78 protein-coding genes, 5 tRNA genes and 1 pseudogene (2 of these 84 cut by a window edge) are annotated in these 115,343 nt (G+C 56.1%); 47 read left to right on the forward strand and 37 right to left on the reverse strand.

Annotation, left to right across the window (positions count from 1 at the left end):
• The 15 genes from CEE69_RS09925 to rplK all read left to right on the forward strand — a co-directional run.
• Positions 1 to 775: the 3' portion of a hypothetical protein gene (locus CEE69_RS09925; RefSeq protein WP_099260529.1), read on the forward strand. 668 nt of this gene lie to the left of the window's left edge; the window shows 775 of its 1,443 coding nt (coding positions 669-1,443); its start codon lies off the left edge, out of view; it ends in the stop codon at positions 773 to 775.
• Positions 775 to 2,253, forward strand: coding sequence for a sulfatase family protein (locus CEE69_RS09930; protein WP_099260530.1), 1,479 nt, complete (start codon positions 775 to 777; stop codon positions 2,251 to 2,253). The genes CEE69_RS09925 and CEE69_RS09930 overlap by 1 nt, the downstream gene beginning before the upstream one ends.
• 136 nt (positions 2,254 to 2,389) lie before the next feature.
• Positions 2,390 to 3,844 (forward strand): sulfatase-like hydrolase/transferase, encoded by a 1,455-nt coding sequence (locus CEE69_RS09935; protein ID WP_099260531.1) that lies wholly within the window; start codon positions 2,390 to 2,392, stop codon positions 3,842 to 3,844.
• Positions 3,845 to 4,084: 240 nt separating this feature from the next.
• Complete coding sequence (gene mutL, locus CEE69_RS09940) at positions 4,085 to 6,202, forward strand: DNA mismatch repair endonuclease MutL (RefSeq protein ID WP_099260532.1); 2,118 nt, start codon at positions 4,085 to 4,087, stop codon at positions 6,200 to 6,202.
• Complete coding sequence (gene pdxA, locus CEE69_RS09945; protein WP_099260533.1) at positions 6,199 to 7,254, forward strand: 4-hydroxythreonine-4-phosphate dehydrogenase PdxA; 1,056 nt, start codon at positions 6,199 to 6,201, stop codon at positions 7,252 to 7,254. Before mutL ends, pdxA begins: the two co-directional genes overlap by 4 nt.
• Complete coding sequence (locus CEE69_RS09950) at positions 7,239 to 8,993, forward strand: DUF6798 domain-containing protein (RefSeq protein ID WP_099260534.1); 1,755 nt, start codon at positions 7,239 to 7,241, stop codon at positions 8,991 to 8,993. The genes pdxA and CEE69_RS09950 overlap by 16 nt, the downstream gene beginning before the upstream one ends.
• Before the next feature lie 164 nt (positions 8,994 to 9,157).
• Positions 9,158 to 9,230, forward strand: a tRNA-Thr gene (locus CEE69_RS09955).
• A 167-nt stretch (positions 9,231 to 9,397) separates the two neighbouring features.
• A tRNA-Tyr gene (locus CEE69_RS09960) sits at positions 9,398 to 9,479 on the forward strand.
• A 104-nt stretch (positions 9,480 to 9,583) separates the two neighbouring features.
• A tRNA-Gly gene (locus tag CEE69_RS09965) sits at positions 9,584 to 9,654 on the forward strand.
• 2 nt (positions 9,655 to 9,656) lie between these two features.
• Positions 9,657 to 9,728: transfer RNA gene (locus CEE69_RS09970), tRNA-Thr, on the forward strand.
• Between the two features lie 217 nt (positions 9,729 to 9,945).
• Complete coding sequence (gene tuf / locus CEE69_RS09975) at positions 9,946 to 11,142, forward strand: elongation factor Tu (protein WP_099260535.1); 1,197 nt, start codon at positions 9,946 to 9,948, stop codon at positions 11,140 to 11,142.
• A 70-nt stretch (positions 11,143 to 11,212) separates the two neighbouring features.
• Positions 11,213 to 11,285: transfer RNA gene (locus tag CEE69_RS09980), tRNA-Trp, on the forward strand.
• A 121-nt stretch (positions 11,286 to 11,406) separates the two neighbouring features.
• Positions 11,407 to 11,865: a preprotein translocase subunit SecE gene (gene secE, locus CEE69_RS09985; protein WP_099260536.1), complete on the forward strand. Its 459-nt coding sequence runs from the start codon at positions 11,407 to 11,409 to the stop codon at positions 11,863 to 11,865.
• A complete protein-coding gene (gene nusG, locus CEE69_RS09990) occupies positions 11,862 to 12,569 on the forward strand; it encodes a transcription termination/antitermination protein NusG (RefSeq protein ID WP_099260537.1) in 708 nt (235 codons plus the stop codon). Before secE ends, nusG begins: the two co-directional genes overlap by 4 nt.
• Positions 12,570 to 12,716: 147 nt before the next feature.
• Complete coding sequence (gene rplK, locus CEE69_RS09995; RefSeq protein ID WP_007324993.1) at positions 12,717 to 13,142, forward strand: 50S ribosomal protein L11; 426 nt, start codon at positions 12,717 to 12,719, stop codon at positions 13,140 to 13,142.
• 54 nt (positions 13,143 to 13,196) lie between these two features.
• Here rplK and msrB read toward each other — a convergent pair whose 3' ends face one another.
• Positions 13,197 to 13,790 carry a peptide-methionine (R)-S-oxide reductase MsrB gene (gene msrB / locus CEE69_RS10000; RefSeq protein ID WP_099260724.1) on the reverse strand — a complete coding sequence of 198 codons (594 nt, stop codon included), beginning with the start codon at positions 13,788 to 13,790 and terminating at the stop codon, positions 13,197 to 13,199.
• A gap of 270 nt (positions 13,791 to 14,060) precedes the next feature.
• Between msrB and CEE69_RS10005 the strand changes: the two genes are divergently transcribed.
• A complete protein-coding gene (locus CEE69_RS10005; RefSeq protein ID WP_099260725.1) occupies positions 14,061 to 15,197 on the forward strand; it encodes an ABC transporter ATP-binding protein in 1,137 nt (378 codons plus the stop codon).
• A 75-nt stretch (positions 15,198 to 15,272) separates the two neighbouring features.
• The gene (locus CEE69_RS10010) at positions 15,273 to 15,971 is read left to right on the forward strand and encodes an RsmD family RNA methyltransferase (RefSeq protein WP_099260538.1); all 699 of its coding nucleotides are present in this window, start codon (positions 15,273 to 15,275) and stop codon (positions 15,969 to 15,971) included.
• Here the strand turns inward: CEE69_RS10010 and CEE69_RS10015 are convergent.
• From CEE69_RS10015 to CEE69_RS10030, 4 genes are all read right to left on the reverse strand, one after another.
• Entirely contained in the window at positions 15,946 to 16,788 is an 843-nt protein-coding gene (locus tag CEE69_RS10015) for an alpha/beta hydrolase (protein ID WP_099260539.1), read from the reverse strand. The genes CEE69_RS10010 and CEE69_RS10015 overlap by 26 nt on opposite strands.
• A 56-nt stretch (positions 16,789 to 16,844) precedes the next feature.
• Positions 16,845 to 17,837 (reverse strand): hypothetical protein, encoded by a 993-nt coding sequence (locus CEE69_RS10020; RefSeq protein ID WP_099260540.1) that lies wholly within the window; start codon positions 17,835 to 17,837, stop codon positions 16,845 to 16,847.
• Positions 17,838 to 17,964: 127 nt separating this feature from the next.
• The gene (locus CEE69_RS10025; protein WP_099260541.1) at positions 17,965 to 19,191 is read right to left on the reverse strand and encodes a S1 family peptidase; all 1,227 of its coding nucleotides are present in this window, start codon (positions 19,189 to 19,191) and stop codon (positions 17,965 to 17,967) included.
• 82 nt (positions 19,192 to 19,273) lie between these two features.
• Entirely contained in the window at positions 19,274 to 20,203 is a 930-nt protein-coding gene (locus CEE69_RS10030) for a hypothetical protein (RefSeq protein ID WP_233215097.1), read from the reverse strand.
• Positions 20,204 to 20,449: 246 nt separating this feature from the next.
• Here CEE69_RS10030 and CEE69_RS10035 point away from each other — a divergent pair, with 246 nt between their 5' ends.
• Both CEE69_RS10035 and CEE69_RS10040 read left to right on the forward strand, forming a co-directional pair.
• Complete coding sequence (locus CEE69_RS10035; RefSeq protein WP_099260542.1) at positions 20,450 to 20,881, forward strand: hypothetical protein; 432 nt, start codon at positions 20,450 to 20,452, stop codon at positions 20,879 to 20,881.
• A gap of 158 nt (positions 20,882 to 21,039) precedes the next feature.
• Positions 21,040 to 21,753, forward strand: coding sequence for a hypothetical protein (locus tag CEE69_RS10040; RefSeq protein WP_099260543.1), 714 nt, complete (start codon positions 21,040 to 21,042; stop codon positions 21,751 to 21,753).
• 39 nt (positions 21,754 to 21,792) lie between these two features.
• Here the strand turns inward: CEE69_RS10040 and CEE69_RS10045 are convergent, their stop codons facing one another.
• A complete protein-coding gene (locus tag CEE69_RS10045) occupies positions 21,793 to 24,072 on the reverse strand; it encodes a serine/threonine-protein kinase (RefSeq protein ID WP_315852524.1) in 2,280 nt (759 codons plus the stop codon).
• A 150-nt stretch (positions 24,073 to 24,222) separates the two neighbouring features.
• Here CEE69_RS10045 and CEE69_RS10050 point away from each other — a divergent pair, with 150 nt between their 5' ends.
• Positions 24,223 to 24,876 carry an RNA polymerase sigma factor gene (locus CEE69_RS10050; RefSeq protein WP_099260727.1) on the forward strand — a complete coding sequence of 218 codons (654 nt, stop codon included), beginning with the start codon at positions 24,223 to 24,225 and terminating at the stop codon, positions 24,874 to 24,876.
• A gap of 347 nt (positions 24,877 to 25,223) precedes the next feature.
• On the opposite strand, the gene CEE69_RS32810 is transcribed toward CEE69_RS10050, so the two are convergent.
• The 18 genes and pseudogenes from CEE69_RS32810 to CEE69_RS10145 form a co-directional block, all read right to left on the reverse strand.
• Entirely contained in the window at positions 25,224 to 25,715 is a 492-nt protein-coding gene (locus tag CEE69_RS32810; RefSeq protein WP_199169842.1) for a hypothetical protein, read from the reverse strand.
• A gap of 612 nt (positions 25,716 to 26,327) precedes the next feature.
• The gene (locus tag CEE69_RS10065) at positions 26,328 to 27,095 is read right to left on the reverse strand and encodes an SIMPL domain-containing protein (protein WP_099260545.1); all 768 of its coding nucleotides are present in this window, start codon (positions 27,093 to 27,095) and stop codon (positions 26,328 to 26,330) included.
• A gap of 673 nt (positions 27,096 to 27,768) precedes the next feature.
• Positions 27,769 to 28,845, reverse strand: a complete 1,077-nt coding sequence (locus CEE69_RS10070; RefSeq protein WP_099260546.1) for a hypothetical protein — start codon at positions 28,843 to 28,845, stop codon at positions 27,769 to 27,771.
• Positions 28,846 to 28,947: 102 nt separating this feature from the next.
• The gene (locus CEE69_RS10075; RefSeq protein ID WP_099260547.1) at positions 28,948 to 30,936 is read right to left on the reverse strand and encodes a sulfatase; all 1,989 of its coding nucleotides are present in this window, start codon (positions 30,934 to 30,936) and stop codon (positions 28,948 to 28,950) included.
• A 12-nt stretch (positions 30,937 to 30,948) separates the two neighbouring features.
• Entirely contained in the window at positions 30,949 to 32,331 is a 1,383-nt protein-coding gene (locus CEE69_RS10080; RefSeq protein ID WP_099260548.1) for a sulfatase family protein, read from the reverse strand.
• Positions 32,332 to 32,359: 28 nt separating this feature from the next.
• Entirely contained in the window at positions 32,360 to 33,943 is a 1,584-nt protein-coding gene (locus CEE69_RS10085) for a sulfatase (protein ID WP_099260549.1), read from the reverse strand.
• A gap of 131 nt (positions 33,944 to 34,074) precedes the next feature.
• On the reverse strand, positions 34,075 to 35,676 hold the full coding sequence (locus tag CEE69_RS10090; RefSeq protein ID WP_099260550.1) for a LamG-like jellyroll fold domain-containing protein: 1,602 nt from the start codon (positions 35,674 to 35,676) through the stop codon (positions 34,075 to 34,077).
• Complete coding sequence (locus CEE69_RS10095) at positions 35,676 to 36,200, reverse strand: sigma-70 family RNA polymerase sigma factor (RefSeq protein ID WP_099260728.1); 525 nt, start codon at positions 36,198 to 36,200, stop codon at positions 35,676 to 35,678. Before CEE69_RS10095 ends, CEE69_RS10090 begins: the two co-directional genes overlap by 1 nt.
• A 368-nt stretch (positions 36,201 to 36,568) precedes the next feature.
• A complete protein-coding gene (locus CEE69_RS10100) occupies positions 36,569 to 37,345 on the reverse strand; it encodes a glycoside hydrolase family 16 protein (RefSeq protein ID WP_099260551.1) in 777 nt (258 codons plus the stop codon).
• A gap of 5 nt (positions 37,346 to 37,350) precedes the next feature.
• On the reverse strand, positions 37,351 to 39,543 hold the full coding sequence (locus CEE69_RS10105; protein ID WP_233215100.1) for a M3 family metallopeptidase: 2,193 nt from the start codon (positions 39,541 to 39,543) through the stop codon (positions 37,351 to 37,353).
• Positions 39,540 to 41,483 carry a sulfate adenylyltransferase subunit CysN gene (gene cysN / locus CEE69_RS10110; RefSeq protein ID WP_099260552.1) on the reverse strand — a complete coding sequence of 648 codons (1,944 nt, stop codon included), beginning with the start codon at positions 41,481 to 41,483 and terminating at the stop codon, positions 39,540 to 39,542. Before cysN ends, CEE69_RS10105 begins: the two co-directional genes overlap by 4 nt.
• 143 nt (positions 41,484 to 41,626) lie before the next feature.
• Positions 41,627 to 42,538 carry a sulfate adenylyltransferase subunit CysD gene (gene cysD, locus CEE69_RS10115; RefSeq protein ID WP_099260553.1) on the reverse strand — a complete coding sequence of 304 codons (912 nt, stop codon included), beginning with the start codon at positions 42,536 to 42,538 and terminating at the stop codon, positions 41,627 to 41,629.
• A gap of 104 nt (positions 42,539 to 42,642) precedes the next feature.
• Positions 42,643 to 43,338, reverse strand: a complete 696-nt coding sequence (gene rsmG / locus CEE69_RS10120) for a 16S rRNA (guanine(527)-N(7))-methyltransferase RsmG (protein ID WP_099260554.1) — start codon at positions 43,336 to 43,338, stop codon at positions 42,643 to 42,645.
• A gap of 183 nt (positions 43,339 to 43,521) precedes the next feature.
• On the reverse strand, positions 43,522 to 44,805 hold the full coding sequence (locus tag CEE69_RS10125) for a tetratricopeptide repeat protein (protein WP_099260555.1): 1,284 nt from the start codon (positions 44,803 to 44,805) through the stop codon (positions 43,522 to 43,524).
• Between the two features lie 390 nt (positions 44,806 to 45,195).
• Positions 45,196 to 47,781, reverse strand: a pseudogene (gene topA, locus CEE69_RS10130) (type I DNA topoisomerase); the annotation flags it as partial.
• 93 nt (positions 47,782 to 47,874) lie between these two features.
• The gene (gene uvrA, locus CEE69_RS10135; RefSeq protein ID WP_099260557.1) at positions 47,875 to 54,510 is read right to left on the reverse strand and encodes an excinuclease ABC subunit UvrA; all 6,636 of its coding nucleotides are present in this window, start codon (positions 54,508 to 54,510) and stop codon (positions 47,875 to 47,877) included.
• Positions 54,511 to 54,563: 53 nt separating this feature from the next.
• Entirely contained in the window at positions 54,564 to 55,655 is a 1,092-nt protein-coding gene (locus tag CEE69_RS10140) for a protein arginine kinase (protein ID WP_099260558.1), read from the reverse strand.
• Entirely contained in the window at positions 55,655 to 56,173 is a 519-nt protein-coding gene (locus tag CEE69_RS10145) for a UvrB/UvrC motif-containing protein (RefSeq protein WP_099260559.1), read from the reverse strand. Before CEE69_RS10145 ends, CEE69_RS10140 begins: the two co-directional genes overlap by 1 nt.
• A 134-nt stretch (positions 56,174 to 56,307) precedes the next feature.
• Between CEE69_RS10145 and trpE the strand changes: the two genes are divergently transcribed.
• The gene (gene trpE, locus CEE69_RS10150) at positions 56,308 to 57,951 is read left to right on the forward strand and encodes an anthranilate synthase component I (protein ID WP_099260560.1); all 1,644 of its coding nucleotides are present in this window, start codon (positions 56,308 to 56,310) and stop codon (positions 57,949 to 57,951) included.
• Positions 57,952 to 58,309: 358 nt separating this feature from the next.
• Positions 58,310 to 58,510 carry a hypothetical protein gene (locus CEE69_RS10155; RefSeq protein ID WP_099260561.1) on the forward strand — a complete coding sequence of 67 codons (201 nt, stop codon included), beginning with the start codon at positions 58,310 to 58,312 and terminating at the stop codon, positions 58,508 to 58,510.
• Between the two features lie 256 nt (positions 58,511 to 58,766).
• On the opposite strand, the gene CEE69_RS10160 is transcribed toward CEE69_RS10155, so the two are convergent.
• Together CEE69_RS10160 and CEE69_RS10165 are read right to left on the reverse strand one after the other, a co-directional pair.
• Entirely contained in the window at positions 58,767 to 62,726 is a 3,960-nt protein-coding gene (locus CEE69_RS10160; protein WP_449314202.1) for a PVC-type heme-binding CxxCH protein, read from the reverse strand.
• Positions 62,727 to 62,845: 119 nt separating this feature from the next.
• Entirely contained in the window at positions 62,846 to 63,994 is a 1,149-nt protein-coding gene (locus CEE69_RS10165; protein ID WP_099260562.1) for a hypothetical protein, read from the reverse strand.
• Positions 63,995 to 64,274: 280 nt separating this feature from the next.
• Here CEE69_RS10165 and CEE69_RS10175 point away from each other — a divergent pair, with 280 nt between their 5' ends.
• On the forward strand, positions 64,275 to 64,874 hold the full coding sequence (locus tag CEE69_RS10175) for a hypothetical protein (RefSeq protein ID WP_099260564.1): 600 nt from the start codon (positions 64,275 to 64,277) through the stop codon (positions 64,872 to 64,874).
• An 8-nt stretch (positions 64,875 to 64,882) separates the two neighbouring features.
• Here the strand turns inward: CEE69_RS10175 and CEE69_RS10180 are convergent, their stop codons facing one another.
• A complete protein-coding gene (locus tag CEE69_RS10180; protein ID WP_099260565.1) occupies positions 64,883 to 65,191 on the reverse strand; it encodes a hypothetical protein in 309 nt (102 codons plus the stop codon).
• Positions 65,192 to 65,567: 376 nt separating this feature from the next.
• Between CEE69_RS10180 and CEE69_RS10185 the strand changes: the two genes are divergently transcribed.
• The 3 genes from CEE69_RS10185 (at position 65,568) to CEE69_RS10195 (ending at position 71,738) form a co-directional block, all read left to right on the forward strand.
• On the forward strand, positions 65,568 to 66,980 hold the full coding sequence (locus CEE69_RS10185) for an isoaspartyl peptidase/L-asparaginase (RefSeq protein WP_099260731.1): 1,413 nt from the start codon (positions 65,568 to 65,570) through the stop codon (positions 66,978 to 66,980).
• A gap of 128 nt (positions 66,981 to 67,108) precedes the next feature.
• On the forward strand, positions 67,109 to 70,216 hold the full coding sequence (locus tag CEE69_RS10190) for a PSD1 and planctomycete cytochrome C domain-containing protein (RefSeq protein ID WP_099260566.1): 3,108 nt from the start codon (positions 67,109 to 67,111) through the stop codon (positions 70,214 to 70,216).
• Positions 70,217 to 70,259: 43 nt separating this feature from the next.
• Positions 70,260 to 71,738: a DUF1501 domain-containing protein gene (locus tag CEE69_RS10195; protein ID WP_099260567.1), complete on the forward strand. Its 1,479-nt coding sequence runs from the start codon at positions 70,260 to 70,262 to the stop codon at positions 71,736 to 71,738.
• Between the two features lie 30 nt (positions 71,739 to 71,768).
• Here CEE69_RS10195 and CEE69_RS10200 read toward each other — a convergent pair whose 3' ends face one another.
• Positions 71,769 to 73,526: a sulfatase-like hydrolase/transferase gene (locus CEE69_RS10200; protein ID WP_099260568.1), complete on the reverse strand. Its 1,758-nt coding sequence runs from the start codon at positions 73,524 to 73,526 to the stop codon at positions 71,769 to 71,771.
• 96 nt (positions 73,527 to 73,622) lie between these two features.
• On the opposite strand from CEE69_RS10200, the gene CEE69_RS10205 reads away from it, so the two are divergent.
• From CEE69_RS10205 to CEE69_RS10230, 6 genes are all read left to right on the forward strand, one after another.
• On the forward strand, positions 73,623 to 74,648 hold the full coding sequence (locus tag CEE69_RS10205) for an NAD-dependent epimerase/dehydratase family protein (protein WP_233215101.1): 1,026 nt from the start codon (positions 73,623 to 73,625) through the stop codon (positions 74,646 to 74,648).
• Between the two features lie 4 nt (positions 74,649 to 74,652).
• Positions 74,653 to 75,726 carry a dihydrodipicolinate synthase family protein gene (locus CEE69_RS10210; protein WP_099260569.1) on the forward strand — a complete coding sequence of 358 codons (1,074 nt, stop codon included), beginning with the start codon at positions 74,653 to 74,655 and terminating at the stop codon, positions 75,724 to 75,726.
• A 175-nt stretch (positions 75,727 to 75,901) separates the two neighbouring features.
• Positions 75,902 to 77,359, forward strand: a complete 1,458-nt coding sequence (locus CEE69_RS10215; RefSeq protein WP_233215102.1) for a sulfatase family protein — start codon at positions 75,902 to 75,904, stop codon at positions 77,357 to 77,359.
• 413 nt (positions 77,360 to 77,772) lie between these two features.
• A complete protein-coding gene (locus CEE69_RS10220; RefSeq protein ID WP_099260570.1) occupies positions 77,773 to 78,975 on the forward strand; it encodes a DUF1559 domain-containing protein in 1,203 nt (400 codons plus the stop codon).
• Positions 78,976 to 79,090: 115 nt separating this feature from the next.
• Positions 79,091 to 79,279: a hypothetical protein gene (locus CEE69_RS10225; protein ID WP_099260571.1), complete on the forward strand. Its 189-nt coding sequence runs from the start codon at positions 79,091 to 79,093 to the stop codon at positions 79,277 to 79,279.
• 277 nt (positions 79,280 to 79,556) lie between these two features.
• Complete coding sequence (locus tag CEE69_RS10230) at positions 79,557 to 80,903, forward strand: serine hydrolase domain-containing protein (protein ID WP_233215103.1); 1,347 nt, start codon at positions 79,557 to 79,559, stop codon at positions 80,901 to 80,903.
• 98 nt (positions 80,904 to 81,001) lie between these two features.
• Here the strand turns inward: CEE69_RS10230 and CEE69_RS10235 are convergent, their stop codons facing one another.
• Positions 81,002 to 82,138 carry a DUF1571 domain-containing protein gene (locus CEE69_RS10235; RefSeq protein ID WP_099260735.1) on the reverse strand — a complete coding sequence of 379 codons (1,137 nt, stop codon included), beginning with the start codon at positions 82,136 to 82,138 and terminating at the stop codon, positions 81,002 to 81,004.
• A gap of 506 nt (positions 82,139 to 82,644) precedes the next feature.
• Here CEE69_RS10235 and CEE69_RS10240 point away from each other — a divergent pair.
• The 7 genes from CEE69_RS10240 to CEE69_RS10270 all read left to right on the forward strand — a co-directional run bounded on the left by CEE69_RS10240 (position 82,645) and on the right by CEE69_RS10270 (position 92,976).
• On the forward strand, positions 82,645 to 83,958 hold the full coding sequence (locus CEE69_RS10240) for a sodium:calcium antiporter (protein ID WP_099260736.1): 1,314 nt from the start codon (positions 82,645 to 82,647) through the stop codon (positions 83,956 to 83,958).
• 96 nt (positions 83,959 to 84,054) lie between these two features.
• Positions 84,055 to 86,634, forward strand: coding sequence for a DUF1592 domain-containing protein (locus CEE69_RS10245; RefSeq protein WP_233215104.1), 2,580 nt, complete (start codon positions 84,055 to 84,057; stop codon positions 86,632 to 86,634).
• Entirely contained in the window at positions 86,631 to 87,962 is a 1,332-nt protein-coding gene (locus CEE69_RS10250; protein ID WP_099260572.1) for a DUF1552 domain-containing protein, read from the forward strand. The genes CEE69_RS10245 and CEE69_RS10250 overlap by 4 nt, the downstream gene beginning before the upstream one ends.
• On the forward strand, positions 87,959 to 89,020 hold the full coding sequence (locus tag CEE69_RS10255; protein ID WP_099260573.1) for a formylglycine-generating enzyme family protein: 1,062 nt from the start codon (positions 87,959 to 87,961) through the stop codon (positions 89,018 to 89,020). The genes CEE69_RS10250 and CEE69_RS10255 overlap by 4 nt, the downstream gene beginning before the upstream one ends.
• A gap of 60 nt (positions 89,021 to 89,080) precedes the next feature.
• A complete protein-coding gene (locus CEE69_RS10260; RefSeq protein ID WP_099260574.1) occupies positions 89,081 to 89,740 on the forward strand; it encodes an ECF-type sigma factor in 660 nt (219 codons plus the stop codon).
• Positions 89,727 to 91,442 (forward strand): serine/threonine protein kinase, encoded by a 1,716-nt coding sequence (locus CEE69_RS10265; protein WP_099260575.1) that lies wholly within the window; start codon positions 89,727 to 89,729, stop codon positions 91,440 to 91,442. The genes CEE69_RS10260 and CEE69_RS10265 overlap by 14 nt, the downstream gene beginning before the upstream one ends.
• 298 nt (positions 91,443 to 91,740) lie before the next feature.
• A complete protein-coding gene (locus CEE69_RS10270) occupies positions 91,741 to 92,976 on the forward strand; it encodes a sulfatase-like hydrolase/transferase (protein WP_233215107.1) in 1,236 nt (411 codons plus the stop codon).
• A 107-nt stretch (positions 92,977 to 93,083) separates the two neighbouring features.
• Here the strand turns inward: CEE69_RS10270 and CEE69_RS10275 are convergent, their stop codons facing one another.
• Positions 93,084 to 94,310 (reverse strand): lactonase family protein, encoded by a 1,227-nt coding sequence (locus tag CEE69_RS10275; RefSeq protein ID WP_099260577.1) that lies wholly within the window; start codon positions 94,308 to 94,310, stop codon positions 93,084 to 93,086.
• 188 nt (positions 94,311 to 94,498) lie between these two features.
• Here CEE69_RS10275 and CEE69_RS10280 point away from each other — a divergent pair, with 188 nt between their 5' ends.
• The 5 genes from CEE69_RS10280 to CEE69_RS10300 all read left to right on the forward strand — a co-directional run bounded on the left by CEE69_RS10280 (position 94,499) and on the right by CEE69_RS10300 (position 102,287).
• Positions 94,499 to 94,690 (forward strand): hypothetical protein, encoded by a 192-nt coding sequence (locus tag CEE69_RS10280; protein WP_007331653.1) that lies wholly within the window; start codon positions 94,499 to 94,501, stop codon positions 94,688 to 94,690.
• 4 nt (positions 94,691 to 94,694) lie between these two features.
• Positions 94,695 to 96,041: a Trk system potassium transporter TrkA gene (trkA, locus tag CEE69_RS10285; RefSeq protein WP_099260578.1), complete on the forward strand. Its 1,347-nt coding sequence runs from the start codon at positions 94,695 to 94,697 to the stop codon at positions 96,039 to 96,041.
• A gap of 47 nt (positions 96,042 to 96,088) precedes the next feature.
• Positions 96,089 to 97,357, forward strand: a complete 1,269-nt coding sequence (serB, locus tag CEE69_RS10290; protein WP_099260737.1) for a phosphoserine phosphatase SerB — start codon at positions 96,089 to 96,091, stop codon at positions 97,355 to 97,357.
• Between the two features lie 115 nt (positions 97,358 to 97,472).
• Positions 97,473 to 98,234 carry an FHA domain-containing protein gene (locus CEE69_RS10295; protein WP_099260579.1) on the forward strand — a complete coding sequence of 254 codons (762 nt, stop codon included), beginning with the start codon at positions 97,473 to 97,475 and terminating at the stop codon, positions 98,232 to 98,234.
• Positions 98,235 to 98,321: 87 nt separating this feature from the next.
• The gene (locus CEE69_RS10300; protein WP_099260580.1) at positions 98,322 to 102,287 is read left to right on the forward strand and encodes a hydantoinase B/oxoprolinase family protein; all 3,966 of its coding nucleotides are present in this window, start codon (positions 98,322 to 98,324) and stop codon (positions 102,285 to 102,287) included.
• 21 nt (positions 102,288 to 102,308) lie between these two features.
• Here CEE69_RS10300 and CEE69_RS10305 read toward each other — a convergent pair whose 3' ends face one another.
• The 4 genes from CEE69_RS10305 to CEE69_RS33130 all read right to left on the reverse strand — a co-directional run bounded on the left by CEE69_RS10305 (position 102,309) and on the right by CEE69_RS33130 (position 109,508).
• Positions 102,309 to 107,111 carry an outer membrane protein assembly factor BamB family protein gene (locus tag CEE69_RS10305; RefSeq protein ID WP_233215109.1) on the reverse strand — a complete coding sequence of 1,601 codons (4,803 nt, stop codon included), beginning with the start codon at positions 107,109 to 107,111 and terminating at the stop codon, positions 102,309 to 102,311.
• A gap of 192 nt (positions 107,112 to 107,303) precedes the next feature.
• The gene (locus CEE69_RS10310) at positions 107,304 to 108,506 is read right to left on the reverse strand and encodes an FtsX-like permease family protein (protein WP_099260582.1); all 1,203 of its coding nucleotides are present in this window, start codon (positions 108,504 to 108,506) and stop codon (positions 107,304 to 107,306) included.
• Positions 108,506 to 108,976 (reverse strand): transcriptional regulator NrdR, encoded by a 471-nt coding sequence (gene nrdR / locus CEE69_RS10315; protein ID WP_099260583.1) that lies wholly within the window; start codon positions 108,974 to 108,976, stop codon positions 108,506 to 108,508. The genes CEE69_RS10310 and nrdR overlap by 1 nt, the downstream gene beginning before the upstream one ends.
• Positions 108,977 to 109,184: 208 nt before the next feature.
• Positions 109,185 to 109,508 carry a hypothetical protein gene (locus tag CEE69_RS33130; protein WP_233215110.1) on the reverse strand — a complete coding sequence of 108 codons (324 nt, stop codon included), beginning with the start codon at positions 109,506 to 109,508 and terminating at the stop codon, positions 109,185 to 109,187.
• Here CEE69_RS33130 and CEE69_RS10320 point away from each other — a divergent pair.
• Both CEE69_RS10320 and CEE69_RS10325 read left to right on the forward strand, forming a co-directional pair.
• Entirely contained in the window at positions 109,507 to 110,025 is a 519-nt protein-coding gene (locus CEE69_RS10320; protein ID WP_233215111.1) for a PH domain-containing protein, read from the forward strand. The genes CEE69_RS33130 and CEE69_RS10320 overlap by 2 nt on opposite strands.
• A 2-nt stretch (positions 110,026 to 110,027) precedes the next feature.
• Positions 110,028 to 110,417: a DUF4339 domain-containing protein gene (locus CEE69_RS10325; RefSeq protein ID WP_099260585.1), complete on the forward strand. Its 390-nt coding sequence runs from the start codon at positions 110,028 to 110,030 to the stop codon at positions 110,415 to 110,417.
• Between the two features lie 115 nt (positions 110,418 to 110,532).
• Here the strand turns inward: CEE69_RS10325 and CEE69_RS10330 are convergent, their stop codons facing one another.
• The 3 genes from CEE69_RS10330 to CEE69_RS10340 form a co-directional block, all read right to left on the reverse strand.
• Positions 110,533 to 111,771 carry a hypothetical protein gene (locus CEE69_RS10330; RefSeq protein ID WP_099260586.1) on the reverse strand — a complete coding sequence of 413 codons (1,239 nt, stop codon included), beginning with the start codon at positions 111,769 to 111,771 and terminating at the stop codon, positions 110,533 to 110,535.
• An 80-nt stretch (positions 111,772 to 111,851) separates the two neighbouring features.
• Positions 111,852 to 113,585 carry a hypothetical protein gene (locus CEE69_RS10335; protein ID WP_099260587.1) on the reverse strand — a complete coding sequence of 578 codons (1,734 nt, stop codon included), beginning with the start codon at positions 113,583 to 113,585 and terminating at the stop codon, positions 111,852 to 111,854.
• A gap of 327 nt (positions 113,586 to 113,912) precedes the next feature.
• Positions 113,913 to 114,740, reverse strand: a complete 828-nt coding sequence (locus CEE69_RS10340) for an RNA methyltransferase (RefSeq protein WP_099260588.1) — start codon at positions 114,738 to 114,740, stop codon at positions 113,913 to 113,915.
• On the opposite strand from CEE69_RS10340, the gene CEE69_RS10345 reads away from it, so the two are divergent.
• Positions 114,739 to 115,343: the 5' portion of an N-acetyltransferase gene (locus CEE69_RS10345; protein WP_099260589.1), read on the forward strand. The gene runs 658 nt beyond the window's last position; the window shows 605 of its 1,263 coding nt (coding positions 1-605); its start codon is at positions 114,739 to 114,741; its stop codon lies off the right edge, out of view. The genes CEE69_RS10340 and CEE69_RS10345 overlap by 2 nt on opposite strands.

Consider the following 115,343-nt stretch of genomic DNA (forward strand, 5'->3'; position numbering starts at 1 on the left):
CGACGGCCGGCCGATCGCCCTGCTGGCAAATTATTCGCTGCACTACGTCGGCGGCGTTCGATCCGGCGAAGTCTCGGCGGACTACTTTGGATACTTCGCGAAATTCATCGAAGAGAAACTGGGGGCAACCAATCAATCGCCACCGTTTGTCGGCATCCTTGCCAATGGCACCAGCGGCGACGTGAACAACATCAACTTCGCTGATAAATCGCCCCGAAAGTACGATCCCTACGAGAAGATGCAGGAGGTTGCAGAGAAAGTTGCCAGCCGCGTGTTCGAAGCCCACCAGCAGATTGATTTCCACGATTGGGTGCCACTCTCCGCCGAGCACACGACGTTGGCGCTGAAGACCAGACAGCCGACACCGGAGATGATCGCGCACTTTGATCAACTCAAACTTAGCGACGACAACAATCCGAGAAGCGGTCATCGCCGCGAAGAGATCTATGCCGATCGAATCGCGAAAATTTTGGCGGGGCCCAAGGAAGTGGAGATCCAACTGCAGGCTCTTCGCATTGGCGATTTGGGAATCGCCGCGATCCCGTTTGAAACGTTCACCGAAACGGGGCTGGAACTGAAAGACCGCAGCCCCTTCCAAGACACCTTCACAATCGAGCTCGCCAACGGCTCCTTCGGGTACCTGCCGACACCGCCGCAACATCGTTTGGGCGGCTATGAAACGTGGCTCGGGACCAACTACGTCGAGAAGGAAGCAACCACCAAAATCGTCGCAGCGTTGCTGGAGATGTTTCAACGCCAACTAGAGGACAACTGATGCGTTGGCTTGTTGGATGGATCGTGACGCTGCTTACAACGTCACCGTTGCTCGGCATCGGAACGGCAGCCGAGCCAACCAAACCGAATTTCATCATCGTCTACTGTGACAACCTTGGTTACGGCGACATCGAACCCTTCGGATCGACGTTGCATCGAACGCCCAACTTGAATCGCATGGCAAGGGAAGGGCGAACGTTTACCCATTTCTGCGTCACGGCCGGCGTCTGCACCCCATCGCGTGCCAGCATCATGACCGGATGCTATGCGCAACGAGTCGGAATGCATTTGAACGATCGCGATGGTGCGGTTCTGCGACCTGTCTCTGCTTATGGTTTGCATCCCGATGAGATCACCATCGCGGAGATTCTTAAGCAACAGGACTACTCCACCGCATTGGTTGGAAAATGGCATCTGGGTGATCAACCGGAATTCCTGCCGACCCGTCAGGGGTTTGATTGGTTCTTTGGAGTGCCTTACTCCGACGACATGACCAAGCGGGTTTGGCAGCGAGATGGATCGCACTGGCCACCTCTGCCTCTCATGGAAAACGAGACCGTCATCGAAGCCCCGTGCAACCGAGACGGATTGACCAATCGTTACACAGAAGGGGCGATGCAGTGGATCGCCGAGCACAAGGAGGAACCGTTCTTCCTGTACTTCCCACAAGCCATGCCTGGCAGCACCAAGACACCGTTTTCCAGCGACGCTTTTCGCGGCAAAAGCCAGAACGGTCCTTGGGGAGACGCGGTCGAAGAATTGGATTGGTCGATCGGTCAGATGCTGGACCAGCTCGTCGAACTGGGCATCGCAGAAAACACCTTCGTGATCTGGACCTCCGACAACGGTGCCCCCATCAACCGCGATCCTGATGACTTGAGCCGAGGTTCCAACTTGCCGCTTCACGGTCGCGGGTACACGACCAGCGAAGGTGCCTTTCGTGTTCCCACGATCGTCTGGCAACCCGGCAAAGTACCCGCCGGGACTCAATGTGACGAACTGGCGACCACGATGGATTTATTGCCTACGTTTGCGAATCTAGCCGGATGTGAACTGCCGTCGGATCGCAAACTCGATGGCCACGACATCGCTCCGCTGCTGTTTGGTGAACCCAACGCCAAGACGCCGTACGAAGCGTTCTACTACTACCACCAAGATCAACTGCAAGCCATCCGCTCCGGTCCCTGGAAAATGTTCTTGCCCGTCGACACATCCCCCGGACACCCGCACTTCAACGCTTCGCAAAAACCAACAACGCTTCTGTTCAACGTTGTGGATGACATCGTTTGCCAACACAACGTTGCCGAGACGCGTCCTGAGATCGTTGCTCAACTGACTGCGTTGGCCGAACAAGCTCGTCAGGACTTGGGTGACAAAGATCGCCCCGGCCAGGGCCAACGACTGATCGGAAAGGCCGCGGACGTTTCGCCTCGACGCTTGGAAACGCTGCCGAGCGAATCCGTCCAACCGGGTTCGTGATCTCGAACAATTGGGGTCCATCTCGTGAGCCGTTTGGGCATTAGCCCCGGCTGTACTTGGAAACCGTGGCTACCGCCAAACGGCTCAGATACCCGATGACACCTGCCTACCTGTTTGACTCCCTTAAGGCTCCAACATGTCTCCCATCCATATCAATCCACGGGTCGTCCCACTCACCGTTTGGGTAATGGCTGCTCTGTGCTTTCATGCCTGCGTCCCCACTTCGCTGAGAGCCGATTCCAGCGACCGTCCGAACATTGTGCTGATCCTTGCGGACGACCTCGGCTACGGAGACCTGGGTTGTTATGGCAACGACGAGCAAGCAACGCCGGCCTTGGATCGGCTAGCCAGGCAAGGTGTTCGCTGGACGGAGGCCTATGCCAACGGCCCAGAATGCTCGCCCACTCGAGCGGCGCTCTTAACAGGTCGCTATCAACAACATGTGGGCGGTTTGGAATGTGCAATCGGAGTCGGCAATGTTGGACGCTATGACGATGCGATTCGTTTGCACTTGGTCAACGAACTGGGTTTGCCCGCCGACAGGCCAACGTTGGCGAAGCGTCTGTCCGACGTCGGTTATGAAACGGCATTGTTCGGAAAATGGCACCTGGGTTACGAAGCCCAATTCTCACCGATGCAACATGGATTTGAGGAAGCGTTGTACTGCATCGGCGGTGCGATGGATTACTACCACTACCTCGATTCGGTCGCCACGTACAACCTGTTCCGCAACGGCAGGCCGATCAGCGGCGAAGGCTACTTCACGGACACGATCACCGATCACGCCGTGCAATATGTTCGCGACCGGAACGACAGTGAGCAGCCTTTCTTTCTGTACTTGCCCTACACCGCACCACACACGCCTTATCAACCGCCAGGCCAGTCTCCCGTCGATCCGCTGCCGCTTGATTCACCACTTTGGAAACAGAGCGACGATCCGCCCGGTGTCTACCGATCGATGGTGCGTCACATGGACGAAGGCATCGGGAAGGTGCTGCACGCGATCGAGGAATCTGGAATGACCGATCGCACGCTGGTGATTTTCGCCAGCGACAATGGTGGCACGTCGGCGAGTCGCAACGAACCACTGCGAGGAATCAAAGGCCAGACGTTTGAGGGAGGAATCCGTGTTCCCTTGATCGCTCGTTGGCCCGGCCATTTGCCAGAAGACACAGTCAGCCAGCAAGTCACGATCACATTCGATCTGACCGCATCGATGCTGGCCGCCGCTGGGATCACTCCCGCCCAAGAAGACGCGATGGAAGGGATCGACGTCCTGTCGCTGGCCGCTTCGGGTGAACCGCCTCAACCCCGCACGCTGCATTGGCGAAAACCCCGCGACCCTCAAGTCTGGGGCGGCATCCGGGACGGGAACCTGAAGTATGTCCGTCAAGAAAAAGCCACCACCGACGGCCGAACAACGATCCGGGAATGGCTCTTCAATCTGGCCGATGACATCGGCGAACAGAATGATTTGGCCTCGCAAAACCCTGGTGAGCTGGACCGCCTGAGAGGAGAGCACCTGGCCTGGGAACAAGCGGTGAGAAACAATCGCCGAGGCAGGCCAGGGTGGAAACCGTCGACAGACTGACGGCTCTCCTAGCCCACCAATGTGGCATAGGCTTCCAGACCACGTTCCTCGACCACAGACTGGAATCCTATGCCGCAAACGGGCAGTCAAAACGCCGCGGTTCTGGCAACGCTGCCGGTTGCGAGGGATTTTCCGGCCGTTTCGGCGAATCGTTTCCTCCATGGCGAGAACCGGTCAATCTGCTTCTTCGCCGAACGATGATCCTGGTGCGATCTGGGCCTGGCGCGGTAAGTTGTGGCCATGAACACGCCCACCGCCACGACCGCCAAGCCACCTCGCATCATCCGCCAATTGCCGGCCCATCTGGTCAATCAAATCGCCGCTGGCGAGGTGATTGAACGGCCCGCCTCGGTGGTCAAAGAATTGCTCGAGAACAGCATCGATGCCGGTTCGACTCGGATTGAACTGAGCCTCGAGGGTGGCGGCGTCGAGCTGATCCGAATCAGCGACGATGGCTGCGGGATGACCGCCGAGCAATTGCCGCTGGCCGTGACCAGCCACGCGACCAGCAAGCTGCCCGACGACGAATCGCTGTTCCACGTCGGCACCCTCGGTTTTCGCGGCGAAGCCCTGGCATCAATCGCCAGCGTTTCTCAAATGACCATCCGAAGCCGAGCCGAAGGCGAAGAGGGCGGTTGCCAGATCGACATTCGCGGCGGAGTGATCGAGACGCCGGGACCTTGCGGTTGCCCGGTCGGCACCGTGATCGAAGTCCGGAACCTGTTCTTCAACACCCCGGTTCGCCGCAAGTTCCTGAAGACCCCGCAAACCGAACGCGGGCACATCGTCGAAGCCTTCACGCGTTTGGCCCTTGCCAACCCGAAGGTTCACTTTGTCCTTCGCAACGGCGACAAGGAGATGTTCGACCTCTTGCCGACGCCTCGTTGGGCAGACCGCATTGAGTCTTTCTTTGGAACTGAAATCTCCGAAGGGTTGATTCCGATCGAGAACCAAGATGAAACCGTTCAGATCACCGGTTACGCTTGCGATCCGTCGGTCAGTCGCGGCAACAACCGAATGCAGTATTTGTTTCTCAACGGCCGTCACATTCGCGACCGCGCGCTGCAACATGCTTTGGGGGAAGCCTACCGCGGCATGTTGATGGTCGGTCGACATCCGGTTTGTTTCCTACGAATGCGGATGCCCGCGGACATGATCGATGTCAACGTGCACCCCGCCAAACTCGAGGTTCGCTTCACCGACAGCGGACGTGTGTACAGCCGGTTATTGCAAACGCTTCGCCAGCGTTTCCTTTCGACCGACATGACTCAACGTGTGGGATCCAATCCGGTTCCGGCTCCGATGAGCGAAGAGGAGCAACGCCAGACCGCTCCCGAATCGGTCATGGGCATGCGTCCCAACGAAGTCGACCAGCAACGCCAGTCGGTGATCGAATGGGCCCGAACCGGTGGACCTCCGTCGGGATCATCCGCGACGTCGAACACTCAAATGCTGGGTGGAGCCAGCGGCACGCCGGACTTTCGACCGTTCGGCGAATCCAATTCAATCGGCCACGGATCACAATCCGCCACGGACATGACTGGCCAATCCGCTCCGCTCGCTTCGCCGAACACCTGGTCACCGGGATCCGCTGCCGGTGTCGATTCGCCTCGCCCATCGACAGCCGCCGAAGGCATTGAGATGACGCCGTGGGATGGCGACAACTCGGGTAGCTTCAACGCGAATGATCCGGGAACAGCCGGCTCGTCGCACGACGCAGCTCTGGCCGCCGGCGTTCCCACACCGAGCGTGAGTCACCTTGGGTTCCAAGTGCACCAGCGCTATCTCGTCACGCAAGACGAGAAAGGCATGGTTGTGATCGATCAGCACGCTCTGCACGAACGTGTGCTCTACGAACGTGTCTGCCAAAAAGTGCTTCATGAAGACGCTTCTTTGGAAGCCCAACAGTTGCTGGTTCCGGAACCCGTTTCGCTGACTCCTGCCGAGCGAGCTGCGGCTCTCGAGGTGAAGGACACGCTCAGCCGAATCGGTTTGGAAATCGAGGACTTCGGTGGCGAAACGATTCTGATTCAGTCGTACCCAGCGATGCTGCCAAACAAGCCGCCTGCGGACATGTTGCGAACCGTTTTGGAATCGGTGATGGGCGCCGGCCGAGATCCCAACCCGAAGGATTTGCTGAATCACTTGCTCAGCACCGTCGCTTGCAAAGCCGCCGTGAAAGCGGGCGATCCACTGTCTCCGGAAGAGATCACCAGCCTGCTGGAACAGAAGGACTTGTACCAAGAAACGCACCATTGCCCACACGGTCGGCCAACCGCTTTGTTCTTCAGTCGTGATGAACTCGATCGCATGTTCGGTCGACTGGGACCACGTGGCCGAGCCTCGGTGTCGCCATGACGGACGCGAATCAATCGCGCCCCAAGCTGGCCATCACGATGGGGGACGCCGCCGGAATCGGCCCCGAAATCGCTCTTCGAGTCTGGAATTCACCGGAGGTTCAGTCACTGGGTTACCCGCTGCTGTTTGGCGACGCGGCCATCTACCAACGCGCCGCGAAAGAACTCGGTTGTGACTGCCCCGGCACAATCTCGCTGGCCGAGTTTTTGGTCATGCCAAAGCAGGCGTTACCGAGTGACGCACCGCACGGGTTGATTGTCGATTGTGGGAAACTCACCGCAGAAGAACTCGATGACTTCACCCCCGGAAAATTCAGTGCCGCGACCGGGCGAGCCTCCTATCAATCCGTCACCGACGCGATTGACGCGGCGGTCTCAGGTCACGTCGACGCGATTGTAACGGGGCCCATCCAAAAGGAAGCCTGGCATCAAGCCGGGATCGACTTTCCCGGTCACACTGAGTTGCTGGCCGATCGAGCGGGCAGGGCAGTGCAGGGCGAACCAGCAGACGTTCGCATGATGCTGGCCAGCGACACGATCGCCTGCGTTCTTGAAACGATCCACATTCCGCTGGCCGATGTGGCGTCGCAGCTGAACACCGAATCTTTGGTTCGTACGATCGACTTGGCGGGTGAAACGGTTCAACGCCGCAACCAAAATCGCGGCAGCTTGTTGCCGCCTCGCATTGCCGTTTGCGGACTGAATCCACATGCGGGTGAAAACGGATTATTCAGCCACCGAGAGGAAGAACAGATTATCGCACCGGCGATTGAATCAGCGAGACAATCTGGATGGACGATCGAAGGACCTTTGTCACCTGACACTGCGTTCACGCCCGCGATGCGAGAACGAATCGACATCTACGTTTGTATGTATCACGACCAAGGACTAATTCCATTGAAAGCGTTGTCGTTCGACGACGCGGTCAACGTGACACTGGGACTGCCGATCATTCGCACCAGCGTTGACCACGGGACGGCCATGGATCTGGCTTGGCAAGGCAAAGCCAGCGTCAATAGCATGTTGGCAGCGATCCGGTGGGCGGTTCCGTGACGACGTCGGAGTCAACGTTGGAACCGCAAACTCAGCCAGCGCGATCTTCGCTGATTTGGAGCTGGTTGGCCTTGATGGGCGTGTGCTTTTTGTACGCTGGCGATGCTGCCCCTGGAGTCAACGAAGCTCACTACTTGGTGAAGGCCAAAAACTTCTGGCAACCCGATTGGTGCGCCAATGATCTTTTCGCGTCATCGGGCAAAGCTCACGCGACCTATTACTGGCTGTTCGGTTGGCCGACTCAATTTGTCTCGATGAATGCAACCGCTTGGATCGGACGTGTTGTCGGATGGTCATTGTTGGCGGCGGGGCTGCTTCGACAGACCCAAGCGATGCGAATGCCACCGATCAGCAGCGTATGGGTCATGGTCATTTGGATCCTCGGCATCCAGCATGGAAACCTTGCTGGTGAGTGGGTCATCGGCGGAATCGAGGCGAAGGTTCCCGCCTACGGGTTGGTACTTTTCGGATTGGCGGACATTGTCCAGCGGCGTTGGTCGCGAGGCTGGGTCTGGCTGGGTGCCGCGGCCGGATTTCATGTGCTGACTGGTGGCTGGTCCGTGGTCGCCGCCGCGTTCGCATTTTGGATCACCGAGCGTGGCCCCAAACGTTGGCGGGTTTCCGAGTTGGCCGGCGAACCAGCGGGCGAGGATGCCGGACCGATCCCCGCCTTTTTCAGCCGAGGTTTGTTCCTTGGGGGAGCCCTGTCCCTGGTCGGGCTGGTTCCCGCCGCCGCGATGTCGTGGGGAGCAACCGAGGCCGAGCAAGTTTCAGCAGCTCGGATCTACGCCTACTTCCGAATCTCGCACCACTTGATGCCCGCAGCATTTCACGCTGATTGGTATGTCCGGCATGCCATCCTGACACTCGTTTGCTTGGTGGGGCTGAATACTGTTTGGCGGCGAACATCCGGTGCCAAGAACGGCCTCACGCCCGAAACATGGGCAATCGCGGCGGACCAAGCGATTGCGTTCCGAATCCTGGGCTGGTTTGCCATCGGCTCGATGACGATCAGCTTGGTGGGATTGCTGGTCGGATTGCTTCCGGCGGTGTATCCCGATCAGGCCGCCAAGCTGCTGCGATTCTATTGGTTCCGACTGGCCGATGCGGTCACACCGCTGACGCTGGCGTTCTTGGTGGTCCATTTCTTTTGGCAAAGATCGACTCTTTCACGAAAACCAGCCACCACTGCGATCAACGCCGACCTGGCCCGGATCTGGATTGGACGAGCCGGAATGGCCGTCGTGGTTGGTTTCTTTGCCGACGCCTGCTGGGAAAAGACTCAGACTGGGGTACCAGTTTCAGTCAGCAATCGGCTGCTGGGGCTCAATGCGGATGCGGACTACGCCGAACAGAGGCGGACGATGGAGGACTGGATCGCAGTTTGCCAATTTGTTCGAGCCAGCACTCCCGAGGACGCGGTGCTGCTAACGCCGAGGCACCAACAAACATTCAAGTGGTACGCGCATCGGGCCGAAGTGGTCAACTGGAAAGACACACCTCAAAACGCGGTGGCGTTGCGGGAGTGGGCCAAACGGTTCCTGGAGGTTTACCCGTCTCGGCTTTCGACCATGCGGGTCACGATTCGGTACGACGATTTGCGGACCATGCGGTCCAAATATGGTTGCGACTGGATCATCGTGGACCGCCGCGTCGTGGGTCCCGAATTGCCGCTGGTACAGATTTATCCAGCCGCGAATCAACGGAATTCAACCTATGCGGTGTACCAACTCCCTTGACGGACAGACCTTTTGGCTTTTTACGACAAAATTCGCCCAAGAATTTTGTGGGGACGCCAATTTTGACCCTATTCCGTCTTGTCGCCTGTTCGCGGATCGGTACACTCTGCCTTCCCCATCGCAAGGCCGGTATCTCGGTTCTCGCGCGGGGTGAACTTGAGCTGGCCAACGTAGCTCAGTTGGCAGAGCAGCTGATTTGTAATCAGCCGGTCGTGGGTTCGAATCCCTCCGTTGGCTCTTGCGAATTCGATTCAACGCCAATGGCGATTGAACCGAACAACAGACAACCAAAACAGTCTGCCAAGCAAGTTCAGAGAAGAAGACGAGAATTGGGTGTGAAAGCACCAAAAAGAAGAAGTCACTCGAATCGCAAGCCACACTTTTGATTCGAAGAACATGATTTTGGGGGTTTGCCCGAGTGGTTAAAGGGGGCGGACTGTAAATCCGCTGGCTCTGCCTACACAGGTTCGAATCCTGTAGCCCCCATGGAAGAAGCTGTTAGCAAACGGCGAATCGTTGCTTGTTTTCCGCCCCCGACGGGGTCAACAGGAAAGCCGGCCATGAGCTGCCAATTGCTAGCAGACGGTAATGCGGGTGTAGCTCAATGGTAGAGCAGCAGCCTTCCAAGCTGAATACGAGGGTTCGATTCCCTTCACCCGCTTCGCTGCTGTAGCTCAGGGGTAGAGCGCCTCCTTGGTAAGGATGAGGTCATGGGTTCAAATCCCATCAGCAGCTTCAAGTCGCTCAAAGTTGGGTTCCCGATCGGGGACTGATTTTGAGTGCAACATCGTTTTTGTTTCGTTTCGATTTTCAAGTAGATCGAATGCGATCAACACGGCCGAATTGCCGGCGAGTAACCGTGGGTGTGAACGCGGTCGACGGCAGCAAGGGTTTTCGAGGAGCGTATCTCCCCGAGAACAGTGGTGCGGATCGCGAATGCAGGTGAACCAGAATGGCTAAGGACAAATTTGAACGTACCAAGCCCCACGTCAACGTAGGTACGATTGGTCACATTGACCATGGAAAAACGACGACGACGGGTGCGATCCTCGCTGTTCAAGCAGCAAAGGGCTTGGCTGAAGCGAAGGGTTACTCTGATATCGCCAAGGGCGGTACTGTCCGTGACGCGACGAAGACTGTGACCATCGCGGTCGCTCACGTTGAGTACGAAAGTGAAAATCGTCACTACGCTCACATCGATTGCCCCGGCCACGCTGACTTTGTCAAGAACATGATCACCGGTGCCGCCCAGATGGACGGTGCGATCCTGGTCGTGTCGGCAGCTGACGGCCCGATGCCACAAACCAAAGAACACGTGTTGCTCGGTCGCCAGGTTGGCGTTCCTTACATCGTTGTGTACTTGAACAAGTGTGACTTGGTCGACGACGAAGAATTGCTCGAACTCGTCGAACTCGAAGTTCGCGAATTGCTCAGCAAGTACGACTACCCAGGCGACGACGTTCCTGTCGTTCGTGGTAGCTCGCTGCCAGCTTACAACAACCCAGCTGACCCAGAAGCCAGCAAGTGCATCACCGAGTTGATGGAAGCACTTGACTCGCACATTCCTGAGCCTACCCGTGAAGACGACAAGCCATTCTTGATGGCAATCGAGGACGTCTTCTCGATCGAAGGTCGTGGTACGGTTGCTACCGGACGTATCGAGCGTGGTGTCGTGAAGGTCGGCGAAGAAGTCGAAATCATTGGTTTGGGCCCTAACTCGACCAAGACCACCTGCACCGGCGTCGAAATGTTCCGCAAGGAAATGAACGAAGGCCGTTCGGGCGACAACGTCGGTTGCTTGCTTCGTGGTGTCAAACGCGAAGACATCCAACGTGGTCAAGTCTTGGCAAAACCAGGCAGCATCACGCCTCACACCAAGTTCGAAGCAGAAGTTTACTGCTTGAGCAAAGACGAAGGTGGCCGTCACACGCCATTCTTCAGCGGTTACCGTCCACAGTTCTACTTCCGCACGACTGACGTCACCGGAACGGCCAACTTGGTCGGTGCCGACATGTGCATGCCTGGCGATAACGTCAAGGTTGAAGTTGAATTGCACAAACCAATCGCCATGGATGACGGCGTTCGCTTCGCTATTCGCGAAGGCGGCCGTACCGTTGGTTCAGGCGTTGTGACCAAGATCATCGAATAATCTGCGTTTGCAGAAAGTTACATGTAGGCGATAAGCTGTTAGCTGATAGCTAGTAGCTTATCGCTGTTTCAGGGGCGTAGCTCAATTGGCAGAGCACTGGTTTCCAAAACCAGCGGTTGTGAGTTCGACTCTCGCCGCCCCTGCTGTCCAGAATTCTGGTTTGCCCCCACGATCAAGAGGATGTGATCGCGGAAGAGGTCCGAGCAAACTGGCCCATGACCAATTTGGCTCAACACCAGAATCAATTCACGAAGGAGTCCACGGGTGTCCAAAGATCTAACCCAATCCGGCACGGCCGGCGCCGGAGGCAGTTCGCTGAGCAGCGAACTGTTCCATGCTGGTGTGTACAAAGCCAACCAAGGCCGGATTGTTCGCCAACTGACGGCTCTCGCCGTTTGGGTGATCGTCACGTTGGGTTGCTGGCGTTTGTATTCGTTCCTCCCTGCTGCCATGGGAGAATCCTCCCTCGCTGCACGAGCCATCCCGGCTGCGTTGCTGGCCGCTGGGCTCTGGTTCGGATTCAGAGTCGTCAACTGGCCTCGATTCGCCGATTTCTTGATCGCCGTCGAAGCGGAAATGAACAAGGTGACTTGGCCGAGCAAGGATGAACTGATCCGAGCTTCCGTGGTCGTGATTTTCACTATCTTCTTCCTTGCCATCACATTGTTCCTGTTCGATGTTCTCTGGCAATTCATCTTCAACTTCATCGGGGTAACATCGTGAGTGATGAAGACGTGAAAGACGTCGACTCGCCAGAAACCGAAGTCGCTCCCGCCGCTTCTGAAACACCGGCACCAGAGACTTCGGCAGCCGAAGCCCCCGCGCCCCCGCCTCCGGCTCCTGTTGACCCCAACGCACCGCCCAAACCAGAAGTGGACGATGAGTCCCCGATGGATTGGTACATCCTAAAAGTCGCGTTCAACCGCGAAGATTCCATTGCCGAAGCCCTTCGCAAGAAGGTTCGCATGGAAGACATGGGTGAGTTCTTTGGTGACATCGTCGTGCCATCCGAAGACGTGGCCACGTTCACTCGAGACGGCAAACGCCGCGTCAGCAAGCGAAAATTGTTGCCGGGTTACATCATGGTGTACATGTCGATTAACGACGACACCTGGTTCCTCGTTCGTGAAGTCGGTGGTATCAGCGATTTCACCGGTTCGGCTGGCAAACCGATGCCAATGGAACCCGAAGACGTCGAACGTTTCGTCAATCGCCCCGCGGTGGACGACGAAGACGAAACCCCGATCAAAACTGCGATTCCATTCAAAGTCGGCGATCGTGTTCGCGTCAAAGAAGGCAACTTCGAGAATCAAGAAGGCGAAGTCGATGTGGTCGACGAAGCCAACGGCCGCGTGACAGTGATCATCAACATCTTTGGACGCAGCGTCCCGATGGAACTGGATCACTGGCAAGTCGAGCCTTTGTAAAATGCCTCTTGCTGCTAGGCATTAGCGGCAAGCGTTATTATCCTCATCCATCCCACTTCAAACACCTCAGATTGCGTTGGCCTTTCAGCAGAACGCTGCACCTTAAGAGCTAACCGCTAATCGTTAAAAGCTAAAAGCTGTTTACCCATGGCAAAACAAGTCACCGGCCAAGCCAAGTTCCAAGTCCCCGGCGGTCAAGCCACTCCTGCACCTCCTGTCGGTACATCGCTGGGTAAATACGGCGTGAACTTGGGACAATTCGTCCAACAGTTCAACGATCGCACCAAGGAATACAACGGCACGCCGATTCCTGTGATCGTGACCGTTTACAACGATCGTAGCTTTGACTTCATCACCAAGAGCCCACCAGCCGCGTCGATGCTGATGCAATCCGCTGGCATCGCCAAAGGCAGCGGTGTCCCCAACAAGGACAAAGTCGCAACGGTCACCCGTGCTCAGTGCGAAGAAATCGCTCAAAAGAAGATGGAAGACCTCAACGCTCGCGATATCGATCAAGCCACCCGCATGATCGAAGGCACCGCTCGCAGCATGGGCATCATCGTCGACGGTTGATCGACGGTTGGCAGCTCAGTTGATTTGGTAGCCCAGCCGCATCTTGACGCTGGGCTATTTTTTGCTCTCGGACTTTGCTTCGATGAATTTCATCGAAGCACTGTTCATGCAAAATCGCTTGCCCGACGGTGCTGGGCCATCGTCAAACAGGTGCCCCAGGTGTGCTTCGCAACGCTTGCAGTGCACCTCCGTCCGCGGATACAGCATCTTGTAGTCCGTCTGGTAGCCAACGGCGTCTTTCGCGATTGGCAAATAGAAACTAGGCCAACCGGTTCCTGACTTGAACTTGGTCTTGCTGTCGAACAGTGGCTTGTCACAGACGATGCAGTGATACTCGCCCCTCTTTTTGTTGTTCCAATAGGCGTTCCGAAACGCTGGCTCCGTGGCAGCATTCTGAGTCACATCGTATTGAATCCGGTTCAGTTTCCTTCGAAGCTCAGCCTTTGTCGCAGGAATGTACTCTTCCTCGGATATCGTGTCCGACTCATCCGCGCCTTCCTGAGTGACCTTCAGAGCAGACGTTGATCCGCTCGATGAATCGGATTCGTCGGCTTGCAGTGCCAATCCCCCGAGCAGCAATCCGCTTGCTCCGATGAGGGCGAGAGCCAGTTTGTGTAGCGAGCCAAAACGCCATGAACGAGAATGCATTGTTTGGTCTCCAGAGTCGGAATGGGTGCCAAAATCTTGCTGAAACACCACCATTGTAATGGGCCGGCACCTCTTTCGGCCGCCAAATCCCCGGAACGACGCCCCCACCACAGGTTCTGACGCCGGCGAATTGCCCAAAATCTTGGCTTTTGAGGAATGTCAAACAGCGGAGACGACCGCGTGAAAAGACGGCCAGTCGTGCGGCTCGATGAGTTTTTGGGCCACTACAATGCGTGCAAATACTCTCTCCGCCCAGCCATGATTTTGCCAATGCCCACCCACTCGCTCGAGATCGCCGGACTCACGCTCGACCGAGGCTCCAAGAGAGTGGTGGACTCTTTCGATCTGTCGCTCGCTCCCGGAGAATACTGCGTCGTCCTGGGACCCAGTGGCTGCGGAAAAAGCACGCTGTTGCATGGCATCGCGGGTCTGATTTCGGTTGCACGCGGATCGATCACGATTGACGGCACCGATGTGACTCATGAGGCGGCTCGCAAGCGAAACGTTGGCTTGCTGTTCCAGCACGACACGATGTACCCGCACCTGACCGTCCAGCAAACACTCCAGATCGCGGCTCAAGCCAATCCAACACGAAACCTGTCTGCGACTCAACTGGACCAACAAATCCGAGTCATTTCGGAGACCATGAACCTGGACCCGGGGTGGCTGCCCCGGCGCCCAGATACGCTCAGCGGCGGACAACGTCGGCGAGTTGCCCTCGCCAAGACACTGATTCGCAATCCTTCCGTCTGCTTGCTCGACGAACCGATGGCCGCGATCGATCGCTTGGCTTCGGAGCGATTGATGGAGCGGTTGGCGGACGTTTCCAACCAGGCCGAATCAACCACGTTTGTTCACGTCACCCACGACGGGGAAGAGGCCATGCGTTTGGCCGACAAGATCGTCGTGATGTCGGAGGGACAAATCTTGCAGGTTGGGTCTCCGGGAGAAATCTATCGGTCACCCAACTCGTCGGAGGTGGCACTCGCACTCGGGTCGCCCTCGTGCAACTTGCTGTCGCTGAGAGAGGTGATTCGGGCGTGCCCGCAAATAGGCGAAGTGATTGAACTGCCGGACGGTCAATCGCTCAATGAACTCGTTCTGTTGCTACGTCCCGAGACGATTCAACTGCTCGAACCCGCTTCCGACCAGAACAACGCGTCCACTGCGACCGAATCGGGCGAGTGGCAGTTCCCGGCAATCGTCTTGGAACGGCGCAATCTCGGTGGCCGCACGCTCCTCCGCCTGCAACCCATCAGCAACGAAAACGCTCCACCGCTCTCGGTCACCATCGCTGAAAGCTGGATCCCGGCAAAGACGGGAACTCGGTGGATTTTCCAAACCCCGATCTCAAAACTTCGAGTCGTCGCCGGGTCGCCTCAACACACCAATTCCCCGGCAATTTGAATCATCACTTTCCTGCCCAACGCTCAGCACATTCAAGACCTGTGGCGGGACAGATTCGTAGGTTACGATGTCTCGATGAAATCGAAACGCACCAACAATCGACGCGGCAAGCCCAAGCAACGAAACCTCAAGGGTGGGACCGATGACGGCAAGCCAACCAAGCTGAGAATCATCGGCGGTGACATGCGTGGCCGGCCGGTGACCTACCACGGCGAGGAATTCACTCGGCCGATGCGCGACAGCGTTCGCGAAAATCTGTTCAACATTTTGGGCCGAGCCTGTCGCGGCACGATCGCATTTGACCTGTTCGCCGGCACCGGTGTGCTGGGCCTGGAATCGATCAGCCGCGGTTCCACCTGCGCTGTCCTGGTCGAACCGATGCGAAAGGCGATCGCCCAAATTCGAGACACGACCGAGCGGCTCGGCATTGAAGACAAAGTCCGCTTGGTGACGGGCGACGCATTCGCGTTGGCCGATCAATTGCTGAAGCCATCCAGTCCGGAAGACGACACCGCTTGGATCGTCTTCCTCAGTCCGCCGTATCGCATGTGGACCGACCCGGAGTACTATCCCAAGCTGAAGTCGATCATCGTCCGAGTCCAGCAATACGCTCCTCCCGGCAGCGTCCTGGTCGTCGAGACCGACAACACGTTTGACCTGGAACAACTGCCGCCTGGCGACTGGGACATCCGAACCTACGGCATCACTCACCTAGCGTTCTTGGAACCCGGCAACGTGTGCGGCTTGGTCACTCCTTTTCCAGTTCCTGAATGAACCGCCGCAGCAAAGGATGGGAAGGATCTGCCATCTGACCGTGGTTGTATCCGTCGAGTTCCATCAACTTGGTATGAGGGTGACCGACGACTTGCATCATCCGCCAAAGGTAAGCGTTCTCCTCATAACGACCAAGCATTTCGAGTTCGCGATCGCCAGTGATCAATAGCAACGGCGGAGCATCCTTGCGAACATGGAACAGCGGCGCCATGTCATCGATGATCGGCTGACGCTCGCCGACACCGTTCTCCTTGCGAACCGTGAAGTGCGTGATCGTGTGACCGCTATAAGGGATCAAACCTGCAATCTGATTCGCATCGATGTCATGCTCAGCGAGCCAACGTTGGTCCAATCCGACCATGCTGGTTAGGTACCCGCCGGCCGAATGACCACTGACGTAGATGCGTTTGGGATCGCCACCGTATTGCTCGATGTTCTTGAAAACCCAAGCCACCGCGGCCGCGGCATCTTCCACGTACGCCGGTGATTTAACTTTGGGATGCAAGCGGTAATTCACCGCTGCAACGGCAATTCCTTGATCAAGCAAACCTTCGGGAAAAGATTTGCTTCCACCGGTCAGTCCGCCGCCGTGGAACCAAACCACGGTCGAGAATCCCTTTTCATCGGTTGGATGAATCAGATCGAGACGGCAACGCTCTTTCTCGTAGTCCGTCAGATCGTCCCCGGACCGATAGAGCAAGTCTTTGAACGTTTGAGTTGCGTGTTTAGACGCGGTCGAATCTTGTGCGGTGACCGAACCAACACAAACGAAAAGAATCGCAACGAGTGCGATTCGCGAGTCAACAATTCTGTGCACTTCAAAACCTCATGCAGCGGGACGATGGAACCGCTGCATGATAGTCGATCGAAGATTCACGAACGTGTGAAGTTGAGTCCACCGTTGGTGCCACCGCCAACTCGAAAGACAAAGCCACCGTTCTGGCTGGCCGTCCAAGTGCCTTCCATCTTTTGAAGATCTTGCGAACGGACCAAAGTCAGGCTGCCGCCATCCAAACGATACTGGCCGGCGAACTGGCTGGTCTTTCCCGACTTGGAAGCAACCCAAACAAACGAGCCATCGGAATTCAACTCCAGCGACACTGATTGCTCACCGGGCAAGGAAACGTTCCACGATCCCACGTGAGGTTGGGCAGGCGAGCTGACACTGGAAGCTGGCGTGGCCGATCCAAACGTTGGGATTTGCGAGGAAGCCGCTTCTGGTTGAGTTGCTGGTGAGGCGGCTGGTGCAGGTGTCGCGGTTTGAGTCGGTGCGGTCGCTTGGGTTGGCTTCGCAGCACGTTGATTGATCGAGGCCAACATAGCGAGAGCCGATGCTTCCGCCGATGCAGCGGGCTGAGTCGCGGGAGCAGCCTGGGTCGCTTGCTGCGTTTGAGCTTGTTGCTGAACCGGTGCTTGTTGCTGCGCGGGTACTTGTTGCTGAACCGGTGCCTGACGCGCTGGTGCAGCTTGCGAGCCTTGAACCTGCTGGGCGGCGAAGTTGTTCGGGGCAGGTTGCTGACTCAGCGATTGCTGGCCGACCTGTTGCTGCGGAGCGAACTGTTGCCCCGAAACAGGCTGGCGGGATACGGGCTGACCTGCGAACGACTGCGAAGCGACCGGCGAAGGCTGAACGCTGATCGGAGCGTTGTGATAGACCGGAGCCTGACGATAGGTGGGCTGGATCGACGAGTAGTGAGGTGTCGATGATGGGTAGCGATTGGTCGTGCGAGACGAGTGGATCTGCGACACGATTCGCGAAACTCCGCTGCGACGGGCTCCGCCACAGGCTTGGGCTTCGACGGCTGTTCCAGCAACGGTGCTGATCACGGAAGCGGCCAAGATCCATTTTTTAGCTTGAATTTTCATCGTTCTGTCTCCGGTCTTTGGAAAGTTTGAATTCGCGTCGCGGCGATGTCTTCGCCTTACAAACTGCCAAGCGGCAGACTTCTGAATGCGTTACAGAGAAACTTCGATTTTCTTGAATGCCCAAAATTCACTTGGCCAACCACGACGCCAGGGTCTGGGTCGACGACTCGGTTTTGGTTTCTTCGGGCGTCTTGGATTTCAGTTGTTTGCTCATCGCTCCCGCAATTCGGGCGACATAGTCGATCGAGGCCGCCACGGCTTCATCAGGTGCGGTCGCATCCAATTTCGCGACGTACAGGATCAAAAACTCGCCCGCCCCGTTTTTTTCCACGACCCAGCCACCAATTTTCGTGGCAGAGTTTTGACGCATCAGCCGCATCATCAGCTCGGCCGAGGGCTCGTCACTGCTGACCGAAACCAACGACCAAACCTTTCGCACGTCCGCACGCTGGAAGTACTCAGTGTCCTTCGCAACAAAGACGGACTGCGTCGTCCCCGAAGAAAGCTTTTGCTTGACCTCGTAGTGACCGGTCGAATGCAATTCGAAATCCACCTCCGCGTTCTTCAGAACCACCTTGGTGCCCAAAGGAGCAGCTTTCCAAGGGCTTTTGACGAACGCTTCGATCTCCTGAACGTCCACGCAGTAGCTGACTAGGTTCTGCGAGGGCGAGAACGACTGGGCAATCGCGATCAATTCGCCAGCTTGGTTGACGACGGGACCGCCGCTGTCGCCCGGTTTGATTGGCGTCTGAGTTTCGACAACGCGAAAATCGTGCTCGCCGTGATCTGATTTGAATTTCTTCTGATAAATCGAACGGACCGTGCCGCTGGTGTAGACCCACAGGACGTCGGAACCGCCGGGATTGCCGATCAAATCGACTGATTCGCCGGTCGTGACGCTCGTCTCCGCCATCGCGATCGCTTCGGCTCGCTCAGGCACTTCCGCCAACTCAATCAGGGCCAAATCAAGCTTGCGATCGACGGCAACGATCCGGCCGGGCTGAGCCAATTTCAGCACCGAATCCAGGTATTGCTTGCGTTTGACCATCGTTTCGCCGTTCTTTTTCTCGGGAAAGAACACCACGGCGGTGCGACTGTCACCGACCACGTGAGCGTTGGTCAGAACCAGCTTTTTGTCCGCATCGATGAAGACGCCTGTCCCGGTGGAGGTTTGGTCTTCCCCGTTCGCCGTGATGATCCACACGGTCGATGGAAGGACTTTTTTGTAGGTTTCCCCGCCCGCCATGGCGTTGGTCGTTTGAAGCGAGATGACCAGCATGACAGCCGGGCAGAGCACCGACATCCAACGGTGAAAAGCAATTCGAAGCATTCGAGTCAGGCGGCAGCGAAACATTGGATCACCTCATCAGATCAGGTGTGGTGCGGTAAAGGGAACAAAAGACCAAGCGTGATCTCTCGGCTGGTGTTACCGAAAATCACTTCTGACGCTTGAAATTCACTTTCACGGTGCCGATTTCCAGCTCGAACTGGTCGGCGTCGCTCCACGTCAGCGGAAAAACCAACGGATCTCCCGAGTCCGCTTTCAGAGAAAACTTGCCGTCCTTCAGCGAGTACTTGCCGGACGACACCGTCGATTTGGAATCCTTGACGTGAACCAATTGGAACGTCCCCGATCCCTCCGAAGCCGCTTTCAGATCGATCGCGTAGGCTTCACCAGACACGGGAGTCGCCAGCCATTGACCGACCAGCGAGGACTCAACGACTGCCGCTTTCGCCGTGTTTTCCGCTGGTTTGGCTCGAAACTGCGACCAAGCTGCTGAGTTTTCCACAGCGAATTGGCTGAGTGATTGCAGTTTTGACCGCAACGATTCCGTGGTCAGCCCCACCGCCGACATCGTCGAACGCAGCACCAACTGCCCCTGCTTTCCAGCCTCCGCCGATTCGCGATTGATCCCAAAGAAAGTCGCCTGGGTCGCTTGCCCGGCTTCCATCAGCGACAGCCAAATCGCTCGCTCATTCTCAAGGGAAGCTTCGCCAAGCGTCACGAGTGCCATTTCAAAAACCACCTTTGGCGAATCGCCTTGGATGGTCATGCGAGTCGAGAAACTCCATTTGTCCGATTGGCTGACCAACCGAATCGCACCGAATTCGCGAACGGCTTCTTCATCGATCTCTTTCGCCAGCGGAAAGAGTTGGTCCAGGTCTTTGACCGAGTCCACTTTCGCAGCTCCGGCCTGAATCGTGATGGCGGCCTGGTTGGCTTCGCTGGACGACTTAGAAGAAGCCGTCGTGAAAACGGAATCGATCGCGACTTTCGAGAACAGTTCGTCTTCCGCCAAACCGCGAGCGGCGGGCAGAACAACGCACAACAGGGCCAGGCAAAGACTTCGGTGAGTGAGACGCATGGGTTCGCTCGTTTGTCAGAGGAAAGAAGGATCACGCACGCGTGTGGGCGATGCTTTCCAAGCGAAACCTCGGGTTCATTGTTACAGGTTCGATGTTTCAAAAACAAATTCGTTTTTTCCAGTAACAACTTTGGGCCTCCTCCGCTTAGCCGTTCAGTCACAAGACGAACGACAGCGAAACGACGCGGCAAACTCGCTGGCGACTTTCTTACAACGCCGCAAAACAAACTTCCTGGAGACTGAACGATGTCCAAACGAACTCTGATCACCGCTGCCATGGCCATGACCTTCTGCTTGGTTGGCACCGCCGTGAAAGCCGACGACAACCTGCTCGCTCGATTGGCTGCCGCCGAAAGTAACAACACCGCCGACATCGAGAACATCGACGAAGCTTCGGCCGAAGACATGGAACTCGGACTGGCCGATGTCGAATCACTGCTCAACGACGGCGAAGACGAAGTCGATTCAGAAGAGGCAGTCGCAGCTTGCTACCGTCGCTTCCGTGGCAGCTACGGGTACCGCAGCTATGGCCATCGCAGCTACGGCTACTCCCACTACAACTCGTACTACAGCCCCTACAGCTACTCGTCTTATCACTACACACCAGTCGTGCACTACAAGCCTGTCGTGCACCACTACTACACCCCCGTCTACACAAGCTACTGGGGATGCTGGTGAGCCGCAGCAGTACGATTCACAGCACGGTGATTCACTTCACCGAGTGATCGCACCAAAGCAACGCATCACCCACATCGCACGGCATGCCCGGTACATCCCACCAGTGGATTGCCGGGCTTTTTCATGAATCAACCACCACATCGACAAGGTTCAATCCCATGTATCGCACATCTTTTTCCGTGAAGGCACTCAACACGGCCATCCTGTTCATCGCCTTCGTGACCATCGGCATCGTCGCATGCCAAGGCCAGGGCTTCATCGTTCCTCCTGATGACATCGGCGACTTGGAAATTGTCGAAGTCAAACAACTCCCCGTCGTCGATCAATCCTGTGGTCCACGCTTCGGGATCGTGATCGCCAACAAAAGCAATCGCTGCGTCAAAGACTTCCACGTCACTGCGATTGGTTCGCTGGGACAAGCGTTGCCGCATTCGCCTCGCACCACCGTGGTCGCTGGACAAATCCCCGCCAACGGAGCCCTGCAAGTCGAAGTCTCCTTGCCGATTGAGACGCTCGCGATGGGCAACCGCGGTGGGCTGATCATTGGCCTGCAACACTTGACCGTGATCATCGACAGTTGGGACGAGTACTTCGAATGCAACGAGTTCAACAATCGCAAATGCTTCTCGATGGATTCCTTGCCAATCGAAACCGTCGAGGCGGTGACGGTCGAAACAGTCACGGAAGTCGCTCCTGCAACTTCATCTCAGCAAACCACCGTGCAGTCCAACACGGCACCTCCAGCCAACATTGCTCCGCAGACCAGCGGCATCAATCAACCGGCTCCCGCCGCGGCCGCGGTTTCACCTCAAGATCCGCTGCGTTCAGCAATCGCACAAATCACACCGAACGGCAACAACCCTTCGCAGTGATTTGCTTCGACAAGTCTCCCTCCAACCAACGGCCAGGCCTCAACGCGGCGTGGCCGTTGTTTCGTTGGAGAGCACCTCCGCCAGAACAGCCCAGGTTCGAACGATGATGCGATAGCTCGCGAACGCACCGAGCAAACCGATCATGCCAGCGATGATCGCAATCAGCAGATACTCTTTCGTTTGCCCTTCACTGAAGACCATCAAGGCAGCTCCCATCAACGGGATGACAGCGGCGATCAACAAAAACGATTCGCTATCACTGATCATTTGCTGAGCATGACGTTCGAACTTTGGATCCCGCATCGTCGGCCGAATCATCTTGGGATAGTGCACGCAAGTCGCCACCACGTTCAGCGCGAACAGCGGGTACACCATCGCCACCCCGCCACAAATGAGCAACGAGATGAAAAAGTGAACCGCTTGGCCATCGGTGAACTCATCAAACCTCGACTTCAACAACAGCGGATAAACCAATCCCGCGATCAACCAGCACGTGCCTCCAATCGATGCGGCTCGATACCCCAGCCGCAACATGGAATTGAGTTCCTCCTCTCCGACGGACTCAGCCTGCCGAGTTGCCTTCAACGCTCTCGCGGACGCGCGCGTGTAAATCACGATCAATCCCAAACCCAAGGGGAACGCGATTGAATTCACCCAAATCGCGAATTCATCCAGGCTCGGCCGCATCTCCTCCGGCATGATCTCGCTGTGGTTGTAAAAATAATTGATGAAGCCCGCGGCAATGTTGGGCAGCAAAATCGAAACAACAGACAACCACCAAGGCGACACATTCCCCAACATGTGCATCCAAGAACCTGGTTTCGGATCAAACAAACGAGCGGCTTCTGGGTGCATCGCCAACCGCAGGCTACCGCTCATCTCGGCGCCGTTTTCCGGACGATCCGCGGGATCCACCGACAACGCGGACCGAAGCACGCTCTCCAGCACGCGTTCCGACGGCGTGTCCAACCGATCTGGAACCAACAATTCGCGTTTCCGCGCCGCATGCTGCTCTTCCAACAACTCCGTCCAAGAATGAGTCTCATGCGAACAATCAAACGGTCGTTTGCCTTGCCATAATTCCCACAGCAAAACCGCCAACGAATACAAATCCGCGGCCCCACCGACATTTTCGGGACGCCCACACCGTGTGATGCTCATCGCATCGAGATGCTCCGGTGCCATGTAACCGACTGAACCGCCCAGCGATGAAGCGGCTCCGGCACGACCAGCGGTCCCAGCCATCGACACGTTGAAATCCGCCAACTGCGGCAGACCTTCTGCGGTCAACAAAACGTTGGCTGGTTTGACATCGCGGTGCAACACGCCGGCTTCGTGTGCGGTTTGCAAAGAGTCCGCCAATTGCAAACCGACCCACGCGACCACCTTGGGCCATTCGCATCCCAACAACCACGCTCGAGTGGTCGAGCGATCCGGAACCACCTGCGCCGATTCGAGTAGTGCCTGATCCACCGCCCGCAAATAGACCCCGCCATCACGCTTGACAAGTGGAACCGAACGAGCCAAGCGAACAACGTCCGCCAACGTGCCACCGGGATGAAATTGCATGTACAGCAAATGCAACTCGAACAAGCGACCTGCCGCTTCATCATCATGGACCGCCACCTGACGCTGATCAAACACTCGCACGATGTTCGGATGGTCGAACTGCGCGAGTGCCTGTGGTTCGTCCCCGGTGTCGTTCGCGACTTTCAAGGCAACCAATCGCGACATGGAATTTTGGCGAGCCAGATACACATGGGCGAACGCACCCTCACCCAATTTCTGGATGATCTCAAAATCATCCACCACCGCTCCCACGGCCAACTCCATCGGCGTCCCACGACGAGGCGTTTTCGCGATGGACGCTTGCTGATCGCCCGATGAATCGAACAGCGGCTTCAAAACCGGTTCCAAATGCGGGAACCGATTTCGATAATGCTCGTGTTCCGGAGTCTGCCCACATTCGCGACGGAGTTGAATCTCTTCCATCACCAAATCAAACGGTGCCGACTCAGCCGAAAACCATTCGGGAAAGGCATCGAAGTATTCGTCCAACCAGCGCGGGCATTCATTCTGCACCGCGATCGCCATGCTCATCTTCACCATTTCCACCAAGACGAAGCGTCCCGATCGATCGCCCGCCGCCGCATCGCCTTGAAACCGAGCGGGAAGCAACTCCCAAACTCTCCGCGGATCGCCACCCTCATCGTCATCCGCCAAACGTTCCAGGCACTCCAGCAGAATCTCATCCAAATCCAGCGTGGAATCCTCCGCGGTGGTCGATGCACGACGTTGGGCTGACTGTCGAGACGTCATGACACAGGAAGGGTGTTTCGAGATTCGTCGAACAGGAAAACGGCGCGGCGTGCCCATGATAGCGAGCACCTCGGTAAGATGGCATGCACCGTTCTTGCTCCTCTTCCTTGCTCAGCCCGACTTCGATTGGCTCCCCTCCCGGTGATCACGATGGACGACGACAGCTCACTCGACTCATCGACCCCACCCACGGACGATCCGCTGATCCAGAGAATTCGCCAACGAGACGTCGACGCGTTGGGCGAGTACATCGCTCAGAATCGCGATTCTTTGTTTCGATTCGTGAAATCCATCACCGGCGAACACCTGCTGGCGTTGGTCGAAGTCGATGATTTGATCCAAGAAATCGCGACAGCCGCCATCTCAGGTCTGCCAACCGCGCCGCTGGACCAATATTCCGTGATGCAGTGGTTGCAACAACTTGCTCGCAGACGCGTGGTCGACGCCCACCGATTCCACTTCGACGCGAAACGCCGCGACGCGGGTCGGCAACAATCGATTCACGGCGGCGGTGCGTCAGGTGGCGATGACGGTGCCATGGGCATGGAACAATTGCTCGCCGCCAGCATGACCTCGCCCAGCGCCGTTGTCAGCCAAAACATTCGACTCAACGCAATGTCTCAAGCGATCGGGCAACTCAACGAAGAACAGCAAACCGTCATCCGGCTGCGATACGTCGACGGCATGCCGACTAGACAAATCGCGGAACAACTCGGCAAAACCGATGTCTCCATCCGAGTCTTGCTGTCACGCAGCATGCGACAACTCGAAAAACAACTCGAAGCCAACCGCCCCACACGCTGACAAAAGTGGCATAGGCTTCCAGCCTGTGAGCTCCCCTGTACCAAGACTGATGCTCGATGTCCCCTTGATGGAATCGGTACGATGCCCTTGCAAGGCCGTCGCCCACAGCCAGTCCCAATAGGATGGACGCCATCTCACCTTGAACCCAATCCCATGGATGTGGGACAAGCACACCACAGTAAGCATCGCATGAACAACAAGTGACCTAGCGGAAGGGCGCGAGCCCTCCGGTTCCTCACCGGGCTGCTTGCGCCACACCGCTAACATCGTCACTTGTTGTTCACGCGTTGCTAAGCAGCTGAGCTGAGGCATGGTTCAGAACAGGCAAATACAATTGAAATGCGAATTCAAGGGACGACGCCGAGTTCAAGAAGCGTCCAGAACAAACCTGAAGAACCAAAAGCAACAAGATTGATCACGGTGGCCAACCTCGGTCTCCGTATCCAGTAAAGCCGGCACGAGAACGCCCAGCAACTTCCAAGAAAAGCAAACCCGGCCGCCACAATCATCCCCTTGGTAAATTCAACATCGTAGCCCTGTCGCTGTGCCATGTTGATTGATTCAACCGCAATCAGAAGTGCAAGGCCGAGACTTGCTACCCCGAAAATGCCCGCCAGCAACATGAGCAATGGGTATCGACTCGGCGGCAACCGCTTGGCGGCATCGCAATGCGTTGGCGATTCATAGGGATTCAATTCGACCGAGGGCCCGAACTTGTAACGAACTTGTAAGGTGCCAGCCACTTTGTGGAGTGCGATCCCAACTTCGCTCGCATCAAACTGTTCACATCGCTGAGGCCGCGGCATGGCAAAGCTCTCCCTCTCGGAACCGACTGACAAGACAATTGGATCCTACGCAGCGGCGGTTGGGAGTCAAGGTTTGGTGGGTGGCACCATTCGGTTGGGGAACGCTATCGCCAGGTCGCCAGCTATATCGGTAATTCGTTAAAAAGAGTGAGAATCGCAATTTGGGATACCGAAATTCCGACAAGTCCACCGAAGCAACAAGCGATCACAAAGTTAGTCGTGGACGATAACCGACGATGAAGGATCGACGTACGGGAACGATACAGAACGAAAAGCATGACGAGCACCAGACCCAAGACGACAGCCACATTTGACCAGTTGCATGGCACGCCCAAAACGCCCAGCGACAGAAAGAACGTGATCGGCACGAATAAACCACCAACTACGATTGAATAAACTGCGAATATCAAACGCTGAAGAAAAGACGTTTTCTCATTCGCAACGTCTACAGTGTTCGCAACATTTGCGTTTCCATCAGGCGATTCGTATGGGTTTATCATTCGGGCATGCCTCCTGGAAGTTCAGTCAAGCAACTCCCAGTGCTATCGGGACGATGAGATCGCAGCAATGATGGTAGAAAAACAAGACCAATCGCTGACACTGAGTCCCCCCACTTCAACACATCGGACCGTCACCACCAAGCATTCAGGGCGACATCTCAAACTTGATTTTCACTTCTGCCGAAATGGAAACCTGACCTGGCGTATTGAGTCCCAGAGGTTCTGCGTTAGTGTCGTCACGCTGGACAACAAGAGTGTATTCCGCCCTCTCATTTGGAGAAACTCTTTCCGCGACCGATCGATTCACATCATGCGAAGCAGCAGACATAAAAAAATCCGCCGCAGCTTCATTGTATTCAACGTGCTCCTCAATCTGCAGAGCCGCCCCCAGTTTCATCCCCGCAAGTTCAGTGAGGTGCCCAGCCTTTTCTTTGGCATGCGCCACCGCCAAACGCCTCGCTTCAAACTGGTGCTTTCGTTGACTGCTGACACGAAATTGCATGCGTGAGACGTTCGTGAGCCCAGCATCAAACGCATCGGACAAAATCGGTTCGATTTTGTCGAAGTCCGTCAGCCGCACTGAAATTGCTCTCTTATAGTTGTAGGAAACCGGTGTTTCTTGCCGCTCGCCAAACTCACCGTAGTACGGTGAAACATCAAGATCGTCCACCTTTATGCTGGACCTTGGGACCGAATGGTCGCCTAGCAACTTCAGTAGTGACCTTGAGACCGCATCGTTTCCGCGTTTTGCTTCCAGAAGACTCGCCTCTCTCGTACGAACGTCGAGCCCAAGCAATACTACATCTGGCGTGACCTTTACTTCGCCAGCCGCAGTGACCGTGATAGTTCGCTGCTCTTCAGCAACCAGAACGGAACACCAGACGCAACAAAGGACAAACACGAAAGATTTCATTGAGATACCAAATGCACGTGATACTGAAATTCGCAGAAGCTTGCCGGACGAAAGTCGCATCCTTCGCGGTTACCCACGAAGTCATGGCAACTGCGGTTTGCGACATCAAGACTTCTTGCAATTCAATCAAGATTCACCAGACGCTCAGCCGCTAGTCACCAGAGCAACTCGACGCCAAACACAAGGCTAGCCTCGCTGCATAAGAAGCGGTTTCCAGATGCCCGACCGCCGTGGGCTATCGAGACCTGATCCGTTCGGCCACCCGTCAGTTTGTCCTAATCACTTATGCGACGCAAGCAAATTATGCGACGCCGTACTGGGACAGTTCGGCAAATGGTGGTTGCATGACGCCACCGCGTAGCACTCGCGAGTGCAGATGGGCAACTTGATTCAATTCGCGAAACCGCGTTTGCGGAGCAGGGCTTCTGTGCGAAAACTTGGAAAACTGGGGGCCACCGGAAAGCTGGGGGCCGGAAAGCTGGGGAAAGCTGGGGGCCACCCACAAACTTTAGCAGCGGCAGTGACCCGCTGTTGCCACAGGAGGACACCTCGGATGCTCATGAGCAACGTATTGCGAGCTTGCGCACGAAAGAACCTCGGTATTGACCGGCAACGCGCAGCTGTCAACTCAGACGGACTTCAGGGGCAATCGTCGGCTTGGAAAACGGCTGGATCAGTCCGATGACAATCCAAGTGGGTTTTCGTGGGCGCAAAGCCAATGTTGGCCGCACCGTATCGCCTCTCTCGCGAGGCTCTCAGGGGTTCCCGCTGCACGCTTGAAGACTCGCCCAAACTTGCACACGACGTCGCACCAGCCGGTCGCATCCAAGCCCAGGCGGCTCAAGATCGGAGACAAGTGTTCGGGGATCACTCCTACCTTCCCGTCTCGCAACTGCCGGCCAGTCCAGTCGAGCAATTCCAAATACTGAGCCATTGAAACGCTTAAGAATCCCTTGGAGCTCGCCCTGCGTCCAGAGCTTTCGAGGCACGGCCCCACCGGGTCATCCTGTTCGTTGATCTCAATCGGGCTCATCCAACCACTCTTGCGACGCCGACGACTGCGTTCCCAATCGTGAGTGTTGGGCCGAGTTCGATCTTCCCGCTCCGCTAGGTCGTCGATCCGATCCTTCGCTCCGGTGTAATCACTGGTTTCCGGCGTTTCAGCGATGGCGGCGCGGATCGGATTGAGATCCACGTACGCCGCACAAGCCAGCAAACTCGCCTCATCAAGAAGATTTTGCAGCTTGTATCTGCCCTCCCAGAATCGGCCGGTGCACTCATCCTCACGGTTGGCTCGCCGAGCAATGTTCTCCGCCGTGCACCGCATCCACCAACTCACATCGGATAGCCGCTGACGCCGTTGGGCCAGCACCTCAGGTTGATTGACAATCATGTCAATCTCTGGCTTGGACGGAATCTCTGGTGAACCGTCAGGCTTGCGACGATGGGGAAACAAACGCAACCAACGACGGGCAACTTCTTCGTCCGTCCAAGCCGCTACCACGTCCGGACGGCTACGCAGCACGATGTGCAAATGATTGCTGAGCACCGTGTAGGTCAAACAATCGATTCCAAAGACACTTGCGAGGAACTCCAGTCGATCACGAATCCACTGCCGCCGATGTTCAAACGATTGCCCCGTGAACGGGTCATCGCCGCACAAGAATGCTCGCCGGACGCACCGCTGAACGGCATGAAAGACTTGGATTTCTGCGGGATCAGCAACTTCGTAACGAGGTTTGCGAGCCATGAGGTGTCTCCAGCCAGGGGAAGCGATGCAGCAATCCTACGCACGACCCCGCAATAGGCAAGTCAAAACGTGGGTGGCCCCTTCTCACGCTCCGCTCGTTCCTCAGCGGGCATCCGTTGAAAAATCCCACTGGACCGGTTTCCCGTCCTGGGCTTTCCAGCGGATCGAGCGGATGTCGAGACCGTCAGTGGCTGGGGCATACAGACGAAGCAACTGACTTCGTCCCTCGACAGGCACTTGCACCGTGATGTCCTGCCAGCTAGTCGACTCAGGAACTTCGAAGTCGACCGTCTGGCCGGTTGCGGGGAAATCAGTCTGTTCCTGGGTTCGCCACTGAACACGTCCCGTCCCGCTCTTACCATCGATGCCCCGAACTTGTAGGTGCAGCGTGATTGGGCCAGCCAGTTGCACCTGGGCCGTTCCCAGGAAGGGATTCTTTCCCTGAGCGATCACGCGTATGCCGTCGTCGATCGATTCAATGCGACATTGCTTGGGAACCAGTCCATGCGTCGGGCTCCTGGAGTTTTTGGGTGAGGTTGATCCTCGCTGAAAGTCTGGGTTCGGTTTCGGCGGAAGTCCGCTGGTGTGCTTAAAGTGCGAATCGATAAGCTTGCTAAGCTCCGTGACTTTCTCAGGCATTTCGGCAGCGAGATTCTTCGATTCGGCGAGATCCTCTTTCAAGTTGAACAACTCAACGAGACCCTCGTACTGGTCCGGTTTGCTGGTGTAGCGCCTAATGAGTTTCCAATCGCCGTCGCGCACCGAGATGCCACCACCGTGATACGGGAAGTAGCTCACGCTCGTTTGCCCCGTTCCCTCTTCGCCCTCGGTGAGAACCTTCGCGATGGACTTTCCATCGATGACATGATTGGCAGGCTCGGCCTGGCCGGTCAGTTCAAGCAGCGTGGGATAGAGGTCGATATTATTAACGATTGTCTCGCTGACGGATCCCGCAGGAATGTGTTGGTGCCAACGGACCATCAACGGAACGCGCTGGCCGCCCTCATAAAGCTTTCCTTTGCCACCGCGTAGGCCGAGATTCTTCGTCGGATACTGCACGCCAGCGTAGTCGCTGTAAATTTTCGTGTAGCCATACGTCTTGCTCTTCGGATTGGCCATCTTTCGCTTCTGTTCGCTCGCCCCCATGCTGTGGGTGTTGCCACCATTGTCCGAGAAGAAAACAACAATGGTGTTGTCGGCGATACCGAGTTCATCGAGCGCCGTCATGACTCGTCCAAAGTTGTCGTCCATCGTCTTCAGCATCGCCGCGTAGACGGGATTGGTATGACCATCAGGCTGAGTTTCTTTTTGGGCGAACTTCTGGATCAGATCCTGTTTCGCTTCCCAGGGGCCGTGACAGTCGTACATCCAGAGATTCAGGTAGAACGGTTCGTCCTGATGTTCGGTAATGAATCTGATTGCCTCAGTGCCCAGCCGGTCGTCGATGTGTTCGCCTTCGGGTCCGTCGACAATATTGCCGACTCGATGGGCAGCACTCGGCTTTCCATCAGAATGTACGCCGTGCGGTGAGAAGTAGGTGCTTCCGGGAGGTCCGGGATCCGGTGCGGAGTGAAACGTGACTTCGAAGCCGTGCTGGTCCGGCCAATGCTCCTGAGTCAGGCCGAGGTGCCATTTTCCCATGTGAGCAGTGCGGTAGCCGGCGCCGAGGAATGCTTCGGCCAGAGTTGTCGCATCCGGATTCAGGTAAGTGCGGCTTTTGGTGAGCAGGTATTCGTTTCGAGGTGTGGCAGGCTGATAAACCTGTTCGCCCCATGGCCCTGGCTTAAGGTGTCCGTGGGCGGAGAGGATGCCGTGCCGCGACTCCTCTTGCCCTGTCAGGATGGAAGCCCGACTGGGCGAGCAGAGCGGATGCGCGTAGGCGTTGGTGAACCGCATCGCTTGCTTGGCAAAGGCATCAATGTTTGGCGTCTCGTAGTAGTCGGAACCAAAGACGCGTCCATCCGTCCAACCCATGTCATCGACGAGAAAGAGAATGACGTTCGGCGGTCGTTCAGGTTCGTCATTTGCCTTGGCTGACAGACAAGCAAGACCAACGATTGGCAAGAAGAGCAAGGCGTGATGAAGTCTCATAGGTTTTCGTCTTTACGGTTCGTAGTTTTTAGATTCAGGCAAGCTGCTTCTCACCTTCGTTTTCGCGTAATCTATGGGCAGACTGGCGGCCCAGGTTTTGATTTTCTTGGAAAGCGATTTCACAACGTCTGGATGCTGCGCAGCGATGTTGTTGCTTTCACTCGGGTCGATCGACAGGTCGTAGAGTTCTGGTTCGCCGCGTTGTTTGCGTGGCAGGTGCAGTTTCCATTTTCCGTCTCGCATAGCAGGTGTGCTGCCGGTGGAACTGGTCTTCCAGAATAGTGGCTTTAAACGCTCTCGATCGGTACCGAACCAGATGTCGGAGATGTCCTCACCATCGATCGGATTCGGTAATTCATCGACTCCGGCAAGGGAGCAAAGCGTCGGCAACCAGTCGATGAGCGAGCAAACGCTTGTCGTATCAACTCGCCCCGCGTGAACTTTACCCGGCCATCGGATGATGAACGGGACGCGGGTTCCCCCTTCATATTGTTCGTGTTTGCCGCCGCGAAACTCACCCGCATAACCCAGCATGTTGTTGGAGAATTGGCGGGTGCCCTTTTTTCCTGTTACCACGGGGGCGGGACCGTGATCACTGGAAAATACGACGATTGTGTTTTCCCTGATCCCCAATTCATCAAGGGCCTTCACGACTCGGCCCACGTTTAAGTCGAGCTGGTAGATGTCGCCGAGATACTGACGCATCGACTCATCGAGATCGCCGCCGATCTTCAGGCACTCATCGAACTTGTGCTGCATGGTTGGCGAAAAGTCTCTCCGGTCGACGCTGATATCGTTGAACTCAGCGGCTAGCCCCTGAGCAGTATTGACTGGGAAGTGCGTGGCGTGCCCCCAGACGTTGACGTAGAAGGGGGCATCCTTGTTGTCCCTGATGAAGTCGATCGCGGCCGAATACAAGTCGTCGTCTCGGCCGGCTGATCTGTCTCGACTTTTGCCAATCGTCTGGACCTCATCGATTCCATAAGTGCCGTCGCTGTCGTCCGGGCCGATGTGCCACTTGCCGAACTGCCCGGTTTTGTAGCCACGTTTCTTCAGCAGTTCGGTAATGGTGACTCGGTCGCCAAAACCGAAGTCCGCTGCATACTTCGGGAATCGAGCTGGAAACAGGCCTGTCATCAATCCCGTGCGGCTTGGGTTGCAGGTCACGCCGGTCACATAAAACTGTGTGAACCGCGTCCCTTCTTTGGCGAGTTGGTCAATCGCAGGCGTTCGAGCATAGGGATGTCCGTAACATCCAAGATCGCCGTAACCAAGATCATCAGCGAACATAAAAACAATGTTCGGCGGCCGCTGAGCGGTTGCTTGGGCCCTCGCAAATGAAGGTGTAACCGAAAGCAACACTGCTGAGGCCAGCAATAGAATTTTATTGTTCATTGGAAATGGTCCTGCTGAGATTGACACTTTAACGCCCCTTTCTCGATTGCTTTTGTTTCATTGCGGGATCGGTGTAAGGCAAGTACTTCGGATGGGGAACATAGTTGCCTTTGCCTTTCTCCCAACGGAACGTTTCGCCTTCGACGACGAGATCACGCCGCACGTTGAGCTTGGGTTCCGGATCGGCGAACTTGGCTGGTGCTGAATCCTGCAGCGTGGTGATGACGTCCGTGTACTTCGGATCGGACGCGAGGTTGTTCCATTCGTGCGGATCCTCTTGGACGTTGTACAGTTCTTGGTTCTGGTCGTCGTAATGGATGAAACGCCAGTCGCGATTGATCACGGTGTATTCACCTGGGTTGATGTAGGGCAGATATACCGTTCGGTCTATTGCGTCGGCGGGATGCTTCAACGTCGATGCCAACGAAACTCCTTCCAAGTTCTGCTGCGGTGCCGGCAAGTCGCATTGCTCAACCAGCGTCGGATAGATATCAATCAGGCTGACCGTCACGTCAGTCCGAACCCCTTCAGCGACACCGGGCCCTGCCCACACAAACGGCACGTTGGAGGTTCGTTCCCACAAAGTGTGTTTGCCCCACTGGCCTTTTTCGCCAAGGTGGTAACCGTGGTCGCTCCACAGCACGACAATGGTGTTGTCGGCATAGGGGCTTGCTTCGAGTGCGTTTAGAATGCGACCGACCATCGCATCAGCGTAGCTGGTGCACGCGAGGTAACCGTGCAGGGCGTCTTTCCAAGCACCCATGGCAACCAATTTGTCGTAGTGTTGCTTCCTGCGGTTCTGACGTTGTTTGACAATCTTCTTTGGAAGATCGTCTAGGTCATCTTCCTTGAACGCCGGAGTCTCGATGGCATCTCGATCGTACAACTCAAAATACTTCTGCGGACAGTAGTTGGGGTAATGAGGAGCGTAGAAACCGCAGGCCAGAAAGAACGGCTGGTCGTGTTTTTGCTCTAGTTGATCGACGGCCCAGTTCGCACGCATCGTGTCGGCCATCTCCTCTTCTTCATCATTCGGAATTGCACCCCATTCCAAGAACAACCCGCCGGTGATCTCTTTGCCTTGGTTGTAGGTGCTGGCCGGAAAGGGCTGTGGCACCGGCGTGTCGCTGCTCCATGATTCAAGTGCCCAACCGCCTTCCCGTTGAAATTGGTTTCGCAGGAAGAACTTTGTCCAACCTCGCTGGTCAATTGCTCCAGCCGGATGATGAAAGAGCTTGCCAGCGCCCAGCGTCGAGTAGCCCGCTTTGGCAAAGCTCATTTGCAGCGATTCAATCTCCGAATGATGCACAAAGTAATTCGGAGTCTCGTAGCATCCAGTCGTCGATGCGTATTGGCCGGAAAAGATGGCTGCTCGACTGGGTGCACAAAACACTCCAGCGGTATGAGCGTTGGTAAAGCACACGCCACGAGCGGCAAGCCGATCGATGTTGGGTGTGATTGCATTGGGGCGTGAGTCGAGACATCCGACAAAGTCGTTCATGTCGTCAACCGCCAGGAATACGACATTGGGGCGTGCATCGTCTGCAGACAAATGGCCGGCAAGACTTGCGACGAAAACGATGCCGAAAAGGAAATGCGTCGGTATGTGCATAAGTGTCATTTGAGTTGAGGTTTTGGTGGTGGAGGAGGCAACGAGTTCCCGAATGAAGGACTCGGTGCCCCGTCCATCACGTCCTTTTTTGCACGGTTGCAAACACCGTAAGAATCGCGGGTACTTGGACGTCATCTTAATCTCGCGATCTCCTCTTGAGCCGTGCGATAGAGTGTCGAAATTTCGGCTCCGTTGAGCGCTCGGTTGAACAAAGCCACTTCGTCGATCCTGCCGTCCCAAACTTGTGTCGCTTTGGCGTCCGTTCCGAACCAGACCGTCTCGGAGTCGCTGGATGCCATTTCGGTGCACGCTGTGGAAGCAACGAGCCTCCCGTCTTCGTAGATCTGCAATTGCTCACCGTCAGCAGTCACAACAATGTGCCGCCAGGTTTTTTGCGGTAGGGCTGAGTTACCTGTGGTGGACGTGGTCACGAGTCCTGTTGTGAGGTGACTCGTTGCCTTGTCCACCACCGTGGTTATTGCCGGAGTCATGGCCTCGTCCATCACGATGGTGGTTTGCAGCGTTCCGTTCTTATTGAGAGAGAGACTGAAGTTGCCGCGGTCTCCATCCCGGTTGGTGGCAACCATTGCGCTATGGGCGGGCGCTTCCAGATACACGAACACGGTTAGCGAGAAGTGTCCTGTGTTGAATGCGGGCGGCGAATCGACGCGCCCGCCACGACCAATGGAGTCGACTCCGACTCGCAAAGAACCGCCGGCGAAGACACCTTTGGCATGTGCTGGGCGTTTGCCGTCCCCTGTTAAAACGACGCCAGAGTATTCGGGCGGTTCCGACACCAAACCGCGGTCGCGAATTGGCATTCGGTAATAAACGACGGGCGACAACCGCTTGATCGCGCGGGCGTAGTTCAGCCTCGGTTCATCGAAGTTGCGAATGAATCGGTTGGTCTCGACGGAGATACCAACCAAGTCAGGTGCCCCACCAGAAATCCGGACGGCCTCCGAAGCGTGAAGATCAACCGACTTGGAAGCGTCACGTTGATTCGATGCCCCCGGATTCACACGCACGAGGCCATCAAACACATGCACCTCGCTCGCACCGCCCTCAACATCAATTGAGAACTCGGTGCCGAAATCAATGACTTCCGCTTCGGGAGTTTCAACGGTGAACCCGATGCCTTCCGGTGGAACGGTGGCTGACAAACGCCCGCTGTGAAGCACAACACGCCGGTCGCTCACCGCATCGAAGCGGGCAGGAGCCTCCATATACACCATGACTCCGCCGCCGAACCGCAGATTCAATAATCCTTTTCGCAATTCATAGTCGCCCATAGGCAGTTGCGGATCGTCCCATTGCTGATCGCCTTTCGTAAGCAATCCACCCACGTTGCGGACGACGGATGCCGCGACGCGATCCTCGCTGGTCGATTGGTCGTCGCGGTGGGGCTGCAAGAAGGCGAACAGCAGGCACGCCGCTGTTACCAACCCGGCCGCTATCGCTAGCACTCTCCTTGGTGATCGAATCAATGACGGCTGGTGATTTTGTTTTGTCGAACCGGGAATGATCTCCGAGGCAGCGTTGCTGGCTTCCAACGCATTTGTTTGGATCTGTCGGCGTCGCAGCGATTGCCGCAAGTCTGAATGAAGCTCGGCACGAAGTGCAAACCGCTGAAGATTGGCGGGGTTCTTCAGCCACTGCTCAAACGCTGTGGCTTCTTCGTCGGATAGCTCGCCTGAAAGCATGCGATCGATCAATTCATCGTCGACGGGCATCACTGATTCTCCAAAGCGGTGCGTCGTTCGATGCAACTTGCAAGTGCCGTTCGCACACGCGTAAGCAGGACTCGAACCGACCCGCTGGTCGACCCGATTTCGCGAGCGATCTCGGCGGCGGAACGTTCTCCGACGTATCGCAAATCGAGCAGCTGACGCGAACGAGGCGGGAGTTCATCCAGACAGGACTCCAGTGCTTCGCGACGTTGGCTACGACCATCCGCCTGCTGAGCGATTGTGTCCGCAAGTTGGCCGAGCACCTCGTCCGAGAAAACGACCCGCGAGCGACCTTGAACTCGGTAAAAATCAATCACCCGAGACTTGGCGATCCACAATGCCCATCCAACGAAGGTCCGGCCCGAGTCATACTCATCGAACCGCCGCGCCAGTTCCTGAGCGATCCGCTGAACAACGTCTTCCGCATCATGGAACCCACTGATCGATGCAAACACATACGCCGAAACAGCTGGCTCAGCATCAAGCCAGCATCGAGTGAAATTTGCCCGTTTCTGATCTTCGTTCATGTGCACGGCCGACGCGGAACAACAGTCTGTCCACCGTATGCCGAACGCGAACAGGAATCGTTAACAATAATCGCGAAAAACAGTCAAATTCAAACCCTCAGATTGAAGAAGACAATCAATTTCGCAGCTTCCCATTGGCTTTATCCTTTCGCCACTTCGTGGCTACAGCATCCGTTGGCACCGTTGGATGAGCAGCGGGCGTGAAGAAAAGCGAATCAGTTCGCGCCGCCCGAATGAGTGCTCCGTGGGCATCCGATTGCGATCCGCCTGATCTAGCCGGATGCGACGGGGTATGACCGTGAGAACTGGAATGACTGAAAGACACCGTCGAGAGGACTCTCGCCCGCTACTGATAAACCTTCACCGAATCAACCAGCATCTGCACCGGGAATTGAGTGGTCGTATCGGGAGGCCCCAAGAAAGCCATCTCCAACGGCGACATTCAACAACAGATGAAACGGTTGATCAAACGGGGCAGGGTACTCGCCGCCTGAGCTCTCCCATCTCGTTTGCTCTTGAACCGATTTCCCATCGATCAACCACTCAATTTCATTGGCTCGCCAGTTCACCGCGAACGTATGAAAGTCATCGGCGAAGGTTCCTTGCCCCAGCGTGAACTCGTCGCCGGTGTGAAGGTTATTTGGCCACGGTGCGCCGTGATGCAGCGTCCCCAACACGACGCTGGGTTGCTGACCTCGCATCTCCATGATGTCAATCTCGCCGCTGGCTGCCCAACCACCGTACTGATCCTTGGTAGGCAACATCCAAATGGCTGGCCAAACGCCTTGTCCTTGCGGCAACTTCGCACGCACTTCGATGCGCCCGTACTTCCAGTCACCTCGGTGCTTGGTTCGAACTCGCCCCGACGAGTACTCTCGCGACGTTCCGCTAATGGCCGCGTTGTCACGTCGAGCCTCCAGAACCAGACAGCCATCCTCGACTCGCACGTTCTCAGGGCGGTCGGTGTAAATCTGAAGCTCGTGGTTGCCGCCACCGAACGCGTTGACTTCGATCTCCCACTTGGAATAGTCCAACGAGTCACCGTTGAACTCATCCTTCCAAACGAGCCGCTCGAAAGACTCGGCAATCGCGTCATTGGGATCCCATCCGATCAATGCGATCGTCAATCCGATGGCGATCATCATCCGGATCAATTCGCGAAACCGCGTTTGCGGAGCAGGGCTTCTGTGTCGACGTCACGACCGCGGAAATTGCGGTAGGTTTCGACGGGATCGATTGTGTCGCCGACACTGAGAATGTGATCGAACAGCTTCGCAGCGGTTTCCTCGTCGAAGAAGCTTCCTGCCTCGACGAACATCTCCGCCGCGTCTGCCGTGAGCGCGTCGCTCCACAGGTAGCTGTAGTAGCCGGCCGAGTAAGCGTCGCTGCTGAACAGGTGACTGAAGTGAGGCAAGCGGTGACGCATTGGCAATTCGTCTGGCATGCCGATCTCCGCCAACGCCGACTTTTCAAACTCACTGACGTCAATGTCTCCGGCCTGCAGTTGATGCAGCTGCATGTCCAGGATCGCACAAGCCAAGTACTCGACGGTTTCAAACCCGCTGTTGAACTTCGACGAAGCTTCGATCTTGTCGAGCAATTCCTTGGGCATTGGCTCGCCGGTCTCGTAGTGCGTCGCGTAGCGAGTCAACACTTCGGGCGTCGACAACCAATGCTCCAGCACCTGCGAGGGAAACTCGACAAAGTCGCGAGCGACGTTGGTGCCAGACTGCGACGGGTAATGAACGCGACTGGACAGTCCGTGCAGGGCGTGGCCGAACTCGTGGAACAACGTGGTCGCGTCGTCCCAGGAAATCAAAACCGGCTTGCCGTCCGCAGCGGGAACAAAGTTGCTGTTGTTTGAAACGATCGGAGTCCGCACAGGAACGTCCGCGGAGGCGGGATCAAGATCCCATCCCGATTGACCTCGGTAATCCATCATCCACGCGCCGCTGCGTTTGCCTTCGCGAGCGAATGGGTCCAGATAAAACAGTCCCACGTGGCTTCCGTCGGACTTCTGCACCACTTCGTAAACGGTGACATCGGGATGGAAGATGGGCAGATTCCCGACAGGTTGAAACTGGAATCCGAACAGTTCATCCGCACACCACATCATGGCTTCGACCAAGCGATCGAGTTGCAGATAAGGACGCACTTCCGCCATGTCCAAGTCGTATTTTTCAGCCCGGACCTTTTCGGCGTAGTAGCGGTAATCCCACGGTTCGATTTTGATTTTCGGTTTACCAGCCGCTTGCATTTCTGCGTCGGCGATGGCTTGCATGTCCGCCACTTCCGTCGCGACACGCTGCACGGCGTGAGGCCACACCTTCATCATCAATTCCATTGCACGATCGGGCGTGCCCGCCATCGTGGATTCCATTCGCCAATGAGCGTGTGTGGGATAGCCGAGCAACTTGGCTCGGGCCGCACGCAGATTCAAGATTTCGCGAATGATGGCTTTGTTGTCGTGAGCATCGTTGTTGTCACCGCGGAAGTAATAATTCCGCCAAACCTGTTCGCGGAGCTCACGGTCGTCCGCATTGGTCAAAAACGGGTCCATCGACGAGCGAGTGTTAGTCACAGCCCATTTGGCCTTGCCGCCTTTTTCTTTCGCAGCGACCGCCATCGCATCGCGACTCGACTGCGGCACACCTGACAATCGCGACTCGTCGTCAATCCAAGTGACGTGCCCCTTCTCTTCTTCAAGAACGTTTTGGTTGAAGTCGGTGAACAACCGAGCCAGTCGAGTGTTGATCTGCGACAGCTTGGATTTGTCTTCCGGGCTCAACCGAGCCCCGCGGCGCACAAAGTTCTTGAATGTTTCATCCAGTAAACGCTTCGCATCGTCGGGCAACGTGACCGTCTTCTTCTCAAAGACGTCCTCGTGGATCGCTTCGATGCGAGCAAACAACTCCGCGTTCTGGGTCACTGAATCGGAGTAGGCAGCCAGCTTGGGCGTGATGCTGCGTTCCAAATCAGGGATTGGCCCGAGATTCAAATTCCCCGCATGCACATCGAACAGCACCTCGATTCGGTGCAAGGCTTCACCAGCGGTTTCCATTGCGAGAATGGTGTTCTCAAACGTGGGCGGCGCGGACTGGTTCGCGATCTGGTCGATTTCCTTTTCGGCCTGCTCAATCGCAGCGTCGAAGGCAGCACCGAATTCATCGACACGGACTTCGTTCCATGGCGGCACCCCACCATGAGGTCCCGGCCAAGGTTTCAGAAGCGGTGAATTCGAAAGGAGAGACTGCGAGCTGTTCACGGAAGATTCTTGTGAATAGGAAGGTTGGACCAACGCGATCGCGGCAAGGAAGCTTGCCGGAACAACACACCATCTCATTTGATGAACCCTTTTGATTTCAGAAGTTCCACCACCGCATCCGCACATTCTGCGATGGAAGTGGTGGAGGCATCGACGGCCAAGTCTGGATTGGTCGGAACGTCGTACTTTGCAGTCACGCCAGGGAAGTTGGACAACTCGCCCGCGTCAGCTTTCGCGTACTGTCCCTTGGTGTCACGTTCGCGGCAAACTTCCAATGGAGTCGCCACGTGCACGACCAAGAACTGATCTTCACCGATCAGCTTGCCGACTTTTTGACGCACATCATCAGACGGTGCCACCAAAGACGCCAAGCAAATCAGTCCGGCATCGTTCAACGTGTGAGCCAAGTGGCCGCTACGACGCAGGTTCTCGCTGCGGTCCTCTGCGCTGAAGCCCAGATCACGACTGAGCCCACGACGCACAAATTCGCCATCCACGACGGCGACCGATCGTCCGGCGTCAAACAATTTGCGTTCCACGGCACGAGCGATGGATGTTTTGCCACTGCCCGTCAATCCGGTCATCAGGACCGTCGCAGGTTTCTGTCCGAAGCGAGCCGAACGTTCTTCCTCGGTGACGGTTGAAAGTGCGTCCGAAGAGTCATCCGAAGACGCTTCATCGTCCCAAACCGATTTGTGGCTTCCGGTCGTTCCGCGATCCAAAATCATGCCCGCGGCGACGGTCGCGTTGGTGATCCGGTCGACCAAGATGATCGCCCCCGTCGTTCGGTTGCGACGGTACGGGTCATGGTGAATCGGTGCTGACAACGACAACCGAACACGCCCGATTTCGTTCAGTTCCAGTGTCGGGGCAGGGGTGCGGTGCAGGTCGTTCACGTCGACTTTGTAAGCCAACGTTTCGACGTTCCCGGGGACCGTCTGCGTGGTGTGTTTGACGAGGTAAGTCTTGCCGGGAACCATCGCTTCTTCGTTCATCCAAACCAACATCGCTTCGACGTCGGATTCGCTTCGCGGCAGGTTGCCGCTACGGACGATCATGTCACCGCGACTGGCATCGATCTCGTCTTCCAACGTCACCGTCACGGCCAACGGAGCGTAGGCTTCGTCTAAGTTGCCGTCGTAGGTGACAATTTCTTTGACCTTCGACTTTTGACGACTCGGCAGAACCGTGATCTCTTCGCCTTTGCGAATGATTCCGGATGCGATCGTTCCACAGAAACCGCGAAAGTTCAGGTTCGGACGATTGACATACTGAACCGGTAATCGGAAATCTTGCAGGTTGCGGTCCGAACCGATGTAAACGGTTTCCAAGAAATTCATCAGCGTGCTGCCGGTGTACCACGGCATGTTCTCGCTGCGGTCGACCAAGTTGTCGCCGTTGAGAGCACTGATCGGGATGAAATGCAAATCCGGCAAATCCAAGCGTGTCGCGAAATTGCGATAGTCTTCGCAGATCTCGTTGAAGCGTTCTTCGCTGTATTCGACACCGTCGATGTCCATCTTGTTGACGGCCACGACCACGTGACGAATGCCCAACAACGAAACGATGAACGAGTGACGACGGGTTTGGGTCAGCACGCCATGACGGGCATCGATCAGGATGATCGCCAGGTCCGCGGTGCTGGCACCGGTGGCCATGTTCCGAGTGTATTGTTCGTGACCGGGAGTGTCGGCGATGATGAACTTGCGTTTCGCCGTGCTGAAGTAGCGGTACGCGACATCGATCGTGATGCCTTGCTCGCGTTCTTCTTTCAAACCGTCCATGAACAATGACGGATCGAACCCACCGGCCACGCTGCCTTGGCGAACCGAGTCACTTTGGACCTTGGCCAGTTCGTCTTCGTAAACCAACTTGGAATCGTAAAGCAGACGGCCGATCAACGTGCTCTTGCCATCATCCACGCTGCCGCAGGTGATGAAACGCAACAATTGCTTTTGCTCATGCTGCTTCAAATAAGCATCGATGTCAGTGGCGATCAGATCAGATTGATGGCTCATGGAAGTGTCTCAGTATCTCAGTGTCGCAGGGCCACAGGTTGGCAAATGGACGGGTGCATCGGAAAGCAAATCGGAGTGATTCAGGAGCAATTGGCATCGGCGCAGACCTGTGGTTCTGTGCCTCTGTGTCCCTTTCAACCTTCCTAGAAGTAGCCGCGTTCTTTTTTCTTTTGCATGCCGACGCCGCCTTCGTCTTGGTCGATGATCCGACCTTGGCGTTCGCTGGTGCGAGTCAGCAACATTTCTTGGATGACTTCTGGCAACGTCGTCGCTTCGCTTTCGACGGCTCCGGAAAGCGGGTAGCAACCCAGCGTTCGGAATCGCACCATTCGGGTCTCTTCTTTTTCACCCGGCAACAATGGCATGCGATCGTCGTCTCGCATCAACAACAACCCATCGCGATTGACGACTTGGCGAGGTTCTGACAAATACAGCGGCACGATCGGGATATTCTCCATGTGGATGTACTGCCACACATCCAACTCGGTCCAGTTGCTCATCGGGAAGACGCGAATCGACTCGCCTTTGTTGACGCGACCGTTGTACAGATTCCAGAGTTCAGGACGTTGGTTCTTGGGGTCCCAGCGGTGTGACTTGTCACGGAAGCTGAAGACGCGTTCCTTCGCCCGGCTCTTCTCTTCGTCACGGCGAGCACCACCAAACGCGGCGTCGAACTGATACTTGTCCAATGCCGCTTTCAGGGCGTCCGTCTTCATCAGCTCGGTGTGCCGCTCGCTGTCTTCCCACGGGGGAATGTTGGCTTTCAAGCCTTCTTCGTTGATGTGAACCAAGACGTCCAAACCGAGTGTCCCGCGAACATATTTTTCGCGGTGCTCGATCATGTCCTTGAACTTGTACGTCGTGTCGACGTGCAAAAGCGGGAAAGGCAGCTTGGCCGGGTGAAATGCTTTCAGGGCCAAGTGAAGCAGCACCGCGGAGTCTTTGCCGATCGAATACAGCATCACCGGTTTTTGGAATTCCGAGACCACTTCTCGGAAAATATGGATGCTCTCGGCCTCGAGCTGTTTCAGGTGAGTGAGGCTGTAATCGGACATAGATATTCGGAAAAGAGTGATACGAATCGGGTTCGCCGCGTCATCGAGCGCAGCAGTATAAACGGGGTGCGGAATCGATCCAGTCGGAACTCGTTCCCGCGACCTCAGCCTTTACTTTTCTTTGTCAGCTCCAGGATCACCCCGCGGCTGGCATCGGCTGCTTCCGGCGAATCGTCGTCCTGGGAATCCGCCAATTCGGGGGCGACGCTTCCCAGAGGGTAAGTCGCGACAACGCGAAGTTCGAGACCTTTGAGCACACCGTGGTGACGGGCTTCCCCCCGTTCATCGACCCATTTGGGGCCCTTGATCAGCAACAGGCGATCAAACTGACTCCAGTGAGGTTCGACCCAACGGCAGAATTTCAGCAAGCTGCCAACGGCGCGACTGACAATGGTGGTGAATCGGAAATCTTCCAGCAAATCTTCGCCCCGAGCTGCATAGACCGGCACGGGGAGATTCAATTCGGTCACCAATTCGTCGAGCACCTTGGCTCGCTTGCCAACCGATTCTGCCAGAGCGACCTCGATATCGGGCCGCAACATCGCCAGAGGAATGCCGGGCACGCCGTTTCCGCTGCCCATGTCGAGGACTTCCTCGCCGGGCTGGATCAACTGAGCCAATTGCAGGCAATCACGTAAATCGCGGGTGACAAACAAATCCCACGTCGTGTGCCGGGTCAGGTTGATCTGCTCGTTGTACCGCCACAGTGACTGCGCGTACTGCTGCAGCGACATGCCCAAAGGCTCATCGAGCTCGAGTCCGAATTGTTCCAATGCCGTTTTGAATTCTGCGTCAATCATGCCCGCAGGTCATACCAGGGGCGATCGAAGCTGGGTAGCGGAACATTGCCCCAGATCGACCGAAAGACCACAAAAACGACCGTCCGGCAGACTTCCAGAGTCAAAATGCCGATCAGCCGTGCCGACGGATGCGAGTGACGGGCACCAAGTGCCCGTTTCCCTCACTCGCGAAAACAATCCGATTCACTCAGGAAGACTGAAATTCATCGGCGGAGTCGACTTCTTCGGCTCCGTCGCAGGAGCGGTCTCCTCCGGTTTCGCAGTCTCAGCCTTTGGCGATTCGGCCGGTTTGGTCACGCTGGGATCCTGATAGCTGACAGCGGTGTTGCTGCCAGGAACCACGGGCTGCTGCGTGCTCGGCTGAATCGCACCAGGAATCGCGTAGCTCGGTGGAGCGGCGTAACTTGGCGGAGTTTGATTCGCGATGTGAGCCGGTGCCGAAGCAACGGTGGCCACTGGCCCCGCGGCCGCACCAATGTCTTTGCCGGGCGTTCCCGCCGAAGCAATGTTAGCTGCCGGCGAAGCTCCCATTCCTGGGTTCAACTGAGCCAGCATTTCGCGTGAACGATCGATGGCACGTTTTGTGGCCGGATCGCCCGCCGCAGCGGCTTCATGCGTGACAGCCTGCTGCAGGTGAATCTGAGCGTCGGCGTTTTGGCCTTTCTTGTAGTGCAAGAAAGCCATGTTGAAGTGAGCGACGGCGGGTTTGTTGTTGGCCGCCAAGACCTTGTAGGCTTGCTCGCTTTGCCCTGACTCGAAGTGCACGCTCGCCAAGTTGTTGGCGTATCGCGAAGTTCCCGGGGCCAATTCCAACGCACGTGCCAATGTCTGCACGGCCATCGGGTGCTGCCCCAACTTGCCAAGAGTCAAACCAAGGTCGTTGTAAAGCGCCGCATCGTTCGGGCTTTGTGCGATGGCTTTTTGAAAGAACTCAGCCGCCTTGGAATGGTTGCCTTCGCGGAAGTGCAAACGAGCCACACTGGTCAACGCGGATGAATGATTTGGTGACTCACTCAGGGCCTTGGAATAGCTTTCCATGGCCTTGGTCAAGTTGCCCGTCGATTCCCACAATTGCCCGTTGGCAACCAAGACATCCGGTTCCAACTGACCTGGTTCATTTTCCAACGAAAGTGGGTCGCTGTTGACTTCCGTGGAATCTCGCCCGAACCAGCCCGCAACTGTTCCGGTGGTTTTTCCCCACGCGTCCTTCGTTGCGGTTCCGACGCCGCCGGCAGCTTTGCCCACCGAATCACCCGCTGACGCGATGAAACTGGGGCCCTTGTTTGGTTCGCTGACCGTTGCCGTGCTCTTGCTTGCGAATGGATTCATTGATGCCAAAGACATCGAACGAGTCGCACATCCGGAAGAAGTCAACGTGAGGCAACCACCCACAACCAACGAGAACATCCATTCACGTTTGGCTGGGCGATTCTTGCGAGTTGCGTTTGGCTGACGTGTGGCGTCCATGTTTCACACTTCGATGAGGAGCATTCGTGACCGATCATTGCAACCGGCTCCGCCCGTTTCTGACACAACTGAAACGGGCGTTTCGATAGAAAATCAGATCACAACGGATCATTCCATTGGCATTGATCGACTATTCAGTTGACCAACTTCAACGACTTTAGGGTCCGCAACGATTTTCCTGGAATTACTTCTTCAAACACCTGTGCGTTCGGCGACACACGCCGAATGAGCGTCACATCACGACGACTTCTTGATAATGCCCTTCTTCTTCGTGGCCGCTTTGGCAGTCTTCTTTTTGGTGGCCTTCTTCTTCGCCGTTTTCTTTTTGGCTGCTTTTTTGGCCGTCTTTTTCTTCGCGGCCTTCTTCTTTTTCTTCTTCTTCGTCGGTCCCTTCGCGGCACGCTCTGCCAACAAGTCCAAGACGCCTTCGAAGGTCATCTCTTTCGGGTCCGTGCCGCGTGGGATCGATGCGTTGGTTTCGCCGTCGGTTGCGTAGGGACCAAAGCGACCTTCCAAGATTTTGATCTCGTTTTCCGTGACCGGACTTGGCTTTTCGAACTTCTTGATCGGTTCTTTGGGTGCCGCACGTCCACGAGTCTTGGGTTGTTTGAGCAACTCAATCGCTTCGTCGAACGTTACATCCAAAGGCGACTTCTCAGCCGGCAACGAACGAGTTTCCTTGCCGCACTTCACGTAGGGTCCATAGCGTCCGTCATGAGCCATCACAGGCTCTTTCATTTCCGGATGCTCACCGAGATCGCGTGGCAACGAAAGCAACTTGCAGGCCATCGCCAAGTCAACATCTTCGACCGCGATGGTCTTCAGAATGGAAGCGTTCTTCTTTTCTTCGTCGTCCTTCTCGCCCATCTGGACGTAAGGCCCGAAGCGACCAGCCTTGATGTAGATCGGCTTGCCGGTGTCCGGGTGCGTGCCGAGCGGTTCATCTTCCCGAGCAGCGTCCTCAAACAATTCCATCGCTCGAGCCAGCGTCATCTCATCGGGAGCCATCCCGTCCAAGATCGGAGCCTTGCGTTCGCCTTGCTCCAAGAACGGGCCATACTTCCCGACTCGAACAAAGACCTCTTCGCGGTTTTCACCTTCGGTTGGAATCCCCAGTGAGAACTTCGCCGTCACGCGTGGATCGATTTCTTCGATCTTGCTTTCCAGACGAGGCTTCAGACCAATCGCAGCTTTTTCGTCGCCGGTTGGTTCGGCTTCATCGCCGAAGTAGAAGCGTTTGAGATACGACAGCGATTCGGCTTCTTGACGACTGATCGTGTCCAGGAAGTCTTCCATTTGGGCCGTGAAGTCGTAATCGACCAGTGGCTCAAAGTGGGTTTCCATCAATCGAATGACGCTGAACGCGGTCCAACTGGGGACCAACGCATTGCCTTTTTTGTAGACGTAGTCACGACGCTGGATCGTATCGATGATCGACGCGTACGTACTGGGACGGCCGATCCCTTTTTCTTCCAACGTGCGAGTCAGCGATGCTTCGCTGAACCGCGACGGTGGCTGAGTCGTGTGACTCTTGGGATCCAAATTCGCGACCGACAATCCGTCATTTTCATCGACGGCTGGCAACAATCGCTCTTTGTCCGCCAGTTCCGCTTCGGGATCATCGCTGCCTTCGACATAGGCTCGCAAGAATCCTTCGAACAGGATGCTCGTGCCGCTGGCGGTGAACGTTGTCCCGCCACCTTCGATCGTGACAGCGATCCGTTGCTTCTTTGCGTCGGCCATTTGGCAAGCGACGGTTCGTTTCCAAATCAGCTCGAACAAACGAAACTGATCGCGGTCCAATTCGTTTTGGACAGCGGCAGGAACACGAAACGGCGTTCCCGCGGGCCGAATCGCTTCGTGAGCCTCTTGGGCGTTTTTGACTTTGCCTTTGTAAACACGCTCCGTGTCGTGCAGGAACTTCTCGCCATATTCACTGCGCACCAAATCACGCGCCGCATTGACGGCTTCCTTCGACAACGTGGTCGAGTCAGTACGCATGTAAGTGATGTAACCGTTTTCGTACAACCGCTGGGCCGCCTGCATGCAGCGACGAGCAGTGAAGCCGAGTTTCCGGTTGGCTTCCTGTTGCAACGTGCTGGTTGTGAACGGAGCCTTGGGTCGTTCGGTGAACGGTTTGACTTCCACCTTGGCGACTCGAAAGTCTTCCTTTTCGAGTTTCTGCTTCAAATCGTTGGCCTGTTGCTCGTCCATCTGCAACAGCTGCGGGTTCATCAATTTCCCGGTGTCGGAATCAAAGTCTTTCCCGCTCGGAATCTTTCGGCCTTCGACGGTCGACAACATCGCTGGCAACGAGTCACCGTTCTCGGTGGTGAAGATCGCTTCCAAGTCCCAATAGGTGGCATCCACAAAGGCGATGCGTTCGCGTTCACGCTGGACAATCAAACGTACCGCGACGCTTTGAACACGTCCCGCGGACAATCCCCGGCCAACCTTTTTCCACAGCAACTGCGAAACGTCGTAACCGTAAAGACGGTCCAAGATCCGGCGTGTTTCCTGAGCACGAACCAGACCGTCGTCGATTTCCCGGGGGTCTTCCAACGCGTGCTGGATCGCGTCTTTGGTGATTTCGTGAAAAACCAAGCGGTGAACAGGCACCTTGGGTTTCAGCAATTCGAAGAGGTGCCAGCTGATCGCCTCTCCCTCGCGGTCTTCATCCGTCGCGAGATACAGGCTATCTGCATCCTTGAGCGCGGCCTTCAATTTGTCGACTTGCTTCTTCTTGTCAGCCGGCACGATGTAGACCGGCTCGAAATCTTTTTCGACGTTCACTCCCAAATAAGCCCAAGGTTCTTTCTTGAACTTTTTGGGGATATCCTTGGCCCCGCCAGGCAAATCGCGAACGTGCCCGACACTGGCTTCGACCTGGTAACCACTTCCCAAAAACTTCGAGATCGTCCGGGCTTTCGCGGGCGATTCGACGATCACCAAACTTTTGCTGGTCGATTTGGCCATGAGCAAGAACGAACCGATTCAAGGTGGAAAGATGGGGGATTCAGAAGTACGTGACTCGGGTTTGTCGCTCAAACCCGTCGCCTCGTCAACACGTCAGGTCGAGGACCGGGTCCGATCCAAGTGCGTTTTCAAGAACGTCTTCAGCTTTCGACTGCGTGCATGATCGACGTCGGTCAAATGAAATGTCAGGGTCACGTGCTCGGCGTCACTGAGGTCCAACGTGCCCGTGTCGGAACGAGATTGAAGCACGTCCAAAGCCAGCAGCTGCTCCAGATCGATTGCGGATTGTGGACCACTCAATTTCAACCGAACACAGTCGCTCACCTTGGTTTCGACCTCCGCCCAGTGTGGCAACAGAAAGTCTTCTTCGCCCGATTCTAGCCGAACCGATACGCGGTCCGGGGCAGGGTACTCGACCGCACCAGCGCCCGCGACGTTGGACAACAGATCAAGCAAACCCTCCACCAATTCAAGCGGCCATTGCGGCGGCGAGTTCTCGGGGAACCCCTTTGGCAACGTGTGCCAACGACGCCCCAATGCTCGCCAAGGTTGCATCAACGCGGCGACCGCATCGCTGTCAGGATCGGACTCCGCCTCAACTTCCTCGAACAACATTGGCTCGGGCGAATCAACCCGCAGAACCGTTTCCGGTTCCGCGACGATTGTCTTCTTCGGCGATTGATTCGTCTTAACATTCGACACACGCCCGTTCACGACGGGTTGCCAATCCAAGACCTCGCGTGGTTCCGCCGTTCGTGCTCCCGAGAGGGCATCCGCCAAGAACGGTGCGGTCGTGGAAACCCATTCATCCGCTTCGCGATGGGCCGGATCCGCCTTTGCCGCCAAGCCTTCCGGTGTTCCGGCGAAGACAACTTGCCCACCGTGCACGCCGGCACCCGGCCCAATGTCGACCAACCAATCGCAACACTTGATGACGTCCAAGTTGTGCTCGATAACGATCACAGAATTGCCAAGCTCCACCAATCGTTGCATCACGACCAGCAACTTTTCGATGTCACCAAAGTGCAACCCGGTCGTCGGTTCGTCCAACAAGTAAATCGTGTGTCCGGTCGCTGGACGAGCCAACTCCGCCGCCAACTTGACCCGCTGAGCTTCTCCGCCCGACAACGTCGGTGCCGACTGGCCCAAGGTGACGTAGTCCAACCCGACATCACACAGCGTTTGAATCACGCGAGCGATCCGGGGATGCGAGGCAAACAACTCGACCGCTTCGCCGCATGGCATCTCCAACACATCGGCGATGGATTGGCCATGCAGTTTGACTTCCAGCACGTCTTCGTTGTAACGCCGAGCCCCACAATCATCGCAAGGCACCCAAACGTCGGGCAAAAAATGCATCTCAATCTTGCGTTGACCACTGCCTTCGCACGACTCGCAACGTCCGCCCGAGACGTTGAAGCTGAATGTTCGAGGCGTGAACCGGCGTTCGCGAGCGGCAGGCAACTCAGCAAACAAGGCTCGAATTAAATCAAACACGCCGGTGTAAGTCGCCGGGTTGCTGCTTGGCGAATTCCCCAACGGTGACTGGTCAACTTGAATGACTTTGTTGACATAACGCAGGCCATCAATGCCGTCATGCTGCCCCGGCTTCACTTTCGCCCGGTGCAATCGCCTCGCCAAAACGGGATAGACAATATCGTTGATCAACGAACTCTTGCCACTGCCGCTGGGGCCAGTGATCGCGGTCAGCACTCCTAACGGAATGTCGACGTCCACATCCTGAAGGTTGTTCTCACGAGCACCTTTGACGGACAAAAACTCCACCATCGGCTTGCCCGAATCAGACATCACTGGACGACGAACCGCAGGCAATTCAATTTGTTTTTCACCGAGCAAGTACGGCGCGGTGACCGACTCACTGGCTGGCTGAACCGCATCGGGTTTACCCTGAGCCACCACGCGACCACCGTGCCGACCCGCACGAGGTCCGAAGTCGCACAGGTAATCGCTGCCCGCAATCACATCGTGATCGTGCTCAACGACCAACAACGTGTTGCCTTGGTCGCGCAATCGATGCAGCGCCGCGAGCAGCCTGCGATTGTCTCGTGGGTGCAAACCAATCGTTGGCTCGTCCAGCACGTACAACACGCCGCACAATCCGCTGCCAAGTTGCGATGCCAAACGAATTCGTTGAGCCTCGCCGCCTGAAAGAGTTGGCGCACCACGGTGTAGGGTCAGATAATCCAGCCCCACGTCCCGCAAGAAACGAACCCGTGATTGAACTTCGCGAATCAGCTCGCCAGCGATCTTCAATTCACGACGATCCAGATCCCACGAATCGACTTCTTCGGACAATCGATCCAGCGGCATGTGCACCAGATCGCCGATCGTGAAATTTCGGAATCGAACCGCGGCCGAATCATCTCGCAAACGCGAACCGTCGCAAACCGAGCAGTCAATCTCGGCCACGAAGGCTTCCAACCGCATCCGCAATCCAGGCGTCAAACGCGACGCTTCCTCCAGTGCCGGGTAGAACCCTTTGAACTGGAACCGGAACAACACATTGCCTTCGCCAAAGTGATCACGAACCTCATCTGCTCGCTCGGTCTCTGCCGACGACTTCTCATCGGTCGTGTCACCGTGTCGGACTTCGACCCAACGCGGCCCTAAACCATGAAACAAAATGCGACGTTGCGACACCGTCAACCGATCAATCGGCTGATGAATTGGGATGCCGGTCGTTCGCGAAAGGGCTCGCAACATCCAACGACTGACCGCGTGGTCAACCGACGGCCAAAGCAAAGCCGCCCCATCAGCCAAAGTCGTTTGAGGCGTTCCCATCAAAGCCGCTGGATTGGTTCCCGTCTGGGTCCCCAAACCTTCACAACCTGGGCACCATCCGATACCGGAGTTGAACGAAAAGTGGTGCGGGGTCAACTGCGAGAACGACCGGCCGCAGGATTCACAAACTAGGTGCTGACTGTGTCGAAGCATATGCCAATCGCGTTCGGGTTGCTCCGAATCGGCAATTGCCAAATCCATCACTCCGACGCCCAATGACAACGCTTGCTCCACGCTGTCACTGATCCGGGACTGTTCCTCCGCAGAGATTTTGATTCGGTCGACGACGATTTGAACCAAATGGACTCGCCGCGGATCGAGAGCCTTCGCGTCGTCGAGCTCAACCGTCTCGCCATCAATGCGTACACGGGAATACCCCATCGCACGGTAGCTCTGCCAAGTCGCGAGCGATGCTTCGCCGGCTTGAACCTCGATCGGCGCCAGCAACAAAGCTCGCGTGCCTTCGGGCAACGCCATCACTTTGTCGATGATCTGATCGGGAGTCTGCGTTCCGACCGGCACCGCACAATCGGGGCAGTGCATTGTGCCAAGCTTGCTGTACAAAATCCGCAAGTAGTCATACACCTCGGTGACCGTTCCAACGGTACTTCGAGGCGAATGGCCAAGGTTCTTTTGCTCGAGTGCCACCGCGGGTGAAAGCCCTTCGATCCGTTCCGCTTTTGGCTTTTGCACCTGACCGATGAATTGCCGAGCGTAGCTGGACAACGACTCGACATATCGCCGCTGGCCTTCGGCATAAATCGTATCCATTGCCAGCGAACTTTTGCCGCTGCCGCTGGGACCACAGAACACCGTCATCGCGTCCCGGGGAACTTCCAAGTCGACCGATTTGAGGTTGTGCTCGCACGCACCTTCGACCACCACGTGAGTGCGTGACTTGGCCGGCGGAGCAACGATGTCACGAATCGCTTGACCGAGCTTCTTCGCTTTTCGCCGCTTGATTCCCAACACTTCCGCCAGCGCAGCACCGGTGTAACTGTCATCCACTTTCGCGACTTCAGCAGGCCGACCTTCGCCAACCACACGGCCTCCACCGGCACCGCCTTCGACACCGATGTCGATCACCCAGTCCGCAGTTTTGATCACGTCCAAGTTGTGCTCGACGATCACGATTGTATTGCCGCGATCGGCCAAACGGTTGATCACTCCCAACAGCAAATCGATGTCAGCGAAGTGCAAACCAGTCGTCGGTTCATCCAGCACATACAGCGTCCGGCCCGTGTCCCGTCGACTCAATTCTCGCGAAAGTTTGATTCGCTGGGCTTCGCCGCCGGAGAGAGTCGGTGACGGTTGGCCAAGCTTGAGATACTCCAGCCCCACATCGACCAAAGTCTGCAACTTCTCAGCGATCTTCGGAATGTTCTGGAACAAATCCAAAGCCTCCGAGATGTCCATATTCAGAACATCCGCGATCGATTTGCCTTTGAACTGAACCGACAATGTTTCGCGGTTGTAACGTTGGCCTTGGCAAACCGGGCACGTCACCCAGATATCCGCCAAAAAGTCCATTTCCAACTTGGTTGCGCCGTTGCCATCACAACCGGCGCAGCGACCACCATCCACATTGAAACTGAATCGCCCAACCGAATAACCGCGAGCCTTCGCTTCGGGCAGCTTCGCAAACAAATTGCGAATTTCATCGAACACTTTGACATACGTCGCGGGATTACTGCGAGGCGTCCGGCCAATCGGCGACTGATCAATCGCGATTGTTTTGTCGAGATGTTCCAGACCTTCGATGGCATCGTGATCGCCAATTTCCGCCTCAGCACCGTTGAGAGCGTTGCGAAGAGCGGGCTCAACAATTCCGCCGATCAACGAACTCTTGCCGCTGCCGGAGACTCCAGTCACACAGGTCACCACACCCAGCGGGATGGAGACATCAATGTCCTTCAGGTTATGAAACCGTGCCCCGCGAATGGTGAGTTGCTTCTTTGGATCAACCGGGCGTAACTTTTCACTCGGCGTGATCGCGCGAGCACCTGACAAGAAGGCTCCTGTGACGCTTTGCTTCGATCGATGCAGGTCCTCGAGCGAACCGGCCGCCACGATGTGACCGCCTTTAACCCCGGGACCAGGACCGAAATCCACGATCGTGTCAGCGGCTCGCATTGTGTCTTCATCGTGCTCGACCACGATCAACGTGTTGCCCGCGTCTCGCAGACGGGTCAACGTTGTGATCAAACGATCGTTGTCACGCGGGTGCAAACCGATCGAAGGCTCATCCAAGATATACAGCACACCCGACAAGCCCGAACCGATTTGACCGGCCAGTCGAATCCGTTGTGACTCGCCCCCGGACAACGTCGGCGCCGTTCGGCCAAGCGTTAGGTACTCCAACCCCACGCCCAGCAAGAATCCAATCCGCCCGCGAATTTCTTTGAGGGCTTCGCCAGCGATCTGGGCATCCGTTTTTGACAGCGGGATCTCGCTGAAGAACTCCATCAACGAATCGATGGAAAGGTCGCACAACTCAGGAAGCGACTTGCTCTTTGAATCGGAGAAGTCTTTCGCACCCGTCGAGATTCGAACCGCGCAGGCCTGATCGTTCAGTCGCTTTCCATGGCAATCCGGGCAGTTCATCGTGTTCATGTACTTCTCGAACTGACGCAACTGCATCTTGTTGCGACTGGTTCGATAGCGATCAAGCAACTCGGGAATGAAGCCTTCAAAGCTGCCGACGTACTTCTTCGCTTTGCGTCCGCCTCGCCAGGTGAACTGCATCGAATCATCAGCACCCCACAACCAAATGTGGCGAGCAATCTCTGGCAATTTGTCCCAACGAGTTTCCAGCATCGTGCCGGGTTCGAGTTCCAGCTCCGCGTCCATCGCATCCGCAACGCCGCGATAAATATGGCGTCGGTAACGTCCCAGGTCGCCCCACTTCCCGAGCAACGCGATCGCGCCTTTTCGAATCGACAGCGACTCATCAGGAATCAACAACTCAGGTACAAACGTGTACAGCCGGCCGATTCCATCGCAGCTGGCGCACATGCCTTGTGGGCTGTTGAAGCTGAACAACTGCGGCGTTGGTGGTCGAAAACTTCGGCCACAATTGCCGCACGAATACTTCGACGAAAACAGTTGATCGTGACGTATCGGCGGCACGTCTTCTCCGTTGGGCGGTCCCACCGAAGCGATCAAAGATGACTCGCCCAGTTTCAATGCCAACTCAACCGCTTCGACCAATCGTGGGCGTTCGATTTGGTCCGCGACAATGCGATCGATCACGACTTCCACATCGTGACGACGGGTTCGATCCAGCGGCGGTGGATCGCTCAGTCGAAACGTTTCACCATCGACTCGAGCGCGGTTGAAACCTTGCTTGCGAAGGTCTTCAAACAGGTCGCGGAACTCACCTTTCTGGCCACGGACCAACGGAGCCATCACCCACAGCGTTCCGTCTTCGATCGCCGCTTCGGTTTCAGACTCTTCGGATGAGTGGTCGTCTTGCCAGCCGTCCGCCACCAACTGGACCAGGCGACCCACGATGACATCGGCCGTCTGGGCGGCGATCTCGACATCGCATGCTGGGCAGTGGCCGGTGCCGACTCGAGCGTACAGCACCCGCAGGAAATCGTAGATCTCCGTGATCGTGCCGACAGTACTACGAGGGTTGTTGCCCGTCGATTTTTGGCTGATCGAGATCGAAGGACTCAGCCCGGTCACCAGATCGACGTCGGGTTTGGGCATTTGGCCCATGAACTGCCGAGCCGAATTGCTCAGACTTTCGACGTATCGACGCTGACCTTCGGCGTACAGCGTGTCAAACGCGAGCGAGCTTTTTCCACTTCCCGAAACGCCCGAGAAACAAATCAACTCTCCGCGCGTCAGCGTCAAATCGACGTCGCGTAAGTTGTGTTCGCGAGCGCCTTTGACGGTGATTTCCCGTTGCAACTTGTCCACTCATTGGGTCGGCGTTTGATACATCCATTCACTCAGACGCATCGTCGAGAAAGTCAGTTCAGTTCGTCGGCACGACCGCTCGGTCCGCACAAATGGCGTTGCAAGTAGCTGGCCCGCTCGACATTCCGATCGCTGGTCGTCAACACACGCCCGTGCAGCTTTTGCAGGTGGGCCGGTTGGGTGTGGATGAACAACTTGTTGATCGTTGCCAATTGCACGTCGTCGATCAGCCCCAAGTTCACTCCCATGCGAACCTTGGACAGATAGTGCATGGTTTCCTCACTGCTGATCTTTCGAGCCGTGCTGAGAATCCCGAGCGCGCGGCTGACATCGTCGTGCAAATCTTGTTGGCCTTTGTCGATTAAAAATTCGCGAGCTTTGCGTTCGTAATCGATGATCCTTGGCACGACCTCTTGGCCAACCATTTCCAGCAATTCTTTCTCGGTGTGCCCGAGCGTCACCTGGTTGCTGACCTGATAAAAATCGCCGGTGTACTGCGACCCTTCGCCGTACAAACCGCGGACGGTCACGTTGATCCGCTGCATGCTGCGGAACACCTTTTCGATTTGCTGAGTGATCACCAAACCAGGCAAATGCAGCATCACGCTGACGCGCAGGCCCGTGCCAACGTTGGTCGGGCAGGCCGTCAGGTAGCCAAACTTGTTGTGGAACGCGTACAGCACCTCGCCTTCGATCGCATCGTCGATCCGGTCGATTTGTTCCCAGGCGCTGACCAGATCTAGACCGCTGTGCATCACTTGGATACGCAGGTGGTCCTCTTCGTTGATCATCACCGAGTATTGCTCGCTGGGATCGATCGCCACGGCCCGGCTGCCTTCGGAATCCGCAATTTCTCGGCTGATGAGTTGGCGTTCGACCAAGAATTGGCGATCCACTTCGCTGAGCGTCGCGATGTCGACGTAGGGGATTTCGTCCCAATCGGGCAAATTTTCCAGCCGCGTGCGAACCTGCCGCTCAATCTTTTCGCGGTCCTCGGGACTGCATTTGCGAATGAAGGGGAATCCCGCCAAGTTGCGTGCCAGTCGAATGCGGCTGCTGATCACGATGTCAGATTCCGGGCCCGTGCCACGCAACCATTCACCGCTGTTTTTGACCAAGACCGACAAGTCGGTTTCTTCTCTCATCACGCGTTCCCTCGACGTTTTGGCTCGCCTTGGATCGCGTTGATTTGGTCTCGCAACTCGGACGCTTTTTCGTATTCTTCTCGGTCCACCGCGGCTTCCATTTCTTTTCGCAAACGGATCAAGTCCGCCTGTGAATCCGCTGTGGCGGCCGCTCGTGTCGGCCGTTTTCCGGTGTGTTCCAATGAGTCGTGAATGTTCAGCAACAACGGTTTCAGGTCAGCTTCGAAGAAATCGTAATCCAGGGGGCACCCCAACCGTCCCGAATTACGGAATTCAAAGAACGTGATCCCACACACGGGGCACTCTTTCTGGTCCAACTTCCGAAGTTCTTCCTTGGTTTGGCCCAATTGCAGTTGTTTCGCCAAAGCACCCGCGACGCTGGACACCGGTGTGGGCTCGCCTTTTTGCAACACATTGCGAGCATGCTGCTCACACAAATGCAGCACTTGCGGCCCGTCGGGTTCGGTCAATTCGGTGATGTGGAAGGTCGCCGGTTTATCGCAGTACTGGCATTTCATGTGAGTCTCGCAGGTTGGCTCGCTGATTTCGTGACACTGGCTTCCGTGGCACGATGCGGAATTCGCGACACAGAAGCGAACTTCGCGGCACGTTGGCTGTCATGGTCGGCATCACGGCTCCGTGATGACCGCCCGTGGAGGCGGACTCGTTCACGCCTTGGAATTCTATCGCTGGCCAACCCGGTTTCCAAGCCCGCCGTCGCACTTCACACTATCGAAACGTCCCCACGCGCCGAAACTTCATGCTCGGAAACCTCATGCACCAACCGCCGCTTTCGTCGTTCGAATCGCTGGCCCGTCGGTTCGACTTCGTCCCCGTCTACCGACGCCTGCTGTCTGATACGCTGACCCCCGTCACCGCGTTCATGCACCTGGACGATGGCGGCCCCGCCTTTCTGATCGAAAGCGTGATCGGCGGCGAAAAAGTCGGCCGATTCAGTTTTTTGGGCTCGCGACCTTTGGCTCGATTCACGGCCAAAGGCAACTCGGTTCGCCAAACGAACATGTCCACCGGCGAAGTCACCGAGACCCAGTGTGACGATCCCCTGGACGCATTCCGCCAACGTTTCCAAGACCGAACGGCGACCCTGGACGGGCTGCCTCCGTTCATCGGCGGAGCCATCGGGTACGCGGGTTACGACGTCGTCCGTTATGTCGAGGACTTGCCGGACACCACCGAAGATGACCGCGACCTCCCCGACCTGAACTTCGCCTTTTACCACACCCTGTGCGTCTTTGATCACGTCGACAAAACCATCACGGTGGTCTCGCTGGCCGATTGCCGCGGCATCGACGAGGACACTGACTCGGCGACAATTTCCGCCGCTCGGCAATCCGCCGCTGAGGAAGTCGACCAAACGATCAAGCGTCTGATGACCAGCCCACCGGATCTCCGCGTGGACGAAATCATCGAAGAGGACCAACGCCAACCGCTGCAGGTCGAATCGAACTTCACCCGAGAGTCGTTCTGTGACGCGGTCCGCCACTGCGTCGAGTACATTCGCGCCGGCGATATCTTCCAGGTCGTCCCCAGCCAACGACTGACAGTCAAAAGCGACGTCGATCCTTTCGCGGTTTACCGTTCGCTGCGTGTCGTCAATCCGTCGCCGTTCATGTTCTTCGTCCGCAACCCAGAATGCGTCTTGGTCGGTTGCTCGCCCGAGATCATGTGCCGGGTCAAAGACCGTGAGGTCACGGTGCGTCCGCTGGCCGGAACACGCCCCCGCGGCGCGACCGAAAAAGAAGACAAGGCTCTCGAAAAAGACTTGTTGGCCGATCCCAAGGAACGCGCCGAACACGTGATGCTGGTCGACCTGGGCCGCAACGACATCGGCCGGATCGCCGAATTCGGCACCGTGGACTTGACCGAGATCATGGTCATCGAGCGCTACAGCCACGTGATGCACATCAGCAGCGAAGTGCGAGGCAAACTGCGGGAAGGCCTGGACGCGTTTGACGCTTTGAAATCATGTTTGCCCGCGGGAACCGTTTCAGGTGCTCCCAAAGTCCGTGCGATGCAGGTCATCGACGAAATCGAACCGCATCGTCGCGGCCCGTATGGCGGCGCAGTCGGGTACATCGACTACCGAGGCAACATGGACACATGCTTGGCGCTCCGCACGATCGTGCATCACAACGGGGCGTATCATGTGCAAGCCGGTTGCGGAGTCGTCGCCGACAGCAACCCCGACTCGGAATACGAAGAAACCCTCAACAAGGCCCGCGCCCTGATCGCCGCCATCGAGTGGACCATCGCCCGAGAATCCCGCAATGCCTGAGTCGGCGTCCACTCACACTTTCAGTGACATAGGCCATCGGCCCGAAAACTCACCCGGACTTCCCCCATCGCAACTGCCCCCTTGCCATCGTCAATGAATCTTTTGTCACTGGGTAGCTGCAATCAGGCTCACGATCTTGGTTGGCCCCAGCTACCGCTGCCCGCTTCAACCTTCTCTGCAAACGTCCAGTCGGACAGCCTTGGTTGAGTTGATGTCGTGTCGTCAGTCGATGCTGTCCCGAGGCTTGAACTCACGTGAGTCTCGTGAGCCTGCTATGCTGTGACATCGGTCGACAATCGGCCATCACCTGAGGAGGAAGGACTCCCGTTTTTTCGAGCTATCAGTCGAGCAAATCGCCATGGCGAAGAACCATCTTACGTTGCAGCATAGCGAAGGCATCATTGTCCAAGCGGCTGCTCAGATCTACTCGGGCTATCTAGCCAGTGGACGCGTCGGCGAAGACGACAATGCACACTGGATGCGACAGTCCATCAAAGAAGCGATCGCGATTGCCAAGGGAGTCGATGACGCCGTCATCAGCGATCGCGAAGTGAACTGAGACAAATCGCCTGCGGACAGAGCGATCACCCAAAACGAACTCTAAATCGGGATCCACCGAAACGTTCACCAACATGGATTCTTCGGTTGATTGTCGTCGACAATCAGTCGGCACCATAAACGTTCCAGACAGCCTGCAAGGTCTTCACGGGCACTATCTGACAAGCCGTTGACGCCCCAATGCTTCGACCGTCCTGGGAGCGTGAATCGAACGTTCGCACTCGCCACCAGGATCGATCGGCCACATCAACGCGAGCTCATTTCTTCCGGACTTCGATGATGTACTTCAACAAGTCGTTGAACTCTTTGCGGTTCTTCATCTGCCGCATCAAGTTCTCGGGCATCAACGACACCTTCGACTCGATCACATCCTCGACGTCGTCCTGCGAAATCGTGATTGGCTCCGGCTGAGCGAGATTGCGCAATACCATCTCGTCGTCGTTTTCACTCACACGAATGCCAGTGAGGATCTGACCGTCAACCGTCAGCACGCTCACCTGCGCGTATTCCTTGTCGATCAACTTCGACGGGCGGAGCAGGGCATCGACCAGTTCTTCGTTCGTGCGTTTGGTCGTTGCCTTTTCCAGATCCGGGCCCATTCGAACGGTGCCCGCTGGTGGCGAGTGACACGCGAAGCAAGCTGCCGATGATTCGTGGAACAGCCGTTTGCCACGTTGGAAATTACCCTTCGCCAATGCCACCTGAGCGAGCTTCGCAGGCGAAGCGGCCAGCAACTCCTCTTCAAGCGTCTCGTTCGAGAACACTTCCACCTCAGGTGCCGCGTCCTCATCCATCAATTCCTTTTCCAGCGGATGCAGCTCGAGAATTTCCTCCGGCTTGTAGAACGTCGTCCGGTCCTTGGTCTCTTCGCGAACGTGTGAAACGGACTCAGGACTGACAACCGAGGCTTCATTCCCCCAGGTGTTCCGCACGAAGGTCAGAACTGCGGCCATTTCATCGTCCTTCAACAAGGATCGGAACGCAGTCATCGGTGGCACGCCGCGGGCGGGGTCATAAGTCTTCCCAGCCACGGTCATTTTGCCCCACACACCGTGCAGAGCCATTTTGATCAACCGATCTTCACTTCCGTTGACCCAAGGACTACCGACCAATGGCGGGTAGACATTCGGAGTGCCCTTGCCGTGAGTCATGTGACAGGTCGCACAGTGCGATTCACGTTGATAGATCGTCGCTCCCAACTCGTACGTCTTTTGGTCGGCTGGGCTGAGGTGCTTGGGTGGATCGTATTCCACCAATTCAATTTCCGCAGGAGCAGCGAACTCGCTTCCGCCGGTCGTGTCGACCTTTTCCCAAAAGTGCCGAACCGTCTCAGCAGCGACAACAGCGTGCCGAACATCCGACTCCAACAATTGATTCAGCAACGCTTGGTTCTTGACGCCATTTCGTTGGTGCAACCAAAGTGCTTCCAACAGATGATGAGCTTCCGTTTCATCATTGGGATCAAAGCTGGCCATCCATTTTTGCGTCGCTGCGATGACTTGATCGGAATCATGCTTGGTGAGTTCAATCCGAGTCCGATGCCGAACGCCGTTGACGGGATGCTTGAGATTTTCAAGCAAAGCTTCAATCGGTTGCCCCGCGATTTTGACAGGTTTTTGCAAGGGGCGGTCCTTGACTGTCAATCGAAAAATCCGGCCGTGGGCGTGGTCGCGATTGGGGTCGCGAATGTTGTGCTGCATGTGGCCGATGATGGCGTTGTGCCAATCGGAGACATACAGAGCACCGTCTTCGCCGACCACAGCATCAGTGGGACGGAAATTCCGGTCATCGCTATTGAAGAGTTCTAGCCCCGGCGTTCCCCACACTTCGCCGAACGCTCGAGTCTTGTTCTCTTGGTCGGTAGAGGCGATTTTGACATTTACCGACGCCACGACATCTTTGCCGCGGAAGAACTCAATCTTGCCGTTGTTGAATCGGTCCTCAAACCCTTTTCGATTCCAGATTTTGAATTCAGAAACCTGCACCGGCGACGGGAAGTCACCTCGCATCCACGGGTCTTTTTGTGGCGAGGTGTGAGCAAAGTTTCCTTTGTCACCGTCGACGAGTCGCTGCACGGGATAGGCTCCGTTGCCGTATTCGCTCGACTGCTCCAGTTTGGCTGTCTTGGCGATGTTTCGACCGTCGCTGATGATCTCCACCTCAGACAAATTCATCTGCTGCCGTCCGTTCACACTGAGCCGGAACCCAGTGATCTCATTGTTCTTCAATGCGGGGTGGTTCACCTCAATCAGACGGCCACCTTGCGTGATCTCGACATTAGCTGGCTGCCCTGACGACTCTTCGGCAATGTCATCCTCCTCGACCTCACCTTCTCGGTCGAGCTTGTATTGCTTGACTCCCAAAAAACCGATCGTGTTGCAGATCAAAATGTCGTCCTGAAGCTCTTCCGGAAAATGCTCCGATGACAAAATGGCATTAGCCGCCACCGGACGAAACTCCTTGTCCAGCAAGGTGTGCATCTTAAAGCCGTTGCCTTCGGGTCGGACTTGATAGCAACGTCCGCCGGTACCATCGCTGGCATAGCAGTACCCCCAACGGTCAAAGCTGGTGCCATGCGGATTGGGTGAGTTGCCCGCGTGCGGGGTGATCGCAAACGTTCGCGGGTCAAAGCGATACATGCCCGATGCCCCGATGTTGAGGTTCTGCTTCCAGGGCGTCTCGTGATTGTGGACGAGAAAGATCCCACTTTGCCAATAGATCCCGCCGTCGGGACCGTAGATCAAATTGTTGGCCGCATGGTGAGTGTCGGAAGTACCAAGTCCCTGCAGGATGGGATACCGAACATCGGCCTTGTCATCCCCATCGGTGTCCTTCAAGAACAGCAAATCCGGGCCTGAGGTGACAACCACGCCGCCGTTCCAAAACTCGAACCCGAGAGGGTTATGAACGTGAGCAAAGATCTTGCGGACATCGGCCTGGCCGTCGTTGTCAGTGTCCTCCAAAATCATCAAGGAGTCATTCATCTCCTTGCCCGGTTCCCACTTGGGGTAAGTGTTCCAACTCGCAACCCACAGGCGTCCCTTCGCGTCGACTTGCATTTGAACAGGGTTGGCCAAGTCGGGAAACTGAACTTCCGATGCAAAGACGTTGAGTTCATAACCCTCGGGCACATTGATTTTGGCCATCGACTCCTCTGGGCTCAGGTACTCGATGCTGCCCTCTTTCTCGGCACTGGAGCTGGCACTGCCTCCGCCGATGTTCGAGGTCACCTCAACCGGCGGCGGCACATTACTGTCGTCCGCTTGCAAGGTTCGTCCATCAGCGGCTGCCCAAATCACCTGATCGCGATTGGCGGTCATCACGTCGAGCATCACCAATTCGTGCTTCAACACGTCTGCGTTGCTTTGTCCATCCACAAAAGTCAACGTAGAACGGCTGCCCCAAATGTCATTGCCATCAGTCGCCCGGTAACGGTTGTGCCAATGCCAGTTTTTATCTTTGACCGCGTCATACAGAAGATCCAATTCTGCATCCGCAGCGGGCTCGTCATCAAGCAACGCCCGCGAAATGATTCCGGCAAGCTTTTTGTACCCGGCTGCGTTGAGGTGAACGCCGTTGAGCGTGAGTTGCTCGGAACTCGATTGAAACAATTGGAAGGTTGGCGAAAACAAATCGACAAAGGTCACACCGGTTTCCTCGGCCGCTTCACGAGTCGCCTCGGCATAGGCCGCCAAATTTGCATTCAATTCCGTGCCATCGGGCAGGTTCGGATCGCCAGTGTTTTCGTAGGCAATCGGGCTGAACAAGACAAAACGCAAGTCCTCGCCAGCGTCCTTTCGAGCCTGCGTGTAACGCTGCACCAGTTGGATCAATTCGTCGCAATACGCCTCGGCTTTCTCCGGCCCAGCAAACGACTCATTGAAACCATAGAAAGAGAAGACAACATCGGGAGCCACATGTTTCAAATACTCGATGTCATTGGTGAAACCCTTGTTCCTCGGCCGCTGATTGACTTTGTCACCCGAAAAACTCATGTTTCGAAAACTGACGTCGAGTCCCTTCAATTGTTGTTGAAGGAAGGTTTCGACCCAAGGGTCGTGTTGCATCCGATCGGACAGTCCGTTGCCGTAGATGGCGACCACATCATTGGGCTGGAACTCAAAAGCCTCCTCAGCGCCGGCTTGCGGCATCAGGCTGGCCAAAATGCCGCCGCATAAAAGGAAGACTGTCAGGATGAGTCGTGGCATAATTCTCATTCTCGGTTGTCGGCTCTTGGTGTGTAATTTCGGTGTGGCTATCAACGGTCAGTCACCAGATCAAAACGAAGTATCGTAGCGTGAAGCGAAGGAAGATGCACGACGATTCCAAGTTCGGTCTACTCCGGCAAGTCATTCACAAGCGGGCTGAGTTTCTGAACGACAGGTTGATCGTTTGTGGCATCAAGGATTTCGATCGCGGTTCTGATGTGCCCCCTACCGATCTTCTCTTGATTGACAGCGTATGTGCTGACAGTGAAACCAGTTTTGTCCTTCGCCTCTTGCGTGTGCCTGATCTCACGACGACTCCAGTCACACTCCCGAAGTAGATTTCCAGGAGAACCTTTCATTCGAACCGAATACTCGGCTCTCGCATTGTTAGCGACCGATCTCTGCTGTGTCAGCGTTTCCCAAACAGCCTTGGGCTGGTCTCGTTCAACTGCGATCCGCACTCTCGCATCACAAATGTCAAAGCACTGTGATGCGATCAACCATCTGCGCAAGTTCATTCGACCAGCCACCATTTCTTCCAGCCTGCTTCGCTGATTCATCTCCTGCTCCATCAGCACCGTTTGAACCAGACAACCTCGCCCCAGCATTATCAACTGACTCATGATCTTGCTGGGATCGCTCGCTAGCCTGGATTCGCTTCCAAGGTTCCGCTCCACCTCAAGCAACACCGCTTCAAGTGCTTCAATGCTCTTTGAATTCCTGGACTGATGCTTCGCAATGGCGAGGTGCGTGTACGCAACGCATCGAAGAAGCCCCTCGACCGACTCACCTTCACGAAACCCACTTTTTAGCGCATCGCTTTCACGTTGGCTCAGTCCACTCACCTTGGCAAGAGTGAGGTCACCAACGGCCCGGCAGAGGCCCCGCATCTGCGGGTTCAATAACTCGCGTTTTTGCGGATCACTTTCCGAGTCCATTCGACGCAGCAAAACTTCCAACTCAGTCAGTTTGCTAGATCGTTGCCGAAATTCCTTGATCAGCTTCGCGAAGAGAACGGGTCCCTGATTTCCACCAGGCCATCCAGTTGAGTATCGCGCTGCAGGAGCGGTGTTGGTGATGAAGACCGAAAACGCTTGATCGTATTCTCGAATCAGAGGCTCCGGCACAGGGCGTCCTGATTTCCGTGCTGCGTCAACCTGTTCCTGCAACTGAGCAAAGTTTCCCGTGCCATTTGCATCCTCTTCGGCGAGAACTCTTGGCGTCTCGACAGCACCAACGACGCACAGAGCAATGAGAATTGGGAAGAACAGTCGCATCGGAACACTCCTCAAGCCGGAAAGATTCGGTGTAGTGTCGAGTGTAGTTCGTTTGACTCCGTCACTGGACTTCGATCGCAGCAGACTTGCCCCCGCGTTCCGAATAATCGTTCGAAATCACACGCGTGGCCATCCGCACGAGAATTCTTGCTGATTCTCGTATTGACCCGATCTCGCGGCGCGATTGTTGGTGCAAAGATCTCTTCGTGTGGCGGATAGTTGTCGGTATGCGACACCGCTTCTTCGAAAATCACCGCCAAGTGAACCGGGAGTGGAACGCATGAAGACAGCAAGTGTGGACACGGCAAAGAACGATCCTGCGTTGCACCAACTCCTCGAATCGTGCAACACGATTCAATCGTCGGTCCACGAGTCAGGAACGATCGCGATCTCTCGCGGTGAAGCAGGTCCGCTTCGATGGCACGAATCCTGCGACAAGAAAATTGCAATCGCTCGAGACGTTCTTCTATTCCGCATCACCCTGCAGATGCCACAAACCGAAGATGAACGCGACGTCGTGCAAGTGGTGCTGTCACGAAGCTACAGTTCCAACCTGATGTTCGATCAGATTCTGTCGACCCACATCGATGGCAAGCCTGCACGTCCGACAAACCAGTCCATGCACCGAATCCTCGACCTGCACTTCAATGCCATCCACAGCGGATCAACCGTCGTGGTCGAGTACCAAATGCGAGTCGACTGCAACGCTGAACCATCGCTGGTCGCGGTCGATGATCTCAACGTCCTTTGGTCGTATCGCTCGCTGAGCAAACACGAAACGCTTCGCAAAGCTCACAAAGCATCACACGAGATCTCGGCTCCTCACGGCGTTGTTTCCGCCAGCAACTCGGCCCACGTGAAGTCGTCGGTCTTGGCATAGAGCTTCGCTCAGCGTCGCGGGATGTCTTCGTCAACATTGACCGACGCCAGGGTATACGCCTCCTCGAATCGCCCCTGCTCGCGCAGTCGTGCGGCGATGCGTTCTGCTCGAGCGGCCCTCTTCGCTTCGGCCCGAGCCAATCGTTGCGGTCGCATGTCCGCCTCATACTGCATCGCAGCGAACCGCTGTCGTTGCGAATTCTCATAGGCCAAGCTGGCGATCCGACGCAGGGTCGCAAGACGCTGTTGCTGGTACTGCATCGCCATTGAATTGGCCTGCGGGTAACCATTCGAAACCAGCGGATTCTGCGAATACATTGAATTACTCGCGAATGAAGTCGGACTGCCGGATGGTGAACCGCCCCCTCCAGACCTGCACTGGGCAACCACCTCGTTGCTGGAGAAAGCAGCCGACAACAGAGCCGCCGCGATCAGGAAAGAGACTCGTTGGTAATTCATTGTGCACCTCAGCGTGTTGTCGAAGAAAGAGAAAGCAACGGACGCGATTCGCAGTCACGCGACCTCACTTCTTTCAAGGACCAACTTTCTGCCGAATTGTCACACAGTATCGGTTTCTGCCTGATTTCCCTTATCATTCCTACCTGTTTCGTGCCATCCACTTCGGTCGCCTTCGGAAGAGGGACACGATTTCGAAATTCAGTTCGTTGCGTTGAAGACGGTTGAGGTCTGTTCCATGAAGTTCAATGTGACGCTGCTTGTTGCAGCCATTGTGTTCGCTCAGCTTGACGCCCATTCCATCCATAGCGAAGAGCCAGCCATGAAACCAACTTGGGCCATCGTGATTCATGGTGGAGCGGGCAGCTCTCCCACTCAACTCGGTGAGGAATCCAGCCAAAAGAGAACCGCGGGATTGCAACACGCGTTGCAGACAGGTCGCGACCTGTTGGCTGACGGCGGAACCGCCATGGACACTGTCGAAGCCGTCATCCGCACCTTGGAAGACAATCCGGTTTTCAACGCTGGTCGCGGTTCTGTTTTAACAAACGACGGACACGTGGAAATGGACGCTTCGGTGATGGATGGCAAGACACTCGGGTGTGGCGCCGTTGCTGGCGTGACCAAGGTCAAGAATCCAATCTCGCTTGCTCGCCGGGTGATGACAAACACGAAACACGTGCTGCTCGTCGGTCCCGGTGCCGATGAGTTTGCAGAAACACAGCAAGTGCCGCTCGTCGATCCGGCATACTTTCTCTCCCAACGCGATGGCGATGACGCAGCGAACATTGCTTCCGCCAATCAGGAGGAAGACGAATCCCACTTTGGAACGGTCGGCTGCGTGGTGCTGGATTCGCATGGGAACCTGGCCGCAGGAACCAGCACCGGTGGCACCGCCCAAAAGCTGCCCGGACGAGTTGGCGATTCACCGATCGTCGGTGCAGGCACGTACGCCGCCAATGGCTTGTGCGCCGTTTCCGGCACTGGTGTTGGCGAAGAGTACATTCGAAACAGCGTCGCCTATGACATCGCAGCACAAATGCGTTACGCGAGCAAATCGCTCGAGTCATCCGTCACGGAGATCATGCAGAATCGTCTTCAACCTGGCATCGGTGGATTGATCGCCGTTTCACAAACCGGCGAGATCGTGATGCAGCACAACACACCTGGAATGAGCTGCGCTGCAGCCGACAGCACCGGACGATTCGAGACGCACTTGATCCTCGATAACGGCGGAGCCCCAGCGGACACAACGGACCAAACAAACTCACCCGAGTCGGAAATCACGGCTCTGATTCAACAGCAAGCCAGCGACTGGAACGCAGGCGACGTCGACGCGTTCATGAATGTCTACTGGAAGAGCGACCAGCTCACGTTCTCATCCGGAGGCGACGTGACTCGAGGTTTCGATGCGACGATGCAGCGATACAAGAAACGCTATCCCACTTCGAAAGAAATGGGAAAGCTCACGTTCACGGAGCTCGAATTCTTGCCACTCGGCGACGCTGCCATGCAAGTCCTGGGAGTCTGGAAACTCGAACGAGACGAACCGATGGGCGGCCGATTCACGCTCGTGTTCCAGCGTTTTCCGGAGGGCTGGCGAATCGTCCACGATCACACTTCCAAGTTCCCTGATCCATCGCCTCAATGATGAACCAACGGGCATCGCAGCGATCGAGACGACGGACGAATCAGCCTTCGTTCGTTTCCGACCGCCCCGCGTGCTAAACTCTCCCGTCATGGATCACCGCATTTCAATCCTCTTTGATCGTGACGAGCATGGATTTCTGTTTCGGAAAGGGCCTCTCTTCCAGCGTGTGTTGGTTGACGCTGGCTTTGGTCATTGCCGCTGCATCAGATTCCCTGGCGGTTGATTTCAACCGAGACATTCGCCCGATTCTCTCGGAAAACTGCTTCCATTGTCACGGACCGGACGCCGCCTCACGAGAAGCCGATCTGCGGATCGACACACAGGACGGTTCGCGTCAAGAACTTTCCGGAACCGCGGCGATCGTCCCGCACCAGCCCGAGCAAAGTGAACTGATTGATCGGATCTTTTCCGAGGATCCCGATTTGCGGATGCCCCCGGCTGACTCCAAACGCAAACTATCAGCCCACCAGAAATCGCTCCTGCAGCAATGGATTGCGGAGGGCGGCGAGTACGAACAGCACTGGGCGTTCATTGCTCCGACTCGGCCTGTTGTTCCCACCCCAGATCGAGTCGCTTGGTCATCGCATCCGGTGGACCGTTTCGTTTGGGATCGCTTGCAAGCCCGCGGCCTCCATCCATCACAACGCGCCGACCGACGGACACTGATTCGCCGAGTCTCACTCGACCTCACGGGTCTGCCTCCCACGCCGGACCAAGTCGACTCGTTTATCAACGATCCCGATTGGAACGCCTACGAAAAATTGGTGGATCGGTTGCTGGCTGCAGAGCAATTTGGCGAACGCTGGGCCAGACCTTGGCTGGACTTGGCCCGCTATGCCGATTCGAACGGATTCCAAGCCGATCAATTGCGAGACAGTTGGGCGTATCGCGACTGGGTGATCAAGGCGTTGAACGACGACATGCCGTTTGATCAGTTCACAATCGAACAACTCGCCGGCGACTTGTTGCCGGACGCAACGATCGATCAAAAGATCGCTACGGGATTTCATCGGACCGTCACCTGCAACGTCGAAGCCGGTGTCCATCCAGAAGAAAACCGCGTGAACCAGGTGGTTGATCGAGTCAACGCGACCGCCACCGCATGGTTGGGAATGACCATTGAATGTGCCCAGTGTCACGATCACAAATACGATCCGGTCAGCCAGGAAGAGTACTACAAGCTCTTCGCGTTTTTCAACAACACACCGATGGAGGTCGAAAACCCAAGTGGCAAAGGCGTGTCCTTTGACTTCTGGGGCCCCAAGATGGACTTGCCTCTTTCTCCCGAACAAGCAACCACCCAAAGCCATCTGCAGGCCGAAATCGCTTCGCTCCAAACAAAACGAGAAGCCGTTCTGAAAGCAGGTGATTGGATGGGCTGGACGAAACGACTTCGAACGGCACTCGACACACCGCCTCAGTGGCAAACACTGCCGATCGCTTCCGTTGAAACGACCGGCGGAGAAGACTTCGAAATCCTGGATGACCAATCGATCTTGTTCCAGGGCAGGCTGCCCGACACGACTGTTTACGAGATCACCTGCAGTGAAATTCCAGCGGATGTTGTCGGATGGAAGGTCGAAGCCCTGACGCATCCTGAACTCCCTGGAACCGGCCCAGGTCGCGGTGATGCCGTGCGATCCAATTTCATTCTGAGTGAATTGGAGGTGGCGGTTGTCTCACAGGACGGCACCGCAAACTCCCCCATGACACTTCACTCACCATCCGCCGACTACTCTCAACCCAATTGGCCAGTCGCCAACGCGATTGACGGTGATCCGAAAACAGGGTGGGCGATTGGACAGAAGTTCCAACAATCTCACTGGGCGCAGTTTCTGCTCGAAGAGCCGCTCGGTTCCAATCCCGATGCCACGTTGCGATTTCGATTGGAACAAAACTACGGAAGAGGCCGAACGATCGGTCGCGTGCGTCTCTCGGCACTGTGTGGCGATGCGATCGCATTCGATGTCCCCGAAGAAGTGGCAGCAGCGGCAAAGAAACAACCGGAGGACCGATCACCGAGCGAACAAACGAAGCTTCAAAACCACTTCGAAGCATCCAATCCCAAGGCTCGTTCGCTGCAACGACGCATTCAAAAACTGACCAAGCAACTCAATGCGATCCAGCCTGACACCACGCTTGTCATGGTGGAATTGGAAAAGCAACGGGAAACGTTTTTGATGCAACGCGGCGACTACTTGTCACCAGATATCAAAGTCGCGGCGGGGACACCGATGGCTCTCCATCGAATGAACGAGAACCTTCCGAAGAATCGCTTGGGTCTGGCCAATTGGCTGGTGGATCCTTCGAATCCGCTAACCGCTCGGGTGACAGTCAACCGCTGGTGGGCTCAGTTGTTCGGTCATGGAATTGTCAGCACGCTGGAAGACTTTGGCACTCAGTCGTCGCCTCCAACGCATCCGGATTTGCTCGACTGGTTGGCCGTTGAATTGGTTGAATCAGGTTGGTCCATGAAGCACGTCCTGAAGACGATTGTGACCTCCGAAACCTACATGCAAGATTCCAAAGTCTCGGCGGAACAAATCGAAGCGGATCCCGCGAACAAATGGTACGCCCGGGGACCACGCTTTCGCATGTCAGCGGAAATGATTCGCGACAATGCCTTGGCCGTCAGCGGTTTGCTCTCAACCAAGATGCATGGTCCTCCCATCATGCCCTACCAACCCAAAGGAATCTGGCGCCAAGTCGGCCGGAACGAACCCAAATGGGTCGCGGCAACCGACCAAGACCGCTACCGACGTGGCATCTATGTGATTTGGCGACGTGCTGCACCCTATCCCAGCTTTGTGAATTTCGATGGACCGGACCGAAGCTCTTGCGTCGTCGGCCGGCCGAGAACCAACACTCCGCTACAAGCCCTGACGTTGCTCAACGATCCCGCCTACGTGGAAATGGCTCTCGGGCTCGCAATTCGAATCCTACGTGAACACCCAAACGCGGACGAAGCCCAACGACTTTCAGGAGCGTTCCAAATCGTGTTGGCACGACAGCCGGACGAACAAGAATCCTCCCGTCTGTTGGCGTTTTATCGCGAGCGAAAAGCACACCTCCAAGCTCATCCCCAAGAAGCCCGGCAACTCGTCCGTGGGAATTCGTTCCCCATGCCCGACAACCCGTTGTCGCTCACCTCGTCTTCAACCGACATCGAACTGTCCGCTTGGTTCTATGTTGCCAACGTCTTGCTGAATCTGGACGAGACAATCACGAAGGACTGAAGCCACTCCGCAAGTCCCCCCTTCTTCAAAACAAACGTCGACGATGCCTCCTTACCAATCGAAACAACCGTTCGAGGATGCCGCCGCAGCAACGGTTGCCAACGCAACTCGCCGGCAACTCTTTCAACGCACCGGCATGGGACTCGGTGGATTCGCACTGACGTCCCTGTTTCAAGCCGAACAAAATCGTGCCTTCGGGCAAGAGCAGACGGGTCGCGTCCTCGGAACCCATCATCCTGCACGAGCCAAGAGTGTGATCTACATCCACATGGTCGGTGCCCCGTCACACCTGGATCTGTTCGACCACAAACCCGTTCTGCAAGAGCGTTCAGGACAACTGTGCCCGGATGAATTCTTCAACGGAAAGCAACTGGCGTTCATTCGCGAACAACCCAAGTTGTTTGGCACTCCAACGGATCAAGCTTTCCAGTTCCAACGCTGCGGAGAATCAGGGGCAGAAATTTCGAATCTGATGCCAAACCTGCAGTCGGTTGCAGACGAATTGTGTTTCATCAAAACGCTTCACACTGACCAATTCAATCACGCGCCGGCACAAATGTTCTTGCTCAGCGGCTTTGAACGCTTTGGTCGGCCCAGCATCGGGTCTTGGGTGAGTTACGGAATCGGAAGTGAGAACAAAAATCTGCCGGACTTTGTCACCCTGATCACGGGACAAGTTTTAGGAGCAGGCAACAGTGCCTGGGGCAGTGGATTTTTACCAACGGTTCATCAGGGGATTGAGTTTCGTAGCCAAGGCGATCCAGTCCTCTTCTTATCCAACCCCGAGGGCATGCAACCGTCTGACCGTCGAAAGGTTGTCGATGCCGTCAAAGATCTCAACGCATTGCGTTTGGATGACGTTGGTGACCCGGAAATCTCGACTCGCATCAGCCAGTACGAGATGGCGTATCGGATGCAAACCTCCGTGCCCGAGTTGATGAACATTGACGATGAAACGGCCGAGGTTCATCAGATGTATGGCACAAAACCCGGCAAAACGAGCTTCGCCAACAACTGCTTGCTCGCCCGACGTCTGGTCGAACGCGGAGTGCGTTTTGTTCAACTGTTCGATCAAGGATGGGATCACCACGGCAACATCGTGAATCGCTTGTCAGCGAAAACGAAAGAGGTCGACCAACCCATCGCGGCGTTGATCAAAGATCTCAAACAACGAGGGATGCTGGACGACACGCTCGTGGTCTGGGCCGCTGAATTTGGTCGAACCCCAATGGCACAAGCGAGCAACGGCGGCGGCACGCCGACGAAAGTCGGGCGAGATCACCACAAAGAAGCTTTCACCATTTGGATGGCAGGCGGAGGCACGAAGAGCGGACACACCCACGGAATGACCGACGAACTGGGCTATGGGATCGCAGAAGATGGAGTGCATGTTCACGACCTGAACGCCACCATCCTGCATCTGCTCGGGATCGATCATGAGCGGCTGACATTCCGCTACCAAGGACGCCAGTTTCGACTCACCGACGTGCACGGAAACGTTGTCAACGACATCATCAGTTGACATCTTGCCACGATCGCCCGGCGCATCGCGTCATTCGGCGGGCTGTCGGGTGATGGTGAGTCCGTTCAATTCAATCATGACGCCGTCCTGGTCGGCTCGGTGCAAAGCCAGTGTTGAGGAACCAGCGGCAAGGTCAACGACTCCGATTGAGTGCTGCTGAAACGTCAGCATCCGTCGCGGAGTCGCCTTGGAATCCAAATCGGGCCGAACAACGCTTTCCATCGCGAATCGCGGAAGATTGGTGGTGACTTCTTGGTTGCCCGTCGTCAGCACGACCGCTGCCGAATCCGAATCGCAAACGTAGTGGATCACGATTTCGTATCGGCCAGCGTCCTTCACGAGGATCGGCCAACGGATCCGATCCTGCGTTGACGCCCAGCGATCGACCCAACTGTGTGCCCATGAAATTTCGTCGGCAAACCCGACTCCTCCTTCGAGCTTGGCATCCACGGCGGGCACAAAGACCGAACGCATCGGTTCAATGGGAACAGGCCGTACCGCCGTGATACTGGGTGTGATCTCCTGCACATATTCTTGGATCTGTGATCGCAACTGCTTCGTCAATTCCGGATGACTCGACGCGACATCGGTGGTTTGGCCGGGGTCGGTCGTCATGTCAAACAATGCCGCCTTGGACTTCTCGATCGTCAATCGATGAGTGTTGGTTCGCACCGCCGCCTTGCCAAACTTCTGCAATTGCAACTGGTTGGGTCGATAGGTCAGGATCGAGCGGTCGTCGAGCTCGGCATCGGATCCATCGCGAATCAATTTGGCCAAGCTTCTTCCGTCCAGAGGCTTTTCCGTTGTCATAGGAATGTCACACCACTGAGCCAGCGTTGGCAGCAGATCAACGTGCGCCGCAATTTGAGAGATCGTCTGCGGCTCAATCTTTCCCGGCCAGCGAATGAAACATGGCACGCGACAGCCTCCTTCATGAACACTGCCTTTGGCGCCACGCATTCCACCGTTGAAGCGTTTTCCGTTGGGCCCGTTGTCTGTCAAAAACACAACGATGGTTTCCTCGTTCAACGAATGATCGGCAAGGCACTTCAACAATCGAGAAACATTGGTGTCGATGTTTTGCACCATCGCGTACACGGCCGCTGTTTTCTCGTCGATCGTGCCGTCGTTGTACTGATCGAACAATTCTTGTGGCACCTGAAAGGGACCGTGCGGCGCGTTAAACGGCACACAACAAAAGAACGGATGATCGTGATGGACGTTGACAAATTCGATCGCCGCGTCCGTCAAAACATCGGTGATGTATCCCTCGGTTTGCACCGGCGTGCCGTTTCGCTCCAGCAACGCGTCGTCGTAAAGATTGAAATGCCCGCCACAGAACCCAAAGAATTCATCGAAACCTTGTCCATTGGGGTGCAGCGGCATCTGAGCGCCATTGTGCCACTTCCCAAAGCAGCCTGTCGCGTAGCCAGCCGCCTGGAACATCTCCGCAAGTGTCGTTTCCTCATCCCGCATCACTTCACGGCGTCCCGTGACCCCGGCGACTCCGGTGCGTTCCGGATAACGCCCGGTCAACAAGGCGGCTCGCGTCGGAGCACACACGGGGGAAACATAAAAACGATCCAGTCGTGCACTTTGGTTTGCCAGAGCGTCCAACGTTGGCGTTGAGATTTTCGAATTCCCATGCGACGCAAGATCACCCCATCCCTGATCGTCCGTCAAAATCAAAAGGACGTTCGGGTGTTCCACGGTCTCAGCCTGAACCGCCCCGACGACAAGCATCTTCGAAAGCAACAACGCGATGGTGCAAAAAACGATCTTCGTCATTCGGATCCTCGGTGGGTCGAGAGAGGTGGGAGCACAATGTTAGACTTGCGAACAAAACATTGGACCACAATCTGGCGGCAGAAAATGACAGTTGACTTGTCTGAACGGATCGAATCTGAAACGCAACTGGACGCATTGCTGGCCCGACCAAGCGATGCATTGGTCGAATTCATGCATCAACTTGATGGCGACCTGATCATCTTGGGGATTGCCGGGAAGATGGGCGTCAGCTTGGGACAACTGGCTGTCGCCGCGATCAAAAAGGCAGGCGTGTCGAAGAATGTATATGGCGTGGCACGATTCTCCGACGCGGACGCTCGTGCTCGTTTGGAATCAGCCGGTGTGCAAACGATTCAGTGTGACTTGCTTGATCGAGAAGCTGTCGCCCAACTTCCTTCCGTGCCCAACGTCTTGTTCATGGCCGGCCGGAAATTTGGAACCGAAGGCACGGAACCTCTGACTTGGGCGATGAACATGATGGCCCCTGCGAACGTTGCCCATCACTTTCGCGAATGCAAGATCGTTGCCTTTTCGACGGGCTGTGTTTACCCGCTGGCTGCAGTGGATCAACAACCGACCGAACTCACGCCACCGGGGCCGATCGGCGAGTACGCTCAATCGTGTCTCGGGCGTGAACGCATGTTCGAGTACGGCAGCCTTGAGTGGGGAACTCCCGTCTGTCTGTACCGACTGAACTACGCGATCGACCTGAGATACGGGGTGCTGCATGATATCGCCGCCAAGATTTGGAACGAGCAGCCCGTCGACAATTCCATTCAAGCCTTCAACGTGATTTGGCAGGGAGATGCGAATCATCAAGCTTTGATGTGCCTGGACCATTGCACCTCGCCAGCCAACGTTCTCAACGTCACCGGTCCAGAAACATTGCTCACCGAAGATGTTGCTCGTCGATTTGGCGAACTGCTGTACAAGCCCGTGCAATTCACGACCACTCCCAGCGACGCTTCCTACCTGAGCGACAGTTCGGAAGCCAGAAAGCTGTTCGGAGCTCCGTCCGTTTCGGCCGATCAACTGATTCGCTGGCAAGCACACTGGATCAATATCGGAGGGCGTTCACTGAACAAACCAACGCATTTCGAAGTCAACGACGGAGCCTATTGAACCGATGCAAATCAGTGACCTATCGCCCGCCATTCGCGAAAACGTTCGTCGGGGAATCGTCATCCCCGCACAACCGTTGGCACTCGATGCCAACCGGCAATTTGACCCGCGATACCAAACGGCGTTGACCCGTTACTACATCGACGCTGGCGCCGGCGGAATCGCGGTCGGCGTTCACTCCACCCAATTCGCGATCCGCGATCCATCGATCGCTTTGTACGAACCCGTGTTGCGTTTGACCTCCGAAGTCATTGACGAACACGCCGGTTCGCTAGGCCGTGAAATCTTCAAGGTCGCGGGAGTCTGCGGGAGAACACCGCAGGCAATCGGTGAAGCGGAATTCGCCCGCTCACAGGGCTACCATGCGTGTTTGTTGAGTTTGGCGGCCTTGGCCGATTCGACCATCGACGACCTCATTGCTCACTGTCGAGAAGTCGCCTCGGTCATGCCGGTGATCGGTTTCTACCTGCAACCGGCCGTCGGCGGTTGTGTGCTTCCGTATGAGTTCTGGCGGGAATTTGCCGAGATTGAAAACGTCATCGCGATCAAAGTGGCTGCCTTCAACCGCTATCAGACATTGGATGTGGTTCGCGCGATTTGCGACGCAGATCGTGACGACGCAATCACTCTCTACACCGGCAACGATGACAACATCATCGCGGACCTGTTGACGACGTACCGCATTGTCACAGAGCACGGTGTGAAATCAGTCCGAATTCGCGGCGGGTTGCTCGGGCACTGGTGCGTGTGGACTCGCAAGGCGGTTGAACTGCTCGATGAAATTCATTTGATTCTGGATCGCAGCGATGACATTCCTTCTGAATTACTATCTCGCAACATCCAGGTCACGGATTGCAACGCTGCCTTCTTTGATGCCGCCAACGGGTTTGCTGGCTGCATCCCCGGAATCCATGAGGTGCTACGTCGGCAAGGCCTGCTGCCCGGAACCTGGTGCCTGGATCCCAAAGAAGTTCTCTCGGATGGTCAATCCGAAGAGATCGATCGTGTGATCGCCGCCTACCCAGCTCTCAATGACGATGCGTTCGTGAGCAAAAATCTCCGCCGCTGGCTGAGTTAACAATTTATGCCGTGACGCACGTGAGCAGGAGTCATTGGGCTTCACCACGTAGCAGCGTCTCTCCGAGACGTTGCCATGTGCGAGTCTCAGAGAGACTCGCCTACGTGAGGCTTTGCCGAACCAATCCGGCTCATGTGCTTCGGATCGCAGCCCCCCCCTTCTTGGACAAAACCTGATGCAACCGCCCCGACTCCGGACCTTTCACTTCTTGCTGGCCGCCACGATGCTGCTTCCTGCAGCCGGGGCCTCAGCGGCAGATCGCCCGAACATCTTGTTGATTGTTTCGGACGATCAGGGCTACAACGATTTGGGCCAACTGGGCAACGGAATCATCACGCCCGCTTTGGATCGCCTTGCCAACGAGGGAACACGGCTGACGAATTTCTACGTGGCGTGGCCAGCCTGCACTCCGTCGCGGGCCAGCTTGCTGACGGGTCGGTATCCGCAGCGAAACGGGATCTACGACATGATCCGCAACGAAGCCCCCGACTACGGTCATCGCTACACACCCGACCAATACGCCGTGACGTTCGAACGCATCGGCGGAATGGATGAGCGTGAGGTGATCATCCCCGCCGTGCTGAAACGGGCAGGTTACAAGAGCGGAATCTATGGCAAATGGGACCTCGGTGCCCTGCGCCGAATGCTGCCCACTTCGCGTGGCTTCGATGATTTCTACGGCTTCGTCAACACCGGCATCGATTACTTCACGCACGAACGGTACGGCGTGCCCTGCATGGTCCGCAATCTCGAACCGACGGAAGAGGACAAGGGCACCTACTGCACATACCTATTTCAACGCGAGGCTCTACGGTTCTTGGATGAACATGCAGGCGAAGAACCGTTCTTCTTGTACGTTCCCTTCAACGCACCGCACAATTCCTCTTCGCTTGATCCGACCATTCGCTCCTCCGTGCAGGCACCCGAACGATTCAAAGCGATGTATCCACCGGTTGAGCCGGAAACCCGAGTCACCGACCGCTATCGCTATGGCACACCCGCAACGGTCGCGACACCGCAAGCTCGTCGTCGGGACTACCGGGCCGCTGTCACGTGCATGGACGCCGCGATTGGTGAGATGTTGGATCGCTTGGAAGCGAAGCAGATGCTCGATGACACGATTGTCGTTTTCTTCTCTGACAACGGTGGCAGTGGCGGCGCTGACAACTCACCCTTGCGAGGCCACAAGGCTCAAACCTGGGAGGGCGGCATCCGCGTGCCATGCATCGTTCGTTGGCCGGCAGGAAAGATCCCGGCCGGTGCGGTGAACGACGAATTCTTAACGAGCTTGGAACTGCTACCAAGCTTCGCCGGCGCAGCGGGTGTGGCCCCACCGCCCGGCGTCGTCCTCGACGGATTCAATTGGTGGCCCACACTTCGTGGCGAATCCAAGTCTCCTCGCAAGGAAATGTTTTGGAAACGTCGAGATCAGATCGGTGCACGAGTCGGTCAATGGAAATGGGTCCAAATGGGTGACCAGAGCGGCCTGTTCAATCTCGATGAAGACATCGCCGAAAAGAACGACCTGTCCCAATCAAACCCCGAGATTCTTGCGATGGTCAAAGAACGCTACACAAATTGGCTGCGCGAGATGGAAGCCGCCGAACCTCGTGGTCCCTTTCGCGATTTTTAAGCAGGTGGGCGAACCTCTCTCTGACGACGCTCAAGGACACAAAGTCCATCGAACTGATCGATAGACTTTGCTGGTGACCGACTCACCTTGATAGCAACCCAACGACGGGCCAACGCGCGTCTTTAACGCACAGTTCTTCCGGCCCATCAAACGTCCGCCCGGGCAAGGGACACTCTTCTGGTGGCATCTGGACTCGCAGCCGGCGAGCAAGAAAAAGATCGGGAAAATTCCCAAATTTCCTCCGAAACCATTGCGGGGCCGGTGTACTTAATCCCATTAGAAGTGGAACAACGTGCATCAAGCGTTCCTTGATCAGCGTTGCCTTATCAACCACTCCCGGCACCATCGTCGAACCCTCGACGTCAGCATTCACTGGTGCTGTCTTTTCGCAATCAGCTCTCGGGGAGAGTCTTATGAAGAAGATGCGCAAAAACGGTTTTACATTGGTAGAACTTCTGGTGGTCATTGCCATCATCGGCGTCCTTGTTGGTTTGTTACTACCTGCCGTGCAAGCGGCTCGAGAAGCAGCTCGACGGATGAGCTGCAGCAACAACTTCAAGCAAATCGGACTTGCACTTCACAATTACCATTCGGCTTACAACAAACTGCCCGCGCAAAAGGGTGGCACGAACAACGCCAACGACGGATCGCTCGGTGGCAACCAATTGCGTCTTGGTTGGCTGCCCGCCATTCTGCCGTTCATTGAACAACAAGGCTTGTGGGAACAAATCAGCAACCCGCTGTCGATCAATACTGACGGGACGCTTCGCACAACGCCTTGGCCCGGAATGGGACCAGCACCATGGCGAACCGACTACACACCTTGGATCACGGAATTGGCATCGCTTCGTTGCCCCAGCGATCCAGGAACCGGACTGCCCGCACTCGGCCGAACCAACTACGCCGCATGCCAAGGCGATGCTGTTGAATACGGCGAAGTCGGTGCATGGAGCGGTTCCAATCCGCTTGTCATGAATTCCGGCTACGCAGAACAAATACGCATCTCCGGTCGAGGCATGTTTGTCGCTCGCCAATACACTGGCTTCCGTGATGTCTTGGACGGTTTGTCCAACACGATCGCCGCCGGCGAAATCGCAACCGACTTGGGTGATCGTGACATCCGAACGGCTCCCATCGACGGCCCCGGATCCGCCATCCTTCGCGACAACCCATCGTGGGCTCGCGACAATGACAAGATCGACCCTGAGCGTCCACAATTCTGGCGTGCCGGTGAAAACTTGACGACCGACAATGCCGCCGGCGACGGTGCCCGCGCCAGCTGGGCTCGTGGGTTCCACTGGGCCGATGGCGAAATGCAACACTCGGGCATGAATACCATTCTGGCACCCAACAGCGAAACCGTTTCTCGCACGACGGCGGACAGCACTTGGGGCATGTACCCACCCAGTTCGCGTCACCAAGGTGGTGTTCACGTCTTGATGGGTGACGGGGCAGTGAAGTTCATCACGGATTCCATCGAAGCGGGCAACTCCCGTGCTCACACCGTTTACAGAGACCACAACCCTGGCAACGCAGGCACAAAAAGCCCGTATGGATTGTGGGGTGCGCTCGGCACTAAAGCGAACAAAGAAACCGTGTCGCTCGATTCAATCTGATAGCCGATTAGGCGAGCCAATCGCCGCTCAAAGAACCAAAAGCGTTGTTGCAATCGGCAACGGCGCTTTTCTCTATTCAACTCTTATCAACCCTCCGCAACACTGAACTGAAATCATGAGAAATCTGAATCAATATGCCAACCGATCGATTGCATTGCTTTCGCTGGTCGCTCTTTCAATGATCTGCATCGGATGCGACAGCAGCGAAACAACCGTCATTGAACAACCCGCGGACGCGGCGCAGGAAATGGAAGATTATGAATCGATGATGAACTCGTCCGCAAAGGAACCTTACGGAAAGTAGCTTCCTCAATTGTTCTGCAACCAACGCTGGATCCAAATACGGTTCCAGCGTTTTGCAATAGGTGACGAGACATAGTCGTGTCCAATCGCTCGCGGCACGCTCAAACCTTGACCCACCTAGAGGGGTCGCATACAGTCCTACAGGAAAAGGCTAAAGCGCACACGGGCATCTAAATTGTCGGCCGATGATCGGAACTGAAACTTTTGCCGAATCTTGCATCATCAAGAGTGCTCAGCCTTCGAACTCAGTCTCTGCTCGCCTTGATAGGAACGAACGAATGACGGTCCGATTTGTTGTTGGTCTTTTGTCTTTGATGCTATTGGGACAATGTCACCTGGCTCAGAGTCTGATGGGGCAAGATGAACTGCAACAACAGTTCGCCAAAATCATTGACCGAGCCGGCAAACGCAATTTCAGTGGCATCGTGGTCGCCGAAAAAGATGGAACCATCCTTGCCAATCAAAGCTTTGGATACGCTGATTCTAAGTCCAAGACGCCGATCGATTCGAAAACGCTGTTCGAGATCGGTTCTGTGACGAAACCCGTCACTGCACTTGCCATCATCATCCTAGAACGCCAGGGCAAATTGTCGCTCGATGATTCCATCGCCGATCATTTGCCAAACGTGTCCGAAGATTGCCGTAGCATCACGATCCAGCATTTGCTGCAACACACATCAGGCATCCCGGGCACGAACTATGGTCCCGTCTCAAAGGACGTCGCGGAAGTCACCCATGCCTACTTGAGAGGCGGCCCCAAACAGACGCCGGGAACGAATTTTGAATATTGGAATCAAGGCTACGCGTTGCTCGCGGCGATCATCGCTGAAGTGACCGACCAGTCTTACCAAGATGCAATTCGAGATCTGGTTCTGCGGCCTGCCAAAATGAACTCCACCTGCTTCACGGGAGATTCTGCTCCCCAAGGCTTCGACGTTGCAATCGGTAGATCAACCAGCGGAGCCGATCGTTCCGCACTGGAACATCCCTACGGTGATTTCTACGGTCTGCAGTATCAAGGAATGGGTGGAGTTGTCTCCAATGCAGAAGACATGACCGCCTTTTTACAAGCGTTTCGAAAATCGAAAACGAGTGTGGAAAGGATGCTACAGCCCGGCCCTGACGGAAGCTACGGACTCGGTTGGCGAATAGAAAACGCCGATGAAATCAACCAACGAGCCTATCACACCGGTTCGGTACGTGGATTCCTGACTGCCGTTTCTATCTACCCCGAACAAAACAGTTCATTGATCGTCTTGGCCAACACAGACGATCGGCAAAGCTTCCACCTCGCTGAATCAGGATGCCGGAAAGCTTTCGAGGCAGCAGTCGTTCCGCGTCCAACGCCTCAGCAGTTCGACACAGAGTTCCAAGAATCACTGGTCGGTCAATTCACACTGCAATCCAGAGTCGTGACTATCTCAAGTTCCGACGACGGGTTGGAGATGGTGATTGATTGGGGAGGCCCCAAAACATACGGGAAGCTCGCAAAGACGTCGTCTGCAAACCGACTGCGTTACTTGGACGGTTCGAAAGATGAAGTGTTCGTCTTGCTGGAGGGTCAAAAGAACAAAAAGGTTCAATCGCTTCAAATCCTCAACAGCACCTATCTCAGACGGAAGTGAGAATCACCCGCGACATGGATGATCAAACGCGTTCCCTCATCCAATTCCAATCACGTTGACACCATCAATGGGAACTCTCGCGTCCGGCTCGAAACCGATCAGTCTTTGGCGATGACGTTGGGGCTGACCTTCAATTCAGATTCGGTCAATGCGATTGGGCCAGTCAATTTGCCTTTCAAACGTTCAGGTGCGAACGACGCGTCCGCCAGGCCAACGTTGAGTTTCAAGTCCGCGTAGGTGTACTCTTCCATCAATTCCGGCTGATCGTCTGCTGACTCAGGCCAATCGTAGACTTCTAAACGAATCGGCACGTGCAGTTCATCGTCGATGTAGGCGTTGGCTCGATGGAATCCAAAACCACCTTCCTTCGACGGGTGAACGATCTGGAAATGCGTTGCAGATCGGCCCAGCACTTTCGCGTTGCGGAAATAGGTCACTTCAGTGACGTCCCCGGAAGGATCCAGTTGCATGTCAGCTTCCATCAACTCGATCAATCGGTTTATGATCTTGTCAAACCCGATGTCAGTGATGGGATAGTTACTTTGTTCTTTGGCCTGACGCCCGTGAGGATCAATCGACAGAACAAGGTAACTCAGTGCGCCACCACCTTTTCGAACGCGGGCTTTCCCTTCGTTCTCGCCATCGATGTAAAGGACTCGGCGATCGCGAAGCGTCCGAGGGCTTTGGTACTGCAGAAAAACCGACAAGGGAGACACATTGCCTTGCTCGTCATCCTTTTCCACTCGCACTGCTAGTTCCATGATTTGTGGCGTTTGCAATTCGCCATCGATCCGTTCCCGTTTGATCAGCTTGCAACTGTAGTCGCTCACGTTTTTGCGAATATGTTCGGCATGCGATTCTGCGAACGCCAACGCCCAACCCAACGGATGATCCGCGACCGGGGGTGTCGCGTGCTGTTTGTTTTGGTTACTCGCGGTGCCCTTCGCATCCATGAGTGGAGCGAACGAGTCTTTGGTCGAGAACGCATCGACTGGGGAAGTGGCTGACATCTGCTGAATGACGTTCGGTTCATCCAGACCCAACTCAGCGATCGCTTGCTTGGACAACTGATCGGTGGAGTCTTCGACCGCGATCTTTTGAACTGCAACTCGACCATCTTCGGCGATCGACGACTTTGAATCCGATAGCGATCCCAGCACGACACATGACAACGTCAAAGTGGATGCGACGAGGCGAGAGAATCGAGGACGACGGGTCAAGGATGGCGTTGTCATGGAAGGTGGCTCCAAATGGCGGTCGAAAGTCCGTTCGTTTCCGGTGGTGCTCGTTCGGCCCAAGCGGCGAAGTACGTAAGTGCACGAAACGTGCCGATTGCCTGCAAAAGTCAAACTTTCAGATTAGCGGCGGCCCATGTAGAAACAACTGAAAAGGAGCGATCATGTCTGGAACCAAAGTGTTGACGCCTGGACCGCCGGAAAAACCCGCATAGCCTTCCAAACTGCCCGCCCCGCAAATCGCGGCCATCACTTAGTTTCACGACGGATTCAGCATCGTCCGCAGGGCAATCACCGAGTCATTCCAGTACAAGCCTGCTTTCATTTTGACATTCTCGCATTGCAATCTGAGACACCTCCATGAAACCCCGCGTGGAACTCGAGTTGCTCCTGGGGCACTGGAAATCTTCTCTCGCCGCTTGTAATTGTTACCCTCGCGGTGTCATCCTTTGGGATCGCGAGCATTCAACCAATCGAACTTCCACTTTCCGTTTTTCAAGGCATCCATGGGCATCGTCATCCCACTCGTTCTGATTCTTCTCACCTGCTTGGTCATCTGGCGAGCCTGTGACGGATTCGAAATCGCGAGTGAGTACATCGGCCGCAATCTCTCCGATGGCGTTCGTGGCGGAACGATCAACGCCATCTCCAGTTCGATCCCAGAACTCTTCACCACCCTGATTGCGTTGTTCGTGCTTTCGGATCGAGACGGTTTCTCGATCGGCATCGGCACCACAGCCGGAAGTGCATTGTTCAACGGCATGATCATCCCTGCCGTCTGCATCCTTAGCGTGGTTGGCTTCGTCGTGCTGGGTGTCCGCGTCACCTCGGTCAACGTGTCCACTCGAGTGCTTCTTCGTGATGGCATCTCGCTGATCCTTTGCGAGTTCATCTTGATCTTGCTGATCAATGGAGAACAACTTCATTGGTGGCAAGGTTTGATCCTGATGCTGATGTACGTTGCCTACCTCGCGTTCATGTTGACGACGATGAAGCCTTCCGAGTTGAGCGCAAACGTCGATGACTCCAACGACGAAGACACTGACCAAGACGAAGACAACACCCCACGTGGAGTCCTTGCGACGATTTTCTATTGGGTCTCCGGAGGCCCGCTGCTGGACCTCGAACGATGGTTTGTCAAAGACCACCATCGCGAACAGATGAAGCAAGAAACCTGGAACGGCTGGGGATTGCTGCTCACCAGCACCGGCGTCATTGGCATCGCCTGCTGGGCGTTGGTGTTGGCCTGCGAATGGCTCGGCAGCGGACCGGCCAACACGGAAAACCCTTCATATCAACTGTTCGGGCAAACCTTCGAAGGCCTGGGCATGCCCGCCATGTTCGTCGCCGTCATCTTTGCATCGATGGCGACCAGTGTCCCTGACACGGTCATGTCCATTCGCGACGCTCGTGATGGCGACTACGACGATGCAGTGGCCAACGCGTTGGGCAGCAACATCTTTGACATTTGCTTCGCACTCGGCTTCCCTCTGTTCCTGTTCACGCTCATCCACGGCCCCATCGCAATGGAGCCCGAAATCGCGGCTCAAAGCGGCGAACTGCGTTTGTTCCTCTTCATCCTGACGATCATCGGTTTTTTGATCTACTACATCGGCAAACGGGGTGTCGCGGCGGACGGAACCAAGTATGTCGAAATGAAGCGAGGCAAAGCGTTTGCGTTGTTGACGATGTACGTTCTGTTTGTCTCGTACATCCTGGCACATGAAAACGATGTCGAATTGGTTCATCAGATTTCCGACCGCCTGCAAAGCTTGTTGCAACAGTTGCCTGCGATCGGGGCAATCCAGCGTTTCGTCTAGGCGACGTTGGACTCGATACTTCAAAAGCCTGAAACGGGACCATGCTTGCTGTAGACTGATCGGTCGCCTTTTTCTTGCCCCGCGTTTTTTTCATGAATGGGAACGTGGCGCCGATACCGATTGGATCCCCACGAGTCGTTCCCGTTGATCACCTGGAAGCCACTCCGACTGACTGTTGCGATCACTGTGGTCGCCGCGATGGAAATTTTCACCGGCGGACTTTTCGCTGCTGAAGTTCCTGCGGAAATGCTGGCTTCGTTGAAGACGCACTGCATCCAGTGTCATGGTCCAGGTTCAGCCGAAGCGAACTTGCGGGTTGATCAACTGACGGGTGATTTGGCTGACCGAGAGAACGCGTTGAAGTGGATTGAAATCCGAAACGCGATCAACCTCGGCGAGATGCCTCCCGATGGCGAATCGCCGCTTCCCGTTGACATCATCTCGCAAACTTCGCAGTGGGTTTCGAATGAACTGCGAGAAGTCGACCGATCCAGAACTCGGTCGAACAATCAAGTCATGCTGCGTCGGTTGAACCGTCATGAGTACACGCACACGGTGTCCGATCTTCTGTCGATGAAGTTCCCAACCGGTGAAAGCCCGCTCGACACATTGCCACCCGACGGGACCGCGGAGGGATTCGACAAAGTCAGCACTGCCTTGCTGGTCGACCCTTCGCTGATGACTCACTACTACCGCGTCGCACGCCGGATCGCGGATCGGTCGATTGTGGATGGTTCACCGGAATACCCGACCGAAACGATGCGGTTGGAATTCGAGGAGATCGCCGACAGCCACGCGATTGGATATCTCGTCACACGTCGGGGAATGAATCCGGTCCCAGGTGGCTTGCAACTGATCGAAGGCAGCACGCGGTCTTTCGGGATGCTTCGTTACCCGGGTCGCAAGGACAACAACGTCGCACCGACCAACGGTTTCTATCGGTTCACCATCCGTGCCGGTGGTGCCCCGGGCGTCGACGGGGAAGTGCCGCGAATTCGTTTGAAACACAGCCATCCCGATGACTCCATGCAAACGATCATGGAGTACGACGTGACGGCACCTTGGGACTCACCCACCGATACCACCGTGACAATTCCGCGAGACACCCTGGGCGGTGAACTCAGCATCGAAATCCTGAACGACACCAAGCTTTCGATGGGCCAACGTCCTGGCGAAAACTTCATGAGACGAATCAATGAAGTGGGTGAAGCCGGCGACTTCGCCGAATCGCTGCGTCTGGCCGGTCGCAAGGTCGCCGAAGGCTGGGGCGGAGAACGTTCGACACCCGATCCTGAAAAACTCGACCTGACAAAATTCCCGCGAGTCTTCTTGGATCATTTGGAAGTCGAAGGTCCCTTGTACGATCAATGGCCGCCGAAAAGCCACACGACCGTCTTGTTCCGCGGCGAAGCAGGAACCGATGACCTGGCATACGCCCGTGAGATCCTCTTGCGACTCTTGCCGATCGCGTGGCGGCGTCCGATCGACGAACGCGAGGTTGAACCGATCCTTGGAGTCATCCATTCGGAACTCGAAAACGGTGAAACATTCCACGAGGCCATTCGCGTTGGGTTGGCCGCCACACTGACGTCGCCAAATTTCCTCTACCTCGCAGAAGGAAATGGAAACGACGTCGACAACTCCGCGCTGACCAACCACGAAATCGCCTCGCGAATGTCGTACTTCCTGTGGTCTTCCATGCCAGACCAGGAACTCTTTCGCGCGGCCAAAGACGGCAAACTGACCGATTCCAAACAACGCAAACGGCAAGTCGAACGGATGCTGGCGGATCCCAAAATGGATCGGTTCGTCGACAGTTTCGCTCGACAGTGGCTGCAGACCGACACATTCCTGACGTTCACGCCCGACCGATCCTTGTACCGGGAATACGACGAGAAACTAGCGGAAGCCTTTGTTCGCGAACCCCTCGAATTCTTTCGTGAGATCTTACGCAGCAACCGAAGCGTGTTGAACTTTCTTGACTCGGACTTTGTGGTCATCAACGATCGGCTCGCTCGACACTATGGCATCGATGATGTCAGCGGCGAGGAGTTTCGCAAGGTTGATTTACCAGCGGATTCCGTGCGTGGTGGGTTGCTGGCGATGGCAGGTGTGCACCAAGCCGGATCGGATGGCACTCGCACCAAACCGGTTTCGCGAGCGGTCTATGTTCGGGAAGTCTTGTTCAACAACCCGCCGGATCCACCGCCACCCAACGCGGGCGAAGTCGAACCCAACATCCAAGGCCAACGCCTGACCGTCCGAGAACGCTTGCTGCAGCACCAACAAATCGAAGCCTGCGCGGCCTGCCATCGCTCGCTCGATCCGTATGGGCTAGCGTTGGAGAACTTCAACGTCGTCGGACGGTGGCGAGAAAAACAAGACGGCGAGAATTTTCGCGGTCGCAATCTGCCTGTGATCGACGCCAGCGGCCGGCTCCCCAATGGCAACGAATTCGCAGGCTTTGATGCTTTCCGGGAGTTGCTGCTGCAACAAAGCGATCGCTTCCGCCGAGCCTTGGCGGAAAAAGTGTTTGTCTACGCATTTGGCCGCCCCGTCGGACCTGAAGATGATGCAACCCTGAATCGCGTCGCCACCGAGATGAAAGCGGAAGGCGACACCTTCCGAGCACTGATTCAATCCATTGTCACCAGCCAGGCATTTGTGTCCCGATGAGCAAACCGTCATACAAACCACGACTCAAGACGCTCAACCGCCGGATGCTTCTGCGTGGGGCCAGCACCTGTTTGGCGTTGCCTTGGTTGGAAGCGATGCTGCCACGATCTGCCTCCGCCGCGGAATCCACCAAGGTCGTCCCACGGATGGGCATGTTCTACTTTGGCACGGGCATGAACATGCGGCAGTTCTACCCGGAAGGCTATGGGCAAGACGCGAAAATGTCTCGCATCTTGAAGCCACTGGAAAAGCAACGCGATCAGTTCACGGTTCTGTCGGGAACCTCGCTCAGTCACGGTGGCGGTCACGACGGTGCCTACCCGTTTGCGACCTCGATTGCTCGCGGCGAAAAACAAACGATCTCGCCCGATCAATTGGCCGCCGAAGTGCAAGGCAAGCACACTCGGTTCCCGTCATTGCAATTGTCTGTCAAACGCGGCACTGGCTTTGGTTCGCAAGCTCTGGCGACCATTTCATGGAATCGCCAGGGCATCCCATTGGCCGCCGAGAATGATCCGCAGACCATTTTCAATCATCTCTTTCGCCCGCCCAACTCCCAACAACTTGTCAAACAAAGTGACGAATTCCGACAACGCGGCAGTGTGCTCGACGCGGTGTTGTCGGATGCGAAACAATTGCAAACACGACTCAGCCAATCCGATCGTCAACAACTGGACCAATACTTCCATTCCATTCGCGAAGTCGAAACGACGCTGCGACGCGAAATGGACTGGTCCGATCGTCCCAAACCGTCCCCCAACCTCGATGGGTTTGGTGATTACGAAAAAGCCGTCGCGCCGGAGGGCAATGGAAAGTTCGTTTACGACACGTACGCGAAATTGATGTACGACCTGATCGCACTGGCGTTTCAAACGGATTCCACGCGTGTGGTCAGCTACGTCGTTCGAACCGAATTGGCCGGAGGCGTGTACCCGGAATTTGGTGTTTCCAAGGGCTATCACGAACTGACGCACCACGGCAACGACCCAAAGAACCTGGAAGAACTTGCCCGGGTCGACACGATCTACATGCAACACTGGAGCCACTTCCTGAACCGCTTGGCATCCATTCGCGAAGGGGAGGGCACCTTGCTGGACAACACGTTGCTTGGGTTCTCCAGCGGCATGGGAATTGGGCACAGCAAAGACCTTCTGCCGACAATGATTTCCGGAGGCAGCGGGCTCGGCATCCGTCACCAAACGCACCTTCAACTCAAAGACAACACGCCGCTTTCTTCACTGTGGCAAACCATGGTTGAACGGATGGGAGAGAACGTGGACGGTGAGTTCCAGGACAGCACCGGAACCATCGGGGAACTTCTCGCATGATTCGCCCGTGTATCAAACGACTGAGTTCTGCTCTCGTATTGGCAGTGGTTTTGACGCTACCAGGCCAAGCAGATGAACCGACTCGGCAAACGCAGACTAATTCGATCGGCATGCAGTTCGTTGCAATCGAACCGGGTGAATACCGACGAGGTTTTGGTAAATCGAACCAGCGCGATCGCAAATTTGCACTGGTTCATTCCTTCAGCAATCCTCAAGAATTCCGCTTTGATTCGCCAGCGCATTTGGTGGTGCTCACAAAACCGTTTGAGCTTCAAACCACGGAAGTCACCGTCGCTCAGTTCCGTGCCTTTGTCGAAGCCACCGGGTATCGAACCGACGCCGAAAAGAACGGTGGAGCCTTGGGATGCTTTCCAGATGAAAAGGACTACGTCGACCGCTTTCGAAAGTCCTCCGATGTGACTTGGAGAACTCCCGGCTTTGAACAATCCGATGATCATCCCGTCGTCGCCGTCAGTTGGAATGACGCGGTGAAGTTCTGTCAGTGGCTCTCGGAACAGGAAACCGCGACGTATCGCCTGCCGACCGAAGCCGAATGGGAATATGCCTGTCGTGCTGGTCAATCAACATGGTATTCCTGGGGGAGTGACCCGGACGATGCCTACGTTCATGCCAACGTTGCCGATGGTGCACTCGAGGCTGCTCAGCCAAACACAACCCGCTATCAGCGGGCGATCAAGCTGGAGGCGAACGACGGCGACGGTGTGGTCTTCACCGCCCGAACCGCTCGCTTCCAACCCAACCCATGGGGTCTGCATGACATGCACGGCAACGTTTGGGAATGGTGCCAAGATCGTTGGTCGGCCGATCTCTATCGAAACTACCTGGATGACGTCCCCTGGCCGGAACGATCAAAGTTCACCGTGACCGATCCGGTGATGCTGGACGAAACACCGCAACATGCTTACGGGGATTGGCGGAGCATGCGAGGCGGTGCATGGACCTGTGCTCCGGCGTCCGTGCGATGTTCGATCCGCACGTTTGCAGAGGCGGCCGACGCGACGATTTACACGGGGTTTCGAGTCGTCCGAGAACGATGAAGCGGATCCGCTGAACGAAAAGAAACAACACCAACGTGGTGTTGTCTTGGGTGGCTCGTGATGCAACAGTTGTCTTCCATGTCGGAATCACGAAATGTCAGCCACTGGATCGACCAAGTCAAAGACGGCGATTCCATTGCCGCCAATCAGATTTGGCAACACTACTATGACCGGCTCGTTCGATCGGTTCGAAACAAACTGTTCGGCCAAAACCGAGCCGTCTCGGATGAAGAAGACATCGCTCTAAGCGTCTTCGATAGTTTTTATTCAGCGGCTCAAAAGGGCCGTTTTCCGGATTTGTCGGACCGTGACGATCTGTGGCGTTTGCTGTTAAAAATGTCGGCGCGAAAAGTGGTGGACAAACGTCGCCGTGATCAACGTCAACGACGTGGCGGAAACGTTCAGCTTCAATCGCTCGACAATCGCGAAGACGACCGAACTTTCATCGAAGCCATCGGCGACGAGCCCTCACCCGAGATGGTTTTGATGATGGAAGAATCGGTCGAACAATTTTTTTCGCATTTGGGTGTCGGGAAGTTAAGAGATTTAGCGGGTGCCAAGTTAGAAGGGTATTCAAACGCGGAACTCGCCACACGATTTGGATGCTCTGAACGGACGATCGAGCGTCGTCTGCACCTCATCCGTGAAAAATGTCAACAGGAACTGTTCGATGAGCATTCGCCAGAAAAAACTACCGATCGCGACCTTGGAACGAATTGATGACCTTTGCGCCGAGTTCGAACGCAAATGGCAATCCGACCAATCCCCCTCGATCGAATCGGCTCTGACGGAGGACATTTCACCCGAGGAGCGAGACGTTTTGTTGGCTGAATTGGTCGTTTTGGATGTCGACTATCGCCGGCGACGATCCGAGAACCCAACCGAACAAGACTACCTGGATCGCTTTCCCAATAGCGTCTCCGTCATCCGCGACGCGTTCCGCGGGAACGACCAACCCAAGCGAGCCTTCATCCCACCGTCGGTCGAACAACTGGGCGAGCAATTCCCCAATTTGAAGATCACCGAACTACTCGGCGCGGGCGGAATGGGTGCGGTCTACAAGGCTCGCCAAGAAGGCCTGGATCGTGTCGTTGCTCTCAAAATCCTGCCGGAAGAATTCGGCCACGATGTCAAATTCGCTTTGCGATTCACTCGCGAAGCACGCACGCTCGCGAAATTGAATCATCCCAACATTGTCTCGGTCTTCGAATTCGGACACGTCGGCGACACTTACTACTTCTTGATGGAGTACGTCGATGGATCCACGCTTCGCGATGTCGTTGCTGCAGGTCAGCTGGAACCCGCTCACGCGCTCGCGATCGTGCCGCATCTTTGCGACGCACTTCAGTACGCTCATGACAACGGCGTCATCCACCGCGACATCAAGCCGGAAAACATCCTGATGGCCGTCGATGGCTCAGTGAAGATCGCCGACTTTGGTCTCTCCCGACTCCTCGGCGATGAAAACCAGCCTTCGCCGCTGACGGGCACTCACCAGATCATGGGAACGCCACGGTACATGGCACCCGAACAACTCGAAGGTGCACGCGGTGTCGACCATCGTGCTGACATCTACTCGCTCGGCGTGGTCTTCTATGAAATGCTGACGGGTGAGCTTCCGATCGGTCGCTTCGCGGCACCCTCCAAGAAAGTTCAGATCGATGTTCGGTTGGACGATGTCGTTCTGCGAACGCTCGAGAAAGAACCGCGGAGGCGTTATCAACGAGCCAGCCAAATCAAATCGGACGTGCAATCCATTGCCTCAGGTGACCGCGCCGCGCTCGCTCCAACCCAGATCGTCGACTCAGCTTCTCATCGAGACCGCGTTCCTTCCTCAGCTGGAATCCAAGAGCAAGAACTCGCGGGCCGATTGCTCCTGACACGTCGCCAACTCATGGAGCGGGTCAAATCAGCGTTGCGACCTTTGGGTGTCGGCCAGGTGCTTCAAATTTTGATCGGAGTCGCTCTCATCGCATTGGGTGCCTACTGCTGGGCCCCCAACACGCACGTGCCACATCAATTGGTCAGTGGCGTGATCGTGCACGTCTACGGTTTGTTATTGATCATTTCGGCAGCCAACGTCTTGGTTCGAATCAAGCGCATCGACACGGCCAAACCGATCACCGAAATTCGCGAAAAGCTCGACGCGGTCAGGCGTTTTTCTTTGTGGGTCGGTCCCGTCATCGGCTTTGCATGGTGGTTGATTTGGATCCCCGTCGTCGTGGCAGCAGGGTTCGATCAGGTCCTGCACCCCAACTCACTTTCCCCGTCACTGATTGTGGGCATGATCGGAATCGTGGTCTCCTTTGGGTTGTACGCGATGGCAATGAAATCAGAACACTGGCGTCAAAAGATCGGCGGCCGAAGTGTCACCAACGCCGAGCGAGAACTCACCGAAATCGAGCAGACCAACATCCACTGAGTCCACTTGAGCAACTCCACTCTCGTCCGCAGAAATCCAACTTCGTCGGCTGTTGAATCGGCCGCAAGTTGTTGATGTTCGTTCGCTTTGGGTGGATGCCGGACGACATCCACCGGATTAGTCTTGTCTGCATCCAATCTCAAACATTTCCCGCGACGCCCACTCGATCCCTCCGTTCTATCTCACCATGCTTCGTGTCCTGTCCATCTGCGTTGTTTTGCTGTGCACTTGTTTTTCCTACTCAGTGTTATGCAGCGCCGCTGAGCCATCTAGCGTCACACCGCCGCCCAACATTCTGATGATCTACGCCGACGACCTCGGTTATGAAGCACTGAACTGTTACGGCGGCCTCGACTTTGCCACCCCGAATCTGGATGCGATGGCGGCGGAAGGCGTTCGGTTCGATCGGGCCTACGCCAGTCCAGTCTGCACGCCCTCGCGAGTCAGCCTCCTGACGGGGCTGTATACGTTTCGCCACTCGCATTTGGGAGTACTCCCGGTGCACCAGGGAACGCGCCAAAAAGTGGACTTCGCCAAGATGCCCACTTTCGCCCAATTGGTTCGCGCCAACGGGTACGCCACCAGTGTGACCGGCAAATGGCAGCTGGCTACGCTGGAAGTCTGGCCGAACCATATCCGCGAAGCTGGCTTCGATTCCTGGTGTGTCTGGCAGATCTGGCGTGACGGAGAGAAAACGTTGCGTCACTGGAATCCGACCTTCAATCAGGACGGACGTGTTCGCGAAGACATCGCACAACGATTTGGCCCCGACGTTCTGGTCGAATACGTGATCGACCAAATGACCGAAGCACAAGCGGCACAGCAGCCATTTTTGATTGTCCACAACGAACTGCTTCCGCATGATCCGATCATCGAAACACCTGAGGACCAAAAGTTGGGTCGGCAGGCTCGGCTCGCAAACATGATCGGCTACATGGACAAGCTCGTCGGCCGCCTGCTCGAGGCAGTGGAACGACTCGGGATCCGAGACAACACCTACGTGGTGTTCATGGGTGACAACGGCACGCACGATGTCGACTTTGACAACCCAAAGTCCGGACAACCAGGAGAACGGAAACACACTCGCCATACGATCGCCGGGAACGTCAACGGCGGCAAGTTCGACCTGAACGATGCGGGCACTCACGTGCCGCTGATTGTGTGGGGACCTCCGTCGGTGCCCGCCGGCAACGTTTGTGATGACCTGATTGATGTGGTCGATCTGTTTCCCACCTATTGCGAACTGACAAGCACGGCGATCCCTGAATCACTCTCTTTGGACGGTCGCAGCATTGCGCCGCAAATACACGGCAGCACTGGAAACCCTCGCCAATGGGTGCACCATGCGATCAGTGGAAAAGGCGAGAGCGTGTTCGACGGTTCGTGGCGTCTCTTCAGTAAGAACCCCCAATTGTGGGACGCACGGCAGTTGCCAGCCGAACCTCCCGCCGCACAACACGATGAGCAAGCCGAATCCGCTCGAGCCCGACTCGACCAAGTCATTAAAACACTCCATCAAAACGCCGCACAGTGAACCCCCATGTAATCCCGAAAGAGATCGAACGGAGACAAATCACTCTGCGGTTAGTGGTCTCATTCGGGATCGCATGGCAAGCGACAATGATGGCTTCGGCGTGGGACCTACTCGCTGAACAGCACGCAGATGGGGGTGGGAATCTGTTGCGTTTGGCGTGTGAAGGTCAGCTCACCCGTGTTCGCATCCACTTCAAAGACCGTGGCGGTGTGGCTGTCTCGGCCCGCCGCGATCAACCAACGACCGCTGGGATCGAGGTTGAAGTTACGAGGCCAACCGCCGCGAATTGCTTCGACTTCGACCAGGTGCAATTGGCCGGACTCATCGACACGAAAGACGGAGATGCTGTCGTGGCCTCGGTTCGCGGAATACACAAATCTCCCGGTCGGATGCACTCGAATCTCGGACGAACTGTTGAATCGTTCCTTCGCTTTGGTTTCTTCCGACAGGGCAGCAATGGTTTGTCCGGCGGTCATCGTGCCCGTCTCCGCGTCGTAATCAAATACGGTGACCGATAGTGTCAGTTCGTTGAGCAAATAGATACGTTTGCCGTCAGGGCTGAACTTCATGTGGCGTGGCCCACCACCGGGAATCCCTTCGCCAAAACCATGATGTGTAAGCGATGGACTGTTCGGATCAAGTTTCCAAATCACGACCTTGTCCATTCCCAAATCGGGAGTGAACGCGAATCGGTTGTCTGGGGAGGTGCCGACCCAGTGCGCGTGCGGCGCGTTCTGACGATTGCCAACCACACCCGATCCCGCTGGTGACAACAATGCATCATGCTCATAGACACTGACGCGGCGTGCGACTGAGCCGTCATCATCCAACTCATACAATGTTGTCGAGCCACCACCGTACTGCGCCGACAACAGCACATTTCCTGTTTGATCGGTCGACAAATGAGCGACGCCACCATCACCGCTTTCGACCGACCCCATCGAGACCAACTTCGCATCCTCGGAATCGGCTTGCACACGGTAAGCCGTGACACCACTTCCGCTGGCCGCGTACAGCACGGGCTTGCTCGGATGGATCGCTAAGAACCCAGGTTGCTGCGCTTTCACGGCCAAGCTCGCCGAACTCAGTTTCCCCGACTCGGTGTCGAACGTGGCGTGGTAGATCCCTTCGCTGGCACCGCCTCGAGGTGTCGTGGTTCCGAACCAAACGTTCAGTGTTTCTGCCATCACAGAACTCCCTTGCAAAGCTGCCACAGCGACCAATGCCCCCAGAACCCGTTTCGCTCCGGCCATCACCCCAGTTTTTGCCTGGATTGTTGCTTTTGACTGTCTTGTGCCGCTCAAATCGCTTCTCATTTGCGTCTCTCCGATCATGGTTGCTCATTTCTGGGTGAGGTGGATAAGGCTCGTTGAAGGGGCATCATAGCCCGGCAAACCGACGGAGTGAGAAAGCCGAAGAGTCCGGGTTGCGGAGCCAAAAACGGGGCTATCGTCATGACATTGCCGATTCGCGGTGGTTTGATCTAGGATGCTAGTTCTCCGAACCTTTCCTGGGATCCGCTGTGCTATCAATTTCGCCCACCTATTTGCTGTACTACCTGCCACTGATCATCGCGATCTCGTTGGTGTTTGGTGCGACGCGGCATGAGGATTTGTCGCTGATCCTGCGGCACGCTTTCCACACAGCCCGATGGATCACCGGCTTCATGGCGGTCGTTTTTGCCCTGGTCCTCTTCTTGGACTGGATGGTCTGAGCCGATGAGGATTCTGACCCTCGGTGGCGGAACGGTTGGACGCTGGATCGCCGACATGCTGTGCAGACGCCGGCATAGCGTCACGCTCATCGATAGCGATCCAGAGATCGTTCGATCCATCAATAGCGAATTGGACGTTCGGGCAATCGAAGGAAACGCTTCGCAGAGCACCGTGTTGTTCTCCGCGGATGTTCTCAGCGCCGACTTGTGCCTCGCGGTCACCGGAGACGATGAGGTCAACATCGTTGCCGCGAGCATGGCCAAGGCACTGGGTGCCCGCCGCGCAATCGCTCGTGTTTACGCCCCCGCTTTTCGTGACCTGTCGACGTTCGACTATCAACGTCACTTTCAAATTGACAGTCTGCTTTCGTTGGAACAACTTTCCGCATCAGAGTTGGCTCGAGCGATTCGCAACCCCGACGCGATTCCATTGGAACACTTCGCTCGTGGCCAACTGCAAGTTTACGAGATGGATGTGGCGGCAGGCTCCGCGGCGGCGGGTAAGAAGCTGATGGAACTGCAACTTCCTCCCAGTGTTCGCGTGGGATCGCTTGCTCGGGAAGGTCGCATGTGGATCGCCAGCGGTGCCGATGAAACGCGTGCCGGCGACCGAGTCAGCTTGGTCGGGATGCCGGACGCCGTCAGCGTTGCTCGACAAATTTTTGGTGGTGAAAAACGACGACGCAAGCGATCCAAGGTCATGATCGCTGGTGGTGGTGAAACGGGCTACCACTTGGCCGGACTGCTCGGCCGTGAAGACTTCCGCACGGTGCTGTTGGAACAAGACGCGAAGCGTTCCGAGCAGTTGTCCAAGCTGCTGCCCGACGTCACCGTCGTGCATGCCAACGCCAACCGTCGCAGCGTCTTGGAAGACGAAGGCGGAGGCACGGTGGACTACTTTGTTGGCTGCACCGGCAATGACGAGAACAACATCATGGCTGGCGTCGAGGCACGTGAACTGGGTGCTTCGCGGGTCATGTGCGTGGTCGGGCGACCGGACTACGCGAACGTGGTCGGAAAACTTGGCATCGACCTGGCCGTCAGTGAACGAGACGTGGTGGCTCGCCAAATCCTTGGGTTCCTCAATGAGGGAGCCATCATCAGCCAAAGCAAATTGCCCAACGGTTCGATCGGAGTTTACGAGCTGGAGATTTTGGAAGGATCCGCTGTCACTCAAGCGTCACTGGCCAATCTGCCGCTCGCGGGTCGCTGCTTGATTGCCGCGATTCAACGAGACGGATTCGTTCGCGTCCCAACGGCCAGCGACGTTCTCGAAGTCAACGACATCATCGTCGCATTGATCGATCTATCCGATGCCGACGAAGTCCTATCACTCTTTCACAGCGACTGATTGTGCCCGCCACCACCAACGCTCCCGAGTCCAACCCCAACGCTGTTGTGAACGATTCCATCTTGCCTGCTCCCTACCCATCCTCCCATCTCGCGATGGGTCCGCCAACGATCGTTTTGCTTCGATTCACCGGTGATGATCGCCCAGGTTTAACGGCGTCGATTTCGGAACGCTTGCACCGATTCAATTGCCGAGTCATTGATGTCAATCAAGCGGTGATCCATCGATCGCTGTTGCTTGGAATGCTGGTTCAGATTCCCGGTAGCGAAGACCCGAAACGGTTGATGCGAAAGATGCGACGCAAGAGTCGAAAGCTAGGACTCAAGTGCAAAACAAAAATCGTCTGTGACCCTGACTACGACGCTTGGGTCAAACGTCAAGGCAAATCGCGATTCATCCTGACGCTGTTGTCACGCTCCGTCACCGCCGAGCAATTTGCCGCTGTCAGCCGATTGGTCTCCGACCAAGGACTCAACATTGACGTCATCACGCGATTGTCCGGCCGCCCTGATCGCGAACCGGGTGACGAACTGACCCGTGCCTGCGTGGAGTTCTCGCTACGTGGCGACCCGACTGACGCCAACGCTCTCAAAGCCAGCCTGCTAGAACTCTCCAATCGTTTGAACCTGGATCTGGCATGGCAACGAGACGACGCCTTCCGCCGCAACCGACGCATCGTCGCGCTCGACATGGATTCGACATTGCTGCAGGCCGAGGTGATCGACGAACTGGCCAAAGAAGCCGGCGCAGGCGAAAAGGTCAGTGCGATCACTGAAGCAGCCATGCGTGGCGAAATCGACTTCGATGAATCGCTACGCCAACGTGTGCAATCACTCGCAGGATTGCCTGAGAGCGTTCTTCCCAAAGTTGCCGAGCGACTTCAACTGACCGAAGGCGCCGAACGATTGCTTTCGAACCTCCGTCGGTTCGGCTACACAACCGCAATTTTGAGTGGCGGATTCACCTACTTTGGCGAGCACCTGCAGAAGCTGTTGGGCATCGATCATGTGCACGCCAACCAATTGGAAATCATCGACGGAAAATTGACTGGACGAGTCCTTGGTCCGATCGTCAATGCCGAACGCAAAGCTTTGCTTCTCGAACAGCTTGCCGCGAACGAGGGCGTCGATCGCAAACAGATGATCGCGATCGGCGATGGCGCCAATGACTTGCCCATGCTCTCCAGAGCCGGCTTAGGAATCGCTTTTCATGCCAAGCCCATCGTCCGAGAATCGGCAGAACATCAAATGTCCACTTTGGGCCTGGATGCCGTTCTCTACTTGCTTGGCGTGAGAGACCGCGATTTGCTCGAGTGAGCGAAGACAACGAAACTTTTGAACAGTGATCGGGGCCCTAATAGCTCTCTATTGTCTCGATTGAAACTCCGCGTTCACGGAAACTTCATATTTGGCCGCTAGTCTGGCCACACCTATGAAGCATTCACAAGAGCCACAACTGAGAATCCGACTATCACCGCTCGCGGGCGTTCCTTCGGGAGTTCCTAAATCGATCAAGGTCCACCACTTGCCGTTCTGCATTGGACGCAGCAAGGACTGTGACCTGACCATTCGGCGATCGACCATCAGTCGCTCACATTGTGTCCTCACTCTCCAGGATGGAATGCTTCACATCGCTGACCTTGGTAGCAGGCACGGCACGCTGGTCGATGGCAGCCGCCTGGAGGTCAAAACCGCCGTTCCGTTGTCACACAACCAACGAATCCAGCTCGACAAGATTGTCCTTCGTGTTTCCGTTCGGAACCGATTGACGAATGAGCCCATCGTGTCAGAAGCACTAGCCAAATCCTCGCCGCTACTGAGTGAGCTGGATTCGCTCTTGGACGAAATCGAACAAGGCAACCTGACCAACGAACACAGTGAAACGGAATCCGCTGACAAGCAAACCAAGCCGACTCCGAAGAAGCAAAAATCGCCGTTGCCCATTCAACCATCGGTATCCGAGTCAGAAGAAGACTCGTCGGATTCCGAAAACAATTTGACTGACACCACTGAATTGGCGGCGAGCACAGACGACACAGTTGTGTCCGAAGACGCCACGCCAATCGACACGACTCGGACTGATCCGAGTGAATCCGGTCCCAAACGTCTGCCCGATCACATCCGCAAACGTTTGACGCAGGATTCACAGGAAGCCGCGAAGGATGCTCTCAAGCGACTCTTCGGTGGACGCTAGCGAAGCGTGACCACCCTCGTAGTCGAGCCTGATCGCTCGCTACAATTCTCGCATCCATCCCTTCGCCGAACCACAATTCGACTTTTCATGCTCAACCAATTGACCGAAGTCTGGGTAGACGTCGGCGGTACGTTCACTGATTGCATCGTCCAGCAGAACAACAACGACGGACACACTCAGCGAGATGCCATCAAAGTGCTCAGCAGCGGATTGGTGTCCGTGCGAGTGACAGGCCACAGCGACGACTTCACACGAATCGATGTCGAGCTTCCACCGCCTTTTGCCATCGATCACTTTTGGCAATCAGCGAACCTTCGCCGTTCGGGTGAAACGCAGATCGGCCACGATTACATCAGCGTGATCGGTTGCGAGCGACTCGGCACGAATTCGATCCGATTGAAATTGGACCAACCAGTCGCTCAAATTCGCCGCGAACAGACTTGGGTGCTCGACGCAGGAATTGAATCGCCGATTTTGGCCACGCGGGTATTGCTGTCGCGCCCGCTGACTCAACCCCTTCCGCCACTCTCCGTGCGCATGGGCACGACACGCGGAACCAACGCGTTGCTCACTCGAAATGGTGCCCCAACAGCATTGCTAATCACCGAGGGTTTTGCAGACCTACTTTCGATCGGAACCCAAGATCGTCCCGATCTTTTCGCGTTGGACATCGTCAAACCCAAACCATTGGCAACTCGAACGGTTGAAGTTCGCGGCCGCTTGGATGCCGATGGCAATGAACTCATTCCGATTGACGAGCCGCACCTTCGCACGTGCTTGCAAGAACTCAAAGCCGCCGCTCCTGAGGAATTGGTGCTTGCGATCTGCTTGCTGCATTCCCATCGCAACGACGCTCATGAGCGGATCGTCCAGCGGATTGCGAACGAAGTTGGGTTTGCAAATATCATTCGCTCAACGGAGGTTGCATCGCTTCCCCGAATCGTGCCGCGTGCCGAAACGACGACGCTCGACGCGTACCTGCTTCCCATTTTGCAAGCCTACGTGGCACGAGTTTGGAAGCAGTTCGGTGGCGAAGCAAATTGTCATCTGCGATGGATGACCAGCGGCGGCAACCTCGTCGCGTCCTCTGGCTTCCGAGGCAAAGACAGTGTGCTGTCGGGTCCGGCCGGTGGAGTTGTCGCACTCGGCGAAGTCGCACGGCAATGCGGCGTGCAAGGTGCCGTTGGCTTGGACATGGGCGGCACCAGCACCGACGTCAGTCGCTACGAAGGATCCGTGGGACGTCGGCAAGAAAGCATGGTCGGTGGGATACGCGTGCTCACGCCGATGATGGACATCCACACCATCGCATCCGGTGGCGGATCCGTCTGTGCCGTTCGCGATGGCCGACTCACAGTGGGTCCAGACAGCGCCGGTGCCTTCCCCGGCCCCGCGTGCTACGGACACGGCGGACCACTTACGATCACGGACGTCAATGTCTTGCTGGGTCGACTCCCGATTGATCGATTTCCATTTCCGTTGAAGTTGGACGCCGCTCAAGAAGCACTTCGAAAAACGCATCAACAACTTCCAAACGAAAGCACGTTGAGTGCCGAACAACTCGCTGATGGCTTCTTGCAATTGGCGGTCACTCAAATGGCGGAAGCCGTCCGAGTCGTCACAACCGCGGCGGGAAGCGATGCGAGACAGATGGCATTGGTGGGATTCGGCGGCGCCGCGGGCGGCCACCTCTGCCAGGTCGCGGACTCACTGGAAATGACTCACGTGATCGACCATCCCGATTCGGGCTTGCTGTCGGCCGTCGGAGTGGGAGCGGCACCGATTGGCCGCATCGCGACCGAGTCTTTGCAGCTATCGATCGCTCCGCCGATTTCAGATTCCACTGACTCGGTTGGAACCCGAACGCTCATTCCCGAATCAATCCCAGCACTTCGAACCGCCGCGAAAAGTACGCAGGAACAATGCGAAAGCCACCTGCGTCAGGAAGAGAACATTCCGCCGGAAACATCCCTACAAGTCGTTCATCAATGCGACGTGAGACCGCTTGGTACGCAATCAGCACTCACGATCGACCTCTTTCCTTTGGACACCTTGCCCGACCGGTTTGATTCGAAGCATCGATCCACCTTTGGATACACGCGGACTTCGATGCCCATCGAAGTGGTGGCCGTTCGCTGCGAAGCCACCATCAACCGGCAGCCAAGTCAGAACGGAGATCAAGAGACCGCAGACACATCCGCAACTGCCCGCGATTCAACTCGGAAATCCTCAAAACCTGCATCAATCTCGATGTGGGTTCAGGGAGCCTATCGAAAGGTTGATCTTTGGGACCGAAACGCTGTGATCACAGGGCAGGGCATTGCCGGACCGGCAGTGGTGGCGGGTCCCTATTCGGTCTTGGTGGTGGAACCCGATTGGACCGCAACAATGTCCGACGCAGGTATTTTGCAGCTCAGGAAAGAAGTTGCGTCGTCTGGCTCGAGTCCAGCTCAACAAAACGCTGAGCAACTCAACGACACCATCGCCATGGAAATCGCGGCGAGACGGGTCCAAGGAATCGCGGAAGCGATGGGCGAAGTCATCCGCAGGACCAGCGTCAGCGTCAATGTCAAAGAACGTCGCGACTACAGCTGCGCGGTTTTCCTTGGCGATGGATCTTTGGTCGCCAACGCGCCGCATGTGCCGGTACACCTGGGTGCGATGAGCCACACGGTTCGAAGCTTGATCGCCGACTACCCAGCCATGTCGCCCGGTGACTCGTACATCAGCAACGATCCCTACGCCGGTGGCTCGCATCTGCCGGACATCACCGTCGTGACCCCGGTCTTTTGCGACGACACGCTCGGTTCTTCCCGGCCGCATGATTGGCCGTGCGACTTCTTCGTCGCATCACGCTGTCATCACGCTGAAATCGGTGGCATGGTCCCAGGTTCGATGGCACCCGCAGCGACTTGCCTGGCCGAAGAAGGTGTTGTGTTGCACAACGAATGCTTGGTCCGCGATGGAAAATCTCATCACGCACGAATTCGCGAATTGCTTTCCAATGCGACCTATCCTTCGCGAAACGCGGACGAAAACATGGCCGACATCGCCGCGGCTGAAGCAGCGGGGCAGGCCGGTGCGAATCGAATCCAGGCCCTGGCTGATTCAATGGCCAAGTCCCGTTTGCTGGAACTGTTAAAGCAGTTGTTGCACGTCGCTGGTGAAGCCACTGCAGCGTGGATTGAAACTCTGGGAACCGAATCACGTGTCTTCGAGGATTCGCTTGACGATGGAACTCCCATCCGAGTCACTTTGCAACCAGACCAACCCGAGGGGCGATTGCGAATCGATTTCGCAGGCACGGGCCCCGTGCACGCCAACGGATTCAATGCCACTCCATCCATCGTGACCGCAGCCGTGCTGTACGTGCTCCGCTGTGTTGTGCCGGGTGAATTGCCTCTTTGCGATGGAGTGCTCAAACGCATTGAGCTGATCATCCCGGACGGATTGCTGTCGCCTCCTGCCGGTTCGACACCGGAGACCAGCCCGGCGGTGGTTGCCGGCAACGTCGAAACCAGCAATCGCGTGGTCGATGTTTTACTGGGTGCGTTGGGCGTTGCGGCAGCCTCCCAAGGAACAATGAACAACTTGTTGCTCGGCGACAAAACCTTTGGCTACTACGAAACCATCGGCGGCGGTGCCGGTGCGACAGCCCATGCATCGGGTGCGGACGCTGTCCACACTCACATGACCAACACGCGAATCACCGACCCAGAGATCCTCGAATCTCGACTGCCAGTCCGCCTGTGGCGTTTCGCGATCCGACGTGGAAGTGGCGGAACCGGACAACACCGAGGCGGCGACGGAATGATTCGTGAAATGGAGTTCCTTCGTCCGCTGACCCTGTCGCTCATCACCTCTCGGCGAACTACTCGTGCGTACGGAATGCACGGCGGAGAACCGGGCCAACCAGGCCGTCAAACGCTCGTGCATCAATCTCAACGAACGGAACTCCCGTTCGCGACCAGTCAGGATGTTGAGGCTGGAGATCGGCTGATCATGGAAACGCCCGGTGGCGGTGGTTATGGCAAAGAACCGTCCGCCGAATGACTTGAGTTCCCTTGAATTAGATCACTCCGGCTCCATCTCTTTTGTCCTTTCCAACTCATCGGCTTCATCCGTTTTGGGATCCGCTTCAGAATCCACATCATCGTCGGATCCTTCTTCCTTGAACGTATAAGTCAGCAGCTCCAGTTGAATCTCAGCCAACATCGTGTTGCGATGCGGGATCAATTTGACCCGACTCTCGATGACGTTTGTATTGCTGTTCGTTTCCTTGCGTTCAATTTCGTGCAACGTTTCTCCGTCCACAGTGCTGATTCCCATCACATCCATTTGTCGACGACGCACTCCATTGCCGGGAACCGTCAAATGAGCTCGGACCAGCAACAACATCGGCGTGACCCAAGGTTGCTCCACGGTGCATCCCCAAGCATCGTCGAATGAACGACTCCACCGAATGCTTCCGTCCACCGTCGAAATCGAGTGCATCGCCGTGATCGGCTGAACCGACGCACCACCGGATACCGCCACCGAACGCAACGACGCGAGATCGCGGTTCGGTTTGCGATGTCGTGGCAGAACCAACATCTGATCTTGAATCGACATCACCGAAACCCCGTACAGACCCTGTCGAGCGGGCACCATCACATCCGCGATCTCGCGACCTGACAACAGATCCCAAATGGTGGTGCGACCGGTGTGGTCCAACAAAGTGAAGTAACGCCCATCAGTCACCTCCGCATAGGCGGAGGCATCGTTGACATTTTGGCTGTCGGCGACGCGGAACAAAACAGTTTCCCCTGTGCTCATGTCAATCAGTTCGACCGAGTGAGGATCATGCATCTCTTTCGCTGCTTCGAAGCCAGCTCTCATTTCTTCGGTGGCGTCGGCCGGCAACTCAGCATTCTTGCGCACCTGCGTCACCGTCAGCACGTGTGACCCGAGCGACGCGATCACCGACCCGATCGATCGTTTTTGAATTCCCAACAGCCCGCCATCGTGGATGTCGTAACTTTCAATTTGGTTTTGCGTCTTGCTGACAACCAACACTCGACCGTTGGCATGAACGACTGCGTTCCCGACAGCTTCTGTTGGAGTCCGCCAACGCTCCTCGCCTGAAACTGCGTCCAAACAAATCAGCTCAGTTCCTTGCAACAAGAACAACCGATCCCCCAGAACAGGGCCGAGAATCAACTGAGCCTCTCCGTTGTCCGCGGTCGCTGAAACCATCATGTTGCGATAGATCTGATTGCCGAATGGTGTCGCCGCGCTGCGACGTTTAGCGACCGGTTGGCCGTCGGTCCCAAGCGTACGTCTCCATCGAATCGCTTCTTCGCCATTCGCCCCCAGCGTTCGAAACAAATCGATCGCGATCAGCTCCGACTGAGTCAGCAACAGCATCAGCCCACCGCTGTAAGTCAGCTCATTGCCGAGCGAACGCATTCCCGAGAAACCTTCGATTGGAATGGAGCGGTGGATCCCATAAGGGTTCATCAAAGCCAACGAATTCATGTTGTCACTCATCGCACTCCAACCGCGAAGTTGACGCCCCATCAAATGAGTCGTTTTCGCGTAGCGGCGGTCATTCATCATCATGCCACTGGATCGCGGCATTCTCATGGACTGCCACTCCAAGTTGACATTGCGAGGCCACTGTTCGCCCATGTCGTAGTCGCGTCCGCGGATCGGATTGGCTTGCAGAGCATCTTCGATGAACGTGTCGGCTCCCACCGGTTCGTTGTCGCTCAAACGTTGACTCAGCAATTCCCCAATGGCCAAACGATCCAGATTCCAAGCTTCTTTGCTGTATAGTTTGGCCAGCATCAGCAATCGTTCGTTGCTTAAGGACTGCAACGATTCGTCCGTCGCCAAAGTTTCGGCCCAAATCAGACGCTCAGCCAACAAACCGTCTTCCATCAGCAACGCACGAGCCGCCATGTCTCGTCGCAAACCGCTGGTTGCACCCACGACCGGTGAGAAATGCTGAAGCGTTCGCATCAATGCCGCACCGTCCATGTTCCCTCGCGATGAGACCAGCGACTCGATCTTGCCGGTCATCCCGGTCAACTCATCCTCCGAAGCCGTGGACACCAATCGTGCCACGCGAGCACTGATCCAATCATCGACGGTGAACTGTCTTGCCGCATTGGGAAAGACCGCGTCCATGTCCCGATTGAGTGTCGGATGCTGAAGCACTAGTTGCGACAAGTCCAACAGCAGTTCCAAAGCCTTGGGATGATCAATCGATTCGGGTGATCTTTCGATCGCGCCTTTGATTTGCAATACCAACAATTCCGCACGTTGCTCTGGTTGGTCAATCAGCTTCATCAAAGCTTCCAAATCGACATTGGAGTCGCTCGGATTCTGGCGCAGGCTTCCCAGCATGGCTTCCACAGACAACATGATCACCTCATCGTTGTCAGGATCCAACTCGCGGGCTTTGCGAAGCAACTTGAGTGCCTGAGGACGCTCTTCTTGCTCGATCAGCAATTCCGCTTTTCGAACCAACGCGAAGAAGTTCTCCGGATCCTTCTGAAGCAAAGCATCCACGCGTGGCTGCAGTGATCGTTCGCCATAGGCAACCGCAACCATCGTGGCTGACTGCGAGATCAACTCACCGTCGACTGCAATCAAGTTCCCCAGAGGGAAACGAACCGTTCGTCGCTGCAGCACTTCGCCGTTCTTCAAAGAGATTTCGATCAATTCATCGGTCGTGGTCGGCAAGTAGTAGCGATCGTTTCCAAAGACACCACGTCCCGAAATGCGTTGCCCGGGTCGGACCAAATTGGTCGGCGTGGACCACACCTCGGAACCATCATTCAACGAGCACGCGGACACTTCATCAGCACCGACAACGAAGTACAGGTCATCCTTCACGCCAGCGACGTAAGCGAGTCGAATTCGATTTTTGGGTGTGAATCGATTGCGTCCTGAAAGCACATCGAGAACCTGCAGCCGATCGCATTCAATCGGTGTGAGTACAACCGAAGTGCCTTTAGCAATCGCCAACGAGTGAGTCCAACGACGGCTCAACTGATTCGCTGACACCCGGGTGTTTGGGCGATAGATACTGTGAACAAATTCCTGGCTTCGCGGGATTTGATTCCCCCAACGAATCGTTCGATCGATCAAATTCACAGCGACGGTGGCCCCGGCACCAGTCGGGCAAATTAACAACCCGTTGTGATACGTCGGCATCGCCCCGGCAACGCGGCGGACTGGATCGGCCCCGATTCCACCGGACTCAACCGCGACCAGAACCTGTTGCCATTGAACCGAACCGTCCGCGGGGTCCAAGCACAGCAAAACCACTTCCCCTGCGATCTCTGCCATCACGTACAAATCGCCGCGAAACGGCAGTGGAGGCCCAAGGAAGAACGCCTCGGACAGCACCGAGGGAGTCGTTTCTGATTTCCCAAGTCGCCAAAGGATCTTGCCCTCGTTTCCCAAACCCAAAGCCACCAAAGTATTCGCGAGCGAAGACATGCCCCGGCTAGCAAAAGGGCTGAACCGTTCGATCTCAATCTTCCCAAGATTGTCGATCATAAAGACCCGTTCACCGTCGCTCGAAATCTGGCCGAACGGCACATCGTTCCAGACTCGTTGAACCAGAATGTCGACCGGGTCCTCCTCCTCTTCCATCGGGTCCGCCAATTCAGTCGACAGCGATGTCTCGGCGGGCGCGAACCAAGGGTATTGCCAAACACGCTTGCCCGTTCTGAAGTCGACGCCCAACAAACGCTGGGTCGTTCGCATGAGCAATTGATCGCCGACCCGCAGCGGAGTCCAGGAAGGCGGTGGCAATTGCCCGGTGGCTTTGAGCTGCTGCGTTTTCTCCTGAATCATTCGTTCTTGACGAGGACTGGCGGACGACTCGACCATCCATCGCGGGTTGCTAAGCGGCATTTGACCGGAGTCCGATCCATTGCGATCCGCTCTTCCACCCAGTATCGGGTAGTTCTCTGCCAACGATTCAGCGGTGACCAGATCGGACTCGCTCTGCGCCCGAACCCATTCCTTCCAAGCAACCTCATCAGCGTCTTCCACTTTGGGAAACAACGATGTGAATGACTTGGGAAACTCCAAAGGCGTCGGGATCATTCGATCCGCTCGAGCACATGCGATCGCATGCAACGTCACCACGGATTCACCCACTTGATCAACAATCCGTTGTTGACTGACCAAGTCATCCAACAAAAACGAACAGGCCAGAGGATTCCCAAGCGTCCACTCACGCACCGCCAACAAAACCGAAGCCTTGTAACCTGCTTCGGTATGGAACGTTTCACGGCGGACACGTTCAACCGTTTTCCAATCGCGTGCCGGACCGGCTTCGTCGAGCAGCTTCCCAGCTAGCGGCCCGTAGCGAAGCTCATAGATCTCCAGACCTTCACCGGGAAGCTCACCGATCACATCCCGGACATATTCCATCAAGCTTCGTGGCAGACGACTTTGCAACCGAGCCAATGCCTCGGCTTGATCTTCATCCTCGCCGATCCGCCGGCCATTTCGATCCAGCATCCCTTCTTGATTTTCTAGTGGCTGACCAGGCTGGACATCGTCTTCGGATTCGTCGTCCGCGTCCGCGATGGGAAAGTAGTAATCCTGCAAAATCTCGGAATAAGGATTGTCGTCCGAACGAAGCAACAAATCCCCAAGGCGAACGACCGCGTCGCTGTAGCGTTCTTGTTCGATCGCCTCTTCCGCATCGCGAATGATTTGTCGCATGCTTCGCGGCGGCGGTAGAAACTCAGCGGCCCCCATTTGCATCCGAGAATCAAATAACCCTTGCGCGTGGGCGATGTTCGGTGACGATGACACCACGAAACAAATCCCGGCGACGGACACCGCCGCGATTGTCCATCGAGTCATCCAGGAGACCTTGGCATCGAAACGAAGATTGGCGTGGAAATTCACTACTCAAACCGATTGAAAACAGGCTATCGAATAAACGCACGTCGCTCGCGAGGACCACGAAAACGCGACTGCATTGTATCGCCCCACGTTCCTCACGAACCAGTGTCAACTGCCGCCGAGCGCGAGTCGACGGAATCTTTCATCGCATCAGAAAAGGCTGGCCGGATCCGCTCGCACCAATTTCCTCAGGGCAAGCAAACCGCTGATCAGACACATGAGCGTCGTCAGGACCAAAACGGAACCAGCACGGGCGAAAGTCAACGCCATCGGCAATCCGGTCAGTGATTCAAGCATTCGGAACAGCAACAAGGCAATCAAAACCGCGGGAACGAAGCCCAAAACCGACAAATACACCGATTGCCGGACCACCAATCCAACGAAAAACCGATTGGGGTATCCCATCGCCTTCAGTGTGGCGTACTCCGACATCGCGTCCTGCAAATTGGTGAAGAGGATTTGGTAGCAAATGATGATTCCGACCGCGAATCCCATCAGTGTTCCGATCAAGAAAATCATCCCAACCGGCGTCTGCTCGCTCCAAAATGTCTGCTCACGATCGCGAATCTGCTGTCGCGTCAGAACTTGCCACTGTCCCGCCGCCATATTCGTCAAACGCTCAGCGGCTTCTTCCGGCGAAGCACCGTCCTGCAATCGGATCAACCCAAGATCGACCGTTTCCAATGGCTTGCCGTAGCCACGTCGCGGGAAATAGTTCGCAAACGAGGATTCCGCGATCAACAATGATCCTTCGTTGGCAAAATCGGTCCCCAATGTGAACGAGCCAACCAGCTCGATCGACTGCTCAGACAACTCAATTCGTTGGTCCGCCGGATGCCCCGAATCGTCGAACTCAAATCCGTATTCCGAACGAGTCTTCCGGTCCACCAGTGCGGTGTCTCTCTGACGAAGCGCGTCGCGATGCTGTTCTAGCCCGGCAACATTCAACCAAGATCGCCGTGGTTGATTCGAAGTCGAGGGAAACAAACTTGCATCGGGGACCGAGATCACACGAATGGGTCTCGAGGGACTGCCTTCAACTCGCACGCGAGCCATTGTTCGCTCGATCAACAACGCTTGGACATCCGCGACCGCTGGATCCGCTTTGACTCGGCGAAGCAATGATCGAGGGAATCGTTCGTCAACCGGCAGCATGTAACGAGCCGGGCTGATCGCGACCAATTCGCAATCCACGACTTCGATCAACCGCACCGGGCTGTCCAACAAAGCGTTGCGAAAACCGTTTTGAGTGAACATCAACACGGCAGCAAACCCCACGCCCGCCGCAGCCACGCACAAACGCGCCGGGTTCCCGATCAGATTCTTCCAGGCTAGAGGAGTGCGTCGACTCATCAGCGACCTTCCGATTGGGCATCACGCTGAAGGTTGGAAACGATCTGCAAAAAATCTTTTGCGTCATCAAAGTCTCGATAAACGCTGGCAAATCGAATGTACGCTACTTCGTCCAGCGTCGCGAGTTTTCGCAGCACGACTTCGCCGATTGTTGCGGTGGGAATTTCCATATCAAACTCGGCGTAAATCGCTTCTTCGATTTTCTGAACCGTCTTTTCAATCTCGTCGCTGGTGACGGCTCGTTTCGAACACGCCCGTTCGATCCCACGCTTGATCTTTTCGCGATCAAATGGTTCTCGCGTCTCGTCGCTTTTGACCACCCGAACGTTCAGCGCATCGATTTGTTCCAACGTGGTGAAGCGTCGCTGGCAGGTTTGGCACAGCCGCTTTCGCCGAACGACGTATCCCGCCTCGGCCGTCCGGGAATCCTGGACCTTGTCGTTATCGGAATGACAGAACGGGCAACGCATTTGCAGTCAAATTCAATGTAAAAACTTGACCCGGAATTCAAACTCTTCGCCCTAACGCACTGGGCGCTCCGCCCCAGAGCGTTGGGCTCTCGGTCCCAACGCACAGGGCAAGCATGATTCACGAGTCTTTCGAAGGTGTGCTATGATCGTCCAGAACGTCTTCGGATGCGAGGTGTCTGGTCCGGCAACCCTGACCGTGCCATCACGGTTAGCGCCCCAGAACGCGGTGGTTTCGGCCAAGTAGGACGACGGTTTCGGCCAACAACCACTGCGTGGTTCTGCGACGACTTGCGAACAATGGCACGTTTTGCGAAACGAAACCGCTTACGAACCAACCCTCGAATTGAATCAACAGGAACGACTCAGCGATGACAGACCCGGCCAACCCTTCAGACGAAAACGCCTCCCCAAAAGCTCCCGCACAAACGGATCCGGTCCCCGATCCGCTCTCGTCGGCGGCTTCCTCCACGCCAGCACCTGATTCCGGCCCAGCGGCCAAACCGTCGGCGACCACTCCTCGGGAACGATTCATGGACGAGATTGCCAAGAAACGATCGCTGGACGACCACGAAGAAGAAGAAACGCTGTGGGAAGGCGGCTACAGCCCCAAAGCAATGATCGGCTCTTGGGTCGGGCTGGCCATACTCAGCGTTGTTATTTTGGTCGCAGCTGGTTTGATTGAACAGTTCACTTTTGGCATCGCACTGATCGTCATTGCAGTTCTTTGGATCATGGTGGGACTGAACTACGCCGCCAAACGGCTCGGGGTGCAATACGAACTCACCAGCCAGCGATTCATTCACAAGACCGGTATCCTGACACGTCGTACCGATCGCATTGAAGTGATCGACATCAGCGACGTCAGCTACAAACAAGGACCGATTCAGAGGATGTTCAAAGTTGGTTCAATCTCGATCATCAGTACCGACAAGAGTGATCCAGAACTTGACATGTTTGGAATCAACAACGTCAGTGAAGTAGCTGGTTTGATCGATGACATTCGACGTGCCGAACGACGACGGCGCAGCATCCATATCGAGCAAAATTAAGCATGTCCGTTTGGTTTGTTCAGAAAGGCGATGAACAACTCGGTCCGTACAAGCCCGCCGAATTATTGGCATTGGTGCGAGACGGATCGGTCGTCGCGGAAACCAGGATTCGTAAAGACGATTCCAATTGGTTCTCGGCATCAGAGGTCGGCGGATTGTTTGAAGCCGCACGACGACCATCGATTGAACATTACTGCCCGCAGTGCAACGTCCGCGTCAGCCAACCGCCCACGATCTGCCCCGAGTGCGGCAAAGACCTGGACCGGACCAAGACTCGTATCATCGAGCACAGCATCGGACAAACCAAACGCTCGTCCGACACACCATCGGCTGGCCCAAGTGATTCAGCCAAACGTTGGCTTCAAAAAAAGATCCGACGAGACAAAAAATAATGCCACCGACAAGCTTCCCGAAGGAGCTCGCCGCTGGCATTCGCTTGTCTCTTGTCTGAACCTCGAGACTCTGCACCGCTTTGCTAATGAGTGGTGACAGAGCCTCACGGCTGGATCAATACTTCAGTTCAGCACCGAAGGTCAAGCCGATGAAGAACACATCGTCGTCGGCGATCAAAGCACGACCGAAGGTTGGCGTGACGGTGGCCGAGCTGATTTGCTCTTCCGACGTGGCCACTCCAGTCAGGTACCAGGCTTCAAAGCCACCGCGAACAGCCATCAGTTCGCCAACTTGGTAGCGGACGCCGGTTCCAAATTCGAACATGCCGCTCAGCTCAGTCGATTCTTCCGAGCCATTTGCCAGGATGCTGGCATCATTGCGGACCAAAACGCTCGCTTCGGCAATGTTGAGGAATCCACCCGCACGAGCTCGAACGTAGCTCGATGAGAATCGTCCCATTGGATTGTAGATATCCGCTCCGACCTGCAAACCAATCATGCGGTTAGCGGCGTTGTTGCGAAGCAGGCCAGTGTTGGCACCGTTGACGGTCGAGTAGTTGAAGTCTTCTTCAAAGTCGATGTAGCGTCCACCGATCAGCAACTTGGCCACGTCCCAGGCCATCATCGTTCGGTTCATCTCAACCGACCAGAACCGGGATTCATAAATTTGGCGTTGGGCGTCAGCTTCATCTGCTGCGTTGAAACCAAAGGTTCCCAATGTTCCCGGCTGAGCGGGGTCTTCGATCAACAATGTTGACAGGCCATCCACCGCTGAGATCGACATATCCGATTCCCAGTCCAGGACACCGGTGAAGCCGACTTCGATGCCGTTGACGCAGTCAGGAACCATGCCGACGGTGATGCGTGGAGCCCATTCGAAATCCAAGTCATCGAGAGCAAAGTCGCGAGCAACAGTGAAGTTGTCGATGCCTTCACGTCGCATGTACAACGCTTCGACGCTGGCGTAACGATAAGGATCGCAAGTTGGACAAGCCATCCCGCCGCCGTATCCAGCCGAACCACAAGCTCCACCGCACTGCGTTCCGCAGCTGCCACAAGATTGAGCTTGGCCAAGGCCATGATGCCCAACTTGAGCGACTTCGTTGCCGAAGGAAGACGACGAAGCGTTCATTGCCGACTGCATCGCGTTCAGATCCCAGCCAGCGGCTGCCGGATCAGAAGCTTGCACGACACGAAACGCTTGGCCTTCGTGCATCATCGTGTTACTAGATGATGGTCCGCCGAATTGCTGAGCTTGCGTGGCAGCGGTGCCCAAACCCGACCAAGCCAAACCAACCGCGGCAAGGGTGCCGAACAATCGTGCGGCGAATCGTGGAAACCAGTTGTTGTTCATAATTGAACCTCAGGACGAACAAAGCGGCACGGTGACCGACGGTGGCTGGGTAGTGGTAGGTTGGAAGAACGCAACAGGAACTAGCGAAGGATCAATTGATCTTCGACTGGCACCAGGTATGTCTTTCGAATCAAACGAACGATTTCTTTCGCGTCACGTGTATCGTCGCATTCACCTTGAACGATGATGCGATCTCCACGACGCGTGACTTGCACCGAAGCGGTGCGATACTTTTGCTCAATCAGCTCCATCAACGATTGTTCTTGCTGGCTCTCGCCACCACGAACATCGCTAGGCGGTGCGATGTGTAGTTCGTAAATCTCACGAACCGATCCTTCCTTGCCCGCCACTTTTTGCTGCACCAACACTCGTGTCTTGCCAGGGCGAACCCCAATCAGTCGCAAGTGCCGTGAGGTGCTGCTGATGACTCGAGCGATCGAATCGTCTTCAACTCGAACTGCTTCAATCACGCCATCAACGGTCAAGGATGTGACATCATTTGCATCGCATACGATGGTGTCATCGATTGGCAACGACGGCTCCGAATCGGCAACCGGCGTCGAACGCTGAAAGCCGCCACGGTGACTCGCCAATGCAGCTGGCACGATCCGTGTGGCATGGACTCGCGATTCGGACGATGTTGACTTGGTTTGTTTCGCGATCGCAACCATCGGTGGAGCTTCCACGGCGACCGCAGCACGGTGTCGAGCAGGAGCATTCAACATGCGTTCCGAATCGACTCGTTCCAACTGAGTGGGCGAGTCAATCTTGACTGGCAAATGACGCTCGTGCTGAGCCATCATCTCGGACGGCACTTTAATTTGAACCGGCTTTGGCAGCTGCGGCAAAGTCGACTGGACGGTGGATTCCACTGGTGCAGCGATCTTTGTCGGCACCGCGATCTTCATCGGCTCGGGCATGGTGACCGATTCGCCGGCGTCACTGGTATCACTCGCCTCGTCTGAGTCAGAAAAACTCAGCGTCACGGCTTCGTTGTCGCTCTCCGAATCCGTTGCATCGTTCAGCGAAAATTCAATCGGCTCCGACTCTTCCACGACAGCAACGATTGGTTCTTCCATCGGTGCAGCTGGTTCGACCACAGCAGGCTGCGGTGCGACTGGTGTCTGTATAACAGGTGTCTGAACAACAGCTTCCGTGGTGACGGCTTCTTGTTCGATGACAGGCGATGGCTGGCTAGCAATCTTGGGCTGCTGCCACTGCACCTCTGTTTGCTTTGGTTCGACCTCGGTCGACACCCGAGCGGGCGTCAACTCGACGATGCCGCCCGACTCAGCTCGATCGTAATCTGGCTGAGCGTGTGGATTGATTCTGGGCTGAGGAACGCGAGCAGGCTCCACAACCAATGGTGTCTGCTGCGTCGCTGGAGCACCGATCGGCAGCAAACCAACCGCGGTACCGATCGATTTGAGTTTGATCTCCGACAATGTTTGGTCGGATGTTTGACGAATCGGATACAGGACCGTTTGTCCGCCCGGCACCGTGACGTCCTGCGTCTGGATCAAGTTCACATTGCTCGCCGCAGCATCGCCGCGAACGGCCGAAGCACCTGCGGCTTGCGAAGCGGAACGTTCCACAAACGGGTTGCTTTGAACGGTCCCCGACACCAAACGAATCGGCGGCAGTTTCGCGGTTGCTGTCTCGTCCGCCAATGCTGTGTTCCCAGCAACCTGGCTCGCGGCAATGCAACCACCCCAAACAACGGCTTGGGTCAACCAACGAGCCAGCCTTTCGCGTTTGCAGCGGCGGCCCACGTGGTTCGATCCCGTCGGGTTCATTGTCTTGCCAATCAGCATGGCGGATCCTTACGCTCACGATCTTTCTAGGATCATGTGCCCCCCCGGCACATATTCCGCGTCGATTGCCAGGCGAAGTTACTCACCGGACCTCCGAACACCCTCTGTATCGTCGCCGGGTGGTTCCGGCATTAACGATTTTGCCAGATCGAAGGTTTGGTTCTGTTGGATCAGTCTTGACACAGATGCGGCTTGAACCTGCCACGCCCACTCGACTGAGCGGAATCGCTCATCCACTTAAGAGGACAATTGCGATCAAATCACGCATGCAGAAACCAACAACCTGTTTCACAACCTGTTTCACAACCGGATCGCTCGGCTGATTCGCTAGCCGATGCTTCGTTGCCGCACCGCTTCGTAGGCCACAACCGCGGCACTCACCGAAACGTTCAAACTGTCGACGTGACCCGCCATTGGCAACGCCACCGGTTCAACTGAGTCACCGGCCCAGCGGCCAGCCAAACCATCCGCCTCGCTGCCCAGCACAACCGCGACCTTGCCTCGCAGATCGAATTCGAAAAGTGGCCGGGAACCTTCCACTCGCATCGCGGCAACTCGATAGCCATGCGTTTGCAGAAACGAACTGACATCTGATTCGCTGCCCGATACAGACGGCACCGTAAAAACCGCCCCCAAAGAGCCTCGAATTGCATTGGGATTGAATCGATCCGACGGGCAATCCGACAACAAGACCGCTGACACGCCTGCTGCATCAGCCGACCGAAACACCGCCCCCAAGTTGCCCGGCTTCTCCACTCGATCGAGTACCAGAATCAGCCCATCGTTGAATGACGAGTGGTTCGCAAGCTGCTCCAGAGAATCGTCCGGAGCCACAAACTCCGCCACGCAGCGATCCGTCGATGCCGTGTAGGCGATTTTCCGAAACACATCCGCTGTCACCCAGCGATGCACCCCGGCATCCATCGCGTGCCGTCTGGCGACGGCCTGCTCCGGCATCTCGGACTGGTTCGCTGAGTCAGACGCCTTCGACTCGATTTCATAGAACGCAGCCAGTTTCAATCCAGCCTCGATGGCCCGCAAAGATTCTCGCGGACCGTCCACCAAAACGACCCCGGCAGCACGTCGTTTCCGAGAACGACGCAGCGAGACAATTCGGCGGACGGCAGCATTTTGCAAACTTCGTATGGTTTCCATGGGGCAACACTTTTGCACATTCGCTTCGATGGGAGAACCAACCCGAGTCTGCTATCTTCTAACGTTTGCCAAACACCTTCTCTGCCACCAACCCCTGACCTCACGAATGTCCGAAAATGTGTTGTGCCAACCCGTTTCCGGACGCCAAGACCAAAAGGCATTCCTCGATCTCGAAAAACGTCTCTACCGCGACGATCCGAATTGGGTGCCGCCATTGTGGAGCGAACGGGTCAAATTGGTCGGATTCAAGCACCACCCATTCTACGACGACGCGGAAGGCCAAACCTTCCTGGTGCGACGTGGTGAACGAGTCGTCGGGCGAGTTCTCGCAGTCGTCAACCACGCCCACAACCGCTACCACGAAGAGACTCGCGGGTTCTTCGGATTCTTCGAATGCGAAGACGACGAGGAAGCCGCCATCGAGCTTCTCAACACCGCAGCGGACTGGTTGAAAGAACGTGGGATGACGGGTGTCCGCGGACCAGTCCACCCCAGCCTGAACTATGAAGTCGGTTTGTTGGTCGATGGGTTCGACACGCCACCGACCTTCCTGATTCCGTACAACCATCCGTACTACGAACGCCTGATCCACGCCGCGGGCTT

Source organism: Rhodopirellula bahusiensis (assembly GCF_002727185.1).
GTDB lineage: Bacteria > Planctomycetota > Planctomycetia > Pirellulales > Pirellulaceae > Rhodopirellula > Rhodopirellula bahusiensis.

Coding starts and splice junctions, on each gene's coding strand:
- CEE69_RS09930 (WP_099260530.1), top strand. CDS start 775: ATGCGTTGGCTTGTTGGATGGATCGTGACGCTGCTTACAACGTCACCG.
- CEE69_RS09935 (WP_099260531.1), top strand. CDS start 2,390: ATGTCTCCCATCCATATCAATCCACGGGTCGTCCCACTCACCGTTTGG.
- mutL (WP_099260532.1), top strand. CDS start 4,085: ATGAACACGCCCACCGCCACGACCGCCAAGCCACCTCGCATCATCCGC.
- pdxA (WP_099260533.1), top strand. CDS start 6,199: ATGACGGACGCGAATCAATCGCGCCCCAAGCTGGCCATCACGATGGGG.
- tuf (WP_099260535.1), top strand. CDS start 9,946: ATGGCTAAGGACAAATTTGAACGTACCAAGCCCCACGTCAACGTAGGT.
- rplK (WP_007324993.1), top strand. CDS start 12,717: ATGGCAAAACAAGTCACCGGCCAAGCCAAGTTCCAAGTCCCCGGCGGT.
- msrB (WP_099260724.1), bottom strand. CDS start 13,790: ATGCATTCTCGTTCATGGCGTTTTGGCTCGCTACACAAACTGGCTCTC.
- CEE69_RS10005 (WP_099260725.1), top strand. CDS start 14,061: ATGCCCACCCACTCGCTCGAGATCGCCGGACTCACGCTCGACCGAGGC.
- CEE69_RS10010 (WP_099260538.1), top strand. CDS start 15,273: ATGAAATCGAAACGCACCAACAATCGACGCGGCAAGCCCAAGCAACGA.
- CEE69_RS10020 (WP_099260540.1), bottom strand. CDS start 17,837: ATGAAAATTCAAGCTAAAAAATGGATCTTGGCCGCTTCCGTGATCAGC.
- CEE69_RS10025 (WP_099260541.1), bottom strand. CDS start 19,191: ATGTTTCGCTGCCGCCTGACTCGAATGCTTCGAATTGCTTTTCACCGT.
- CEE69_RS10030 (WP_233215097.1), bottom strand. CDS start 20,203: ATGCGTCTCACTCACCGAAGTCTTTGCCTGGCCCTGTTGTGCGTTGTT.
- CEE69_RS10035 (WP_099260542.1), top strand. CDS start 20,450: ATGTCCAAACGAACTCTGATCACCGCTGCCATGGCCATGACCTTCTGC.
- CEE69_RS10040 (WP_099260543.1), top strand. CDS start 21,040: ATGTATCGCACATCTTTTTCCGTGAAGGCACTCAACACGGCCATCCTG.
- CEE69_RS10045 (WP_315852524.1), bottom strand. CDS start 24,072: ATGACGTCTCGACAGTCAGCCCAACGTCGTGCATCGACCACCGCGGAG.
- CEE69_RS10050 (WP_099260727.1), top strand. CDS start 24,223: ATGGACGACGACAGCTCACTCGACTCATCGACCCCACCCACGGACGAT.
- CEE69_RS10065 (WP_099260545.1), bottom strand. CDS start 27,095: ATGAAATCTTTCGTGTTTGTCCTTTGTTGCGTCTGGTGTTCCGTTCTG.
- CEE69_RS10070 (WP_099260546.1), bottom strand. CDS start 28,845: ATGGCTCGCAAACCTCGTTACGAAGTTGCTGATCCCGCAGAAATCCAA.
- CEE69_RS10075 (WP_099260547.1), bottom strand. CDS start 30,936: ATGAGACTTCATCACGCCTTGCTCTTCTTGCCAATCGTTGGTCTTGCT.
- CEE69_RS10080 (WP_099260548.1), bottom strand. CDS start 32,331: ATGAACAATAAAATTCTATTGCTGGCCTCAGCAGTGTTGCTTTCGGTT.
- CEE69_RS10085 (WP_099260549.1), bottom strand. CDS start 33,943: ATGCACATACCGACGCATTTCCTTTTCGGCATCGTTTTCGTCGCAAGT.
- CEE69_RS10090 (WP_099260550.1), bottom strand. CDS start 35,676: ATGCCCGTCGACGATGAATTGATCGATCGCATGCTTTCAGGCGAGCTA.
- CEE69_RS10095 (WP_099260728.1), bottom strand. CDS start 36,200: ATGAACGAAGATCAGAAACGGGCAAATTTCACTCGATGCTGGCTTGAT.
- CEE69_RS10100 (WP_099260551.1), bottom strand. CDS start 37,345: ATGATGATCGCCATCGGATTGACGATCGCATTGATCGGATGGGATCCC.
- CEE69_RS10105 (WP_233215100.1), bottom strand. CDS start 39,543: ATGAGATGGTGTGTTGTTCCGGCAAGCTTCCTTGCCGCGATCGCGTTG.
- cysN (WP_099260552.1), bottom strand. CDS start 41,483: ATGAGCCATCAATCTGATCTGATCGCCACTGACATCGATGCTTATTTG.
- cysD (WP_099260553.1), bottom strand. CDS start 42,538: ATGTCCGATTACAGCCTCACTCACCTGAAACAGCTCGAGGCCGAGAGC.
- rsmG (WP_099260554.1), bottom strand. CDS start 43,338: ATGATTGACGCAGAATTCAAAACGGCATTGGAACAATTCGGACTCGAG.
- CEE69_RS10125 (WP_099260555.1), bottom strand. CDS start 44,805: ATGGACGCCACACGTCAGCCAAACGCAACTCGCAAGAATCGCCCAGCC.
- CEE69_RS10140 (WP_099260558.1), bottom strand. CDS start 55,655: ATGAGAGAAGAAACCGACTTGTCGGTCTTGGTCAAAAACAGCGGTGAA.
- CEE69_RS10145 (WP_099260559.1), bottom strand. CDS start 56,173: ATGAAATGCCAGTACTGCGATAAACCGGCGACCTTCCACATCACCGAA.
- CEE69_RS10155 (WP_099260561.1), top strand. CDS start 58,310: ATGGCGAAGAACCATCTTACGTTGCAGCATAGCGAAGGCATCATTGTC.
- CEE69_RS10160 (WP_449314202.1), bottom strand. CDS start 62,726: ATGAGAATTATGCCACGACTCATCCTGACAGTCTTCCTTTTATGCGGC.
- CEE69_RS10165 (WP_099260562.1), bottom strand. CDS start 63,994: ATGCGACTGTTCTTCCCAATTCTCATTGCTCTGTGCGTCGTTGGTGCT.
- CEE69_RS10175 (WP_099260564.1), top strand. CDS start 64,275: ATGAAGACAGCAAGTGTGGACACGGCAAAGAACGATCCTGCGTTGCAC.
- CEE69_RS10180 (WP_099260565.1), bottom strand. CDS start 65,191: ATGTATTCGCAGAATCCGCTGGTTTCGAATGGTTACCCGCAGGCCAAT.
- CEE69_RS10185 (WP_099260731.1), top strand. CDS start 65,568: ATGAAGTTCAATGTGACGCTGCTTGTTGCAGCCATTGTGTTCGCTCAG.
- CEE69_RS10190 (WP_099260566.1), top strand. CDS start 67,109: ATGGATTTCTGTTTCGGAAAGGGCCTCTCTTCCAGCGTGTGTTGGTTG.
- CEE69_RS10195 (WP_099260567.1), top strand. CDS start 70,260: ATGCCTCCTTACCAATCGAAACAACCGTTCGAGGATGCCGCCGCAGCA.
- CEE69_RS10200 (WP_099260568.1), bottom strand. CDS start 73,526: ATGACGAAGATCGTTTTTTGCACCATCGCGTTGTTGCTTTCGAAGATG.
- CEE69_RS10210 (WP_099260569.1), top strand. CDS start 74,653: ATGCAAATCAGTGACCTATCGCCCGCCATTCGCGAAAACGTTCGTCGG.
- CEE69_RS10215 (WP_233215102.1), top strand. CDS start 75,902: ATGCAACCGCCCCGACTCCGGACCTTTCACTTCTTGCTGGCCGCCACG.
- CEE69_RS10220 (WP_099260570.1), top strand. CDS start 77,773: ATGAAGAAGATGCGCAAAAACGGTTTTACATTGGTAGAACTTCTGGTG.
- CEE69_RS10225 (WP_099260571.1), top strand. CDS start 79,091: ATGAGAAATCTGAATCAATATGCCAACCGATCGATTGCATTGCTTTCG.
- CEE69_RS10230 (WP_233215103.1), top strand. CDS start 79,557: ATGACGGTCCGATTTGTTGTTGGTCTTTTGTCTTTGATGCTATTGGGA.
- CEE69_RS10235 (WP_099260735.1), bottom strand. CDS start 82,138: ATGACAACGCCATCCTTGACCCGTCGTCCTCGATTCTCTCGCCTCGTC.
- CEE69_RS10240 (WP_099260736.1), top strand. CDS start 82,645: ATGGGCATCGTCATCCCACTCGTTCTGATTCTTCTCACCTGCTTGGTC.
- CEE69_RS10245 (WP_233215104.1), top strand. CDS start 84,055: ATGGGAACGTGGCGCCGATACCGATTGGATCCCCACGAGTCGTTCCCG.
- CEE69_RS10250 (WP_099260572.1), top strand. CDS start 86,631: ATGAGCAAACCGTCATACAAACCACGACTCAAGACGCTCAACCGCCGG.
- CEE69_RS10255 (WP_099260573.1), top strand. CDS start 87,959: ATGATTCGCCCGTGTATCAAACGACTGAGTTCTGCTCTCGTATTGGCA.
- CEE69_RS10260 (WP_099260574.1), top strand. CDS start 89,081: ATGCAACAGTTGTCTTCCATGTCGGAATCACGAAATGTCAGCCACTGG.
- CEE69_RS10270 (WP_233215107.1), top strand. CDS start 91,741: ATGATCTACGCCGACGACCTCGGTTATGAAGCACTGAACTGTTACGGC.
- CEE69_RS10275 (WP_099260577.1), bottom strand. CDS start 94,310: ATGATCGGAGAGACGCAAATGAGAAGCGATTTGAGCGGCACAAGACAG.
- trkA (WP_099260578.1), top strand. CDS start 94,695: ATGAGGATTCTGACCCTCGGTGGCGGAACGGTTGGACGCTGGATCGCC.
- CEE69_RS10295 (WP_099260579.1), top strand. CDS start 97,473: ATGAAGCATTCACAAGAGCCACAACTGAGAATCCGACTATCACCGCTC.
- CEE69_RS10300 (WP_099260580.1), top strand. CDS start 98,322: ATGCTCAACCAATTGACCGAAGTCTGGGTAGACGTCGGCGGTACGTTC.
- CEE69_RS10305 (WP_233215109.1), bottom strand. CDS start 107,111: ATGACTCGATGGACAATCGCGGCGGTGTCCGTCGCCGGGATTTGTTTC.
- CEE69_RS10310 (WP_099260582.1), bottom strand. CDS start 108,506: ATGAGTCGACGCACTCCTCTAGCCTGGAAGAATCTGATCGGGAACCCG.
- nrdR (WP_099260583.1), bottom strand. CDS start 108,976: ATGCGTTGCCCGTTCTGTCATTCCGATAACGACAAGGTCCAGGATTCC.
- CEE69_RS10320 (WP_233215111.1), top strand. CDS start 109,507: ATGGACGAGATTGCCAAGAAACGATCGCTGGACGACCACGAAGAAGAA.
- CEE69_RS33130 (WP_233215110.1), bottom strand. CDS start 109,508: ATGAATCGTTCCCGAGGAGTGGTCGCCGACGGTTTGGCCGCTGGGCCG.
- CEE69_RS10325 (WP_099260585.1), top strand. CDS start 110,028: ATGTCCGTTTGGTTTGTTCAGAAAGGCGATGAACAACTCGGTCCGTAC.
- CEE69_RS10330 (WP_099260586.1), bottom strand. CDS start 111,771: ATGAACAACAACTGGTTTCCACGATTCGCCGCACGATTGTTCGGCACC.
- CEE69_RS10335 (WP_099260587.1), bottom strand. CDS start 113,585: ATGCTGATTGGCAAGACAATGAACCCGACGGGATCGAACCACGTGGGC.
- CEE69_RS10340 (WP_099260588.1), bottom strand. CDS start 114,740: ATGGAAACCATACGAAGTTTGCAAAATGCTGCCGTCCGCCGAATTGTC.